Source organism: Nocardioides sp. GXQ0305 (assembly GCF_050880345.1).
GTDB lineage: Bacteria > Actinomycetota > Actinomycetes > Propionibacteriales > Nocardioidaceae > Nocardioides.
The window spans coordinates 238,955-347,207 of the sequence record NZ_JBNYXG010000003.1; the positions used below are offsets into that span (position 1 = coordinate 238,955).

Here is a 108,253-nt window from a genome sequence, read left to right on the forward strand (position 1 = left end):
AGGGGCTGGTCCGCGCCTGGGTCGCGGCCCGCGGCTGAGTGCCCCGGTGAGCCGTCCGCTGTTCGTGCTCCACGAGCACGACCGTCCCCAGCACCACTTCGACCTGCGGCTGGAGGAGGACGGCGTGCTCAGGTCGTGGGCGGTGCCGCGCGGGCTGCCGACCGACAGCCGGCACGACCGGCTCGCCGTCCCCGTCGACGACCACGAGCTGGAGCACGCGACCTACGAGGACGACGACAAGAGGATCGCCGACGACGGCTGGTGGGAGCTGGAGGACCGCAACGACCGACGGTCGGTGTTCGTGCTGCACGGACGGGACGGCGCGCGTCGGTACGCGCTCATCGACACCGGGAGCGACGCGCTGCTGCACCTCGTCAGGGACCAGCCCGGCTGACACGGGTCAGGTCTGCTCCACGGCGCAGAACCACGTCGTACGACCGCCCACCGTCGCGCGCTCCATCGCGCCGCCGCAGCGGGGGCAGTGGTCGCCCGGCCGACGGTGGCCGATCAGCTCGCCGGTGTGGACCCCGCCGCGGCGGATCGCCCGGCGCGTCGCCCGGCGCAGCGCGCGGTGGAGGGCGGTGAGCTGGTCCGCGTCGAGGGAGTCGACGCGGCGTCGCGGGTCGAGGCGCGCCTGCCACAGCGTCTCGTCGGCGAGCAGGTTGCCGACACCGGCGACCACGCCCTGGTCGAGCAGCCTCGCCTTGACCGGGGCGGTGCCGCGCGACATCCGCTCCCGGAACTCGGCCACCCCGACCTCACCGGCGTCCGGTCCGAGCCGGCCCAGGTCGGGGTCGAGCCGGACCCGCCCGAGCCGGCGCTTGTCGAAGAGCCGCAGCACGCCGCCGTCGGTGAACCGGACCGTGAACCGGTCCCAGGCCGGGTCGCGGTCCGGGTCGGTGGCGCTGAGGCCCCGGACCCGGTCGCCGCCCTCCACCGGCTCGCCTCCGGCGTCGGTGACGACCAGTCGGCCGCTCATGCCGAGGTGGAGCCCCAGCACCGCCGCTCCGGAGGTGTCGCACCACATCGCCTTGCCCCGCCGGTGGGCGGCCGTCAGCACCTGCCCGACCAGCGCGTCGCGGATCTCGCCCGGTGGGTGGGGTCGGCAGACCCAGGTGTCCTCGTCGTCGACGTCGGCGATCTCCCGGCCCAGCGCGCCCGCCTCGACGACGGCACGGGCACTCTCGACCTCCGGCAGCTCGGGCATGTGTCCATTGTCGTCCGAGGGGGGTTTGGCGGCTCGACGACAATGGGGCGAGGCCACCGACGGGAGCGAGATCGTGCGGACCCACTCGCGGACAGGACGACCGGGCGGGATGCTGCTCGTGCTGGCGCTGGTCGCCGCGGGGTGCAGCACGACCGAGGAGGCCGGCGGGGCCCGTCCTGCGGGGAGCGACGGCGCCGGTCCCACCGGCACCGCGGCACCGTCGCCCGAGGGCCAGCCGTCCGAGGGTGGCGCGACCATCGACGCCGAGCCGGTCCGACCGGTGTCGGTGCTCGGTCTGGCCGAGCAGCGGCACCGCGGCGACCGGTTGCGCCTCGGCGCGGTCCGCGAGCAGACGGCCGACTACACGTCGTACGACGTCACCTACCGCAGCCGCAGCACGACCGGCCCGGACCAGCAGGGCGAGGAGAGCTGGACGATCAGCGGTGTGCTCAACGTGCCGACCGGCCGGGGGCCGTTCCCGGCGGTGGTGCTCGCCCACGGCTACATCGACCCGGCGATCTACGAGCGCGGCCAGGGGATGACCCGCGAGCGCGGCTACCTGGCCGGGCGCGGCTACATCGCCCTGCACGTCGACTACCGCAACCACGCCGCGTCCGACGACGACCCGGACTACCAGCGCGAGATGCGGCTGGGCTACACCGCCGACGTGATCAACGCCGTCAAGGCGCTCCGGTCCTCCCGCGAGGTGCCGGTCGACGACGACCGGGTGGCGCTGTTCGGCCGGTCGATGGGCGGCGGCGTGATCCTCAAGGCCCTGGTCGCCGAGCCCGGGCTGGTGGGGGCGGCGGCGCCCTGGGCGTCGGTGTCGTCGTGGGAGGCCGACAACTACCGGCAGTTCATCCGCGGCGACCCGTCCGACTCCGCGATGGTCAGCCACGGCACCCCGGCGCAGAACCCGCAGTTCTGGCGGGAGAACTCCTCGCGCCCGTACTTCGACCGGATCACCGAGCCGGTGCTGATGGTGCACGGGCGCTTCGACGACACCTGCCCGCCGCCGTGGGCGACCGCCACCCAGCGGGCCCTGGTCGCGGCCGGCGTCGACTCACGGCTGCAGTGGTACGACGACGGCCACGCGTTCGGGCCGGCGTTCTTCGCCGCCATGGACCGGACCGTCCGGTTCTTCGACGCCCAGCTCGGCTGACCGCCGTCCCGGTTGAGCGTCCCTCGCGCGCGCTCTGACCTGGGTCGCTGAGCGGGGCAGGTCCCAGCGCGGCGGTTCGGGTTCGGGCACTGTCCCCGCCGGCGTCGGGCCGGCCGGGACCGGGGCGAGGATGACCGGCCGGCACGGGACGGTGCATCGGGGGCAGCGGTGGTCGGACCGGCCGGTGCTGCCCTGGGCCACGCGACCTCCGAGGCCACCAACGGCGAGCACCACGAGTCGGGCGTGCGGTGCCCCCGGCCGACGGTGCCATCGGCTGCGAGCTGGCCGACGACGGAGCGGTCGACGGTGTCGGCGGCCAGGGTCACCTCGCCACCCGTAGCGGTCAGCGTCGTGAGGTCGCCGGGCTCCGGTCGCGGCTGAGGACGAGCACGGCAATGGCTCCGGCGACCATCACCAGGCCGATCGACACCAGGCCCCACCGGGCGGCGCCCGTGGTCTCGGTCAGGAAGCCGACCCAGTAGGGGCCGGCGAAGCCGGCGAGGTTGCCGATCGAGTTGACGACCGCGATGCCCGCCGCCGCGGCGGCGCCGGTCAGGAACGCCGTCGGCAGCCGCCAGAAGCCCGGGAAGGACGCCATCACGCCGACCGCGCACACGAACAGGCCGGCGTACCCGACCCACGGCTGCGTCGAGGCGAACGCCGTGGCCGCGAGTGCCACCCCACCGACGGCCATCGCGACCGTGGTGATCCGGCCCGGTCTCCCGGCCCGGTCCACGAACCGGCCCACGACGACGATCGCGACCGCGCCCACGACGTAGGGCGCCGCCGTGAGCAGCGTGACGTCGAGGTTGTCGGCGATGCCGAGGCTCTCCTTGACGATCGTCGGCAGCCAGAACCCGATCCCGTAGAGCCCGAAGACGATCGCGAAGTAGATCAGCGAGAGCGTCAGCACGCGCGGGTGGCCGAGGCTCCGCCACGCCGTCAGGTGGCCACCCTCGCTCTCGGAGTCCTCCTGCGCGAGCCGCGACTCCAGCCAGTCCTTCTGCGTAGGTGACAGCCAGTCGACGTCGGCCGGCCTGTCCGGCAGCCAGGCCAGCAGCAGGAAGCCCAGGATGATCGTCGGGATCGCCTCGACGATGAACAGCCACTGCCAGCCGGCCAGGCCCCAGACGCCGTCCAGGCCGAGGAGCAGGCCGCCCAGGGGAGCGCCGATCGCGGTGGAGAGCGGGACGGCGGCCATGAACCAGCCGACGGCGCGCGCCCGCGCGTCCGCGGGGAACCAGAACGTCAGGTAGAGGATCATCCCCGGGAAGAACCCGGCCTCCGCGATCCCGAGCAGGATCCGGATGACGTAGAAGCTGGTCTCCCCGACGGCCAGCGCCTGGGCGCCGGCGACGATCCCCCAGGTGACCATGATCCGGGCCATCCAGATCCGGGCGCCGACCCGGTACATGATCAGGTTGCTCGGCACCTCGAAGACGAAGTAGCCGATGAAGAACAGGCCGGCGCCGAGGCCGAACGCCGCGGCGCTGATCCCGAGGTCCTCGTTCATGGTCAGCGCCGCGACGGCGACGTTGGTCCGGTCGAGATAGCTCAGGAAGTAGCACAGCCCGAGCAGCGGCAGCAGCCGCCGGGCGACGACGGCGTAGGTGCTCGAGGCGAGTGCGCTCGTGTCGGCGGGCAGGGTGGCCATGGGGTCCTCTCCGTGGGGCGTACGCCGGGCCGGTGCCCGCGGGAGGACCAGGAAGACCGTTCCCGAGGTGTCGGCCACCGGCCATCGTGGCCACGTCCGGCGAGCGACCGCAAGCGGGGTGCCCACGACGTGGCCGCGGCGACCCGTCGACGGGCCCTTTCCGCGGCGCGTCGGGCACCGGGAACCTCGCCGTGGTCCGGGTCCGCTAACGTCGGGAGGCGTCCACGAACCAGATGGAGGGGACTCATGAACCGCACCGAGCTGAAGAACGCCGTCGCCGAGCACGCCGGCCTGAGCGGGGCCGACGCCGACCGGGCGCTCGACGGCGTCCTCGAGACGATCGCCGCCGCCCTCGCCGGTGGTGACAAGGTGACGATCGCCGGCTTCGGCACGTTCGAGGCACGGCACCGCGCCGCCCGCACCGGCCGCAACCCGCAGACCGGCGAGCAGATCCAGATCGCCGCCAGCACCACCGCCGGCTTCAAGCCCGGCAGCGAGCTCAAGCGCCGCCTCAGCGGCAGCTGACCACCGGCCCGGGACGGCGCGACGAGCGCCGTCCCGGGTGCGCGTCACCGGGAGCAGGCAGACTGCCCGTGTGGAGCTCGTGTTCAGCGGTGACGTCTTCGAGTGGCGCGGTCCCGCGCCCTACTTCTACGTCGCGGTCCCCGACGACGACAGCGACGACATCAAGGAAGCCTCCCCGATGCTGACCTACGGCTGGGGCGTCATCCCGGCCCGGGTCACCGTCGGCGACACCGTCTGGGAGACCTCGCTGTTCCCGAAGGACGGCCGCTACCTGGTGCCCCTGAAGGACGCCGTACGCCGGGCCGAGGCGATCGGCGAGGGCGACGTCATCGACGTCCACATGCTCCTCGGGGGGCGTGACGGATGACCCGCCGAGACGGACGCAGAGCGCCCTCCTCGGGAACCGTCGGGGTGCGGCCCGCCACCCACGCACGCTTCCCGGACGTGGCGACGATGGTCGGCCCGAAGCGACCCGACGCCAACGTCTGCTGGTGCCTGAGCCACCGGATCGACGCGAAGACGAATCGCGAGCTCACCGGCACCGACCGCAGGGCCTACGTGGAGGACCTCACCCGTCGGCCCGTCTCGCCCGGCGTGCTCGCCTACGACGGCGACGACGTGGTCGGCTGGGCGGCGGTCGCGCCCCGGTCGGAGCTGCCGTTCGCCCGTTCGACGAAGATCCCCCACGTCGATGACCTGCCGGTGTGGTCGGTGTGGTGCCTCCGGGTCCGGCCCGGCCACCGCGGCCTTGGCGTCTCGCACCACCTGCTGCGGGGCGCCGTCGACTACGCCCGAAGTCAGGGCGCGCCCGCCGTCGAGGGCTACCCCGCCGACAACGGGACCCGGAAGGTCGACCCGACGATGGCCTACGTCGGCACCCGCAAGCTGTTCGAGGACGCCGGCTTCGTGCTCGCCTCCCGCACCGACGCGGTCTCGGGCGGGTTCCCGCGGGTGCTGATGCGGCTCGACCTGCGATGACTCACGCCCGTGGTGCGCTCAGTGCGTTCCGGCTCGGACGGGGGCCCCGGCGATGACCGGCGTGATCGCGCCGACCCCGGGCGAGGTCGTCCGGGCGCTGCCGGGCGACGACCTGGTGCCGCACGCCGTCGTGGTGATGGACCGGGCCTGCACGCTCCCCGCCCCGCCGGAGGAGGTGTGGCCGTGGCTGGTGCAGCTCGGCAAGCGCCGCGCCGGCTGGTACCTCCCGCGGTCGGTGGAGCGCTGGGTGCCGCGCTCGCGCCGGGCCCTGCGCCGCCTCGACCCGCGGTGGCAGGACCTCGCCGTGGGTGACGTGATCCCCGACTGGGGTGGCCGCGACGAGACCTTCGAGGTGGCGCTCCTCGACCCGCCCCGCGCCCTGGTCCACACCTCGCGGCGCGGCCGCACCGACGTCAGCTGGGCGCTCTGCCTCGAGGCGCGGGACGACGGCGCCCGGCTCCAGCTCCGGCTCCGGCTCGGGCCCGTGCGGCACCCGCGGCTCGTCGGTACCGTCGGCGACGCCTTCGACTGGCTGACCGTCCGTGGGCTGGCGGCCGGCCTCGCGGAACGCGTCGCGAGCCGCTGACTCACCCCTCCACCCAGGTCCGTCCGCCGATCACCTCACCCACCGGCCCCGACACTGGGTGGTCCAGCAGGGTCGCCGCCGCGAACTGGGCGGCGTAGCGGTCGAACCGGCCGTGATGTCTCAGCATGGCGTGACGACCGCCCGCCACCGACACGAAGCCGACGCGTGCCGTGCGCGACAGGTCGCGGGCCACCGCGCGGGCCCGGCCGGGATCGGCGATGCGATCGTCGGTGCCGTGGACGAGGAGAACCAGGCGTCCGCCGAGGTCGCGGCGCCCGTCGTCCGCGTAGACCCACGGCGCGAGCGCCACCACGCTCCGCACCTCGGGGCGGTCCGCCGCGAGGAGCGCGGCGCGGCCGCCGAGCGAGTGGCCGACCAGGCAGGTGGGCACCGCCGTGCCGAGCCGCTCGACCATGCGGTCGAGAGCCCAGCGCGCGTCGTGCACCGGCGTGCGGTCGGTGTCCCATCCCCGCGTCGAGTTGAGCAGCCGCACCACGGCCAGCCGACCACGTCCCGCGCGGGCGACCCGGTGGGCGATGGGGTACATCCGGACCACCGAGAGCTGGGTCGGACTCACCGGAACGCCGTCGCCACGGCTTCCGCCACCGTGCATCAGCACCACCAGTCCCGCAGGGTCACGCGGGACGCGGACGTCGAGCAGCCGGGCCCGGCTCACCGGTGGGTATCCCGAGTCCTGCGCACGAGGACTGCCTACCGGTCGACACCAAACGGCCGGGGAATGCCGGGCCGGGTCACCGGGTACGCGACGGGTCAGGACCCAGACGGAGGGAGACCTTGTGTCCGAGAAGAACACGTTCGTCCGCAGCCTGCACGACGTCGGCCTCGCCGCGTGGTTCGGCAGCTCCCTGATGGGGGCGGTCGGCCTCAACGGGGCTGCGGCGGCTGCCCACGACCCGCAGGAGCGGCTGCGGCTCGCCGGCATCGGCTGGAAGAAGTGGCAGCCCTTCGACGCGGCAGCGGTCGGCGCACACCTCGTCGGGGGCACCGGCCTGCTGGCGACCAACAAGGCGCGGATCGCCACGCAGCCGGGAGCCAGGGCCGTGACGGTGGTGAAGACCGCTCTCACCGGGGCCGCCGTGGGACTCTCGCTCTACAACAAGCAGCTGGGCCAGCAGGCCGGGCGTCGACGGCAGGAGGGGCCTCGGGGAACGACCGAGCCGGCCTCGGACAACAGCGAGGAGCTCGCCGCGACCCAGCGCCGGCTGCGTTACACGCAGTGGGCCCTGCCGGCGCTGACCGGATCGCTCGTCGTCCTCGGTGCCCTGCAGGGTGAGCAGCAGCGTCCCCAGTCGCTGCTCCGCAACCAGCTCCGGCGAGTCCCCGACCCCCGCCGCTGAATCACTCGAGAGCGGCCAGGACCCGGTCGACGAGCGCCTGGGAGGCGGACCGCAGCTCGGGTCCCCCGAGGATCCGGAAGGGATAGGGGAGCCGGGCGAGGTCCTCGGCGTACTCGGCGGGGTTGCTCGTGCTGCCCTCGATCCGGCAGCCGCCGTCCGGGTCGGCGACCGGTCGTCCGAGGTGGCGCGGCAGGATCCGCGCGACCGCCTCGGGGGAGGCCGCGACGTGCACCTCGGTCGCGAACTCCCACCCGGCCGCGAGGTGGTCCTCGAGCTCCTGCACCGGGTCGAGGGCCGGCGGCGGGGGGAAGTGCTCGACCAGCACCTCGGCGCTGGTGACCCGGTCGACGCGGTAGGCGCGGCGGGCGTCGAGGTCGCGGCGGTGGCACAGCAGGTACCAGCGGCCGTGGCGGACCACGACCGCCCAGGGCTCCACCTCGGTCTCCCAGGCCCGGCCGGACTCGGTGCGGTAGCCGATCCGGAGCAGCCGGTGCTCGCCGCACGCCCGCACCAGCGTCGTGGTGGTGCCGGGGTCGGGCCGGGCGGCTCCCCGGTCAGGTGCCGGGGCCGCCGTACGCCGCACCGCCTCGGCCTGCGCGGCGACCGCCTCGGGCAGCGCCCGGACGATCTTGCCGAGCGCGCTGCCGACCGGGTCGTCGACGTCGTCGGGGTCGCGGTGGGCGTCCAGCGCGGCCATCACCAGGCCCAGCGCCTCGGTCGCGCTGAAGACCAGCGGCGGCAGCCGCAGCCCACGACCCACCCGGTAGCCGCCGTACGGGCCGCGCACCGACTCGACCGGGATGTCGGCCTCGCGCAGGATCGCGACGTAGCGCCGTGCCGCCCGCTCGGTCACCCCCAGCGCGGCACCGAGCTGGTCGGCGGTGATGCCGGGACGTGCCTGCAGCAGCTCGAGGGCGCGCAGGGCGCGGGCGGTGGGACTGGTGTCGGGCACGCCGCACAGCCTAGGACCGGATCCGGAAGGGTTCCGTCCGCTTCAGCTCCTAGGGTCCCCGCATGACCGAATTCCGGGACCAGGACCTGAGCGGAGCCACCTTCGACCACGTGCTGCTGCGGGGCGCGCGGATCCACGACGCGGACCTGTCCGGCGTCGAGTTCCGCAAGGTCGACCTGGTGGGCGCGCGGTTCCGCAACGTCGACCTCTGCGACACCCGGCTGCGCGGGGTGCTGCTCGGCCGGGTGGAGATCGACGGCGAGATCGAGGACCTCACCATCAACGGCGTCGACGTCGGCCCCCTCATCGAGGCCGAGCTGGACCGGCGTGAGCCGGAGCGGGCGAAGATGCGACCCACCGATCCCGAGGGCTTCCGTGAGGCCTGGACCGTCCTGGAGCGGCTCTGGGACGGCACGGTCGCACGCGCCCGGACCTTCCGCCCCGAGCAGCTGCACGAGTCGGTGGACGACGAGTGGTCGTTCATCCAGACGCTGCGGCACCTCGTCTACGCCACGGACGTCTGGGTCAACCGGGTGGTCCTCGGCGACCCGCTCCCGTTCGACGCCCTGTCGCTGCCGTTCGACGAGGCCGAGCCCCACCCCGACGTGCCGTGGGACCGTGAGGCGCGGCCCTCGCTCGACGTGGTGCTGGCGCTGCGCGCCGACCGGTGGGCGACCGTACGCCGGGTGCTGGACGAGCTGACGCCCGAGCGGCTCGAGGGGCACACCGAGCCGGTCGACGGCCCGGGCTGGCCACCGCCCGACGCCTACCCGGTGCGCGAGGCGCTGCTGACCGTGCTGAACGAGGAGTGGCACCACCGGAAGTTCGCCGAGCGCGACCTCAGCGTCCTCGAGCAGCGGGCCGCCGGCTGAGCGTCCGAGGCGTGGCCGACGCGAGATCGTCCTTCCGGGTGAGTCCGTAGGGTCGACAGCATGCAGACACGAACCATCGGCAACGACACCGTCGGACGCGTCGAGGTGGGGGCGATCGGGCTCGGCCTGATGACCTTCGACCAGACCGGCACCCAGCCGCGCGAGCAGCTGCTCGACACGGTGCGCGCCGCGCTCGACGCGGGCGTGATGCTGTTCGACACCGCCGACGCCTACGGTCCCGGCGAGGAGAAGGGGGCCGGTGCGCAGGGCGAGAACGAGCGGCTGATCGCCTCGATCCTCGACGAGCTCGGGGTGCGCGACCGGGTGCTGCTGGCCACCAAGGGCGGTCACGTCCGCGCCGACGGCGGCCGGTGGGAGACCGACAGCACGCCCGGCCACCTGCACCGCGCCGTCGACGAGAGCCTGCAGCGGCTCGGCGTCGAGCAGCTGGCGCTGTGGCAGCACCACCGCCCCGACCCGGACGTCGACTACCACGACGTGATCGGGACCCTCGCCGAGATCGCCGACACCGGGAAGGTCGCCCGGATCGGCCTGTCCAACGCCGACCCCGACCAGATCCGGGCCGCCCACAAGGCGCTCGGCGACCACCTGGTCAGCGTGCAGAACCAGTTCAGCCCCAAGTTCCGCAGCAGCCGGCCCGAGATCGACGTCTGTGAGGAGCTCGGGCTCGCGTTCCTGCCGTGGAGCCCGCTCGGCGGTCTCTCCGACGCCAAGGAGCTCGCCGAACGGCACCCCGCCTTCGCCGACATCGCGTCCGATCGGGGCGTCAGCGCCCAGCAGGTGGCGCTGGCGTGGGAGCTGGCCCAGTCGCCGGTGGTGATCCCCATCCCCGGCGCCAAGCGGCCGTCGTCGATCATCGACTCGGCTGCCGCCGCCGACCTCGAGCTCACCGCCGACGAGCTCGCCCGCCTCGACCGGGGCTGAGGCCGCTTCACCCCACCGGGCGTTTGTCCCCTCCGGGGTGGCACGGCAGGGTGGGGGCATGGTCGACGACGCGAGGAACGACGGTGGCGACTGGGGCGAGCACGACCTCGACCCCCGGGAGCGCGAGGAGGCCGAGCTCAACCTCGACGACCCCAGCGCAGGCGACGACGAGCCGTGGTCGCCGCCCGACCGACTGCCGCGGGGCTCGGAGTTCGTCGGCCTCGACACCGAGGAGGGCGAGACGCTGGACCAGCGGCTGATGCAGGAGGAGCACGAGTCGGGGACGGCGTACGGCGCCCCCGACGACAGCGCGGAACGGGAGGCCGCCCGGATGGTCGGTGGCGACGACCCCGACGCCATCCCGGCAGAGGAGGACGTGCTCGGTGGTCCCGCCGGCGACGACGCCGCCTATGACGGCGAGGGTCCCGAGGAGTCGGCGATGCGCGTGGTCGAGGACGACGCCGACCTCGAGGAGTGACCGAGCCCTAAGGTCGCCGCCAGGTCAGGTGCGTGACGTCGGGGGTGGCGCGGGCGGAGACCGGCACCAGCGACAGGTCCGGGACACCGTCGAAGACCCGTAGGCCCTCGCCGACCGTGAACGGGACGACGTGGAGCCGCAGCTCGTCCACCAGGTCGGCGGCGAGCGCGGCGTTCAGGGTGGTCACCCCTCCGGCGATCGACACGTCGCCTCCGCCAGCCGCGGCCCTCGCCTGCTCGACCGCCGCGTCGATCCCGTCGGTCACGAAGTGGAAGGTTGTCCCGCCCTCCATCTCCACGGGCTCGCGCGGCTCGCGGCCGAGGACGAAGACCGGGCCGTGGTACGGCGGCTCGGGTCCCCACCAGCCGGTCCACGACAGGTCCCAGTCGCCGCGGTCGGGGCCGAACATGTGGCGACCCATCACGTACGCACGGGCCTGGGTGATCGCGGCGAGCTCGTCGGCGTGGTCTTCGGCGTGGTCGAACATCCAGGCCTGGTGCAGCCGCTCGCCCACCCGGGGGCCGAACGGGTGCTCGCGGGACTGGTCGCGGCCGGCGCCCACCAGGTCGAGGGAGACGGCCATGTCGGCAGTGACGCGGGTCATGTGGTCCTCCTGGGTCTCGTCGTCACCGGACGACGTCGTAGCAGAGCTTCTGGATGCCGTTCGCGTAGGACTCCTGCTCCACGAGCCGCAGGTTGGCCTTGGCGCCGTCGTCCGCGAACAGCTTCTTGCCCCCGGTCCCGAGGAGCAGCGGGAACACCAGCAGGTGGTAGCGGTCGACCAGACCGGCCGCCGCCAGGCTCTGGGCGAGCCGGGCACTGCCGTGGACCTGGATCTCGCCGCCCTCGGTCTGCTTGAGCGCGGCGACGTCGTCCATCGAGCGCAGCAGGGTGGCCGGCTGCCACGGCGAGGAGGCCACGGCGTCCTCCGCCAGCGTGGTCGACACGACGTACTTGGGGATCTGGTTGTAGCGCTCGAACTCCTTCATGGTCGGCCACACCTCGTGGAACGCCTCCCAGCTGACCCGCCCGACCAGGAGCGCGCCGGCCTCCTCCTGCTCGCGGGACTTGAGCTCGTACGCCGCCATCTCGGGCTGGACCTCCTTGAAGGTCCACCCGGTGTGGGGATACCCGGACTCGCCGCCGGGGCTGTCGACCACGCCGTCGAGGGACATGAACTCGGTGACGACCAGGGTGCGCATGGTGGTTCTCCTCCAGTGTCGGTGCGGGTGCCTGTCACCCTCTCCACGAACAGGTCCCGACAGGATCGACACGTGCAGCGGCGAAATCTCGTCGGCCGCGCGACGGGTCGACGGCAGGCGGACGGTTCCCCCGACGCCCATCGCCGTCAGCCCGCCCGCGCCACCCGGCCGTTCCCGCTGGCGGCCCAGCAGGAGCCGTCGCGGGTGCAGTCGAGGGTGTGGTAGCCGGTGTCGCTCACCTGCTGCCAGGTACGGCCGCCGTCGGTGCTGATGCTGGTGCCGAGCTCCGGGCCGGACTCACCGGTCGCCACCAGCAGCCGCCGGCCGACCCAGGCGACGTCCTCACCGAGGTGGGCCAGGTCGCCGCCCGCGCGCCAGCCGTGCCCGGTGTCGTACGCCGTGCCGTCGGGCTCCTCCGCCGCCGGGTCGAAGTCGCCGCCGACCGCGACCCCGTGGCGAGCCCCGCGGAAGGCCAGCGCGAAGACCCCGGCGGTCTCGCCGGCGGCGAGGGTGGAGTCGGTGGCCTCCCAGGTCAGGCCGTGGTCGGCGGAGTGGAAGACCCGCGCGCGCTCGCCGCCGGTCCCGAACCAGGCGTGGCGTCCGTCCACCACGAGGCAGTCGCCGCTGGCGGAGAAGTTGAACTCACCGGTCGAGTCCGGCATCCCGGTGCTCGGCAGCACGCGCCACGAGCGGCCGAAGTCGTGGGTCGCGATCACCCGGAACCTGCCCTCGCTCGCGGGCGGGTCGCTGACCGCGAGGCCGTGGCGGCCGCCCCGGGAGAAGTCGAGGCAGTTGTAGAACGCCTCCTCGTCGGTGTTGCGGAACGTCTCGGTCCAGGTCTCGCCACCGTCCCGGGTGCGCCAGATCCGCGAGTCCTCGCCGTAGCCGACCGACATGACCACCGCGGTGTCGGCGTTGCGTGCCTCGACGTCGCGCAGCGAGAGGCCCGCCGTGCCCGGCGGGCTCACGTCCTCCCAGGTCCGCCCGCCGTCGAGGGTGCGCCAGACCGAGCCGTCACCGCCGCTGGTGCTGCCCCCGCTCACCCACGCCGTACGGGCGTCGACGGCGTCGAGGCCACGGAAGCTCTGGTCGGGGTCGACGACGGTCTCGCGGAAACCGGGGCCCTCGGTGCCGCCCGCACCCTGGGTCGCGGGGGCCGGCACGGCGGCGGTGGCGGTGAGGACGGCGGCGGCGAGGACGGACTGCCCGAGAGGGTGCATGTCCTGCACCCTGCCGGGCGCCGTGCGGGGTGTCCAGCGTCGCCTACAGCTCGATCTCGTAGAACAGCATCCGGTAGTCGGTGCCGGGCGCGACGTTGACGAACCCGTGCCGCTCGTAGAAGCGGCGGGTGTCGGTGTCGACCTCGTCGACGTTGATGTGCATCTCGCCGGCGCTCCGCTCGCGGCACAGGTCGAGCGCGCGTTGCAGCAGTGCGGTGCCGATGCCCTGGTCACGCAGGTCGGGGCGCACGTACAGCTCCTCGAGCTGCGCCAGCGGCCCGTCGTAGTACGGCGCGGGCCGCAGCGTCAGGTAGGCGAACCCGGTCGGGTCGGCGTCACCGGACAGCAGCACCACCACCTCGTCGAGGGCCAGCAGTCGCTCGAACCGCGTCGCGAACTCCTCGGCCGACGGCGTCGGCGAGTCGAACTCGGTGTTGAAGTCCCACAGCAGGCGGCCCACCACCCCGGCGTCCGCGGGGTTCGCGGTCCGTACGTCGGCGTCGCCCATGCGCCCGAGGCTAGCCACCCGGGACGGCGACGTCCCGCCGATAAATCGCGCGACCGGGGGCGCCGTCCGCTGGCACGCTGGCGCCATGACGGACCTCCAGATCCAGTGCTTCCTCCTCGACTCCACCGACCCTCGCCGTACCGCCGCCTTCTGGCAGGAGGCGCTCGGGTGGCGCCGCACCCACGACGAGGACCACGAGGTCGTGCTCGAGCCGCCCGCGGGGAGTCCGCAGGACGGCGTCGCGCCGGACCTGCTCTTCCTCCGCGTCCCCGAGGGCAAGACCGTGAAGAACCGGTGGCATCTCGACCTGCGGCCGAAGGACCAGGCCGCCGAGGTCGCTCGCCTCGAAGGGCTCGGCGCGACCCGGACCGACGTGGGCCAGGGCGACGACACCAGCTGGGTGGTGATGGCCGACCCCGACGGCAACGAGTTCTGCGTGCTCCGCGCGTTCACACCCGAGGAGCTCGAGGAGATCGCCGCCGGCGGTTGAGCTGCGAGGCGCCTGCGTGCGGCCGGAGGTTGAGGTGCGAAGGCCCCCCGGGCCTGAGCCTCGAAACCCCCGCACTGACGCAGGGCGGCCACCACCGTGGGTCCCGGCCCTGCCCGTTCTCCGGGGGTTTCGAGGCTCGGCGCTGGCGCGCCTCACACCTCAACCTCCGGGGGCCGGCGCGCCTCACACCTCAACCTCCGGGGGCGCGCCTCACACCTCGACCTGCGGGGGCCGGCGTGCCTCACACCTCGACCTGCGGGGGCCGGCGCGCCTCACACCTCGACCTCCGCGGCCGGGCCTACCTGATCTCGAAGCCGGTGGAGCCGGTGGTCGGGACGTCGGAGGTGTCGACGCGCTGGACGGAGGCGTGCGGGGGGCCGCTGCGGCACCAGGCGACGAGCGCGTCGACCTCGGCGTCCTCGCCCTCGAACTCCGCCTCGACGGTGCCGCCGCGGGTGTTGCGCACCCAGCCGGAGACCTGCCGCGACTGCGCCTCCCGACGGCAGGAGTCGCGGAAGAACACGCCCTGCACCAGGCCGCTGACCTCGACGTGGACCCGCTTCATCCCCCCATCGTGGCACCCACGCCCGCCGATGCCCGGGTGCAACCTCGACGGCCCGCCGACACCCAGGGTCCCGTGGCCGACCCTCGGAGGGTCCATGACCAGCGGTCCCGGGCACCCTAGGTTTGGTCCCGTGCGCCTGACAGCCGAGACCGACGTGCTGGCTCCCCTCGAGCGGGTGTGGTCGCTGACCGAGGACCTCGAGGCCCTGCCGACGGTCACGCCGACCATGACCTCCGTCGAGCGGCTCGACGACGGCCCGCTGAGGACGGGGAGCCGGGCCCGGGTCCTCCAGCCGCGGCAACGCCCGGCCGTGTGGAGGGTGCGGTCGGTGGAGGCGCCGCACGAGCTGGTCTGGGAGGCCACCACCTCCGGAGTGCGGATGGTCGCCGGCCACCACCTGTCCGAGGTCGAGGGCGGCACCCGCAACCTGCTGGTGCTCGACGTGCTCGACGGTGGCGCCGTCCTGGGGCGGCTCGCCGCCCCGCTGCTGCGGCGGGCCCTGGCGACGGAGAACGACGGGTTCCGGCGGGCCGCCGAGGACCTCGAGCGACCGGCGTACGTCGACGAGCACGCGGTCGAGCTCCCGGTGCCGCCCCGGAGGGCCTGGGCGGCGGTCCGCGGCTTCGTCGACGACCTGCTGGCCCGGGGTGAGGAGAGCCGGCTCACCGGGCTGCTCGCGACCGACCCGCCAGCCGGGTTCGCGGTCGCCGCGGAGCAGCCGCCCCACCTGCTGAGCCTCGCGGGTCGGCACCGGTTCTCCGACTACGTGCTCGACCTGCGCGTCGCTCCGCGGGGCGACGGCGCGCGGGTCACCGCGGTGACCTACGCTGACTTCCCGGGGGCGCGGGGGAGGGCCTACCGCGCCGCCGTGATCGGGTCGCGCGGCCACGTCGTCGCCGTACGCCGGATCCTGTCGGCGATCGGGGAGCGTGCATGAATCACCCCCTTCGAATGCTCGCTCCGCTCCGCTTCGAACAGGGACCCCGAAGATGAGCGGGGAGGTCACCGGCCGGTGGCGCAAGCCCACGATCGTCGGCGAGCACGTGGTGCTGCGCCCGGTCACGGCGGCCGACGCCGACGGGCTCTGGGAGCTGGTCCACGACCCCGAGGGCAACGACCTGACTGCGACCACGGCGACGTTCACGCGCGAGGAGATCGACGCGTGGTGCGCCAGCCGAGCCAGCCAGGACGGACGCCTCGACCTCGCGGTGGTCGACCGGGCCACCGGCGAGTACGCCGGCGAGGTGGTGCTGAACGAGCACGACCCGGACACCGACTCGGCCAACCTCAGGATCGCGCTGCGCGGGCCGGCGTACTACGGGCGCGGCCTCGGGACCGAGGCGACCGGCCTGCTCGTCGACCACGCCCTGCGGACCATCGGCCTGCGCCGGCTCACGCTCGCCGTGCTCGCCCGCAACCCGCGGGCCCGGCGCGCCTACGAGAAGACGGGCTTCCGGGAGACCGGCCGCCACACCGAGGACGGCGAGGAGTGGGTCGAGATGGCGATCGACGCCTCGCGCCTCGCGCCCGCCTACCCGATCGTGACCGAGCGGCTGCTGCTGCGACCGCTCGACCGCCCCTCCGACGTCGCCGCCATGCACCGCTACCGCTCGATCGAGGAGGTGTGCCGCTACGTCCCGTTCAGCCCGGGCACCCTGGAGGAGATGGCCGAGCGGTTCCGCGACCCCGAGCGGACCCGGTCGGTGATCGACGCGGAGGGCCAGGTGCTGTCGCTGGCGATCGAGCGACGCGACACGGGAGCCATGATCGGCGACCTCGTGCTGTTCTGGCACGGCGTGGCCGACGGGCACGCCGAGGTCGGCTACGTGCTGCACCCGGACCACGAGGGGGAGGGCCTCGCGACCGAGGCCACCGCGGCTCTGGTCGATCTCGCCTTCGACGGCGGGCTCCCGGTCCACCGGGTCTCGGCCCGGATGGACCAGCGCAACACCGGGTCGGCCGCGCTGGTCCGCCGGCTCGGGATGCGGCACGAGGCGACGTACGTCGACGGCGAGTGGTTCAAGGGCGAGTGGACGACCCTGCTGGTGTTCGGTCTGCTCCGCAGCGAGTGGGAGGCGCTCCGCGGCTGACCCGGTGTCCACGGCACGTGAGGGCCCTCTCATGCCGACCTCACCTGCCTCCCACGTCGGCCGGAGAACGTAGGTGCCGAACCGGGGACAGGCCCCGGTCGGACACCAGGAGGACACCATGGCCGCATCCGGTCTCGTGACCGCTCTCCAGCCGGCCCGCATGGCGCGGGCCGCCCGCTCCGACTCCAGCGACGACCGCCGTCGGAGGCGGCGTCGGCGTCGGCGTCGTCGGAACCGCAGCCGCAGCCGTTCGAGCTGACGGCTCCCGACGACACGAGGGCAGCGGGTGGGTGGCTCCCGGTACGAGCCGCCCACCCGCCCTCCGCGAAGGATGGCAGGGATGCGCAGGACCTGGCAGCGGCTGGGTGAGTGGATGCGGCCGGAGCGCGACGACGACCCCCTGGTCGCGCAGGCCGCCGGACTCACCCTGCTCCAGGTGTTCCGCAGGTTCTGGCCGCGGCTGCGGCCGCTGCGGTGGTGGCTGCTGCTGAGCCTGGTGGTGCTGGCGCTGCTGCCGCTCGTCGAGATCGCGGAGATCCTGCTCTTCCAGCGGCTGGTCGACGACGTCCTGGTGCCGGCCGACTTCGGGCCGCTGGTCTGGCTCGCGCTCGCCTACCTCGGCCTCAACCTCGTCTCCGGCGTCGTCTCCGGCGTCGACGACTACCTCGCGACCTGGATCTCGCAACGCTTCCTCGTCGACCTGCGCCGCGACGTGTTCGCCCACGTGCTGGCGCTGCCGGCGCACGTGCACGACCGGCGCCGGCTCGGCGACGTGATCTCGCGGCTCACCACCGACGTCGCGACGGTGGAGCGGTTCATGGTCAGCCAGCTCGCTGCCGGTGTGGGTGCCGTCGTACGACTGGTGATGCTGGTCGCCGCGCTCCTCTGGCTGCAGTGGCAGCTCGCCCTGGTCTCGCTGCTGGCCGCACCCCTGCTGTGGTGGGTCTCGGCCCGCTTCGCCCGGTTCACCAAGGAGGCGTCCCGCGAACGACGGCGCCGCGGTGGCTCGCTGTCGGCGGTCACCGAGGAGAGCCTCGGGAACGCCGGGCTAATGCAGCTGTACGGCGCCGGGGACGACGCGGTGTCGGGCTACGACCGCCAGAACCGGGCGATCGCCGGCGCGGAGCTCGCCGGGTCCAAGGTCCGTGCCGTCTTCCTGCCCCTGGTCGACCTGGTCCAGCTGGTCGGGATCCTGGTCGTCGTCACCCTCGGCGTCTGGGCCCTCGCCACCGACCGGCTCACCCTCGGCGGCCTGCTGGCCTTCCTCACCCTGCTCATCCAGTGCTACCGGCCGGTGCGGGAGCTGTCGGACCTGCTGCCCAGCCTGTTCGCGGCCACGGCCGGCATCGAGCGGGTCGTGGAGCTGCTCGAGGAGCCGCCCGTCGCCGACCGGCCCGGGGCGGTCCCCCTGCGTCCCGGGCCGGGCGACGTACGGCTCGAGGGCGTGACCGCGGCCTATCCGGGCACCTCGACCCCCGTGCTGCGCGGCCTCGACCTCCACGTGCCCGCCGGCCAGGCGGTGGCGGTCACCGGGCCGAGCGGCTCCGGGAAGTCGACCCTGGTCCGGCTGCTCACCCGGCAGCTGGACCCGGACCACGGCACGGTCCGCCTCGACGGCCAGGACCTCGCCGGCTGCACCGGCGACTCGGTCCGGGCCGCCGTGACCGTGCTGCCCCAGGAGACGCTGCTGCTCGACGCCTCGGTCCGTGACAACATCGCGCTCGCCCGCCCCGAGGCCACGGACGCCGACGTCGAGCGGGCCGCCCGGGCGGCGGATGCCCACGCCTTCGTCTCCGCGCTCCCCGACGGCTACGCCAGCCGGGTCGGCCAACGAGGCCGGCTGCTCTCCGGCGGGCAGCGGCAGCGGCTCGCCCTGGCCCGCGCGCTCCTGCGGGACGGCCCGGTGCTGCTGCTCGACGAGCCCACGACCGGTCTCGACGACGCGGCGGCCGACCGGTTCCTCGCCGCGCTCCGGCACGCCGCGACCCACCGCGGCCGGACCGTCGTCGTCACCACCCACGACCCGCGCGTCCTCCCCTACGTCGACCGCGTGGTCGCGCTGGACCCGCGGCCGGCGGCCCGACCCCTGGAGCCGGTCCGGTGATCGGCCGGGAGCGCGCCGAGGCCTTATCCCCGGTCCCGGTCGGCGAGGAGCTCCTGCCGGGGTACCGGGTGGTCGCGCTGATGGCGCACGGCCGCAGGCTCGACACCTACGACGCGGTCGACGAGGACCGCGACTGCCGGGTGGTCGTCAAGCTGCTGCGCGAGGACCGCCGGCACGACCCGCGCGTGGTCGCGTCGGTGCTGCAGGAAGGGCGGCTGGTCACCTCGCTGGCGCACCCCCACCTGGTCCGTGGGCTGGCGGCGTTCGAGGTCCCGGCGCCCGCGATGGTCCTGGAGACGCTCACCGGGGCGACGCTCGGCGCCCTGGTCGAGGACCGGCCGCTCGCCGCCACCGACGTCGCCCAGCTCGGGCTGCAGCTGGTGTCGGTGCTCGGCTACCTCCACCGGCGCGACTGGCTGCACCTCGACCTCAAGCCCGCCAACGTGGTCGTGCAGCACGGTCGGGCGGTGCTCCTCGACCTCAGCCTGGCCGGCCGGCCCGGTGCGGGCCGGCCGGGTGCGGGCACCCGCGGCTACCTGTCGCCGGAGCAGGCGCTCGGGCAGGGGCTCTCCCCGGCCTCGGACGTGTTCGGGCTCGGTGTCACGCTCCACGAGTGCCTCACCGGCGAGCTGCCGTTCGGCGACGAGGCCACCTGGGAGAGCCGCCGTCGGTGGCCGCTGGTCCACCGCCGGCTGCCGCGTCGCCCCGACGTCCTGCCGGACGGCGTACCGCGGGAGATGTCGGACCTGCTGGCCGGCTGCCTCTCCCTGGATCCCGCGGACCGTCCCGACCTGGGGCGCGTGAAGGACGTCTGCACCGCTCTCGCGGAATAGGCTTCGCTTCGGAATCGTTAGTCGCTCTGCCCTTCATAGTGAACGGGGTAGAGTGAGGAGCCGGACCATGACGACGAACGTCGCGCCCATGCTGGACAGGCTGGACGCCTACGACACGTGGCGGTGGGCGGTCGACCTGTTCGACCACCGCGACTACTACGCGGCGGCCACCGTGCTGCAGCACCTCGTCGACACCCACCCCCACGAGGCGGAGCTCGGTGAGGCGCGGGAGCTGCTGGCGCGCAGCTACTACCACGCGGCCCTGCTCGACCGCGCGGTCGACGCGGCCCGCGACCTGCTCGACCGCGACCCGTGCCACGCGTACGCCGCGCTGCTGCTGACGCGGGCGCTGCAGCGGTCGTCCCGGCACGACGAGGCGGCGGCCGCCCGTCGGCTCGCCGACGTGCTGGGGGGTGCCGCCTGATGCCCGACCACGAGCAGGAGCTGCGGTTCGGGATCTTCCCGACGCCGGAGGCCGCGCGGCTCGACGACCTGCTGGGGCTGGTGCAGCTCGCCGAGGTCGAGGGGCTGGACCTGGTCTCGGTGCAGGACCACCCCTACCAGGCGAAGTTCGTCGACACCTGGACCCTGCTCTCGGTCCTCGGCGCCCGCACCAGCACCCTCACGCTGGCCCCGAACGTCGCGAGCCTGCCGCTGCGGCCGCCCGTGGTGCTGGCGAAGGCCGCCGCCACGCTCGACCTGGTCACCGGGGGCCGGGTCGAGCTCGGCCTCGGGGCGGGCGCGTTCTGGGATGCGATCGTCGCCGCCGGCGGGCCACGCCGTACGCCGAAGGAGGCGGTCGACGCGCTCGACGAGGCGGTGCAGCTGATCAAGGCGTACTGGGCCGGCGGCACCGTCCGCTTCGAGGGCGAGCACTACCGCTCGGTCGGGCTGCACGCCGGTCCGAGGCCCGCCCACGACATCCCGGTCTGGCTCGGCGCCTACAAGCCGCGGATGCTGCGGCTGACCGGGCGGCTGGCCGACGGCTGGGTGCCCAGCATGGGGTACGCCGACCCGCCGGACCTGCCGGAGATGTCGGCGGCCGTCGACGAGGCGGCCCTGGCCGCGGGCCGGTCACCGGCGTCGATTCGCCGCGTCTACAACGTCTTCGGGCGCTTCGGCACCGGCGCCGACTTCCTGCAGGGGAGGCCGCACGAGTGGGCCGAGCAGCTCGCCGAGCTGACCCTCGAGGTGGGGACGAGCACCTACGTGCTCGGCACCGACGACCCCGACGCCGTCCGCCGCTGGGCCACCGAGGTGGCCCCGGCGGTCCGGGAGCTGGTCGACGCCGAGCGCGGCCGCCGCGCCCGGGGCGAGGCGCCGTCCGCCGAGCCGACGGCCGCGCCCGAGGGGGTGCCGGCCCGCCAGGCCCTGGAGGTCCGGGCCACGCCGGCGCCCGACGCCCCGGTCGCGGGGGACGTCCCCTGGGACGAGGCGGACCGCCCGACCCACGACGAGCCGGTGGATGCGTCGTACGCCCCCGAGCTGCAGGCCCACGCCCAGCACCTCGTGGACATCCACGACGCACTCCGCTCCGAGCTGGCGCAGGTGCGCGACCTGCTCGACCAGGTACGTCGCGGCCGTCTCACCGTGGGCGTAGCCCGGTCGGCCATCAACACCACCACCCTGCGGCAGAACAGCTGGACGCTCGGGGCCTACTGCGAGTCCTACTGCCGCATCGTCACCGGCCACCACACGCTCGAGGACCACAGCCTGTTCCCGCACCTGCGGCGTACCGAGCCCGGCCTCAGGCCGGTGCTCGCCCGGCTGGAGCACGAGCACCTGGTCATCCACGAGGTGCTCGAGGAGTTCGACCGGGCACTGGTCCGGCTGGTCACCGACGACGGCACCGGACCCTCCGGCGAGGACGCCCTGGACGCGGTGCAGCACTCCGTCGACCGGCTCACCGACACGCTCCTCTCGCACCTGGCCTACGAGGAGCAGGAGCTGATCGGCCCGCTCGCGCGGCACGGGATCGCGTGACGGCCCGCGGCCCGCTCGACCACGGCGACTGCGACGCCGTCCACCGCGCGCTCGCGCTGCTCGGCCGCGCGTGGGCGGGAGCGGTGCTGTGGGCGATGCTCGACGGCGCGGAGCGGTTCACCGAGGTCCGCGCGGCCGTGCCCGGCATCAGCGACGCGGTGCTCACCGCGCGGCTGCGCGAGCTCTGTGACCACGGCCTGGCCGAGCGGGTCGTCGCCCCGGGTCCGCCGGTCACCGTCCGCTACCTGCTGACCGACACCGGGCGGGCGACCCGGCCGGTGCTGGAGGCGCTGCGCGACTTCGCGCGGGAGCATCCCGGGGTCCTGGACGACCAGCCCCGAACTACGCTGGACGCATGATCGGATTCCTGGTGGCGGGCCTCATCATCGGCGCGCTCGCACGACTCATCAAGCCGGGCAAGCAGAACCTCGGGATCCTGGCCACGCTCGGCCTCGGGGCCGTGGGCTCCCTCATCGGCGGCACCATCGCCTGGCTGCTCGGCACCGGCTCGATCTGGGAGCTCGACTTCCTGGGCTTCGTGCTCGCCGTGGTCGCCGCGGTGCTCCTGGTCGGCACGGCCGAGACGGTCGTCAGCAGGAACCGCGTCCGCAGCTGACCCGCCCCGCCCCGGCCCCATTTCGTCGCACCCGACAGCTGCGTGGTGCTGTCGGGGGGACGACGACAGGGATACCGGGTACGACGAGGCCGAGGAGCCCGTCGACCGGTCAGGAGTCGAAGCCGAGGCCCAACCGGTCCAGGGTGCGCAGCCACAGGTTGCGGCGTCCCTGCCGGTGGTCGGCCCGGTCGAGAGACCAGCGGGTGGCGTGGATGCCCATCGCCGCCACCGGCTCCGGAGGGAACGGGAGCGGCCGCCGCCGGACCATCTCGAGCGCGGTGCGGTCGGTCACCTCGCCGGCGAGCAGGTCGAGCAGCACGTCGGCCCCGAACCGGCTGGCGCCCACCCCCAGCCCGGTGAACCCGGCGCAGTGCGCGACCCGGCCGCGGTGCCCCTGCGCCCAGAACGCGCAGAACCGGGTGCTGGTGTCGACCGCCCCGGCCCACCGGTGCGTCACCCGGATCCCCTCGAGCTGCGGGAACGTCGTGAGCAGGTGCGAGACCAGCCGCTCGTACGACGCCGGACGCTGCTCGTAGGCCGACCGGACCTTCCGGCCGAACCGGTAGACCGCGTCGTACCCGCCGAACAGGATCCGGTCGTCGGCGCTGAGCCGGTAGTAGTGGAACTGGTTGCCCGGGTCCGCGAGCCCCTGTCGCCCCTCCCAGCCGATCGCGACCCGCTGCTCCGCCGAGAGCGGCTCGGTCATCACGGCGTAGTCGTAGACCGGCACGGTGCGCAGCCGCTCGCGTCGCAGCAGGGCCGGGAAGACGTTGGTGGCCAGCGCCACCCGGTCGGCGGTGACGGTGCCGAAGCCGGTCCGGACCCGCACCGGTCCGCTGCGCCCGCTCTCCAGCCCGGTGACCCGGGTGTCCTCGACGATCTCGACCCCCAGGTCGGCGGCCACCCGCGCCAGCTCGACCACCATCCGGCCGGGATGGATCAGCGCGGTGTCGTCGGACTGCACGCCGGCCAGGTAGATCGGGCTGTGCACCTCGGCCCGGACCTGCTCGCGGTCGAGGAACCGGCCGCCCGCCTCGCGCAGCCACGGGACCTGGTGGTCCTCGACGGCGACCGTCAGCTCGCCGGTCCGCTCCCAGTCGACGGCCATCGCGAAGTCGTCGACGGTCTGCTCGATGCCGGCGAGGTTCTCCTCACCCAGCTGCTCGAGGACGTCGATCTCCCCGGGCCACCGGGACCGGCCGTTCTCCTCGCCGTGGGTCAGGCTGGCCGAGCAGAACCCGCCGTTGCGGCCGGAGGCCGCCCAACCCACCCGGGCCGCCTCCAGCAGCAGCACCCGGCGACCGGGGTCGCGCTGCTTCGCACGGACGGCGGTCCAGAGCCCGGTGTAGCCGCCGCCCACCACGGCGAGGTCGGTCCGGTGGCTCGCGGTCAGCGGTTCGTGACGGGGCCGGTCGGCGACGTCCTCGAGCCAGGCGCAGCCGTCGGCCGCGTCCCGGAGGGCATGATCGATGGCGGCGGGCGACGGCGGCTGCCGCTCCCAGATGGTGTCCCCCATGAGGGGTGACCGTACTGCCTCGCGGCGCGTGTGGTCGTCCCGGTGGGACGTCCCTTGCGCGGCGGACCGGCGCGGGAGCAGGGTGGGCCGATGGACGCGACCACGCTGCCCGAGGGTGCCGACGACGCTGTTGTCGACGCCGCTCCCGACCGCGATCCGGAGCGGTACAACAAGGAAGGCAAGCTGCGCGGCTCGGTCTACGACGTCGAGATCGAGAAGCTGCAGGAGCAGCTGGTGCAGCTCCAGTACTGGATCCAGCGACAGGGCCTGAAGGTGCTGGTGATCTTCGAGGGCCGGGGCTCGGCCGGCAAGGGCGGCGTGATCAAGCGGATCACCGAGCGGACGAGTCCCCGCACCGTCCGGGTCGTCGCGCTCCCGAAGCCCACCGACCGGCAGCGGACGCAGTGGTACTTCCAGCGCTACGTCGAGCACCTCCCGGCGGCCGGCGAGATGGTGCTGTTCGATCGCAGCTGGTACAACCGCTCGAACGTCGAGTGGGTGATGGGCTACTGCTCGGAGGAGGAGCACCAGGAGTTCCTCCGCTCGTGCCCGGAGTTCGAACGGATGCTGGTCCGGTCGGGGATCACCGTCCTGAAGTACTGGTTCTCGGTGTCCTTCGAGGAGCAGCGCAAGCGGTTCGAGGCCCGCAACGAGGAGCCGCTCAAGCGCTGGAAGCTCTCCGACATGGACCTGGCCGAGCACGAGCTCTACGTCCGTTACTCGCGGGCCAAGGACACCACGTTCCAGTACACCGACATCAAGCAGGCGCCCTGGTACGTCGTCCCCTCCGACGACAAGCGCGCGGCGAGGCTCAACTGCATCTCCCACCTGCTCTCGCAGTTCGCCTACGAGGACGTCGCGCCCGACGTCGTCGTGCTGCCCGAGATGCGGCAGGAGCCCTACGTGCGGCCCCCGATGCACGAGCAGACGTTCGTGCCGCGGCGGTTCTGAACGCTCACGCCACCGCCGCGGAGGACTCGTCGAGGCCGAGCTCGTCGCGCCACCAGGCGACCGTCTGCCGGGCGGCCTCCTCGGGAGTCGTGGGCCGGAGGCCGAGCCGGGCCTCCGACGCTGTCGACGAGAGCACGAACGGGCGCTCGAACTGGTAGGAGATCTCGACCAGCTCCCGCGTCTGGCGGTGGGCGAGCCCGACGGCCCGCAGCACCGGCGTCGGGAGGACGCCGAGCGGCGGGGTGCCGACACCTGCGGTCTCGGCGAGCAGGTGGATCATCTCGCGCTGGGTCCTCGGTCCGGCGGTGGGTGCGTGGACGACCCGCCCGGCGGCCGCTGGGTCGGCCGCGGCGACCACCATGGCCCGCGCCAGGTCGGGCACGAAGGTCCACGAGTGGGGCTGGTCCAGCGAGCCGAGCACGCGCAGCCGGCGTCGCTCGCCGCGCAGCAGCGCGGGCACGACCCGCTCGCCGAGGTGGCCGCCGGCGCGGACGTGGGGACCGACGAAGTCCGAGGCCACCACGCTCACCGTCGTCGCCGGTGACTGCGCGCGTGCCCGCAGCAGGTCGCGACGCACCGCGCCCTTGCCGGTGGCCCGGTCGCGGGGGTCGTCCTCGGTCATCGGCCGGTCGGTGCGGACGTAGCTGTACAGGCTCTCCGGGAAGACCACCGGGGCGCCCAGGTCGGCGGCCACCCGCAGCACCGCCGCCTCGAGGGCCGGCAGCTCCCGCCGCCAGGCGCGCACGTCGTACGCCGACGCGTGGAGGCACAGGAAGACGGCGTGCGCGTCGCCCACCGCCTCCGCCAGTCCCGGTCCTGCGACGTCGGCCCGCCGCCGCTCGACGAGCGGGTGGTCCGGGCCGGAGCCGGACCGGGTGAGGACCCGGACGGCGTGGCCGGCGCCGGCCAGCTGCTCGGCGACGGCCCGGCCGACGGGGCCGGCACCGATCACGGTGTGGTGCGTGCTCATGGTGTCCTCCGAAGACGCGGTGGTCGATCCCGTCCAGCGTGACACCGAACCGTCCCAGAAGCAAGAGCAGTGCTCACATTTATGAGCGACAGTCACAGATGTTGACGATGTTCTCGACAGGGAGCACGATGTGCCGGGTGGCGACACCCCGGGAGCAGGCGCGTGAGCGGACGATGGCCGAGATCGTGCGGCTCGGACGGGAGCAGCTCGCCACGACCGGGCCGGTGGACCTGTCGGTCCGGTCGATCGCCCGCGACCTCGGGGTGGTCTCCTCCGCCATCTACCGCTACGTCCGGACCCGCGACGAGCTGCTCACCCTGCTGGTGGTGGACGCCTACGGCGAGCTGGCCGACCGCGTGGACGAGGCAGTGTCACGGCGGCGACGTCCGCAGCACACGCACGCGCAGCGGCTGTGCGCATCGGCGCACGCCGTCCGCGACTGGGCGCTGGCCGAGCCGGCCCGCTACGGCCTGCTGTTCGGGACGCCCGTCCCCGGGTACCACGCGCCGGGCGAGGAGACCACGCCGGTCGGCACGCGGGTGCCGACGCTGATGACGCGCCTCCTCGCGGAGGCGTGGGCCGACGGCTCGGTGGGCGAGGTGCCCGAGGTGCGGGTCCCGGCGGCCCTCGGCCGGGACCTGCGCGCGGTGCGCACCCAGCTCGGGGTCGAGATCCCCGAGTGGCTGCTCGCCCGGGGGATGCTCTGGTGGTCCTCGGTGTTCGGGGCGGTCAGCTTCGAGGTGTTCGGGCAGTACGGCGCCGGGACCTTCTCCGACCCGCGCCGGCTCTTCGACCACCACCTCGACGTGCTGCTCGGCACCGTCGGCCTTCCGCCGCGCCGCTGAGGCGGTAGCGTCACGCCATGCTCATCCTCGGTCTCATCCTGTTCGGGATGCTCGTGGGAGCCGCGGCCCAGCTCCTCCTGGGCAGCCGGGTCTCTGGCATCAACTGGACCACAGCGCTCGTCGCGGGCCTCCTGGGCTCCTTCGTCGGCGGCCTGCTGATCAGCCTGCTCGCCGGCGACGGCCTCGACCTCCGGCCCAGCGGCATCATCGGGTCGATCGGCGGCGCGGTGCTGGTGACCCTCGCCTGGAGCGGGTGGCAGGGACGCCGCAAGACCGACGCCACCTGATCGCCGTCCGGTCCGCTCCGAGGTCCTGCCGCCCCGGCGCCGAGGCCGGGGTGGCGGGTGCTCAGGGGCGCTGGTCCTCCAGCACCAGGTCCAGGAAGTCGGCCAGCGACTCCAGCTCGGCCCACACGTCCTCGCGCACCGACGGGTCCCACGGCTCGTCCTCGTGGAGCGCGTCGAGGCGCAGCACCCCCCGGTCCCGCTCGGCCGTGGCGTCGACCTTGCCCAGCAGCCGGTCGCCCACCAGGACCGGCATCGCCCAGTAGCCCCAGCGCCGCTTGGCGGCCGGCTTGAACATCTCCAGCTGGTAGTCGAACCCGAACACCTCACCCATCCGCTTGCGGTCGATGAGCAGCCGGTCGAGGGGGGAGAGCACCGCCACGCGGCCCTCGAACCCGTCGAGGTCGGCCAGGTACGCCGGGTCGACCCGCCACGTCCCGCGGACGTCCTCGACGACGGCCTCCTCGCCCGCGTCACCGACGGCGGTCGGCTCCCCGGGCACGACCGCCGCCTTCCCGCGGGCGATGCCCAGGCCGGCCAGACGGCGCCGGTCGAGCTCGCGACGGGCGTCCTCGAGGTCGGGCACCGGGTCGTCGGGGTAGACCCGCTCGGCAAGGTCCCACAGCTTGTCGCGGCCCTCCTTTCCGGCCACCGCCACCTCACCGCGACCGACCATGTTCTCGAGCAGCATCCGGACGTTGCGGTCGTCGTTCCAGCCACCCGAGCGCCAGGGCACCAGCGTCGTGTCCGGCAGCGCGCGGGACGTGACCGGCCCCTCGTCGTACAGCTTCTCGAGGATGTCGCAGCGGGTGTCGTCGTTGGCCTCGACCCAGCGGGTGAGGGCGTCGTGGATGTCGCGGTACTGGTCGAAGACCGCCGGCCAGTTCGCCATGCCGGCCCGGTGCAGGGCGAGGTCCTCGGCGGGCCGCAGCATCTGGTGCAGCTCGACGACCCGGCCCGAGTCGACGGCGTCCTCGAGCCACTGCGCGTCGTAGCCCGGGCCGAGCCTGCTCCAGAGCACGAGCTGCGCGCTCGGGACGACGGCGGCACACGGATCGTCCTGGAGCAGGGTCAGGTGCCGCAGCACCTGCTCCGCCGTCGACGGTCGGGGGAGGTCGAGCAGCTGCGCCCGGACCGCGATCCGGCGAGCCTGCTGCTGCGTCAGCTGGTGGGGAGCCACGTCGCCACGCTAGCGACGGAGGCGGACGATCCGGATCCGGGTCAGCGCTCGTGCCCGGTGTCCTCCGGAGCCAGCCACCGGCGCGCCAGCCGGCTCCAGGCCTCGGTCGCCGCACAGAGGCACTCGACGCGGCGGTCGAAGTCGAGGCGGACGTCTAGGCACCCCGGACCGGTGCTCGGGTCGCGCCGGAACACCATGCCCTGCCGGTCGACCGCGTGCAGGACCACGGGCCGGTCGGAGTCGGCGGCCACCCGCCCCAGCGCCGACAGCTCGGCGGTGTGGGAGGCGACCAGGTGGCCCAGCCACTCGTGCTCGACCAGTGACAGCGGGTCGGGTCGCGCGGCCAGGTAGTCGGCGAGGTCGACCGGCTCGCCCTGCCCGCCGACCGGCGCGAAGCAGCCACAGGTCGCGGCCAGCCGGACCGCGACGGGCGTCAGCCTGAGCACGCCCATGTCGCGCAGAAGCTCGCTCGTCCCGACCCCCTCGACCAGCCGGTGTCGGGCCCAGGACTCCAGCACCCGGCGTCCGGCGTGGTCGTCGGGAACGCTGGGCCGGGCCCAGAGGCCGACCTCGGCGCGGACCCGGTCGGGGGAGGGCACCGGGCTGACGTCGGTGACCACCACGGCCACCGGCGGGTCCGCCGACCCCACCTCGGGGACCGCCCCGTCCGTCGCGGCCACGACCAGCTCCAGGGAGCCGTCGGGGCGGACGGCGTGGTCGAGCACCACGGTCCGCGCGGTCGCGGGGCCCACCAGCCGCACCGAGCCGGCGCGGGTCACGGTCGTCCTCGCGAGCTCGGCCGCGGTGTTGCCGGACATCCCGCCTCCTCGACGTGTTAGGTGAGGCTAGCCTAAATCATCCCGTCGCGGGAGGGGAACGGCGTCAGCCGGCCGAGGACCGCCGGAGCACCGCCTCGGCCAGCACGTCGACGGCCGGGCGGTGGTGGTCCAGGAACAGCGACGGCTCGGTCAGCTCGAGCTCCAGCAGCCGGGGCCCGTCCGGGCTCGGCAGCAGGTCGACCCGGGCGTAGAGCAGGTCGCCGTACTCCTCGGGAACGGCGGCGAGGACCGCCTCGGCGACCGCGCGCTCGGCGGCCGACGGCTCGCGGGGCGACATGTCCTCCTGCGCGAACAGGTCGGCCACCAGGTCCATGTCGGGGGTGAGCAGCGGCCCCTTGCGCATTGCGTGGCTGAACCGCCCGTCGAGGTAGAGCAGCGCGGTCTCGCCGTGCTCGTCCACCTCGTGAAGGTAGGGCTGCACCATGACCGGGCGCTGCCGGTGGAGCAGCGAGGCGGTGTGGGCGCGGGAGCGGTCGACCTGGTGGACGCCGAGCCGCAGCGTGTCCCGCGAGCCCGCCGAGACGACCGGCTTGACGACGTGCTCGACGTCCTCGAACCGGTGGCGGGGCTCCTCGCCCGGCTCGAGGAACTGGGTGGGGACGATCGGCACCCCCGCGCTCTCGAGGCCGGCCAGGTAGCGCTTGTCGGTGTTCCACCGGACGACGGGGGCGGGGTTGAGCAGCCGGGACACCGTGGCGACGTGGTCGGTCCAGGCGAGGAACTCCTCGATCCGCTCGGCGTAGTCCCAGGTGCCGCGCAGCACGACCAGGTCGAACGCCTCCCACGCGTCGTCGCCGTCCCACACCACGGCCTCGGCCTCGACCCCGCGGTCCCGCAGCGCACCCAGCAGCAGCTGCCCCTCGTCGTCCAGTCCTGGCAGCTCGGCGCACGACGCCAGCGCGATCCGGGTCATGACGGCAGCCTAGGAAGTGGGGTAGTCCAGTGAGAAGTGGCCCCTGACTCGCCGTGCCGAGGGGCCACTTGTCACTGAACTACCGAAAGCGTCGAGCATCGGTCAGCGGTCGAGGAGGGGGCGGGAGGGGTCCCAGGTGGTGCCGTCGCGCTCGTCGCGCCGCTTGCGGGCGATGGCCGAGAGCGCCTCGAGGACCACCCGGTTGGCCAGCGCCGCGGTGATGTCGGCGTGGTCGTACGGCGGGCTCACCTCGACCACGTCGACGCCGACGACGGGCAGCTCGAGGCAGATCCGGCGTACGGCGTCGAGGAGCTCGCGTGCGGACAGCCCGCCCGGTTCGGGGGTGCCCGTGCCGGGGGCGTGGCCGGGGTCGCAGACGTCGATGTCGACCGAGAGGAACACGCCGTCGCACTCGTCGGTCGCGATGCCGAACGCCTCGGTGAGGCACTCCTCGAGCCCGCGACGGCCGATCTCGGTCATCTCGTAGGAACGCATCCGCTGCTCGGCCATCCAGTCCAGCGTCTCCGGCTCGGGCCAGTAGCCGCGCAGCCCGACCTGGAGGAACCGGTCGCCCCGCAGCGCGCCGGACTCGATCAGCCGCCGCATCGGCTGCCCGTGCCCCCACAGCGAGCCGAAGGTGATGTCGCCGGTGTCGGCGTGGGCGTCGAAGTGGATCATCGACACCCGGCCGTGACCGAGCACGTTGGCGACGCCCTTCGCGTCGGGGAAGGCGATCGAGTGGTCGCCGCCCAGCACCACGGGGATCGCCCCGGCGCGGGTGACCCGCTCGACCGCGGCCTCCAGCCTCGGCAGGGCGATCTCGATGTCGCCGGGCGGCATCTCGACGTCGCCCGCGTCGACGACGGTCAGGTCGAGCAGCGCGTCGGTGCGCAGTGCCAGCGACGGCCGGGAGCCGTCGTGGGGCAGGTAGTCGGTGATCCGGATCGCCTGCGGCCCGAAGCGGGTGCCGGGCCGGTGCGAGGTGCCGCCGTCGAAGGGCGCCCCCAGCACCACGACGTCGGCGTCGGCGTACGACGCCTCGTCGTCGAGGTCGCAGCGCGGGACGCCGAGGAACGTGACGTCGGGGCCGTACTGACCGCCGTACCGGGCCATCTACATCTCCTCGTGGGAGTCGGGGTCGCCGCCGAAGAGCCGGCCGTCGGGACGGCCGAGGGCGGTGATGGCGGCGACCTCGTCGTCGGACAGCTCGAACCCGAAGACGTCGAGGTTGTCGCGCTGGCGTTGCGGGGTGGCGGACTTGGGGATGGGCACGGCACCGAGCTGGACGTGCCACCTCAGGATGACCTGGCCGGGCTCGACGCCGTGCCGCTCGGCCGCCGACGCGACCGGCTGCTCGGTGAACGGGGCCTGCCGCTTGCCCAGCGGGCTCCACGACTCGGTGACGATCCCCAGCTCGCGGTGCGTGGCCCGCATCTCCTCCTGGGGGAAGTAGGGGTGCAGCTCGAGCTGGTTGACCGCGGGGGTCACGCCCGTCTCGTCGATGATCCGTCGCAGGTGCTCACCGGTGAAGTTGGAGACGCCGATGCTGCGGACGAGGCCGTCGCGCTGGAGGTCCACCAGCGCCCGCCACGCCTCGACGTACTTCCCGACGCTCGGGTTGGGCCAGTGGATCAGGTGCAGGTCGAGGTGGTCGAGGCCCAGCCGGTCGAGCGACTCCTTGGTCGACCGGACGGCGTCGTCGTAGCCGTGGTGGCGGCCGGGGATCTTGCTGGTGACCACCAGCTCCTCCCGGGGTACGCCGGAGCGGCGGATCGCCTCGCCGACCTCCTCCTCGTTGCCGTAGTTGACCGCCGTGTCCAGCAGCCGGTAGCCGACCTCGATCGCCGAGACGACGGCGTCGATGCCGGCGTCACCGTCGAGCGGGTAGGTGCCGAAGCCGATCGCCGGGAGGTCGTGCCCGTCGTTGAGCCGGTGGGTGGGGGTGGTGGCCATGAGCGCCACGCTAGCCGCGCCGTCCAGCGGGGCGTCCAGTCCTAGACTCCGGACATGTGCGGGATCGCGGTGGTCCACGACCCTGCGGGGCCGGACCCCGCGCTCGGGCTGCGGATGCTGGACCGGATCGCGCACCGCGGGCCCGACGGCCGCGGCACCCGCGAGGTCGGGCCGACCTGGCTCGGCCACGTCCGGCTCTCCATCGTCGACCTCGACGCCGGGGACCAGCCGCTGCCGTCCGGCGACGGGCACTGGGCGGTGGTCAACGGCGAGATCTACAACCACGAGCGGCTGCGGGAGGTGTCGCCGCGCGACTTCCGCACCGACTCCGACTCCGAGGCCGCGCTCGCGGCGGCGATCAGCGACGACCCGGATGCGCTCGGCGAGCTGCGCGGGATGTACGCCTTCGCCGTCGCCCACGACGACGGCGACCTCGTCGTGGCCCGTGACCCCGTCGGGGTGAAGCCGCTCTACTGGGTGCGGCTCGGGCCGGTGACCCTGTTCGCCTCGGAGATCCGGGCGTTCGACGCCGAGCACCGGCACCGCGTGGAGGAGTTCCCGCCCGGCCACCGCTGGACGCCGACGTCCGGCCTGCGCCGGTTCCGGGAGCTGCACGTCGCCGGCGCCGAGCTGGCCGACCGGGTGGACGCGGCGACGCGGCTGCGCGACACGCTCGAGCTCGCCGTACGCCGCCGGATGATGGCCGACGTACCGATCGGGGTGTTCCTCTCCGGCGGGCTCGACTCCAGCCTGGTCGCGGCGATCATGGCCCGCCACCGCGACGATGCCCACGGGCCGGTGCACTCGTTCGCGGCCGGGACGGTGGGGTCGAGCGACCTGGCGGCCGCGCAGCGGGTCGCCGACCACCTCGGGCTCGAGCACCACGAACGGGTCTACGACGCCGACGAGGTGGTGGCGGTGCTGCCGGAGGTGGTGCGCAGCATCGAGTCCTACGAGCCGTCGCTGGTGCGGAGCGCGGTCCCCAACTACCTGCTCTCCGAGACGACTGCGCGGACCGTGAAGGTGGTGCTGACCGGGGAGGGCGCCGACGAGCTGTTCGCCGGCTACGCCCACTACCGCGACATCGACGAGGCGGACCTGCGGGCCGAGCTGGTCCGCAACGTGTCCGGCCTGCACCACCTCAACCTGCAGCGCTGCGACCGGGTGACGATGGCGTTCGGGCTCGAGGCGCGGGTGCCGTTCCTGGACCGCGACGTGGTCAACCTGGCGGCCCGGGTGCCGATCGGGTGGCTGCTCCCCGGTGAGCACGGCGAGGAGAAGGCCCTGCTGCGCGAGGCCTTCGAGGGCTGGCTCCCGCACGACCTGCTCTGGCGGCCCAAGGAGCAGTTCGGCGACGGCAGCGGCACGGCCGACGTGATGGCGCAGCGCGTCGCCGAGCTGGTCCCGGAGTCCGACTGGGCCGAACGGCGGGTCGGGTCGCTGCCGCCGCCGCGGAGCCGGGAGGAGCTGGCCTACCAGCGGATGTTCGCGGAGCGGCTGGACGGGGTGCCGGCAGGCCTGCTCGGCCGGTTCGCGACCGGCTGATCAGGTGATGGCCGTCCCCTTCCTCTCCCGGGAGCACGAGCTCCACGCGTTCGTGCACGTCGACGAGGACGCCCTGGCGGCCGGACCGCAGGCCGAGGGGCCGCTGGCCGGCCGGCTCGTCGCGGTCAAGGACAACATCGCGGTCCGCGGCGCTCCGTGGGCGTGCGGCTCCGCGACCCGTCGGGGCCTCGGCCCGGCCACCGAGGACGCCGAGGTGGTCCGCCGGGTGCGGGCCGCGGGCGGGGTGGTCGCCGGGACCACGAACACCGACGAGCTGGCGATGGGAGCCTCGACCGAGACCTCCTCGTGGGGGTCGACGCGCAACCCCTACGACCCGACCCGCACCGCCGGCGGGTCGTCGGGCGGCTCGGCGGCGGCCGTGGCGGCGTACGGCGTGCTCGCGGTCGGCACCGACACCGGAGGGTCGATCCGGGAACCGGCCGCGATGTGCGGTGTCGTGGGGGTCGCGCCGTCCCACGGCTCGGTGCCGACGTCCGGGGTGGTGGACTTCGCGCCGAGCCTCGACCGGGTCGGGCCGATCGCCCGCACCGTCGCGGAGGCGGCCCTGCTCCACGAGGTGATCGCAGGGGTCGACGGGCTGGTGGCAGCCGCTGAGAGAGGGGCGCGGGAGCCGCTGGGCGGTCGGGCCCTCGGCGTCGTCGTCCCGATGTCCGGGCACCGGAACGCACCGGAGGTGCTGGAGCGGTTCGAGGCGGCGCGGCTCGCGCTGCTCGGCCTCGGCGCCACGGTGCTGCCGGTGTCGGTGCCGCGGTTCGGTGACCTGCTCGACGTCTACGTGACGGTCACCTGCGTCGAGGCGCTACCGGTCCTCGAGGAGCACGCCGCCCGGGGACCGCTCGGCGAGGAGGCCGCCAGCCGGTTGCGCCTCGGGCGCTCGCTGGCCGGGACCCGTGAGCACGCCGAGGCGCTGGCCGTGCGTGAGGAGATCCGCGCCGACGTCGCGACCGCCCTCAAGGTGTGCTCGGTGCTGGTCAGCCCGACCGTCCCGCTGACCGCACCGCTGCTCGGCCGTCCCGGCATGGCCGACCCGCTCGCCCGGCCCCGCACCGACTGGTGGACCGTCGAGGCCAACCTCGCCGGGATCCCGGCTGCTTCCGTCCCGGCCGGCCTCGGCGACGGCCTGCCGGTCGGCGTCCAGCTGATGACCGCCCACGGCGAGGACGCGCGGCTCTACCGGGTGGGTGCCGCCCTCGAGGCCGCGCTGGGTGGGTGAGGTCGGGGTCGGCCCGGGGTCGACCCCGATGCGCGTCCGTCGGCGCGCGCCTAGCGTGCGGGGCATGAGCTCGGGATCCTCCTTCACCCTGTCGCGCTCCTGGCGCCGGGCGGTCCTGGCGCTGCACGTGCTGTGCGGTGTCGGCTGGATGGGGCTCGACCTCGGCCTGCTGGTCCTGGTGCTGGCCGGGCTCACCTCCGGCAGCGGGGCGACTGTGGCGGCGTCGTACACCGCCGTCAGGCTGGTCATCCCCGTGGTGGTCCCCGTGCTCGCCGTCGCCATGCTCGGCACGGGCGTGCTCCTCGGGCTCGGCACGAGGTGGCGGCTGACGGAGTGGACGTGGGTGCTCACCAAGCTCGTGATCGGCCTGGTGCTGACAACGCTCGTCTTCGTGGCCCTGCTGCCGGGCGCGCTCGGCCTCCCCACGGAGCTCGCCGGTACGGCGGCCGAGGTGCGCGAGGCGGTGGGGCGCGGCGGCCAGGACCTGCTCTACCCCCCGGTGGTCTCGTTCACCGCGCTCGCGGTCGCGCTCGTGCTGTCGATCTGGAGGCCGTGGGGCCGGACGCGATGGGCCCGCCGCCGCTCCGACCTGGGTCGCCCAGCGGGCCAGGTCGGACCTGGGTCGCCCAGCGGGGCAGGTCCCAGCGCGCCCGAACCGGCCGCCTCTCGACGTTCGCCCACCCGATGACGGAGGATCCACACCATGTCGTTCCCCAACCCGCTGCACCGGCCCTACCCCGACGACGTCTACACCGGTGAGGGCGGCGAGGTCTCGGCCTGGCTGCGCCCGGACGGCACCGAGGCCGAGCTGGTCTACAAGAACGGCGGTGCCTGCGAGTACCTCGCCACCGGCGACCAGACCGGCGGACTCTACGGCCTGTACCGCTGGTCGTTCGGCGAGACCGAGTCGGGCCCGGACCCCCACTTCCACCGCGCCATCACGGAGTCCTTCTACGTCCTCGAGGGGACCGTGCAGCTCTACGACGGCAACGACTGGGTCGCCGCCCGGGCCGGCGACTTCCTGCACGTGCCCGAGGGCGGGCTGCACGGGTTCCGGGGCAAGGACCACGCCCGGATGCTGCTCATGTTCACGCCCGGGGCGCCGCGCGAGGACTACTTCGAGACGCTGAACGCCCTCGGCCACGGCGCCACCATGACCGACGACGAGCGAGCCGCGTTCATGCTGCAGCACGACACCTACTGGGTCTGACCCGCCGCCAGGATCCGCCTGGCCCGGTCGACCACCGGCTTGTCGACCATCGCGCCGTCGAGCAGCACCGCGCCGGCGCCCTCGGCCGCCTCGACCACCCGGCGGGCCCACGCCACCTCCTCGGCCGACGGCCGGAAGGCCTCCCGGCTCGGCGGCACCTGGCGGGGGTGCACGCAGAGCTTGCCGCCGAACCCCATCCGGACGGCGTACGCCAGGTCGTCGCGGAGCCGCTCGTCGTCGGCGACGTCGCCGGTCACCCCGTCGACCGGAGGCGCCAGCCCGGCGGCAGCGGAGGCGAGCACCACGGCCTGCCGGGCGCCCGCCATCGCCTCCCGGTCGTCGGGCGAGACACCCAGCTGGGACGCGAGGTCGTAGGTGCCGAGGACCAGTCGGTCGACGCCGGTCGCGGTTGCCAGCGCCGGCGCCGCGAGCACGCCCGAGGCGGTCTCGACCAGGGCGAGCAGCCGGCTGTCGTCGTGCAGTCCCCCGGCCAGCGTCGCGAGGGAGGCCGGGTGCTCGGCCTTGGGGACCATGACGGGCACCGCGAAGGGAGCGAGCGCCCCGACGTCGGCGCGATGCGCCGGGTCGTCGACCGCGTTGACCCGGACCGCGGCGCGCCCGCCGGACGACAGCCACTCGACGACGTGCCCGCGGGCCGGGTCCTTCAGGTCGGGCGCGACCGCGTCCTCGAGGTCGAGGACCACCAGGTCGGCGCCGGAGGCCACGGCCTTGTCGAAGCGGTCGGGACGGTCGCCGGGCACGAACAGCAACGTCGAGGGGGCCTTCACGCCGGGTCTCCCTCGGGCCGGATCCCGGGCCAGCAGCCGTCCTCGGCCAGCTGCCGGGTCACGGCGACGATGCCGCCGCGCACGGCGTCCACGGCGTCGCGTGGCGCCGAGGTCGCGGGTGCGGTGCGGACCACGGCGTGCCGCGTCAGTCGCGGCTCGAGGAGCCGCGTCGGCAGAGCGGGGTCGGCCCCGCTCGTCGACGACAGCGGCAGGATCGCGCAGGCCTCACCGCGCTCGGCGACCCGGACCATCGTCCCGAGCGACTCGACGTCCGCGACCACCGTCGGCGTCACGCGCTCCTCCCGCAGCGCCCGCTCGATCAGCGCACGCAGGCTGCTCCGGGTGCCCGGCGCGACGATGGGTACGCCGTCGAGGTCCCGGAGCGCGATCCGGTCGTCGGACGGCGGGCGGACGGGTGGCGCGCCGACCAGGTAGAGGTCCTCGGCGTAGAGCGGCACGTCCTGGTGCCCGTCGGCCGGACGGCCGGCCGAGCCGTCGAGGTAGACCACGGCGAGGTCCATCCGCCCCTGGCCGAACAGCTCCTCGACGTACCCGCTCATCGACTCGAACAGCTCCAGCCGCACCCCGGGGCAGTGCTCCCTCGTCCACGACAGCAACGGCGCCGCGAGGTGGACCGCGGCGCCGGAGGGGATGCCCACGGCGACCAGCCCGCGCACCTCCTGCCGGTCGGCCGCCGACGCGGCGAGGTGGTCGAACTGCCGGACCAGGCGGCGGGCGTCGCGGGAGAAGTCCAGCCCCGCACGGGTGGGCCGGACGCCGCGCGGCCCCCGCTCCAGCAGCCGGACGTCCAGCTCCCGCTCGAGCTGGGTCATCCGTTGGCTCAGCGCCGGCTGCGACACCCGCAGCATCGCCGCCGCCTGCGAGAGGCTGCCGGCGTCGACGACGGCCAGCAGGTAGCGCAGCTGCAGGATGTCCACGACCCGATCCTGCTCACACCACGCCGTCGGCGGCCAGTGCGTCCACCTCGGCCTCGGCGTACCCCAGCTCGGAGAGGATGGTCCGGGTGTGCTGACCCAGCTCCGGGACCGGGTCCATCCGCGGCGCCCCGGTGACGGGTCCGGGCGGTGCGAGCGACGGCACCTCGCCCGCCGGCGTGGCGACGCGGTGCCAGCGACCGCGTGCGGCCAGCTGCGGGTGGTCCCACACCTCGGCCATCGTGCTCACCCGGGCGTGCGCCACCGGGACCTCGGCGAGCATCCGGGTCGCCTCCTCACCAGTCAGCCGGGCGAACCGGGCAGCGATCACCGCGCCCAGCTGCTCGCGGTGGTGGTTCCGGGCGGAGTTGGAGGCGTACTCCTCACGCGTCGCCAGGGACGCGTCGCCGAGGAACCGGTCGCAGAACCGCTGCCACTCCCGCTCGTTCTGGATCGCCATCATCACCACGACGCCGTCCCCGGCGGTCCACGGGCCGTAGGGGTAGATCGTGGCGTGCGCGGCGCCGGCCCGCGGCGGCGGCTCCGCGCCGTCGTACGCGTAGTAGAGCGGGAAGCCCATCCACTCGACGGTCGCCTCCAGCATGGACACGTCGAGGTGCGCCCCGCGTCCTGTCCGGCCGCGCTCGAGCAGCGCGGCGAGGATCGAGCTGTAGGCGTACATCCCGGCGGCGATGTCGGAGACCGAGATGCCGACCTTGGCGACCTCCTCGGGCGTACCGGTCACCGATAGCAGCCCGGCCTCCGCCTGCACCATCAGGTCGTAGGCCTTCATCGACTCGTACGGGCCACCGATCCCGTACCCGCTGATGTCGCACACCACCAGGCGCGGGTTGGCGTGCTGCAGCTCGGCGGCCCCCAGCCCCGCCCGCGCGGTGGCCCCCGGGGCCAGGTTCTGGAGGAACACGTCGGCCGACGACAGCAGCCGCCGGGCGACGTCGAGCCCGCGCGGGTCCTTGATGTCGAGGGTCAGCGACTCCTTGCTGCGGTTGGTCCACACGAAGTGCGAGCTCAGTCCCGCGACACGGGTGTCGTAGCCGCGGGCGAAGTCGCCGACGCCCGGCCGCTCGAGCTTGATCACCCGGGCGCCCAGGTCGGCCAGGTGCCGACTGGCGTACGGCGCGGCGATCGCCTGCTCCAGCGAGACGACCGTCGTGCCCTCCAGTGGTCGCACGTCCCCTCCCGCCTCAGACGACCAGGCTCAGCGCCATGATCAGCGGCAGCGCGACGACCGACGCCAGGGCGGTCACGAACGTGAGTGCCTTGAGCGCACCGCTCGTCGAGACCCCCAGCAGCGACTGGAACATCCAGAAGAAGTTGCTGTTGACCTGCAGCGCGAACAGCGCGCCGGCCCCGATGGCGAGGCCGACGATGACCGGCGCCACGTCGAGCTCCCCCAGGATCGGGCTGATGATGCCCGAGGCGGCGATGGCCGCCACCGAGATCGAGCCGATGGCGAGGTGCAGCACGGCCGCCACCAGCCACGCGAGCAGGATGATGAGGAACACCGGCAGCCCGGCGTCCGCGGAGAACAGGCCGCCCAGGACGTCGGCGAGGGCGGTCTCACCGATGACGGCGCCGAGCGAGCCGCCCACGCCGGTGACCAGCAGGATCTGGCCGGTCGTGTCGAAGCCCTTGCTGAGCGACTCGTCCGTCGCGCCCCGGCCCAGCGTGCGCCTGGCGAGGACGTAGGCCCCCAGCAGGCCGAGGAACAGGGCCAGCACCGGGTTGCCGAGGAAGGCGATGACGTCGTTCGAGAATCCCGCGGCCTCCGCGATGGCGCCGAACGCGATCATGACCAGCGGGACCAGCACCGGCAGCAGGGAGACGAACAGGGACGGCACCGAGCGGGCGTCGTCGCCGTCCATCTCCTCCGCTCGCTGCTCGGCCAGCGCCTCCTCCTCCAGGAGCGCCTCGGAGGCGTGCTCGTCCGTGTCCGGGTTCCAGAAGCCGCGCGCGAGGAGCAGGCCGTAGACCAGGACGGTGAGCAGCGCCGTGACGATGCCGATCGGCAGTCCGTAGAGCAGCATCGTGGCCAGCGGGATGTCGAGCAGGCCGGCGATCGAGATGGTTCCGAGGCCCGGGATCACGAAGACGTAGCCGACCAGGATCCCGGCGGTCAGCGCACCGCCCATCATGCCGAGGCCGTTGCGACCCAGCTGCGGCGCTGCCGAGCGGGCCAGGGGCGAGCCGAGCACGAGCTGGACGTCGACGTAGATCGACGGGAACAGGGAGGTCATCACCGCGGCCATCGCGTACGGCAGCCGGGTGGCGCCGAGCACCCGCAGCAGCAGCGCGACCAGCCGTTGCAGGGCCTGCATCGCGAACAGGAGCGACCCCATCAGCACGCCGAAGCCGATCAGCAGGCCGACCTCGGCCATGATCCCGCCGAAGCCCTCGACGATCGCGGTGAGGGTGCCCTCGAAGCCCAGGCCGCCCGCCAGCCCGAGGTAGAGCGAGCCGATGACCAGGGAGATCACCGGGTCGACACCGAGCACGATGATGAGCAGGACGACGGCCAGGATGGCGATCGCTGCGTGGAGGACGATCACGGGAGCTCCTCGAGAGCCGGGGGACGGGCCTGTGCAGGCAATCACACCCGCAGTTCTCGGCGGAACCCGCAATCTGCCGATCGAGACATAAGCGACGGTTATCACCGAGCGCGCCGGAGAGGCGGGGGCCGCCGTCCGGGGGACTCACCCGAAACGGCCGGGGGATCGGCAGTTTCGCCGTACCTGCGTCGCCTCGCGCGGCGATACGCTGCCCGGAGTCGCTGACCCACTGGGGAGGGAGGTCGGCCGACGGCCGCTCTTCCGGGTCCACTCGGAAGGAGTCGTCATGCCCGACGACAGCACCAGCAGGAGCCACCCGTCCCGGCACTCGCGGGAGCACTTCTTCATCGTGGGTGAGGGGCTGTTCGGCGATCCGGAGACCGCACCCCGGACCGCACCGGTGGACGACGCGCCGGAGCGGGCGCAGGCCGCGGCGGCGGCGGCGGAGTTCCGGTTCTCGCGGATGGGGCCGCGGGGCAAGACGCTGCCCGAGGGGCTGCTGCGCAAGGTCGCCAAGGCGATGACGTCGCAGGACGCCGGCGGCAACGGCACCATCCCGGCGGGCTACACCTACCTGGGTCAGTTCGTCGACCACGACCTGACCTTCGACGAGACCACCGTGGCGCTGGGCGACTCGATCTCACCGGCCGCCCTGGAGCAGGGCCGGTCGCCGGCGCTGGACCTGGACAGCCTGTACGGCGCGGGACCGGCCGACCCGGCGTCGGCGGAGTTCTACAAGGACGACCGGCACCTGAGGACGGGGCGGACCGTGAAGGTCGGGTCGGGGGTGCTGGTCGCGCACCCGGAGTACGACCTGGCCCGCAGGGGCAGCGACATCGACGACCCTCCGCGGCGGGCGCTGATCCCCGACTTCCGCAACGACGAGAACCTCGCGGTCGCCCAGACCCACCTCGCCTTCATCCGGTTCCACAACCGGGTCGTCGACGGGCTGCCGAGCGGCGTACCGGTCAACCAGCGGTTCCGGCGCGCCCGGCGGCTGGTGACCCTGCACTACCAGTGGATGCTGCGCACCGACTACCTCCCGAAGATCTGCGACGACAAGGTCGTCAACGACGTGTTCAGGAACGGCCGCAAGGTGTTCGAGGTGGGCGCGGACCCGATGCAGCTGCCCACGATGCCGGTGGAGTTCTCGGTGGCGGCGTTCCGGATGGGGCACTCGATGATCCGGGACCGGTACGACTGGAACGCGGCCTTCCCCAGCGGTCAGGGCTTCCTGTTCTTCCTGTTCGACTTCTCCGGGACCTCCGGCTTCCTCGGCGGCGGTTCGCAGGCGTTGCCGAGCAACTGGATCGCCGACTGGCGCCGGCTCTACCGGTTCGCCAAGATCGGCCGCGAGGACCTGAAGCCGCCGGCGGGGCAGTTCAACCTGGCCCGGCGGATCGACACCTTCCTCGCCCCCGACCTGCACAACCTCCCCGACGGGGCGTTCGGCGGCAAGCGCGCCGGCTTCGGCCGGATGGCCGCGGACCTCGCGTTCCGCAACCTGGTACGGGCCAGGATGCTGAAGCTGGCCAGCGGGCAGGACATGGCCAGGCTGCTGCGCCAGAAGGGCGTCCCGGTCACCACCCTGACCAAGCGGCAGATCCTCGGCCCCGGCGACGGGGCGGACCTCGGCGAGCTCACCGCCGCCGAGAAGGACCGGTTCGCCGCCGACACCCCGCTGTGGTTCTACGTCCTGCGCGAGGCCGAGCTCAACAAGGGCAAGCTCACCGGCGTCGGGGCCCGGATCGTCGTGGAGACCTTCCACCGCGCCATGGAGGGCTCCCGCAACTCCATCGTCCGCAACCCCGACTGGCGCCCCACGCTCGGCAAGGGCGCGCCGGACCGGTTCACGATGATGGACCTGCTGACCATCGCCTACGACGACAGGAAGAAGGTGCTCGCACCCCTCGGCGACACGCTGTAGAGGCAGACCCCGTCCATCGGGAATGCTAGGAGCCCTCGACACGTTCGGACTGGTGCAACGTTCAACCAGTCGGACCGGAAGGGGCGACCATGCAGTTCGGTGTCTTCAGCGTCGGGGACGTGACCCCGGACCCGACGACCGGCCGTGCGCCGAGCGAGCACGAGCGGATCGAGTCGATGACCAAGGTCGCGCTCAAGGCCGAGGAGGTCGGGCTCGAGGTCTTCGCGACCGGGGAGCACCACAACCCGCCGTTCGTGCCGAGCAGCCCCACCACCCACCTCGGCTACCTCGCCGCGCAGACCGAGCGGCTGATCCTCTCGACCTCGACGACGCTGATCACCACCAACGACCCGGTGAAGATCGCCGAGGACTACTCGATGCTGCAGCACCTGTCCGGCGGCCGGGTCGACCTGATGATGGGTCGCGGCAACACCGGCCCGGTCTACCCCTGGTTCGGGCAGGACATCCGCAACGGCATCTCCCTCGCGGTCGAGAACTACCACCTCCTCCGGCGGCTCTGGCGCGAGCCGGTCGTGAACTGGGAGGGCCAGTTCCGCACCCCGCTGCAGGGCTTCACCGCCACCCCGGCGCCGCTCGACGGCGTCCCGCCCTTCGTGTGGCACGGCTCGATCCGTTCGCCCGAGATCGCCGAGCAGGCGGCCTACTACGGCGACGGGTTCTTCCACAACCACATCTTCTGGAACAAGGAGCACACCCAGCAGATGGTGGAGCTCTACCGCCGCCGGTTCGAGCACTACGGGCACGGCGCCGCCGACCAGGCGATCGTGGGCCTGGGCGGGCAGGTGTTCATGGCCGAGACCGAGGCCGAGGCCAAGCGGTTCTTCCGTCCGTACTTCGACAACGCGCCCGTCTACGGGCACGGCCCGTCGCTCGAGGACTTCTCCGAGCTGACGCCGCTGACCGTCGGGACCCCCGAGCAGGTCATCGAGCGGACCCTCGGCTTCGCCGACTACGTCGGCGACTACCAGCGCCAGCTGTTCCTCGTCGACCACGCCGGCCTGCCGACCGACGTCGTCCTCGAGCAGCTGGAGATCCTCGGCCGCGAGGTGGTTCCGGTGCTGCGCGAGGAGTTCGACCGGCGCCGGCCGGCCCACGTCCCCAGCGACCCGCCCACCCACGCCTCCCTGGTCGCGGCCGGTCCCGAGTCCTCGCACCGCCTGGTGACGCCGGCCCGTCCGGCCGAGACCGGTGCCGCCGCCGGGAGCACCCGGTGACCCGGCAGCTGGTCGTCCTCAGCGCCGGGCTGTCCGAGCCGTCCTCGACGAGGCTGCTCGCCGACCAGCTGGCCGACGCCGTACGGGCGCAGGTGTCGGCGCGGGGCGAGGACGTCGCCGTCGAGGTCGTCGAGCTCCGTGAGCTCGCCCACGACCTCGCGACCGCCACCACGAGCGGCGGAGTGCCCACGCCGCGGCTGGCCCGCGCCCACGACCTGGTGTCGGCGTCCGACGGGATGATCGCGGTGTCGCCGGTGTTCACGGCGAGCTACAGCGGGCTGTTCAAGATGTTCGTCGACACCCTCGACCCCGACGCGGTGAACGGCATGCCGGTGCTGGTCGGGGCGACCGCGGGCACGCCCCGGCACTCCCTGGTGCTCGAGCACGCGATGCGTCCGCTGTTCAGCCACCTGCGCGCGGTGGTCGTCCCGACCGGCGTGTTCGCCGCCACCGAGGACTTCGGCGACGCCCGGCTCGAGGAGCGGATCCAGCGGGCGGCCTCCGAGCTCGCGGCCGCGCTGGTCGGCGGTGACCGGGTCGCCGGCTTCGGACCCGACCTGGCCGCCCGGCAGCGACGCTCGGGCACCGACCTCCCCGAGCCGCCGCCGTTCGAGAGCCTCCTGCGCGACCACTCCGGCGGCTGACCCGGTCGTCGACGGGCCGGTGGTCGGCCCGCGGAGCGACTCTGCAGCCACAACCCCGTGGACTACCGTCCGGGGGCATGGTGACCGACGTCGACCTGGCCCGCTGGCGGGTGCGGAGCCAGCACCTCGTGGGTCCGGGACTGCCCAGCGCGACCGAGGTGGTGGCGTCACTCCTGGGCGTCCAGGCCGAGAACCCGTCCCAGTCGGCGTGGGCGGTCGCCACCCGTACGGCGACGCCGGACGCCGAGGACCTCGGCGCCGCGCTCGACGACGGTCGGGTGTTCCGGACCCACGTGCTGCGCTCGACGTGGCACTACGTGACCGCCGACGACCTGGTGTGGCTGGTGGAGGTGACGGCTGCGGGGGCGCGACGACCGATCGACCAGCAGCTGCGCACGACGTACGACGACGCAGCCCTGGACCGGCTGTCGGGCCTGGTGCTCGACGCGCTCGCCGGCACCCACCTGACCCGGCAGCAGGTTGCCGAGCTGCTCGCCGACGCCGGGGAGGACGTCGGCGGCATGGAGCTGATGCTGCTGATGGGCCACCTCGAGCTGCACGCGCTCGTCTGCAGCGGCCCGCGGGTGGCGGGCGGCCACAGCTACGCGCTCGTGGCCGAGCGGGTGGCGGCGCCACGCCGGCTCGACCGTGCCGAGGCGCTGTCCGAGCTGGCCCTGCGCTACGCCTGCGGTCACGGACCGGTCACCGTCGAGGACCTCGTCTACTGGGCGTCCCTCTCGCGCACCGACGCCCGCGCCGGCCTGGCGGCCGCCGGCGACCGGCTCGAGTCCTTCGAGCACGAGGGCCGCACCTTCTGGCACGCGCCCGGGCAGGAGCCACCCGCGGGTCCGCAGCAGCCGGCGGCCCACCTGCTGCAGATCCTCGACGAGACCTACCGCGGCTACGCGACGGCGTCGCGCTGGGTGCTGGACGCCGCCGGGGTGGTCCCGCGCGGCCGGGAGGCCGCGATCGGCATGGCGCTGGTCGACGGCCAGCTGGTCGCCGGGATGAAGCGCACCGTGGACGGCGCGCGGGTCCGGTTCACGCTGCGGCCGTACCCGTCGTGGACCGACGAGCTGCGGCCGGAGGTCGAGGAGGCTGCCGCCCGGTACGGCGCCTTCCTCGGCCTCGAGCCGGTCGTCGACCTCGCCTGAGCGACCTCACGTCGCCCGGTGCCGCCCGGCGGCCGGGTGGTCGCCGTCCGTCGCCAGCGTCGAGAGGTCCAGGAAGTCGGTGCAGACCGCGCGGAAGGCGTGCGGGGTGCTGGCCGGTCCCGCGGCGCTGACGCCCACCGCCCGCTCCCGCAGCCGCTCCACGAGGGGCGTGGCCGCCCCGACGTCGCCCACCAGGACCAGGTGGTCGACCTCCGCGGTCGCGGCCAGGTCCAGGGCGTCGACGGTCAGCGCGACCAGGGCGGGGTCGTGGGACGCGCGGGTCCGGAAGTGGTGCCGCAGCGAGATGCCGTGACGGCGCAGCAGCGGCAGCCAGGTCCACATCTCCGGCTGGGTCCAGTCCGCGTGGGCCCGGGCGATCCGCACCGGCTCGCCGTCGGTGAGCCACGGCACCAGCGGCTCGAAGACCGCAGGGGGCACCGACGCAGCGTGCACCAGGACCCCGCGCCGCACCGATCTCCCTCCCACGACGGTTGCGAGGGTAGGGGAACCGGGCTGGTGGGTGGAAGCGCCACCCGGCACGGTGTCCTCAGGAGTCGCCGGGTGTCCCGCCGGACCCTGCGGCCGCCGCGATCACGGCGGCCAGGGCCTGGCGCAGCTCCGGCTCGGGCCGGGTCAGCCGCGCCAGGAACCGGGCGTTCACGACGTCGAAGGCCTCGCGTGCCGTGGCGTGGGCTGCGAGCCCGGCGCCGTTGAGCGCGATCTCGTAGGACCGCCCGTCGGCCTCGCTGCGCTCCCGGACGACGTGCCCTCGCTCGGACATGGTGCGCACCCACACGCTCACGGTCGTCGCCGGCACGTGCAGGTCGTGCGCGATGGCCGTCGGGGTGCACGGTCCGGCTTCGCCGACGTGGCTGTAGAGGGCGTACTCGCCCGGCGTCAGCGGGCTGTCGACCATGCCGCGCGCCAGCATGTCCTGGACCGCCTGGGCGAGGACGAAGACGTCGAAGAGCAGCGAGGTGCCCTTGATCGGAGGGCGGGTGGGAGCGGGCACGCGTCGACACTACTACGATAACGTAGTATCTTCCGGAGCCATGCGGACCGCAGCGGCCCTGGTGGCCGTGACCGTGCTGCTGGCGGGGTGTGCCGGCAGTCCGCAGCCCACGCCCGACGACCCCGCCGCCGGGTCCCGGTCGGCCGCGGCCGACCTCGACTTCCTGCTCCAGGAGCTGGAGGCGATCCACCCCGAGCCGTTCCACGGCGTCAGCCGGGAGGAGTTCGTCACCGAGCTGCGCGGACTCCAGGACCGGCTCCCCGAGCTGGACGACGACCAGGCCGTCGTCGAGTCGATGCGGCTGGTCGCGCTGCTCAGCCGTGAGGGCCGCGACGGACACCAGTTCGCGCTGCCGCAGGAGGGCCGGGCCGGCGAGTTCCTGCCGCTGCGCTGGTACGAGCTGGACGGCGGGCTCGTGGTCACGGCCGCGATGCCGCCGTACGACGACCTGGTGGGTGCCCAGGTCCGGTCGGTCGACGGGGTGCCGGTGGACCGGCTGCTCGCGCTGGCCGAGCCGCTGGTCCCACGCGACGGACCGGCGACGGTGCCGCTGTTCCGGCCGATGCTGCTGCTGCGGACCCAGGTGCTGCGGGGCCTCGGCGTCGCCGACGACGGCGCGGTCACGCTGTCGGTGGCGACCCGCTCCGGCGTCCGCGAGCGCGACCTGGAGCCGGTCGGGGAGGCCGAGCACGAGGCGTGGGCGGGCCGGTTCGGCGGGTTCCGGCTGCCGCAGCGGCCCGACGTCGGCTACCTGAGCCGGCTCGGCGACGTCCAGCGCACCGAGTGGCTGGGCCGGGTCCTCTACCTCCGGCTGACCGAGGTGCAGGAGACGCCGGACGCCGCCCTCCTGCGCCGGCTCCGCCGTCCCGACGTCGAGCGGCTGGTGGTCGACCTCCGGCAGAACCCCGGCGGCGACAACACCAACAACCCCGCGATGGTGGCGGCGGTGGCCGACTTCGCCGGGACGCACCCGCGGTCCGAGGTCGTGGTGCTGACCGACCGGGTGACCTTCTCCGCCGCCAGCAACCTCGCCACCGAGCTCGAGCGGGCGGTCGACCCGGTGTTCGTCGGCGAGCCGATGGGCGGCGGGCTCAACTTCTGGGACGACGTGACGCCGGTGCGGCTGGACGCGATGCCGGTGCCGCTCGAGGTCGGCGTCAGCACCCGCTACTGGGAGATCAGCCGGCCCGGCGACCCGCGGCTCACGATCCAGCCCGACGTCCCGGTCCCGGTCACCGCCGGCGACGTTCTCGCCGGCCGCGACCCGGCGCTGCGCACCGCGCTGGGACCGCTGCCGTAGCCGGACCAACCGGGGGACCGTGCCCGAGGTCTGGGGCCCACGGCTCCACCTCGTGCACAGGGTGGTTTCGAGACGGGCGCAGAGCGCCCTCCTCAACCACCGTCTGCGCCCGGACGCAGCGCGCGCCCATGGAGACCGTCGTCCGGCGGCGCACAGTCCGGTGGTTGAGGAGGTTGCGCAGCACGGCTCCGCCGGTGGTTGAGGAGGTTGCGCAGCAACCGTCTCGAAACCACCCCGGCCCGACCCCTCCCCGACACCGGGCACTCCTGCTCCGCCGGGTCCTTGCCGTGGCGCGGAATCGCGGTCGAAGGTGCCCATCCGCGGCGTCACCCCGGGGACGACTCCTCCGCCACGGGTGGTTTCGAGACGGGCCTTGACGGCCCTCCTCAACCACCGGCACCCCGCGTTCCCCACACCCTCTGCCGGTCATCTGCGGTGGTTGACCGCCCCGGTGGTTGAGGAGGTTGCGCAGCACGGCTCCCCCGGTGGTTGAGGAGGTTGCGCAGCAACCGTCTCGAAACCACCCCGGCAGACCGAGCACGCCCGATCCGCGGTTTCCCCCTTCTCGGGCTCGGCATGCTGGCGGCATGAGCGAGACCGGGCGCGTCGTGGCCGTGCACGTCGCGAAGGGGCGGCGCCTGCCCATGCGCGCCGTCGCGGAGGCCGACGCCGAGGCGGGGCGTGGCCTGGTCGGCGACCGCTACCACGGCACGAGGCACCGGCACGTGTCCCTGCAGGGTGCGGCGGCCCTCGCCGACGCGGCCGACCGGCTGGGGCGTCCGGTGCCGTGGGAGCTGACCCGCCGCAACGTCACCGTCGACGGCCTCGACGTACCGACCGCTCCCGGCACCCGGCTCCGGGTCGGCGAGGCGCTGCTCGAGGTGGTCCGGGTCGCCGCGCCCTGCAAGCTGCTCGACGACACCCTCGGCCCCGGCGCGCAGGAGGCGCTCCGCCGCCGAGCAGGCACGGTGTTCCGGGTGCTCGAGTCCGGCGCGATCCGGGTGGGTGACCCCGTGTCCCCGGACGCTTGACCTTCGAGCGGCCTGAGGGTCGAGACTCACCGGCGTGACCACCGAGCCGCTGCTGACGATCAGCGCCTTCGCCCGCGCGGTCGACCTTGCGCCCAGCACCCTGCGCTACTACGACGAGGCCGGGTTGCTCCCTCCGGCCGAGGTCGACCCGCAGACCGGCTACCGCTACTACACGCCGGGCCTCGAGCGACGGGCGACGCTCGTACGCCGGATGCGCGAGGCCGGCCTGTCGGTCGAGGCGATGCGGGCCGTGCTGTCCGGGTCGCCCGAGCAGGCCGCGCGGGTGCTGCGGTCCCACGCCGAGGGCGCGCACGACTCGGCCCGACAGGCGGCGCGGGTGGCCGAGGAGGTCCTGGCGGCGCTCGACGAGACGCCGGCACGCGACGTCACGGTCACCGTGGACGGCGCGGAGGCAGCCGCCGCGGTGCGCCGGGTCGCGCGCGTGGCCGCCCAGGACACCGGCCCGCTCGGCGGGTTCCTGCTGGACGTCGCGGACGACGGGCTCTCGGTCGTCGCGACCGACCGCTACCGGATGGCGTCCTGGCGGTTGCCGGTCGCCGAGTCCCGGCCGGGCGAGGCCCGGGGGTTCGTGCCGCTCGGCGAGCTGGGGACCCTGGCCGGGGCACTGGCGCCCCACGCCACCGCGAGCGTCACGGTGGCCGCGGACCGGCTCACGGTCGAGGGCGACTCCGGCGCCACGACGCTCGACCTCGGCCCCGACCGGTTCCCGGCGTACCGGCTGGTGCTGCCGCCGACCCCCACCGGGCGGACCACCCTGCCGCTCGGCGAGCTGCGTGACGCGGTCTCCCTCGTGGCCGACGGGCCGGTGCGGGTGGCGGCGACGGGAGACGGCGCCGACGTCGGTGGGTACGGCGACGCGCCGCGCACCCGGCTGGCCGGCGTCACCGTGGGCGACCCACGGGTGCTGTGGCTGGCCCGCGACCTGCTGGCCGGGTCCCTCGACGCGTGCGTCGGCGACGCGGTGACGGTGTCGTGGAGCGAACCCGACCGGCCGGTGCGGCTCTCCCCGGTCGAGCAGCGCCATCTCGACGTGCTGCTGATGCCCGTGCACCCACCGGTGTGAGCGCACCCGCGACGGCGACCGACGTCCGGCTGCTCCGGCCCGGCTTCGTCGCCTGGCTCGGTGCCGCGACCGGGTCGGCGGTCGGCGACGGGGTGCTCTACTTCGCCCTCGCCTGGACCGCGTCCGGCCTCGGCCCCGGCGCCGCCACCCTGGTGCTGGTCGCCGGCCTGGTGCCGGAGGTCGCGCTGACCCTGGTCGGGGGCGTCGTCGCCGACCGCTGGGGCGTCCGCCGCACCCTCGTCGCCTCCACCGCGGCGATGGTGGGGGTGCTCGCCGGCTTCCTGCTCGCGCTGGCCACCGGGGTGCCGATGCTCGCGCTGCTGGTGGCGGTGTCGGTCGCCCAGGGCGTCGCGACGGCGTTCCAGGGACCGGCCGGCAGCGTGGTGCCCCGGCTCTTCTTCCCGGAGGCCGCGGTCGGTCGCGCCCTGGCCCTGACCGGGTCGGTGCTCTCGATGGCGCGACTGGTCGGACCGCCGCTGGGCGCCGTGGTCGTGGTCGCGCTGTCGCTGGGCGGGGTGCTGGTGGTCGACCTGGTCACGTTCGTCGTGGTGCTCGTGGTGCTGCGGGTCGTCCGGCCGCCGTACGAGGCGGAGCCGGTGGCGGCGTCCGGAACGGCCCGGCACGACCTCGCGGCGGGGCTGCGGGCGCTGCGCGCGGCGCCGGGCATGGTCCCGCTGCTCGGGTCGGTGGCCCTGGTCGCGGGCGGGCTGCTCCCGCTGCTCGCGCTCGCGGTGCCCCTGCTGGTGCGCGAGCGGGGGTGGGCGGCCCACGACGCCGGGGTGATCGAGGCCTGCTGGATCGGCGGCGGGCTCGCCCTCTCCCTGGCGGTGGCCAGGCTCGGCACCCGCGACCGGGCACGGCCGCCCCTGGTGGTCGGGCCGGTGCTCGCCGCCGCCGGTGCCGTGGGGCTCGCGGTGGCGCCGCACCCGCCCGCGGCCTACGGAGCTGCGCTGCTGATGGGCGTCGGGACCACGGTGTACACGACCCACCTCTTCCCGCTCTACCTGCTCCGCAGCCCCGCGGAGATGCAGGCGCGCTTCTCGTCGGTGCTGATCGTGGTGCAGATGGTCGTGCTGCTGCTCGGCACCCTCGCCGCCGGCGCGGCCGCCACCCGCTTCGGCATCGTGCCGGTCCTGCTCGGGGCCGCTGCGGTCTGCGCGACCGCGGGACTGCCGGTGCTCACCAGTCGGACCCTGCGGTGACCGCGGCGACTCACGACCGGGACGCGCCGACCACCGTCGTGCTCCCGGAGCGGGACCGCGACCGTGCGCGGCCGTGGAGGAGCACCCGGTACGCCGTCGCCGGCGCCATCAGCGCCGACGGCGGGTCGAGCAGGTTGGTGACGCGCATCAGGGTGCGGGCCACCGCCGGGTCGTGGTGCGCCACCCGCTGCGCACGCGCGACGTAGCGGGACACCAGGCGGTGGCCGCGCGGGCGCTCACCCTCGGTCCCGGGCAGGGCGAGGTCGGCACCGACGGCGATCGTCCAGGCGCGGTCGGCCGCCTCCGCGGCGTCGGCGGGGTAGTGGCGCCGGACCGCGTCCAGGCCGCGCGTCGCGTGCCGGGCGAGCCGGACCGCCTGGAGAGCGGCGACGCTCATGCCCTGGCCGAACGTGGGGTCGAAGCTGGCCACCGCGTCGCCGACGGCGGCGAGCCCGAGGGGGAGCCGCACCCGCTCGAACCGGCGGCGTCGGCAGTCGGGAAAGCGGTACGTCGCCGGGGGGTGCAGCAGGTCCCGGTCGGCCAGCAGCCTGGCGAGGTCGGGGGAGACCACGCCGGCCGCGAAGCGACGGAACCCGTCCGCGTCCACCGGCGGCTGCTCCTCGCCGTAGCCGCACACCGACACCGTCCAGGTGCCGTCCTCCTGCGCGATCGCCACCCCGACGCGCGGCACCGGCGGCACCGCCGCCGAGACCGAGACGTAGCGGCCGTCGAGGTCACCGGGGCGGCGCTCGACGTGGGTCGTGGCGTACCGGACGCCCACCCGCACCCGTTCCGCCTCCGGCTGCGGCCATCCCTGGTCGGCCAGCCAGCGGACGCTGCGGGCCGAGCGCCCGGTGGCGTCGACCACCAGGTCGGCCGCGAGCCCGGTGGTGGTCGCGGTGCCCTCGGACGGTCGGCTGAGCACCCGCACCCCGACGACCCGCGTGTGCTCGTCGCCGGCGAGCAGCGACTGCACCTCGCAGCGGTCGCGCAGCACCACGCGGGGCAGGGCCCGGACCCGTCGGCGTACGGTCTCCTCGACCAGCCGGCGTGAGGTCGCCACCCCGTCGGCCCCGACCTCGGTGTCGGTCACCAGGCCGCCGCCGATCCACCAGCGGCCGTTGGCGCCGATGTCACCGCGGCTGATCGCGCCGCCGGCCAGCAGCTCGTCGGTGAACCCGGGCAGCAGCTTCTCGACGGCAAGCCGGCCCGAGGCCAGCAGGCCGTGGGAGTGAGCGGCCTGTGGAGTGCCGGGCCGCGGGTGGGCGGGCGTCGCGAGGTCGTCCCGCTCGAGCACGACGACCTCGCGCGCCAGCGGCGCGAGCGCCGCCGCGGCGAGCAGGCCGGCCACGCTGCCGCCGGCGACGACCACCCGGTCGTAGCGGGGCTCCGGGCTGGGGCTGGTGGACATGGCGACCTCCTCGTCGGGTGATGTGCCCCGCACCGTGTCCCCGACGGGTGTCCGTTCGCCAGATCAGTTGCTGTCCACTTCCTGCGCGTCGGTGTCCGGCGCGCCGTGCAGCTCCCAGTCCCACAGGAGGGCGGTCATGCGCTCCACCCCGGCACGCAGGTGGCGCCGGTAGGTCCCGAACGGGAGCCCGAGCACCTCCGCGGCGAGCTCCTGGGTGGCGGCCGGGCGCAGGTAGGTGCGGTCCACCGCGCCCGCCGCAGCCTCTCCGCGCGCCTGGGCACCGACGGCGTCGACCGCGGCCCGGAGCACCTGCCGCAGCCGGACGACAGGGTCCTGGCCGTCGGCCGGTCGGGCGAGCCGGGAGGTGAGCAACGGGCTCGCACGCAGCTGCTCCGGGCGGCCGTACGCCTTCAGCGCCTCGCGCACGGCGGCGTCGAAGTCCTCCCGGGCCAGCGCCACGGGGGAGGCGACCGGTGGCGGTGCCGTGCCGTCGCGGTCGAGCTCGCGCAGCGCCAGCGCGTCGAGCCAGGCGGCGTAGTCGCTGCGGGCGAAGTCGCGACCCCAGATGCCGAGCGCCTGCCCGTCGGCGAGCGGGAGCTCGCCCAGCGGCTCGAACCCGATGTACTCCCAGATCGGGGTCCAGGTCGGGACGCGGGTGGAGGTGACCACCACCCAGCCCAGCCCGGGGAGGGTCCACTCCCGCAACGAGATCGCGGCCACCTGGTCGGAGAACCCGCCCAGGCGCTCGGGCGTCCGGCCGTCGGCGACGACGTTGACGAGGACCGGCTCGCCCGCCTCCGGGGGTCGGCGCCGGTCCAGCTCGACCCGCACCTGCGCGACGAGCGGGTCGGCGACCTCCGTGGCGAGGTCCAGCCGGATCTCGGCGACCACCCCCGCCACCGTCCCGACCGCGTCCTCGACCACGTGGAAGAAGGAGGGGTGTGCGTCGAACCAGAGCGCCACGGCGGCGGCACGCTCGGCGCCGTCGGCCACCGCCATCGCAGCGACGACCTGCTCGCGATCGCCCGGTTCCGCGCGCCGGTTGGTCAGCGCCAGCAGGTCCTCGAAGCCGTAGAGGTCCTCGGCGTCCGGGTTGCCCCGATGCAGGAACAGCAGGTCCGCCGCCGCCTGCGCGTGGTCCCGTCCCTGGCTGTGCGCCATCCGGTCCAGGGCGACGTCCCGGATCTGTCGGTGCAGGACGGCGAACGCCTCGCGGTCCCGCCAGCGCAGGTCGCGGTCGAGCGCGTCGCGCACCACGTCGTGCACGGACAGCCCGTCGGCGTGGCTCTCGGCGTACGGCCGGCCACGCAACCACTCGAGCAGGTCGTCGGCGGTCGGCTCGTCCACCTCGAGGACCGCCATCAGCAGCGCCCGGTCGACCCGGCGGGCGTGGCCGGTCACGTGCAGCGCGCGCCGCTGCAGCGGCCCGGCCACGTCGTCCACGAAGCTGCCGAGCAGCCGGGCCGCGGCGTCGGGGTGGTCGACCAGCACCGACGGCTCAGCCGTGGCGAGGCCGGCGCCGTCGCGCTCGACGTACTCGTCCGCGGCGATCACCAGGGCCAGCGGGTGCCCGTGCGTGGCGCGGACGAGGTCGGTGACGTCCACGTCGTCCGGGACCCCGCGGTCGCGCAGCAGCCGGGCGGAGTCGGCCGGCGGCAGGTTGCGCAGCGGCAGCACCCGGACCAGGTCGCGCCACCCGGGCTCCCGGACCTCGCGCGGGGGCGGTCGTCGGCTCCCGGTCACCACGAGGCAGTCGTCGGGCAGGGCGGGGACGACGGTGTGCCACCACCAGGCCTCCAGCGGGCCGAGGCGCTCGGTGCGGTCCAGGAGCACGACGGTGCCGGGCAGGAGGGAGTCGAGGGCTGCCAGGTCGGGGCCGCCGGCGACGGCGGTGAGCAGGTCGGCGCGGGTCGGGGGCAGGTCGCCGGCGTCCACCCACCGGACGGGCCGGTCGCGGTCGAGCGCCTGGTCCTCGACCGCGTGCAGCAGGGTGGTCTTGCCGACCCCTCCGGGACCGTGCACGTGCACGACGACGCATCCGCCGTCGTCCAAGGCCTCCCGAGCCAGCCCGACCTCCTCGTGGCGGCCGACCAGGGCCCGCCGCCGGGCAGCCGCCACGCGCTGCCTGACCGTGCTGCGCACCCGCCCATGGTGGCGCGATCGGTTCCGGCTCGCCAGCCCCGCCGGGTCTGCCGCCGTGGCAGGCTGACCGGATGAACGACAGCCGGCCCCGCGTCTCCCAGCTCCGTCTCGTCGTGCACGCGGAGGACTACGAGGAGGCGGTCGGGTTCTTCCGCGACGTGCTGGGGCTGCCGGTGTCGGAGGCGTACGACGCCGAGGGTGGTGCGCAGGTGATGATCCTCGACGCCGGGCGCGCCACCCTGGAGCTGTCGAACACCCCGCAAGTCGAGATGATCGACCGGGTGGAGGTCGGCCGGCGGGTCGCGCCGCACTTCCGCGTGGCCCTCGAGGTCGACGACTGCGAGGCGGCGACCGAGGTGGCCCTCGCCGGCGGTGCGGGGAGCATCGCGCCGCCCACGCTCACGCCGTGGAACTCGCGCAACTCCCGGCTCTCCGCCCCGGCCGGGATCCAGCTGACCCTCTTCCAGGAGCTCGGTGGACCCGCAGCTCACTGAACCTGGTGGGCGACGTGCGCTAGCTCGCGATGTGGACGATCGCGTCGCCGGAGTTGACCAGCGGCGCCTCGGTGCGGCCGATCACGATGCCGTCGCGGTTGGCGTGGACCAGGCGCAGGGTCTTGCCGAAGGAGTCGACCAGCGCGCCGAGCCGCTCGCCGTCCGTGACCCGCTGGCCGAGCCGGACGTCGAGGTCGAGGATGCCGGTACGCCGGGCACGCACCCAGCCGCTGGTGCGGCACTCGACGGACGGCTCGGGTGCGGGCTCGTCGAGCGGGTCGGTCATCCCGAGGGCGGCGAGCACCCGGCGTACGCCCGCGACGCCGGCGTCGATGGCGTCGTCGTCGAACCGCAGGTTCTCCCCGGCCTCGTAGAGCAGCACCGTCGCACCTCGCTCGCGGGCGGCGTGGCGCAGCGAGCCGTCGCGGACCCGGGCGTGCAGCATGACGGGAGCGGCGAACGCCACCGCGAGGCCGCGGGTGCGCTCGTCATCGAGGTCGGCCCGGACCTGGGGCAGGTTGGAGCGTCGGTCCGAGCCGGTGTGCAGGTCGATCCCGACCTCGCACTTGGCCACGACCTCCTGCATGAACAGGTGGGCGATCCGACTGGCGAGCGAGCCGCGGGCGGAACCGGGGAAGGAGCGGTTGAGGTCGCGCCGGTCGGGCAGGTAGCGGTCGCCGTTCATGAACCCGAGCACGTTGACGATCGGGACCGCGATCAGGGTGCCGCGGAACGCGCGCGGGTCGAGGCCCGCCATGACCTGGCGGATCACCTCGACGCCGACCACCTCGTCGCCGTGGACCGCGGCGTCGACCCACACCGTGGGCCCGCCCTCCCGGCCGTGGATCACCCGCACCGGCAGGCTCACGTCGGCGCCCGTGACGAGGCGGGTGATCGGGAGCTCCAGGTTCCGTGACGCCCCGGCCCGGACCCTGACGTTGCCGATGCCGAAGGACTCCCGGGCCACTACCGGCCCCGGTTCTGGCGTCGCACCGACCGCTTCGGGCGGCCACCGAGGTAGGAGCGCCCGGGGTCGACCAGGAACCCCTGCCGCAGCGCCTCCCGGCCGATCAGCATCCGGAAGCCCATCTCGTCGCGACGGCTCAGCGACACCTCGGCGTTGACCTCGCGGCCGACCATGCTGAGGTCGAGCGAGACGACGTAGCGCTCCTCGACGTGGCCCGAGGAGCTGCGCACCTCGCGCTGTGCGACCACCGCGCTCTCGCAGGCCACGGCGTCGTCGTCGGAGTCCTGCCAGGGGTGCACCGAGTAGCGGACCCACGGTCCTCCGTCGCGCTCGAACGCCTCGAGGTCGAAGGCGTGGATGGCCGAGGTGCGGGCGCCGGTGTCGCACTTGGCCTTGATCCAGCCGACCCCGAGGCCGGGAAGGCTGACCCACTCCCGCCAGCCGGCGATGGTGTTGGATGGGGAGTCAGCATCTGTCCCAGTGCCAGGCTCAGCCATCCCGCCATCCTTGCAGGAAGAGACATGAAGCTCGCGATCCTCTCTCGGGCCCTCCGCGCCTACAGCACCCAGCGACTCCGGACGGCGGCCCTCGACCGCGGCCACACGGTGAAGGTGCTCGACACGCTGCGGTTCGGGATCGACCTCTCCGGCAAGGAGCCGGACCTGCAGTTCCGCGGCAAGCCGCTCTCGGACTACGACGCGATCCTGCCGCGGATCGGCAACTCGATCACCTACTTCGGCACGGCGGTGGTGCGCCAGTTCGAGCAGATGGACGTCTACACGCCGAACACCGCTGCCGGGATCAACAACTCGCGCGACAAGCTGCGGGCCACCCAGATCCTGTCCCGGCACCACATCGGGATGCCGGCGACGACGTTCGTGCGCGACCGGGCCGACGTGATCCCGGCGATCGAGCGGGTCGGCGGCGCACCGGTCGTCATCAAGCTGCTCGAGGGCACCCAGGGGATCGGCGTGATCCTGGCTCCCGAGCTCAAGGTGGCCGAGGCGATCATCGAGACCCTGCAGAGCACCCGGCAGAACGTGCTGATCCAGCGGTTCGTGAAGGAGAGCAGGGGGCGCGACATCCGGGCGCTCGTGGTCGGCGACCGGGTGGTCGCGGCGATGCGCCGGGTCGCCCAGGGCGACGAGTTCCGGTCCAACGTGCACCGGGGCGGCACCATCGAGCCGGTCGAGCTCGACGAGGACTACCAGGCGACCGCGGTGCGCTCGGCGCAGATCATGGGGCTGAAGGTGGCCGGGGTCGACCTGCTCGAGGGGAACGACGGGCCGCTCGTGATGGAGGTGAACTCCTCCCCGGGCCTCGAGGGGATCGAGAACGCCACCAGGCTCGACGTGGCCGGCGCGATCATCGACCACATCGACCACCAGGTGGCCTTCCCCCAGATCGACGTCCGGCAACGGCTCAGCGTCTCGACCGGGTACGGCGTCGCCGAGCTGCTGGTCCACGGAGCCGCCGACATGGTCGGCAAGTCGATCGGCGACTCCGGCCTGCGCGAGCGCGACATCACCGTGCTGACCCTCCACCGCGGCACCCACGTGATCCCGAACCCGCGCGCCAGCACCCCGCTGGAGGCCGAGGACCGGCTGCTGTGCTTCGGCAACCTCGAGGAGATGCGCTCGATGATCCCGGAGCGCCGCAAGCGCCGGCACCGGGTCAAGAAGCTGCCCAAGCAGCCGATTCACGACGCCTGACCGACCCCCCCGGCCCCGCACTGGGACCTGGGTCGCTCAGCGGTGCAGGTTCGACCTGGGTCGCTCAGCGGGCCAGGTCACAGCGATGCGAAGGCGTGGCGGCGCGTCGAAACCCCGTGCGACGACAGCAGACCCCCCGCGGGGCCTGTGCCGGCAGTCCCGGGGTTTCGAGGCTCGGCGCTGGCGCGCCTCGCACCTCAACCTCCGAGGCTGGCGAGGGCGTGCGCCACGGCCGCGGCGGGGTCGGCGACGACCACCGGGCCCCCCGCGGCGGGGAGGTCCCAGCCGCGCAGCGCGACGACCGGGACCCCGGTCCGGCAGGCGAGCGCGACCTCGCTGAGGGTGCCCCAGCTGCCGCCGACGGCGACGAGCACGTCGACCGAACGGACCAGCAGCGCGTTGCGCACCTCGCCGAGCCCGGTCGGCACCGCCACCGTCACGTGGGCGTTGGCCTCGCGACGGTCGTCGCCCGGCAGCAGCCCGAGGACCGTGCCGCCCGCGGTCGCCGCCCCGCGCGACGCCGCCTCCATCACGCCGGTGCCGCCGCCGGTCACCACCACGGCTCCGGCCTCGGCGAGCAGCCGGCCGACCTCCTCCGCGTCGCGCAGCACGAGCTCGTCCGGGTCTCCGCTCGGGCCGGCCACGCCGACGTACGGACGCGCGGTCATCGCGCGACCTCCGCCGCCAGCCGCGCGGCGAGCCCGTCGATGACCAGGTCGAGCCCCCAGTCGAACTCGGCGCCGAAGTCGTAGCCCGGCACCAGCGCGTGACCGACCGCGAACTCCCGGAAGTGCCGGAGCTCGTCGTCGGGCAGGGCGCCGAGGATCTCCGACCCGAGCTCCGCGAGCTCGTCGCCGCCCTGGAACGGTAGGCTCACCTCCTGCACCACGAAGCCGTAGAGGTGCGCGTCGAGCAGCGCGACGGCGTGACCGGTGAGCGGCAGCGAGAACCCGGCGGCGCGCAGGCACCCGAGCAACGCGTCGTGGTGGCGCAGCGTCTCGGGTCCCGGCGTCCGGCGGGAGTCCATCAGCCCGATCGCCCACGGGTGGCGCTTCATCGCCTCGCGCGCCGAGTGGGAGCGCGCCCGCATCTCCCCGGTCCACTCACCACCGACGGCGGGCAGGTGGAACTCCGCGAACACCGCGTCGACGAGGCCGTCGAGCAGCGCCTCCTTGCCGGGGACGTGGTGGTAGAGCGACATCGCCTCGACGCCCAGCTCGCTCGCCAGCGCACGCATCGACAGGCCGCCGAGGCCGCGCTCGTCGGCGAGGCCGAGGGCGGTCGCCTGGATCCGGGGCCGGGTGAGCGGCGTGCGAGCGGGCATGGTCTCGGGTCCTCCCCTTGCGCGTGCTTACGCCGTAAGGTTACCATCTGCCTTACAGTGTAAGGAACGGGAGGGTTCGATGAAGGCGATCGTGCGGACGGAGTACGGCGGGACCGAGCAGGTGCGGCTGGAGGACGTGCCCGATCCGGCGCCCGCCGCCGGGGAGGTGCTGGTCGAGGTGCGGGCGGCCGGCGTCGACGCCGGCGTGTGGCACCTGATGCACGGCGAGCCGCGGGCGGTGCGGTTGGCCTTCGGGCTGCGCCGGCCCAGGCAGCCGGTGCTCGGCCGCGACCTGGCCGGCGTCGTCACGGCGGTCGGGGAGGGGGTTACCGGGTTCGCGGTCGGTGACGAGGTCCTGGGCACCACGTCCGACGGCTCCTACGCCGAGCGCGCCGTCGTGCCCGTCGACCGGCTGGTGAAGAAGCCGGCCGCGTGGAGCTTCGAGCAGGCCGCGGCTGCCCCCGTCTCGGGCCTGACCGCGCTGCAGGCCGTCCACGACCTCGGCGGGGTGACGTCAGGCGACCGGGTGCTGGTCGTCGGTGGCTCCGGCGGCGTCGGCAGCCTCGCCGTCCAGCTCGCCGTGGCGGCCGGGGCCCAGGTCGACGCGGTGTGCAGCCTGGCCAAGGCCGACTTCGTCCGCGGCCTCGGGGCCGGGCTCGTCGCCGCCCACGGTCCCGGTGCCGACCTGCCGTTCGAGGACGGCGGGCAGGCGCCGTACGACGTCGTCGTCGACATCGGCGGCGCGCGGCCGGTCCGGCGGCTGCGCCGGGTGCTGAAGCCGGGCGGCACCCTGGTGCTGGTCGGCGGGGAGACGGGCGGTCGCTGGCTCGGCGGCGTCCAGCGCCAGGTCGCGGCATGGCTGGTCTCGCCGCTCCTGCCGCAGCGGGTGCGGTTCTTCGTCGCGAGCGAGAAGGGGAGCGACCTCGCGCGGTTCGTCGAGCACGCAGAGGCCGGCGGCTTCGTCCCCGTCGTCGACCGCACCTGGCCGCTGGTCGACGCGACGGCGGCGATCGACCACCTCGTCGACGGACGGGTCCGCGGCAAGGTCGTGCTCAGCGTGTCGTGACCCGGGTCAGTCGACCGGCCCGCCCAGCAGACCGGTGTCGACGTCGTAGACGAACCCCGCGACGTCCACCTCGGGCGGCACCAGCGGATGGCTGCGCACCCGGCGTACGTCGGCGCGGAGGGCCTGGGTCTGGTCGGCGATCGCCCCGATGGTCAGCCACGAGGCGTCCGTGCCGAGCGTCTCCCCCACGCGCTCCTGGAGCGCGGTCTCGCTGGCGGAGGCCATGGCGCAGCGGGTGTGCTCCACGATGAGCACGCGGCGCACGCGCAGCAGGGAGACCCCGAGCACCAGGGCGACCAGCACGGCGTCGGTGACCCGCCCGCCCGGGTTGCGCAGGATCTTGGCGTCCCCGGGGGACAGGCCCACCATCCGCAGCGGGTCGATCCGCGAGTCCATGCAGGTCACGATGGCGACGCCCGCGTGGGCGATGCCGTCGAACCCGCCGAGCGCGAAGTCCTCCGCATAGCGTCGGTTGGCTGCCAGCAGGTCGTCGAAGCCGGTCACAGCGAGCAAGCGTAGGGCGGTCCTCATCGCCTGGCGACCGACCCCTGGTGCACGTCGAGACGGAGGATCCGGCTGGTGAGGTCGACCAGTGGTCCGAGCACCAGGAAGACGACCACGGTGCCGGGGCCGACGGTCGCGCCCAGCAGCCAGCCGCCGAGGGCACCGCCGCCCTGGACCGCGGTGTAGCTCCACCGGAACGGCACCGGCGGGTCCCACGCGAGACCCGCCGCCTCGGCGGGCCCGGCGCCGGTGTGGCTGCCGAGGTAGGTCGTGATGCCCAGGCCCAGGACCGGGAGGGACAGCACGAGCAGCAGGACCTGCCCCTGCCAGGTCGCCGGAGTCTCGAGCAGGTCGAGACCCAGCGAGGCCACCCCGCCGACCACCACGACCTGGACGACCGTCCCGATCCCGGGCACCACCCGGCGGGCCGCCGCCATCGCGAGGAAGGCCAGGGAGACCAGGACGTTGGCGACCCAGAACGAGGTGCCCGAGGCGAGCGACACCCCGTTGACCAGGGTGGAGAAGCCGTCGGAGCCGAGGTCGGCCGTGAGCAGCAGCGCCACTCCGGCACCCAGGACGATGCAGCCGCCGGTCAGGAGCAGCAACCGGCGGGGTGGGGGGAGCACGGCGTCATCCTCGCAGCCGGCCACGCCGGCCTCGCGGGCACGACCGGTGGAGTCTCGTCACCGAGACGCCCCGACCGCGCCCGGTCTTCCGTCGCGGGGCACTGTCGGGTGACGGTGGGCGGACACCGACTCGGGAGGGTGACCGTGAGCCAGACCGACCAGCAGCAGCGGCACGACGTCGCGCAGGCGCCGATGTGGAAGTTCTTCGTCTTCAGCGCGATCGGTGCGTTCATGTTCTTCGCACCCGTCGAGGTGGGCGGGGAGCGCTCCATCCCGCTGGACCACCTCGTCACCGCCGTCTCGGACCGGGTGCCCGGGCTGCTCCCGTGGTACGCCCTCGCCCTGATCGCCGCGGGCGCGGCGTACCCGCTCCTCACCGGGCGGTGGCGCCGGTCTCGGGTGGACCTGGTGTTCACGGCCGCCAAGCTGGCGGGCCTCGTCGTCGGGGTGATGCTGGTCCTCGAGGTCGGCCCCGCGTGGCTCTTCCGGCCGGACATCGGTCCGTTCCTGTTCGACGCGCTCGTGGTCCCCGTCGGCCTGCTGGTCCCCGTGGGAGCCGTGTTCCTGGCGCTGCTCGTGGGCTACGGCCTGCTGGAGTTCTGCGGGGTCCTGATGCAGCCGGTGATGCGGCCGCTGTTCCGTACGCCGGGCAGGTCGGCCATCGACGCCGTCGCGTCGTTCGTGGGCAGCTACTCGCTCGGGCTGCTCATCACCAACCGGGTCTACAAGGAGGGCCGCTACACCGCGCGGGAGGCGGCCGTCGTCGCGACCGGGTTCTCGACCGTGTCCGCGACGTTCATGGTCGTCGTCGCCAGCACCCTGGACCTGATGGGCTCGTGGCTGACGTACTTCTGGGTCACCCTCGTGGTGACCTACGGTCACCGCCATCACGGTCCGGATCCCGCCCCTGTCGCGCATCCCGGACGTCTACGCACCCGGTGCCACCCCGCAGCCGGAGGAGGTCCCGGAAGGCCGCCGGCTGCCGCACGCGTGGAACGAGGCGGCCGCCGTGGTGCAGGCAGCGCCGCCGCTGTGGCGCAACGTCGGGACCAACCTGCGGGACGGGGTGCTGATGACGATGGCGATCCTGCCCTCGATCCTCTCGATCGGGCTGCTGGGCCTGGTGCTGGCCACCTACACCCCGGTCTTCGACTGGCTCGGCTACCTCTTCGTCCCCTTCACCTGGGCGCTGCAGCTGCCCGAACCCCTGCTGGTGGGCAAGGCGGTCGCGGTCGGCATCGCCGAGATGTTCCTGCCGGCGCTGCTGGTCACCTCGGCGGTCCCGGTCGTGAAGTTCGTGGTCGCCGTGGTGGCGGTCAGCCAGATCATCTTCTTCTCCGCGCTGGTGCCGTGCGTGGTCGCGACCGACATCCCGGTCTCGATCCCCCAGCTCGTCGTGGTGTGGCTGGAGCGGGTGGTGCTCACCCTCGTGCTGGTGACGCCCCTCGCGTTCCTGCTCTTCTAGACACTAGGGCTGCTCACGCTCGGCCTCGGCGAGACGCTCGTGGAGCCGGTCGCGGACCTCGTCGGGCGTGTACGCACGCCGCTGCCGTTCCTGCCGGGCGACCGCAGCGCCGGTCGCGGCCACGCCCACGACCCCGGCGAGCCCGACCCACTTCCACCACGCGACGGCCATGGCCCGACCCTAGGACACCTCCTGAGCCGACCGGCCACGACGGCTAGGGTCGGGGGAATGGCGCGGACCTCGGACCAGCTCGGGCTCGACGACGCCGTCGGGCTGGCCCGCACCGGCGACCTGTGGCTCTTCCGGGGCCACAGCGCCGCGGACCGGGCGATCCAGACCGTGACCAACGCGCCGGTCAACCACGTCGGGATGTCCCTGGTGCTCGAGGACCTGCCGCCGCTGATGTGGCACGCCGAGCTCGGCCGCTCGCTGCAGGACGTGTGGACCGGCGAGCACCACCGGGGCGTCCAGCTGCACGACCTCCGCGAGGCCGTGGTGCGGTGGCAGGAGGTCTACGGCCAGGCCGCCTGGCTGCGGCAGGTCAACCCCGAGGTCGGACGCCGCGAGGAGGACGCCGCGCTGCGGGCGGTGGCCCGGCTCGACGGGGTCTCCTTCCCGAGCACGGCCCGGCTGGCCGGGCGGTGGCTGCGGGGCCGCGACGGCTACCTGCCGCGGAGCGAGCGGCACGAGCGCCCTCGGCCGGAGGCGGCGTACTGCGCGGAGATCGTGGCGCTCACCCTGCAGGAGATGGGCATGCTCGCGGATGACCGGAAGGCGATCTGGTACGACCCGGGCACCTTCTGGAGCGGGGAGTACCTCCCGCTCACCGACGGCTGGCGCTACGGCCGCGAGGTGCCGGTCGCCCGCGGATGATCAGGCGCCGACCAGCTGGGTGAGGTCGGTGACGGTGGCGTCGGGCGCGACGCCCCACGGGTCGAGGACGGCCGCCTCGGTCCGGCGTACCCACGCGGCCTGCAGGCCGGCGCGCTTCGCCCCGAGCACGTCGAAGGAGTTGCTGGACACCAGCACCACCCGGTCGGCCACCGTCGCGACCCGCTCCAGGAGGTGGTGGTAGACCGCGGGGTCGGGCTTGAACGAGCGGATCTCGTCGGTGCTCACCACGTCGGACAGGTGGTCCCGTACGCCGGCCGCCACCAGCAGCTCGTCGGCCGCGGCGACGGGACCGTTCGAGAACGCCACCGTACGGCGGCCCTCGCCCGCCAGCCGCGCGAGGGCCGGCGCCACGTCCGGGAACGCCGGCAGACGCCGGTACGTCGCGAGCAGGTTCGACCGGTCCTCCTCGCCGAGCGTCGTCCCGAACACCGCCGCCGTGTGGTCGAGGGCCTGTGCGGTGCAGGTGCCGAAGTCGACGTAGTCGCGCATCAGGGCGCGGCGCCACGAGTAGCCCAGCTGCTGCTGCCGCCAGGCGTCGGAGAACGCGCCCGCCCGGTCGCCGACCACGGCCGTCAGCCGGTCGACGACGCCGCCGGTGTCGACCAGGGTCCCGTAGACGTCGAAGGCGAGCACGTCATGAGCGGCGAGGGTCATGCCCTCCACCGTGCCACGCCGGCGCCGCTCATGGGACCCGGTCCTCCTGCAGCCGGTCGGCGCCGTCGCCGGTGAGGGTCCCAGCCGCCGCCCGGCGCCCCATGCAGACCAGGAGCAGCTCGGACATCGGGCCCTCGAGCAGGGGACCCCGGCCGCGCTCCCAGTCGGTGTCGGTGGCCCGCATCCGGGTGTGCCGGACCACGCGGGTGCTCCCGGACAGCGGGGCCAGCCACCGCGCCCGGCCCGCGGCCACGGCCGCCGCCTCGGGCGGCATCGGGTGGTGCCGCCCGAGCGGGCGCAGGATGTCCTGGGTGTGCACCAGCACGTCGATCAGCGGCTCGAGGTGGGTGACCGTCACCGGGCCGCGGCGTACGCCGGCCCACTCGTCGTACTGCGCGAGGATGTCGGCGACCGGCGCCGAGCCGCGGCGACGGGCGTCGCGGAAGATCATCCGGTTGTAGCCGCGCCACGCGTCCTTTCCCGTCCGGAGCGTGGTGGGCCAGTCCAGCTGCGGGGCGGAGATCACGTGGGCGGCCACGTCGCGCACCCGCCACCCCGCGCACACCGAGGGGTGGTCCCACTCGTCGGCCGTCAGCGCCCGGAGGTGGTCGTGGAGGTGGTACCGCTCGGCGACCACGACGTCCCAGACGGCCTCCTTGTCCACGACACGCCCCCTTGGTCGTCAGTCTCTCTGACCACTATAGTCAGTGTCGCTGACCATCTGTCAAGGAGACGCCACATGGCCCACGACCCCCCCACCGCGGTGTGGATGTTCGTCGCCTCGCGCCACGTCGAGCAGCGGATCCTCGAGCACCTCCGCGACTCGGGCTTCGGTGACCTGACCCTCGCCCAGGGGCGGATCGCGGCCCGGATCGGCGAGGACGGCACTCGGCTGACCGACCTCGCCGCCGCGGCCCAGGTGACCAAGCAGACCGCGGGGTTCCTCGTCGACCAGCTCGAGCGGGCCGGGTACGTCGAGCGCCGGCCCGACCCGAGCGACGCCCGCGCCCGGTTGGTGGTCATCGCCGAGCGGGGCCAGGAGGCGCAGGCCGCCGCGCGCGAGGTGGAGCGGATCGTCGAGGCCGAGTGGGAGGCGCACCTGGGGGCCGAGCGGATGGCCGCGCTCCGGGCCTCGCTGCTCGACCTGCGCGAGCTCGTCGACCCGTGGGCGTGAGCCTCCCGCGGACTAGCCTCGTCACCGACCGACCCCACACGACCACGAGGAGACCCCGATGGCTTCCCGGCTCAACCCCTACCTCACCTTCCAGGACAGCGCCCGCGAGGCGATCGAGTTCTACCGCGACGTCTTCGGCGGGGAGCTCCAGGTGATGACGTTCGGCGACATGGGTGGTGAGCCCGCCTCCGGGGTGATGCACGCCCAGCTGGAGACGCCGTCCGGGTTCACGCTGATGGCTTCGGACGCGCCTCCCGGCGAGAGCCTCACCCCCGGCGGCTCGATCCAGATCAGCCTGTCGGGCGACGACACCGAGGAGCTCACCGGCTGGTTCCGCCGGCTCGCCGAGGACGGCACCGTCGTCGACGACCTGAAGCAGCAGGTCTGGGGCGACACCTTCGGCATGCTCGTCGACCGGTTCGGCGTCGGCTGGCTGGTCAACATCGCAGGCTCTACGCCGGACCAGCCGGCGGAGTGACCGCCCGGTCGGCCAGCTCGGAGCCCGCGCCGTCGTAGATCTGCAGGACGTCGTCGACGCCGTCGTCGAGCAGGGTCCGCGCGTCGTCGTCGTACTGGGCGACGGCCACCACCCGGCCGCGGAAGCCGCTGGCCTTCAGCTGCGCGAGGGCGACGCGGTTCGTCCCGTGGAACGGCATCGCGAGGATCGCGACCTGCACCTCGGTGGCGTGCGCGACCCGTACCCAGAACTCCCGGTCCGACGCGTCCGCCTCGAGGGCGTTGATGCCGTCCCGGCGCAGGGCCTCCACCCGGCTGCGGTTGTTCTCGATGCCGAGCACCCTCAGCCCGTGGTCCTGGACGAGTCGCCGGTACGCCGCGGAGCCGACGCGGCCCATGCCGAGGACGACCGCCTGGGCGTGACCGAGGTCGACGTACCGGTCCTCGGGGTGCAGCCGCGCCGGGTCCAGCGGCGGCAACGAGCGCGCCAGCCAGGGCAGCAGGCGGGGACTGCGCCGGTTGGCGAGCGAGGACAGCACGAAGCTGGCGGCCACCGCGACCGACGCGACCACCAGCCAGTCGTCCTCCAGGAGCCCGTCGGAGATGCCGACGGCCATCACGATCAGGCCGAACTCGGAGTGGTTGGTCAACGCCAGCCCGGCCAGAGCGGAGGTCCGCCGGCGCAGCCGGTTCCACCGCAGCAGGACCATGTACAGCCAGCCCTGCAGCGGCAGTGGCACCAGCAGGGCGAGCCCGAGGCCGACCGCCGCCCAGGTGAGCTCGCCGGAGTAGCCGATGCCCACGAAGAAGCCCACCAGCAGCAGGTCCTTGACCGAGAGCAGGCTGCGGGAGAGCTCGTTCGCGGCCGCGTGACCGGCCAGCAGCACCCCCATCACGAGCGCGCCCAGCTCGCCCTTGAGCCCGAGGGAGTCGAAGAGCACGAAGCCGGGGACCAGGGCCACGAAGACACCGAAGACCACCTGCATCTCCCCGTGGCCCAGCCGGCTCCAGACCCGCCGGAGCGGGATCGCCAGGGGCAGCACCAGGAGCACCAGCAGCGTCCGGGCGCTGGGCGTGGAGTCGGAGACCAGGGCCATGAAGACCACGGCGGCCAGGTCCTGGATGATCAGGATCCCGATCGCGATCCGGCCGTACAGCGACTGGCTCTCGCTGCGGTCGTCGAGCACCTTGACCACGAACACGGTGCTCGAGAAGGACAGGGCGAAGGCCACCAGCAGCAGGGTGCGGACACCCTGGCCGCCCAGCAGCGCCGAGCCGAGCAGCCCGAGGACGGCCAGGTAGGCCATGGTCACCGGGATCGCCAGCGCGAGGTGGGCGCTCGCCGTCCCCCACACCTCGCGCCGCAGCAGGAACCGCACGTCGAGCTTCAGGCCGATGCTGAACAGCAGCAGGGTCACGCCGAGGTCGGCGACCCCCTCCAGGAGGGGCAGCTCGGCCACGCCGGCGGCGTTCAGCGCGAAGCCGGCCACCAGGAAGCCCACCAGCGGCGGCATCCGCACCAGCACGGCGAGTGTCCCGCCCAGGAACACCGCGCAGAGGTAGATCGCCACGGTCTCGATGCCCGCAACCCTATTGACTGCGCCGCGCGTACGACGCGCCCGCCGCCGGGCCAAACCACCCCAAGGAGTGAGTGGAAATGCGGTCCCGTACGGGTAGGGAGGAGTGGACGGCACGACCCCCACACGAGGAGGAGCGTCGAATGTTGCGAGGAATCGTCAGCCGGGCCCTGGGTGGCTCCCGCCGCCGCACGACCCCTGGCCGGCCCACCACTGGTCGACCCGCCGGGGGTGGTTCGGCCAACCGGGAGATCGAGCGCGGGGCGCGCACGCTGCTGCGTGGCGTCGGCCGCAAGCGCCGCGGGCTCTGAGGGAGGCTTCGGCCCACTGGCCCAGGAGGGTGCCCCGGATCCGAGTCATCGGCTGACCCGGATCCGGGGCACGGTGCCGTGATGCCCCGGGACACGCGAGCCCCGGGATCGACGGCCGGGCGGTCGGCTGGCAGTGTCGTGCCCGGACGCCTGCGTTCGTGGAGTGGGTGACGGCACCCGCCGGGGGCCAGACACAGGGAGAAGAGCCATGACCCAGTACATGCTGTCCGTGAACCACGTCGAGGGCGAGCCGATGCCGGGTGGCGAGGACGTCCAGCGCGTCTTCGACGACGTCGACCGGTTCAACGACGAGCTGCAGGAGGCCGGCGCGTGGGTCTTCGGCGGCGGCCTGATGCCGCGCGAGACCTCGACCACGGTCGACAACAGCGGTGGCCGGGCGGTGGTCACCGACGGACCTTTCGCGGAGACCAAGGAGTGGCTCGGCGGCTTCTGGGTCATCGAGGCCCCCGACCTGGACGCCGCGCTCGCGTGGGCACACAAGGGGTCGGCCGCCTGCCAGGGTCCGGTCGAGGTCCGGCCGTTCCAGGCCGAGTGACCGCCGGCGGGACCGGTCGTGCGGCCGACGCCGCGATCGAGCAGGTCTTCAGGGACGAGTTCGGTCGGGTCGTCGCCGCCCTCACCCGCCGCTTCGGTGACCTCGACATCGCCGAGGAGGCCGCGGGTGAGGCGCTGGTGGTGGCGCTGCAGACGTGGCGTGCCGACGGTATCCCGCCCAACCCGGGCGGGTGGCTGACCACCACCGCGGGCAACCGCGCGATCGACCGGATCCGCCGCGAGTCACGACGCGACGACAAGCACCGGCAGGCCGAGATGATCCACGATCCCGAGCCCCACGAGGCCACCGGGCCGGTCCAGGACGACCGGCTGCGGCTGATCTTCACGTGCTGCCACCCCGCGCTCGCGCCCGAGGCGCGGGTGGCGCTCACACTCCGGCTGCTCGGAGGACTCACGGTCCCCGAGATCGCCGCGGCCTTCCTCGTCCCCGAGACCACGATGGCGCAGCGGATCACGCGTGCGAAGCGCAAGATCGCGGGCGCGGGCATCCCCTACCGGGTCCCCGAGCTGGCGGACCTCCCGGAGCGGCTGGCCGGGGTGCTGGCCGTGCTGTACCTGGTGTTCAACGAGGGCTACCTGGCCACCGGCGGCGACGCGCCCGTACGCCGCGAGCTGTGTGCCGAGGCGATCCGGCTCACCCGGGTGCTGCGGTCGCTGCTGCCCGGCGAGCCCGAGGTGGTCGGCCTGCTCGCCCTGATGCTGCTGACCGACGCCCGCCGTGAGTCGCGGTTCGCTGGTGGCGAGCTGGTGCCGTTGGACCAGCAGGACCGGAGCGGTTGGGACAGCGAGCTGGTCGCCGAGGGCCACGAGCTGGTCCTGGCCTGCCTGGCCAGGGAGCGGGTGACCGGCCAGCCGCCCGGTCGCTACCAGCTGCTCGCGGCGATCAACGCCGTCCACACCGATGCCGCCGACGCCCGCGACACCGACTGGGGCCAGGTGGCGGCCCTCTACGACCAGCTGGTGCGCCTCGACCCCTCGCCCGTCGTCCGGCTCAACCGGGCGGTCGCGGTGGCCGAGCTGGACGGCCCGGCCGTGGCGCTGGCCGAGGTGGACCGGCTGCCCCTCGACGGGTACCACGCCTGGCACGCCACCCGCGCCGACCTGCTGCGGCGTCTCGGCCGGACGACCGAGGCGCGGTCGGCGTACGACGCTGCCATCGCCGCCACCGGCAACGCCGCCGAGGAGGCCTGGCTCACCCGTCGCCGGGACCAGCTGAGCGGCTGATGGGGGTGGTCGGTTTCCCCGGCTGAGCGGGGAAACTGGACCCTGGCGGGGGAAACTTCCTGCGCCAACCGCCGGTTTCCCCGGCTGAGCGGGGAAACCGACCGAGGCCCCTTGTGTCGTTCAGGCCACGTGCGTACTATCGCGATATATCGGCGACTGTCGAGAACACATCGTGACACATCGGGAGGGATCGTGGGACACGGATCGTGGGGCCACCAGTGGAGTGGTGGCGGGTGGGGCCAGGCCGGGCCGGGCGGCCCGCCGTGGGCGCAGGGACACCGTGGTCGGCCGGGGCCGCCGCCCTGGCTGGCGGGACTGTTCGGCATGACGCAGCCGGAGCCCCCGCGGGGGCCGAGGGTCAAGCGCGGCGACGTCCGCGCGGCGATCCTCGACGTGCTGGCGGTGGAGCCGCTCAACGGCTACCAGGTCATCCAGCAGATCGCCGAGCGCACCGGCGGCCAGTGGAAGCCCAGCCCGGGCTCGGTCTACCCGACCATCAGCCAGCTCGAGGACGAGGGCCTGGTCGTCGGCGACGACGAGCGCGGCCGGACGCTGCGGCTCACCGAGGCGGGGCAGACCTACGTGGCCGAGCACCCCGAGGAGCTGGCCGCGGTGTGGGCGTCCTTCGACGAGGTGCCGGCCGAGGACGGGCCGGACCTGTCGGTGCTGAAGAACGAGATCGGCCAGCTGATGTCCGCGACCTGGCAGATCCTCACCAACGGCACCGACGAGCAGCGCAAGGACGCGATGGCGGTGCTGATCGAGACCCGCCGCAAGCTCTACGGGCTGCTGGCCGACGAGGACCCGCGATGACGTCGCGGCCGTCGCACCCGCAGAGCTGGCAGCCCCGGAACACCTGGCAGCAGCAGCGCCCCGAGCTCAGGATCGGCGACGCCGAGCGGGACCGCGCGGCGAGCCAGCTGGCCGAGCACTACGCCGCCGGCCGGATCACGCAGGAGGAGCACGCCGAGCGCCTCGACCGGATCTGGGCGGCGAAGACCCGCTCCGAGCTCGACCCGGTCTTCGCCGACCTCCCCGGGCACGCGACCGACCCGGGCCCGAGGCCGGCGGGTCCCCGCCCGGGTCCCCGCAGGCGCAACCGTCCGCCGCTGCTGCTGGTGGTGCTGCTGGTCGTCATCGCCGGGGCGCTGGTGCTGGCGAACCTCCCGTTGGTCCTGATCGGCCTCGGGGTGTGGTTCTTCTTCCTCCGTGGGTCGTGCGGCTCACGCGCCTCGTCGTGGAGGCACGGGACCAGACGCTGGTGAGTCAGACAGCACTCTTGCTCTGAATGTTGTAGTTGTACTACATTCGTCCCGTGATCCTGACGGCTTCGGGGGAGCGGGGAGCTCCCGACGGTCCCGTGGTCAGCGTGCGCGACCTGCGGATGCGCTACGGCGACAACGACGTGCTCACGGGTGTCGAGTTCGACATCCATGCCGGCGAGGTGCTGTGCCTCCTCGGCCCCAACGGTGCCGGCAAGACGACCACGATCGAGATCCTGGAGGGCTTCCGGATCCGGTCCGCCGGCGAGATCACCGTCCTCGGTGAGGACCCCGCGTCGGTGGGCGAGTCGTGGCGGGCCCGCACCGGCGTCGTCCTGCAGTCGTGGCGCGACCACCCGCGCTGGACGCCGCGGCGGCTGCTCACCCAGATCGGCGGGTACTACGAGCCGTACTCGACGCCCGAGCAGACCCGCCCCTGGGACGTCGAGGAGCTGATGGACATCGTCGGGCTCACCGAGCTCGCCGACCGCAAGATCAGCACCCTCTCCGGCGGCCAGCGGCGTCGGCTCGACGTCGCGATGGGCATCGTGGGTCGGCCCGAGCTGCTGTTCCTCGACGAGCCGACGGCCGGGTTCGACCCGCAGGCGCGCCGCGACTTCCACCACCTGGTCCACCGGCTGGCCGACCTCGACAACACCACGATCCTGCTGACCACCCACGACCTCGACGAGGCCGAGAAGCTGGCCGACCGGGTGGTGATCCTCGCCGGCGGGCGGATCGTCGCCGACGACAGCGCCGAGGGCCTGGCGCTGCGGGTCGCCGGGGAGTCCGAGGTGCGGTGGAGTCGTGACGGCGAGCGCTTCGTCCACTCCACAGACGACGCGACCCGCTTCGTCCGCGAGCTGTTCCTCCAGTACGGCGAGGACGTCGAGGACCTCGAGGTGCACCGGGCCAGCCTCGAGGACGCCTACCTCACCCTGGTCCAGCAGCACGAGTCGGGCAGTGCCGACCAGGCGGCCCGCGACTTCGCCGAGGTGGCGACACGATGACCCAGCAGCAGACCGCCCACGCGATCCGGCTCGGGCTCCGGCGCGGCCGGGTGGAGTTCGTCCAGAGCATCCGCTCCACCCAGGACCAGTGGTTCTACCTGTTCACGGCGGTCCTGGCCGTCGGCTACCTGTGGATCCGCCGCGACGCCGACACCGGCATCGAGGGGGTCCCGTTCGCCGCGATCGCGCTGCCGAGCCTGCTCGGGGGCCTGATCGCGTTCGGCGTGGTGATCGGGCCGGCGTACGCACTGGCGATGGAGAAGGAGGACGGCACCCTGCTGCGGCACCGTGCGATCCCCCACGGTCTCGTCGGCTACTTCAGCGGCCAGCTGCTCTTCCAGTCCATGAGCCTGGTGCCGCAGATGATCGTGATCCTCGTCCCGAGCTTCCTGCTGTTCGACGGGCTGATGAGCGAGCCCAGCGGCTGGTTCACGGTCGCCTGGGTGATCGTCCTCGGCATGCTCGCCGCACTGCCGATCGGGATGATGATCGGCGCGCTGGTGCCCGGCGTCCAGAAGGTCGGGATGTGGGGGATGCTGCCGGTGATGGTGCTCGCTGGCATCTCCGGGATCTTCTACCCGGTGCAGCAGCTGTGGGGCTGGGTGCAGGTCGTGGCCCAGGTCTTCCCGATGTACTGGCTCGGGCTCGGCATGCGCTCGGCGTTCCTGCCCGACTCCGCTGCTGCCGCCGAGATCGGTGGGTCGTGGCGGACCCTCGAGACCGTGGCCGTGCTCGGCGCCTGGGCGGTGGTCGGCGCCCTGGTGACGCCGCCACTGCTGCGCCGGATGGCGCGACGGCAGACCGGCTCGCAGGTGCAGGCGGCCCGCGAGGCGACCCTGCAGTGGGTGAAGTGAGCGAGTCCGTCCACAATCGGATCGCCCTGCTCCGGGCAGAGCAGGACGTCAGTCGGCGCGACCTCGCCGACGCGCTGGGGGTCCACTACCAGACCGTCGGCTACCTCGAGCGCGGCGAGTACAACCCGTCCCTGCACCTCGCGCTGCGGATCGCCGGCTTCTTCGGCGTCCCGGTCGAAGTGGTCTTCTCGACCGAGCCCTTCCCGCGGCTGAGCGACCAGACGCGCCCGGCCTGACGCTTGTTCGGCGTGTTCCACACGGCCCGGACCGAGCGCCCCACACAGACACCGCAGTGCCCCGGATCCGAGTCACCAGGTGACGCAGGACCGGGGCACAGTGCTCTGAGCCCCCCGGGCTCCCCGGCCCGTCGTCCCCCGCCACCTGGGGCGGAGAGCGCCATACTGGCCACGTGGAGGAGCAAGGCCGTGACGGTGCCGAGGTGTGGCGGCTGATCGAGGCCCTGACGGACGACGTCAAGCGGGGTCGGGCGGACATCGCGGCGCTGGTGAGCCGCGCCGACGCGTCGGACGCTCGTGCCGATGCCTCGGAGGCCCGCGCCGACCGGGCAGAAGGCCGCGCCGACGAGGCAGAGGCCCGCGCCGACAAGGCGGAGGCCCGCGCCGACCAAGCCGACCTCCGGGCCGACATCGGGGACATCCGGGTGGACAAGATCGCGGCGGCGGAGCTCGTCGACCGCGAGCTGATCGCCGAGCTCCAGGCAGACGGTGAGGTGAGCAGGAAGCACCTCAGGGAGTTGGAGCGGGCGCTGCGGTCGTCACGAGTCATCGGTGTGGCGATCGGCATGCTGATGGCCAGCCGCGACCTCGATGAGGACCAGGCGTTCGCAGTCCTGGCCACGGCAAGTCACGACTCCGGCCAGAGGTTGCGAGACATCGCGGAGCTGCTGGTACGGGGCACCCCGGGAGACGAGCCGTCCCGATAGCGCTGGTGCGCGCGATCACCATCGACGGACGGCGCACCGTGCGAGACGTCCTGCTGGCCGGCGTTTCGCTAGCGGTCCGGTTCGCACCAACCACTGGCCCGCATCTGCTCCGCGATCTCTCTCTGGTCGGCGGCCCGGTCGCGTCGATCCGCGGCTTCGTCGCGCCGATCCGCAGCCCGGTCGCGAGCGTCAGCGGCCCGGTCGCGTCGATCCGCGGCCTGTTCGCGTGCGGCTGCCCGCCGGGCGGCCTCACGCCCACGCTCGGTCCCCGCCGCCTCGCGGAGGTCGGCCGCGTGCTCCCGCTCGTCGGCCGCGTGCTCTCGGGCATCGGCGGAGCTGGCGCGCGTCTCCAGGTCGATGTCACGTTCGTCGGCAACTCGGTCACGTGCATCGGCGGCCCGGTCGCGTTCGTCGGCGGCCCGGTCACGTGCGTCCGCCTCGCGGTCCGCGTTCACGTTGGCGCTCATGGACTTGACTCGTCCCCATGCTACGGCAGAGCAGGGTGCCCGGACGGGCGACCGCTCCTCGGCCCCGAGGGTGCGCCGGGGCCGTCCAGGGCGTGTGCAGAGCTGGACCGGACCTCTTCGCTGCCCGCGGATTCCCGGCTCGCGGTGGCCGCACCGCTCAGAGGTCGATCGCCCGGTTGACCCAGACCGAGGTGACCTCCATGCCGACCTTCTCGTAGAGGCCGAGGGCGCCGGTGCGGGAGTCGGTGGACAGGCACGACGACTCGGCGCCGTGCTCACGGCCCACGCGGAACGCGTCGACCATCAGCGCCTGGGCCAGGCCCTGGTGGCGCTGGTCGCGTCGTACGGCGAGGCGCGCGACGTAGGCCTCGGGCGGGCTGCCGTCCTCCGTGATCGCCAGCGTCAGGTGCGCCATCCCGACGACGTCCCCCGCTGCGTCGGCGACGAGCCGGAGCTGCCAGGGCGCGAAGCCGGGCCGGCCGGTGATCTGGGCCATGAAGTCGTCGTAGGGCTCGCGGTCGCGCACCGACCACTCGAGGAAGGCGTCCTCGGCCACCGTGTGCACGGCCGGGTACTCCTCCGGCCGAGCCTCCCGGAGGACGTACCCCTCGGGAAGCGGGCGGTCCACGATCGTGGCGCCGGGCGGCAGCTTCAGCACCCAGCTGGTCCAGCGGACCCGGTAGCCGAGGGCGGCGAGGAGCAGGTCGCCCGAGGAGCCCTCGGGCACCGGCATGCCGATCACCGTGCTGCCGCGGGCGCGGGCGGCGTCCTGCATCCAGAGTGCGAGCGCGGTCCCGATGCCGCGACCTCGGTGGCGGGGGTCGACGGCGGCGTCGCCCCGGTCGGCGGCGGTCACCTCGGCGTACCCGACGAGGCGGTCGCCGTCGAAGACCCCGACCGTGGACGCCGCCACCTCGAAGCTCGGCCGGCCCCAGTCGGCGACGATGTCGGCCTCCTCGATCTCGACCGTGCCGAGGTCGGCCTGCTCCTGGGCGGCCATCACCTCGTAGACGGCGCGGGCGTCGTCCTCCGAGAGCGGGCGGGAGGTCAGCCCGGGCGGGAGGTCCAGCGTGTGCATGACCACATGGTGGCGCCGCGGACGACGACGGGGCCACCGGATTTCTCCGGTGGCCCCGACAGGGGGTGCGGGTCAGGCGCTCTTGATGGCCGAGATGTCGAACTCGAGCTTGACCTTCTCCGAGACCAGGACGCCGCCGGTCTCGAGGGCCGCGTTCCACGTGAGGCCCCAGTCCTTGCGGTTGACCGTCAGCGCGCCCTCGAAGCCCACGCGGGTGTTGCCGAACGGGTCGACGGCCGAGCCGGTCTCCTCGAAGTCGATCGTCACCGGCCGGGTGACGTCCTTGATGGTGAGGTCGCCGGTGACCGTCCAGGTCTCGCCGTCGCGGGTGACCTCGGTCGAGGCGAAGGTCCACTGCGGGAAGCGCTCGACGTCGAAGAAGTCGGGGGAGCGCAGGTGCCCGTCGCGGTCGGGGCTGCCGGTGCTGATCGAGGCCGGGTCGATGGTCAGGCGGACCGACGAGGCGGCGGGGTCGGTCGCGTCGACGCGGGCGGTGCCCTCGAAGGCACCGAAGTGGCCGCGGACCTTGGTCACCATGGCGTGGCGGGCGGTGAAGCCGAGCCGCGAGTGAGCCACGTCGAGGGCGTAGTCGCCGGTGACGTCCGAGATGGCGGTGGTGGGGGTGTCGAACTCCGTGCTGGTCACGCTGTCCTCCGGGGAGTGAGTAGTTGAACGTTTGACCAGTACAACGCGACGAGGCTGAGGGTATTCCCCGGTCGGCAGACTTCTTCTCCGGACGCAGAACGCCGACCCCCCGTCGGGGAGGTCGGCGTCCTGCTTCCTGCGTGAGGGCGCGGATCCGTCAGGCGGACGGACCGGCGTGGGCGTGCTGGCGACCACCGTCGGTGCCGACGGTGCCCTCGGGACCGGCCGGCTCGGTGGGCAGGTCCAGCTTGCCGCTCTTGGGCACGTCCTTGCCCGGGACGCCGTTCACGTCCTCGGTCGAGTACGCGAGCGAGAGCAGCGTGAAGGCGATCGCGTCGCTGTTGACCCCCAGCGCCTCCAGGGACACGTTGCCCTCGAGGTCGTTCTCGGCGTCGAGCTCGGCGTAGACGGCCGGGTCCGCGCCGTCCCCGACCGGGTCGAGGCTGTCACAGGCCTGGTGGTAGCACGGGTCGTAGGACTCGCCCGTGACGCCCTCCCAGATCGCCTCCTGCTCCTCGGTCTTCGGGACCTCGGCGCCGGTGAACAGGCCGCTGGCCGGGATCCCGTCGAGGATGAACGCCTCGTAGTCGCTGCGCCCGGAGAACTCGCTGTCCTCGTACGGGATCTCCTGCCAGGTGAAGTAGATCTCGAAGAGGTCCTCGAGCGCTGCCGATCCGGCCGGGATCGGAACGCCGTCGGGTGCCGGGAAGCTCGACTCGTCAGCGTCGTACACGCCGTAGATGAAGTTCGGCGAGCCGATCATGTCGAAGTTCACGTACGCCGCGATCCGGTCCAGCTCGGACTGCGGCAGCCCGTCGACGTAGTCCTGGGAGCCCACCAGGCCCTGCTCCTCGGCCGCCCACCACGCGAAGCGCAGGGTGTTGTGGTTGCGGACCTTGCTCATCTGCTCGGCCAGCTCGATGAGAGCGGCCGAGCCGGACCCGTTGTCGTTGATGCCCGGGCCGGCCTCGACCGAGTCGAGGTGGGCACCCGCCATCACGACGTTGTCCTTGTTCTTGCCCGGGTTCTCGGCGATCACGTTGAAGTCCTCGCGGATCTCCGGCTCCTGCACCTCGACGAACGCCGTGGAACCCGGCTGGGCCAGCGCCTCACCGTCGGCGAAGCTGGCGCCGACCACGGGGATGGTCAGGTTGCTGGGACCGCCCTCGTCCAGGGTGGACGCGTTGCCGACGATCAGCTCTTCACGGTCGGGCGAGTTGCCCTGGTTGAAGATGATCACGGCCTCCGCGCCCGCGTCCTCCGCGTTGCGCGACTTGTTGGCGAACCCGCACGTGCCGCGCTGGATCAGCGCGATGTCGGAGGGGCCGCTGAAGTCGAGGCCGGCGAAGTCGTCCGGCGTGCAGCCGCTGTCGCTGGCACGGTCGCCCACCAGGTTGATGTCGACCGGGATCACGGTGCCCTCGACGCTGCCGAAGCCACTGCCGGTGAAGACGCCCGTCTCGTAGTCACCCTCCACCGGAGTCAGCTGCTGCAGGATCGGCGGCACGAAGTACTCGACGTCCACGGGGTCGAGGCTGACCTTCCAGCCCGCCTTCCGCAGCTTGTGGACGACGTAGTCGACGCTGTCGTCGTAGCCCTGGGTGCCCGCCGCGCGCGAGCCCGGGTAGTACTGGTCGTCGTTGGCGTCGGCGATGGCCTGGAACGCGCGCTCGTGCTTCATCACACCTTCTGCGCTGACGCAGGCGAGGAGCCTCTGGAAGGTCTTGTTGGGCTGCTTCTCGCAGCTCCGGGACGTGGGCTTCTTGTCCCGGTCACGGGAGGCGGCTTCGGCGGACTGGGTGGCGAGCGGGAGCAGGGCGGCGAGCAGGACCGCGGTAGCGGCACCTGCCACCGCACGCGTCCGTACGCGCGCTGGTGGGGCGAGGTGACGGATCATCGTCCGGGGTTTCCTTTCGGTGGCGCCGACTCCCCACGTGCCCCCCCGGGCACAGTCGGATGGAGGTCAACCTAGGACGAACCGGAGCGGGCAGGGAAGGGTGCGAGGACCGACCGCCGCGAGACGTCGGCATCGCGGCATTTCCTGCCCGAAATCGGGCAGGAACTTGCATCAATGCGGCCGGATGTCCACCATTTCGGTCGTGCCCGCCGTTTCCGACGCCGACCCGGCCCTCGTCGAGCACGTCGTCGCGTCCACCGGGCTCGCCCCGGACGTCGCCCGCCGCCTGGTGGGCGACGTGCTCGCGTTCCACGCGGAGCCGGTTGCCGACTACGTCCGGCGGCGGCACGCCGAGCTCAGGACGTACGGCGCCCGGAACCCGGAGATCTTCGACCGGATCGGGCAGGAGCTGCGCCACCGGGTGGTGGCGGCTCCGGAGCTCACCGAGCGCCAGCTCCGGCGTCTCGTCTACGGCTGACCAGCAACCCGAGAGGACCACCACATGTGCGGCATCGTCGGCTACGTCGGCGCCCAGCAGGCAGCGCCCATCCTGCTCGAGGGGCTGACCCGGCTCGAGCACCGCGGCTACGACTCGGCCGGCGTGGCCGTGCTCGGCGGCAGCGGGCTGCGGGTGCGCAAGGCGGCGGGCCGGGTCCGCGACCTCGCCGAGGCCCTGCCCCGGCGCTTCTCCGGGAAGGTCGGCATCGGCCACACCCGGTGGGCCACGCACGGTCCGGCCACCGACGCCAACGCCCACCCGCACACCGATGCCGACGACCGGGTCGCCGTGGTCCACAACGGCATCCTCGACAACGCCGCGGCGCTCCGGGCCGCGCTCACCGACGCCGGTGTCGAGCTGGCGTCCGACACCGACACCGAGGTGCTCGCCCACCTGGTCGCGCGGTCGGACGCCGACACCCTGGAGGGCAAGGTCCGCGACGCCCTCGCCGCCGTCGAGGGGACCTACGGGCTGGCGGTGGTGCACGTCGACTTCCCGGACCGGATCGTGGTGGCCCGGCACGGCAGCCCGCTGATCGTGGGGGTCGGCGAGCGGGAGATGTTCGTCGCGTCCGACCTGGCGGCGCTCGTCCGCCACACGACGACGGTGGCGCACCTCGAGGACGGCGAGCTGGCGACGGTGACCGCCACCGGGTTCACCACGATGCGCCGTGACCTCACCGCCACCCACCGGGAGGCGGCGACCCTCGACCTCGACCCGGGCGCGTTCGAGGCCGGCGAGCACGCGTCGTACATGCGCAAGGAGATCGCCGAGCAGCCGGAGTCGGCCGAGCGGGTGCTGCGCGGGCGGATCGACGAGCGGTTCGCGACCGCCCACCTCGGGGGCCTCGGCCTCGACGCGCGGGAGACCCGGGGCATCAGCCGCGTCAAGGTGCTCGGCTGCGGGTCGGCGTACTACGTCGGGCAGATGGGCGCCGCGCTGGTCGAGGAGCTCGCCCGGATCCCGGCGGACGCCGAGGCCGCCAGCGAGTTCCGCTACCGCGACCCCGTGATCGAGCCCGACACCCTCTACGTCGCGGTCACCCAGTCCGGCGAGACCGTCGACACCCTGCTCGCGGTGCAGGAGATCCGCCGCAAGGGAGGTCGGGTCGTCGGCCTGGTCAACGTCGTGGGCTCCGCGGTCGCCCGCGAGTGCGACGGCGGCGTCTACCTCCACGCCGGTCCGGAGGTGGCGGTCGCGAGCACCAAGGCGCTCACCACGATGTTCCTCGGGTTCGCGCTCCTCGCGCTCCAGCTCGGCCGGGTCCGCGACCTGTCCATCGCCGACGGGCGCCGGCTGATCGCCGGGCTGCAGCGGGTCCCCGGGCAGATCCGCGAGATCCTCGCCCACGAGGACGAGTACGCCGGGATCGCCCGGCAGCTCGCCGAGGCCGAGAGCCTGTTCTTCGTCGGCCGGGTCCGCGGCTTCCCGGTCGCGCGCGAGGGAGCCCAGAAGTTCAAGGAGATCTCCTACCGGCACGCCGAGGCCTACCAGACCAGCGAGCTCAAGCACGGCCCGCTCGCCCTCATCGAGCCGTCGGTGCCGACGGTCGCCATCGTTCCCGACGACGAGCTCGTCGAGCGCAACGTCGGTGCGCTGCACGAGATCGTGGCCCGGGGTGGGCCGCTGGTCGTGGTCACCCACGCCGGCGTCGACCTGGGCGACCTCGAGGCCACCCGGATCGACGTACCGAGGAGCGAGCGGGAGCTGGACCCGGTGCTGCTGACCATCCCGCTGCAGCTGCTCGCCTACCACGCGGCGCTGCACCTGGGCCACGACATCGACAAGCCGCGCAACCTCGCGAAGTCGGTGACGGTCGAGTGAGGGGGCGGGGCGCTCACCTGCGGGGGTAGTGGTGGCCCGGGGGCCGACGTGGTTGGCTCAGGGGGCCCGACACACCCCCGGCCCCTCCTCGAAGGAGCAGTCATGGCAGACCATCGCGAGCACCCCGTCGACGAGACCCGCACGGGTGACCACGCCTACACCGACGACGTCGTCCACACCGAGGACCGCCGCGAGGTGGTGAGCAGGGAGCGGGAGGAGCACGGCGGCGTCAAGGTCGGGTCGGCGTTCTTCGGCTGGCTGGCCGCGACCGGCATGGCGGTGCTGCTGACCGGCCTGGCCGCGGCGGCGGGCGCCGCCGTCAGCGTGGCCACGGGCAACCAGTCCACGGCCGAGGCGGCCGATGCGGTCGGCCCGCCCGAGACCGTGGGCCTGATCGGCGGGATCGTGCTGCTGGCCATCCTGTTCCTGTCCTACTACTGCGGCGGGTACGTCGCGGGCCGGATGGCGCGCTTCGACGGCATCAAGCAGGGCATCGCCGTGTGGGTCTGGGCGATCGCCGCGGCGGTCGTGGTCGGGATCCTCGGCTACTTCGCCGGCGACGAGTACAACGTGCTCCAGGACGTCGACGGCTTCCCCCGGATCCCCGTGGGCGAGGGCGAGGTGACCACCGGCGGCGTCATCGCCCTGGTGCTCGTCGTGCTGGTGACCCTGATCGGCGCGATGGCCGGCGGCCTCGCCGGAATGCGCTTCCACCGCAAGGTGGACCGCACCGGCCTCGGCAGCTGACGCTGGCGAGGCGCGCCGAGGCTCCCTATCGTGAGCGGCGGCCACACTCTGGTGGCCGCTCTCGGGAAGGGAACCACCATGTCCGTCGGCCTGCCCGCACGACCGATGCCCAGGCGGCTGCTGTCCGCCGTCCTGCTCACCGCCCTGCTCGTCGGGGGCGCCCCGCTGCTGACCCACGCGCCGGCCGCGGCAGAACCGGCCGCTCCGGCGTACGTCGCGCTCGGCGACTCCTACTCCTCGGGCACGGGGACCCGCGACTACATCGCCGACGGGACCGACTGCCAGCGGTCGACCTCCGCCTACCCCAGCCTGATCGCCAGCGCACGCGGCTACGCGCTGGACTTCCGCGCGTGCTCCGGCGCCCGGGTCGCCGACGTGACCCGGGCCCAGCTCTCCGCGCTCTCCGCGGCCACGAGCTACGTGACGGTCTCGGTCGGCGGCAACGACGCGGGCTTCGCCGACGTGCTGACCGAGTGCGCGACTCCGTGGTGGGCCGGTGACTGCGACGGCGCGATCGACGGGGCGCAGGCCTTCGTCGCCGGGACGCTGCCCGGCCGGCTCTCGACGCTCTACGGCCAGATCCGCGACGCGGCGCCGAACGCGCAGGTGGTCGTCGTCGGCTACCCGCGGATCTTCATGGGCGAGGACTGCAACGCCCTGACCTGGTTCTCCCCGGAGGAGCAGGCGCGACTCAACCAGACCGCCGACCAGCTCAACGCCCGCACGGCCGCGGTGGCCGCGTCGTACGGCTTCGGCTTCGCGGACCCGACGGGCCGCTTCGTCGGCCACGCGGTGTGCGACGACCCCGAGTGGATCAACGGGCTGTCCAACCCGATCGGCGAGAGCTACCACCCCAACCAGCCGGGGCACGCGTCCGGCTACACGCCGACGGTCAGCCCGGTGCTCACCGGCTCCGCGGTCACCGCCACGCCTCGCCTGCTCGCCACCGCGGCCGCGCAGGCCGACGAGCTGGCCGCGCAGCAGCGGACGTACGCCGCCCGCGACCGCGCCATCGAGCCCACCACCGTCCGGGTGCCCGACGTCACCTCGGCCAAGGCCCGCGCCCTGGCCCGGGAGCACGGCGTCGACCTCGACCGCTGGCTGGCACGTCAGGCCGGCTAGGTCCGCGTGCTCACGTCGCGCCACCGGCCGGGTGATGGAATGGGCGCATGTCTCGGACGCTCGATCGGACCCTGGCCGGTGTGGCCGCGACCGCCCTGCTGCTGACCGGCTGCTCGGCGGTCGACGGCGCGACCGCCCCCGACCCGGCCGATGCGGCCGGGCAGCTGGCCGACGGGCTGGCCGAGGGCGACCTGTCCGGGGTCGCGTTCACCGAGGACGGCGCCGACCAGGCGTATGCAGATGTCGTCGACGGGCTCGGCGAGGTCACCCCGACGGTGTCGGTCGAGGAGGTGGCCGAGCCGGAGTCGGACGACGCCACCGCGGTCGCGACCCTCGGCTGGACCTGGCCGGTCAGCGAGCAGGACTGGACCTACACCACCGAGGCGGAGCTCCGGCTGGTCGACGACCACTGGCGGGTGGTGTGGGAGCCGTCGCTGGTGGAGTCCTCGCTGCACGCCGGTGGGACCCTCAGCCGCCGCACGGTGCAGGCCGGGCGGGCCGACATCGTCGGTGCCCGCGGCGAGCGGCTGGTGACCGAGCGGCCGGTCGCGCGGTTCGGGATCGACAAGTCGGCGGTGTCGGACAAGAAGGCCGTCGCGTCGGCGCGCCGGCTGGCGGGGCTGCTCGACATCGACGAGGCGGCGTACGTCGAGCGGGTGAAGGCGTCGGGCGACCTGGCCTTCGTCGAGGGCATCGTCTACCGCCGCGAGGAGGTCCCGGTGCGGGTGGCCGCGTCCTACGAGCGGATCCCCGGTGCCCTCGCGGTCCAGGACTCCCTCGCACTGGCGCCGACCCGCGATTTCGCGGCGCCGATCCTCGGCACGGTCGGCGAGGCGACCGCCGAGATGGTCGAGGAGGACCCCGAGCGCTACCAGCCCGGCACCGAGGCCGGGCTCTCCGGCCTGCAGCTGCGCTACGACGAGCAGCTCGCCGGGACCCCGGGCGTGGAGGTGGTCACGACCACCTCGGACGACGAGGAGCGGGTGCTGTTCGAGGAGAAGCCGGTCCGGGGCACGCCGCTGCGGCTGACCCTCGACGTCCGGCTCCAGTCGACCGCCGAGAGCCTGTTGGCGCCGGTCGGTCCCGCCAGCGCCCTGGTCGCGATCCGGCCGTCCAGCGGGGAGATCGTGGCCGCGGCCAACGGCCCGGGGACCGACGGCTACAACATGGCGACGTACGGGCAGTTCGCGCCCGGTTCGACGTTCAAGGCGGTCAGCTCGCTGGCGCTGCTCCGGTCCGGCCTGGCCCCCGACGCGGCCACCCGCTGCACCGACACGCTGGTCGTCGACGGCAAGCAGTTCGAGAACTACGACGACTACCCCGCCGACGGCATCGGGACCATCCCGCTGCGGACCGCGGTGGCCAACTCGTGCAACACCGCCTTCATCGCCGCCCGCTCGCGGCTGGGGCGTGGCGACCTCGCCGACGCGGCCGCCTCGCTCGGCCTCGGGGTCGACCACGACCTCGGCTTCCCGGCGTACTTCGGTCAGGTGCCGCCGGCGGAGTCGGAGACAGAGGCCGCGGCCGACATGATCGGCCAGGGCCGGGTGCTCGCCTCGCCGATGGCGATGGCGACCGTGATCGCCTCGGTCCAGTCGGGCACCACGGTGCTCCCGTCGCTGGTCGTCGACCACGAGGTCGAGCAGGAGGACTTGCCGGCGCTGCGCAGCGGCGAGGTCGGGCAGCTCCGCGACATGCTGCGCGGCGTGGTCACCTCGGGCAGCGGCGTGGCGCTCGCCGACGTCCCCGGCGGCCCGGTGATCGCGAAGACCGGCACCGCCGAGTACGACGACGACGGCGCCCTGCGGACCCACGCCTGGATGATCGGCGCCCAGGACGACCTGGCGGTCGCGGTGTTCGTCGAGACCGGTGAGTCCGGCTCGAGCACCGCCGGCCCGATCCTCGAGTCCTTCCTCCGCGCCGCTCGTTGAGTTGGGCTCCCCTCGGCGTCGAGTTGGGCGCGCCGTCGATCTGAACGGCGAGCGAGGCCCAACTCAACGGCGAGCGAGGCCCAACTCGACCTTCGGTCGGTCCCGGTTCAACGGTCGCGGGGCTGGACCTTGGTGGCGACGTCCTCGGGCATCGGCTCGTAGTGGGCGAAGCTCCGGGTGAAGGTGCCGGCGCCGTGGCTGGCCGAGCGCAGGTCGACGGAGTAGCGGACCAGCTCGGTCTGCGGCACCTCGGCCATCACCTTGGTGCGGTCCTCGCCGACCTTGTCGGTGCCGAGCAGACGCGCCCGGCGCGAGGACAGGTCGCTCATCACGCTGCCGACCTGCTCGTCGGGCACGATCACGTCGACCAGGTCGAACGGCTCCAGCATCGTGATCGACGTGGCCGCCGCGGCCTCCCGCAGCGCCAGGGCCCCCGCGGTCTGGAAGGCCATGTCGGAGGAGTCGACGCTGTGCGCCTTGCCGTCGGTGAGCGTCACCCGGAGGTCGACGACCGGGTACCCGTGGCGGACGCCGCGCTCCATCTGGGCCCTGACGCCCTTCTCGACGCTGGGGATGTACTGCCGGGGCACGGCACCACCCACGACCTTGTCGACGAACTCGAAGCCGGACCCCTCCGGCAGCGGCTCCACGATGATGTCGCAGACGGCGTACTGGCCGTGGCCGCCGGACTGCTTCACGTGGCGGCCGTGGCCACTGGCGCTGCCGCCGAAGGTCTCGCGCAGCGACACCACGAACGGCACCTGGTCGACCTGCACGCCGTACCGCTCGGCCAGCCGCTCCAGGGTCGTCTCGGCGTGGGCCTCGCCCATCGCCCACAGCACCAGCTGGTGGGTCTCGCCGTTGTTCTCGATCCGCAGCGACGGGTCCTCGGCGGCGATCCGGCCCAGGGCCTGGGAGAGCTTGTCCTCGTCGGACTTCGTGTGCGGCGCGATCGCCACGGGCAGCAGCGGTTCGGGCAGCGACCACGGCCGGAGCACGAGCGGGTGGTCGGCGCCGGACAGGGTGTCGCCGGTCTCGGCGCGGGTGAGCCGACCGATCGCGGCGATGTCACCGGCGACGACCGCCGTGGCGGGGACCAGCTGCTTGCCGAACGGGTGGGACAGGGCGCCGAGCCGCTCGTCCTCGTCGTGGTCGGGGTGGCCGGCACCCGCGCCGGCGTCGCCGAAGAACGACGCGAAGTGCCCGGAGACGTGGACGCCGGCGTCGGGGACCAGGGTGCCGCTGAACACTCGGACCAGGCTCAGCCGCCCGACGTACGGGTCGCTGGTCGTCTTGACCACCTCGGCCACCAGCGGGGCCCCGGGGTCGCAGGTGATGGCCGGCGCCTCCTTGCCGGCCGGGGTGAAGACGTCGGGTGAGGGGTGCTCGGCGGGCGACGGGAAGCCGCTCACCGCCAGGTCGAGCAGCTCGCGGCCGCCCACGCCGGTCATCGCGCAGCACGGGACGACCGGGAAGAACGTCGCCCGCGCCATCGCCCGCTCGAGGTCGTCGACCAGGATCTTGGCGTCGATCTCCTCGCCGCCGAGGTAGCGGTCCATGAGGGTCTCGTCCTCGGACTCCTCGATGACGCCCTCGATCAGGTCGCCGCGCAGGGCGGAGAGCTCGTCGTCGCAGGGCTCGAGCAGGCCGGTGAGGGCGGTGACCTCACCCCCGTCGCGCACGGGGACGAAGAGCGGCTTGACCTTGTCACCGAACGCCGCCTGCGCCTGGGCCAGCACCCCGTCGTAGTCGGCGCGCGACTGGTCGAGCCGGGTGACGACGACCGCCCGGGGCATGCCGACCTGGGCGCACTCGCGCCACAGCGACCGGGTGGCGTCGTCGACGTCCTCGTTGGCCGCGACCACGAAGAGCGCACAGTCGGCGGCGCGCAAGCCCGCCCGGACCTCGCCCACGAAGTCGGCGTAGCCGGGGGTGTCGAGCAGGTTGACCTTGATGCCCTGGTGGACGAGCGGCGCGACGGCCAGCGAGTGGGAGCGGCCGTGCTGCTGCTCGCCCGGGTCGTGGTCGCTGACCGTGGTGCCCTCGTCGACCGACCCGGCGCGGGGCACGGCTCCGGCGGTGGCGAGCAGCATCTCGACCAGGGTGGTCTTGCCGGAGCCTCCGGGCCCGACCAGCACGACGTTCCTGATCCGGTCCGGGCTGCTCGCCTCGAGATCCTGCCCGGCTGGTCTCCGTGCGTTCCCCTTGTCGGCCATGACGCCACCTCCACCACGAAGGCAACTCCGGTCCGCGGCCGTTGGCAAGGGGCGAGCGGGGACGAGTGCGGCCGCGCCCGGAATGAGCCGAGCCCCCCACTGCATGGGGTCAGCGGAGGGCCCGGGTCGACGCAGAGTGCTCCCTCCGCAACCGACGCCTCAGAATTGCACGAGCCACGCTCCGGTGTCATCACCCGTTCCCCCCGATGCCGGTGGGTGCGAGGCTGGCCCCATGACCGACCACGACCTCGATTTCGGTGGGCTGCTTCCCGCCCGCCAGCGCAACCTCCTGATCGGCGGAGCGTGGACACCGGCGGCCAGCGGGGGCCGGCTCGAGGTCCACGACCCGGCCGACGAGTCGGTGATCACCGACGTCGCCGACGGCACGACCGACGACGCGGTCGCCGCCCTGGACGCCGCCGTCGCCGCCCAGCACGACTGGGCCCGCACCCCGCCGCGGGAGCGGGGTGAGATCCTGCGCCGGGCCTTCGAGATCATCGTCGACCGGGCCGACGACTTCGCCCGGATCATCTCCCTCGAGATGGGCAAAACCCTGGCCGAGGCCAAGGGCGAGGTGGCGTACGGCGCCGAGTTCTTCCGCTGGTTCTCCGAGGAGGCGGTCCGGATCCACGGCCGCTGGATGCACGCCCCGGCGGGCGGCAGCCGGCTGCTGACGATCCGCAAGCCCGTCGGGCCCTGCCTGTTCCTGACGCCCTGGAACTTCCCCATCGCGATGGGGACCCGCAAGATCGGGCCGGCCGTCGCCGCCGGCTGCACGATGGTGGTCAAGCCGGCCGAGCTGACACCGCTGACGATGCTCGCCCTGGCCGGGGTGATGGCGGAGGCCGGGCTCCCCGACGGGGTCCTCAACGTGGTCACGACCCACGACTCCGCGGCGCTCAGCAGGACGCTGATGGCCGACCCCCGGCTGCGGAAGGTCAGCTTCACCGGGTCCACCCCCGTCGGCCGGATCCTGGTCGAGCAGTCGGCGGGCCAGCTGCAGCGGGTGTCGATGGAGCTCGGCGGCAACGCGCCGTTCCTGGTGTTCGACGACGCCGACGTCGACGCCGCCGTCGACGGGGCGATGGTCGCCAAGATGCGCAACATGGGGGAGGCCTGCACGGCCGCCAACCGCTTCCTCGTCCACCGGGCCGTCGCCGACGAGTTCGGGCGCAAGCTGGGCGAGCGGATGGGGGCGCTCCGCCTCGGGCGGGGCCAGGACGACGGCGTCGACGTCGGGCCGTTGATCAACGGCGCCGCCGTCGAGTCGGTCGGCGGGCTGGTCCGGGAGGCGGTCGGTGCCGGCGCCCGGGTCGTCACGGGCGGTACGCCGCCGGACGGTCCGGGCCACTTCTACCCGCCGACGGTGCTGCTCGACGTCCCTGTCGGTGCCCGGATCGCGGAGGAGGAGATCTTCGGGCCGGTCGCGCCGATCACGACGTTCGACACCGAGGAGGAGGCGGTCGCCCAGGCCAACGCCAGCGAGTACGGGCTCACGTCGTACGTCTACACCCGCGACCTCGCCCGCACGATCCGGATGGCCGAGGCGCTGGAGTTCGGGATGGTCGGCGTCAACACCGGCCTGGTCTCCAACCCGGCCGCGCCGTTCGGCGGGGTCAAGGCCAGCGGCTACGGGCGCGAGGGCGGCTTCGAGGGGATCGACGAGTACCTCGAGACGACGTACGTGTCCCTGCCCGGCTGACGTGGAGCTCTACGCCGACGACGTCGCGGAGCAGTACGTCGACTTCGCCCGGTACGCCGACGGGTCACCGTGCTTCGAGGCGTGGGCGCTGGCGGTGGCCCGGGACGAGGAGGTGCTCGCCTGGATCGCCCGGCTGCCGCCGGTCAAGCGGCAGCCGAACCTGGTCCTCGCGGCCGCTCGTTGGCACGGCGTCCCGGCGCCCGGCCCCTACGAGGGGCTCCGCCGGGCGCTGCTGGCCGACGACGGCACGATCCGCGACACGATCCTGGCCCGGCGTACCCAGACCAACGAGGTCGGTCGGCTGGCGACCCTGGTGCCGTTCCTGGGCACCCTGGCCGACGCCCCGGTCGCGCTGCTGGAGGTCGGGGCGAGCGCCGGTCTGTGCCTCTACCCCGACCGGTTCCGCTACCGGTGGGACACCGACGCCGGTGCGGTGGTCGCGGGCGAGGGCCACGAGCTGCGGTGCGAGGTGGAGGGGCGGCTGCCCGAGGTCCGCGTCCCCCGGGTGGCCTGGCGCGGCGGGATCGACCTGCACCCGCTCCGCGTCACCGACCCCGACGCCATGGCGTGGCTGGAGAACCTGGTGTGGCCGGAGCAGGAGGAGCGGCGGGAGCGGCTGAGGGCCGCGGTCCGGGTGGCGCTGGAGGACCCGCCCCACCTGGTGTCCGGCGACCTGCTCGACCTGTTGCCCGAGCTGGTGGGCGAGGCCGCGTCGTACGGGCCGGTGGTCGTGTTCCACTCCGCGGTCATCGCCTACCTCGAGCCGATCGACCGCGCCCGGTTCCAGGAGCTGATGACCGGCCTGGTCGGCGCCGGGCGGTGCCACTGGGTCAGCAACGAGGCCCCGCAGGTGCTGCCCGAGGTGACGGCCACCGGTCCGGAGGTGCCCGAGGGGCTCGGCACCTTCGTGCTCGGCGTCGACGGCCGGGCCGTGGCCTGGACGCACGGGCACGGCGCGTCGATGCGCGTCCTGTGAGGCGCGCGCCTCAGGCCTGCACCGACATCAGCACGATCGTGAAGGTGGTCCAGTCGTTGAGGAGGTGGGCGCCGAAGCTCACCCACAGGTTCTTGGTGCGGATGAAGGCGAGGGTCAGCACGAGCCGGGCGGCTCCGATCACGATGATCGCCTGCCCGACGTTCCAGTCGTACGTCGGCAGGTGCGCGGCGCCGAACCACACCGCGGTCACCAGCCAGGCGACGAGGATGCTGGCCCGCCGCGAGGCGCCGCGACCGTGCAGCCACCACATCACCGCCAGGAACGGCAGGATCGTGAAGACCTCCTCGCCCATCAGCTGGATCGCGGTGCCGAGGTAGAAGCCGAGCAGCTCGCCGGCGCCGCTGAGCCCGTCGGTGGCGGTGTTCTCGGCCAGTCCGCCGGGGTCGCCGCCGGACACCACGAAGGCCGCGACCGCGCTCACGCCCAGGTTGAGCAGCCAGAAGACGACGATGGTGCCGAGGTCCGCGAGCCGCAGCGGCCGGAACAGGGCGCGCCACCGGCCTCGCGAGGCCCACGCGAACGCCGCCACCGGGATCGCGAGGAACAGCAGGCGCGGCACCATCTCGAGCCAGGGGTCCGAGGACCCCACGGTCATCAGGACCAGGAACCCCAGGACGCAGGCCAGCACCACCAGCGACCAGCGGCCGCCGCTGATCGCGACGGGCCGGCCGTCGTAGAAGGGGAAGTCGAGCCCGTCGTCGCGCTCGACGAGCCGGCCGAACCGTGGCTGCTGCTGCGTGTCCGACATCGCGTCCCCTCCCGCCGACGACCCATCATGGCAGCGCGGACGGGCCGCTCCGTGGTTCGGGGCGGCGAGGTTTCCGGCTCCGGGACGCCGGGCCCTCAGACCAGCTTGAGCGACCGGGGCAGCTCGCGGCGGCTGCGGATGCCGAGCTTGCGGTAGGCCCGCGAGAGGTGCCACTCGACGGTCTTGACGGTGAGCCCCTCCTGCTCGGCGATCTGCCGGTTGCTGGAGCCGCCCGCGGCGAGGTGGGCGAGCTGGTGCTCGAGCTCGGTGAGGGTGGCGATCGCCTCGCAGCGCAGCGGGACCGGCTGCTGGCCGAGCCGCTCGAGCAGCCGCCTGACCCGACCGTGCAGCGGCCAGAGGTCCTCGACGTCGGCGTACGCCTCGGCGGAGCGGAGCAGCGTGACCGCCTCCAGCTGCCCGGTGGCGCCCCCCATCAGCGTGAGCAGGCCGGCGAGGTCGGTGTCGATGGTGGCGGCGAGCCGGGGGTGGTCGTCGCCGAGGATCCGGCGGGCCTCGCGGAGTGCGTCCTCGCGCCGGCCCGAGCAGACCGCGGCGACCGTGCGCAGGGCTCCGGCGACGGCGTACGGCGACCCCTGCGCCCGCGCGGTCGCCAGGTGCTCCAGCGCCAGGCGACGCGACTCCTGGTGGTGGCCCGCCCGGATCAGGCTCAGCGCGGCGCCCGCGCGCCACGGCAGCTCGACCGCGTCGGCCTGGTCGCCCGCGTGCTCACCGGCCCGCAGGAAGTGGGCCGCGGCCTCCTCGTCCCGCCCGGTGGCCGCTGCCAGCTCGCCGAGCGCGAGGGCGGCGCGAGCGGCGTCGGCACCGCTGAGCCGCCGGTGCGTGGCGAGCTGCTCGCCGATCCCGAGGGCGAGCTCGATCTCGCCGCGCGCGAGCCGGCACTCCAGCGCCAGCGCCAGCGTCGCGACCGACGGCGGCTCCTCGGAGAGTGCCTGCAGCGCGTCGGCGATCCGGCCCTCGCGGGCCAGTCCGGCCGCGGCCGTCGGCGTCACGAGCATGGGGTGAGCGTAGGTATCCGAGGCGTTGTTCCGCGGCCGAACGGGGAAACCAGAACCCCTGGTCTGGTCAACCGCGGCCGAGGTGGGCGAGCAGCCGGCGGGAGGCGGTCGCCCCGACCGGCACCGGTCGCGGCGCCGCGAACCGGTGGGGGCGGTCGTCGTCGCCGACGGTCAGCGCAGCGACGCCCAGCAGCTGCTCGGCCAGCTCCTCCGGCAGCGGTCGCCGGGTGCCGATCGCCTGGTGCACGTCCCAGCCGTGCGTGGTGATCTCGAGGGCGGCGGCGCCGACCAGCAGACCGGCCGGCAGGGCCAGGTCGCCGACGCGGACGTCGTCGGGCGGGTGCGCGACCCACCAGCCGAGCAGGGCGCAGGCCTTGGTCCGGATCGACTCCAGGCGGGGTACGCCGTCCGTGGGGACGAGCGAGACCTCGCCGGCGGCGGCCTCGGTGAACGCGTCGAGGGCGTCGTCCATGTGGTGCAGGAGCTCGGCCAGGTCCCACTCCGCGCACGGCGTCGGGTCGCCGAGCCGGTCAGGGGTGACGAGCGCGAGGGCGCTGCCGGTGTAGGCCAGGGACCGCTCCAGCAGCTCGACCGCGCCCGCGAGGGCGAGGGTCATGTCATCGGTCACCGGTGGTCGGCGGGCAGCGCCTCGGGCAGCCCGAAGCGCTGGAAGACCTCGGTGCCGTGGAAGGCGCTGACGTGGCGCACCCGGTCGCCGTCCAGCTCGAGCACCTGGAGCTGGAAGGGCCGGAAGCTGCCGTCGGGGTTGCGCATGTAGAGCCCGTACGCCGGCTGCCCGTTGGCCGAGGTGGCGATCATCGGCATGTCGTGGGAGCCGCCGGGGCACTGGCTGTCGATCAGCTCGCCGATGGTGGTGCTGCCGGCGTACCAGCCGGTGAACGGCGGCATCTCCCAGGTCGCCTCGGCGGTCAGCAGGCTGACGATCCGGTCGATGTCCTTGGCCCAGAACGCCTCGACGTAGTCGTCGAGCAGCTGCCGCTGGGCGTCGGTGAGGTCGACCCCCTGGGTCTCGGGGGTGGGCCGCTGCTTGTCGAGCTGGGCGTGGGCCCGCTGCAGCGCGGAGTTGACCGCCACCGCGGTGGTGTCGAGCGCCTCGGCGACCTCCGCCGCCGACCAGCGGAGCACGTCGCGCAGGATCAGCACCGCGCGCTGCCGCGCCGGGAGGTGCTGCAGCGCAGCGACGAACGCGAGCCGGATGGTGTCCTTCTGCTCGACCTGGACGGCGGCGTCCGGGATCGGCTCCAGCCAGGGGATCTCCGGCTGGGCGTCGAGCGGGTCGGCGGCGTCGACGTCCGGAGCGCCGAGGCCGGTGGGCAGCGGCCGGCGCGGCCGGGCATCGAGGTTGGTGAGGCAGACGTTGGTGGCGATCCGGTAGAGCCAGGTCCGGACGCTGGAGCGGCCCTGGAAGTCGGCGCTCGCCCGCCAGGCCCGCAGGAAGGTCTCCTGCACCAGGTCCTCGGCCTCGTGGACCGATCCGCTCATCCGGTAGCAGTGCGCCAACAGCTCCCGCTCGTAGCGCGCCGTCAGCGCGTCGAAGTCCTGCAGCTCGGTCGTGGTGCCGCTCTGGTCGGTGCTCACCGTCGCCGTCCTCATCCCCGTGACTCCCTCTGGCTCGCTCAGTCTGCCAAGGGGGTCGACCGGAGTCGACCGCCAGACTCATCGGTGTCTGTGGGGAAGAATCGGTACTCCAGTGACAAACGGCCCCTCCGATCGGCGTGTCGAGGGCCGTTTGTCACTGGACTACCGCGATGACGCGGCGGCCAGGGTGAGGGCGCGCTCGGCGGCGGGGACGGCGAGGGTGCGGACGGCGGGGACCAGGTCGACGCGGGTACGCCGGTCGAGCAGGTCGGACACGTCGACCGCGCCCTCGTGGGTGACGCCGAACACCAGCTCGGCCAGCGTGACGGGGCAGGAGGCGGAGACCGGGGCCACCAGCTCGGAGTCGGGCAGCCCGGTGACCGAGCGGGCGACGTCGGCCACCAGCCCGGCGTCGGTCCCGTACCGCCGGACCAGCCGGGCGGGCTGCTCGAGCCGGTCGAGCTCGTCACGGGGGGCCGCACCGGCGAGCGGCAGGGTGCGGGTGCGGCACGGGTCGGCGTCCAGCCGCCGCTCGGCCACCAGCCGGTCGAGCGCGTCCTCGGCCATCCGGCGGTACGTCGTCAGCTTGCCGCCCACGACGGTCACCACCCCGTCGGCAGACGTGACGACGGCGTGACGCCGCGACAGGTCGGCGGTCCCGCCCGAGCCGGCGTCGAGCAACGGCCGCAGGCCCGCGTGGGCGCCCACCACGTCGCTGCGCCGTACGTCGTGGTCGAACGCCGCCGAGACCACGTCGAGCAGGAACCCGATCTCCGGCTCGGTCGGCTGCGGCACGTCCGGCACCGGCCACTCGACCGGTTCGTCGGTCAGCCCGACGTGGACGGCGCCGTCCGGCTGGGGGAGCACCATGACGAACCGGCTGGTCGACCCCGGGACCGGCGTGGTGACGGCGGTCCGCAGGCCGGGGAGCGCCGAGCCGGGCAGGACCAGGTGGGTCCCGCGGCTCGGCCTCAGGGCGATCCCGTCGACGAGCCCGTCGGCCCACACGCCGGTCGCGTTGACGATCCCGCGGGCGGCGACGCGGGTCGCGCTCCCGTCGCGGCCGTCGACCAGCGTCACGCCGGTCCGGTCGGCGACCGCCACCCGGCACCGGGTGCGGACCTCCACGCCGAGGCCCGCCGCGGTGCGGGCGATCGTCGTGACCAGCCGCGCGTCGTCCTCGAGCCTGCCGTCCCACGACAGCAGCCCGCCGCGCAGGCCGCCGCGCCGCAGGCCGGGAGCCAGCGCCAGGGCCTCGGTCGCCGACACCCGCCGGGGTCGCGGCAGCGTCTCCCGGTCGGTGCGCGCCGCACGTCGCAGCAGGTCGCCGGCGAGGAAGCCGGCCCGGGCGAGCGCCGCCTGCCCGCCCGAGACCCCCGGGGTGAGCGGCAGCAGCATCGGCAGGGGCCGGGTGAGGTGCGGCGCGGTGGTCTCCATCAGCACGCCCCGCTCCACCGCGGACTCGTGGGCGACCCCGACCTGGCCGTGGGCGAGGTAGCGCAGGCCGCCGTGGACCAGCTTGCTCGACCAGCGCGACGTGCCGAACGCGAGGTCGTGCGCGTCGACCGCCAGCACCGACAGTCCCCGCGAGACCGCGTCCAGCGCGATGCCCGCCCCGGTCACGCCGAGCCCGACCACCACCACGTCGTACGACGTGGCGAGGCCGGCGGTCCCGCTGCCGATCCGGTTCACGGGGCCAGCGCCCGGGTCACCAGCGCCGCCAGCTCGGTGTCGAGGTCGGCCTCGGACACCCGGTCGTCGACCATGGTGTGGGCACTGAGCACGAAGCCGTGAGCGCCGAGCACGAGCGCCCGGGCGATCGCGAGCGGGTCGCCGCTGCGGACCTCGCCGGTGGCCTGGCCCTGCTCGATCCGGTCGACCAGCAGGTCGAGCACGAGGTCCTGGGAGCGGCCGCGGCGCGCGAGCAGGTAGGGCAGCAGCAGCTCGGGGTCGAGCTCGACGATGCGGACGAAGAGCTCGTTGCCGCGCAGCGCCCGCACCGTCGCGACCACCGTCGCGGGCAGGTCGTCGCCCGGCGGCCGCGCCGCGACGACGGCGGTCCACTCCCGCGTCATCAGGTCGCCGAGCAGCGTCTTCATGTCCGGCCACGTCCGGTAGATGGTCATCCGGCTCACCCCCGCCCGGCGGGCGACCTCGGTGAGCGTGGTGCGCCGCCACCCCACGTCGAGGATGCAGGCGCGGGCGGCGTCGAGGTAGGCGTCGCGGGAGTCGGGGATGTGACGAACTGACGTCATATGTCACACTGTAACGCATGACCGCCGAGATGCATCCCTCCCGCTGGGGCGACCCGGCCGCGGCCGCGCCGCTCCCCGACACCGCCCGCGAGCTGGTGCGGCTGGCCTTCGGCGACCTGCCGGCTCCGGCCGCCGAGGCCTCCGGGTCCCGGATCGCTGCGTCGGCGATCGACGAGGACCTGCTCGACGGCCTCCGCCGGATCGTCGGCGCCGAGCACGTGCTCATCGACGACGACCTCCGGCGACGCCGGACCCGCGGGAAGTCGACGCCCGACCTCCTGCGCAACCGGGCCGGCGACTTCGCCGAGGCGCCGGACGCCGTCGTCCGTCCCGCCGACCACGACCAGGTGCAGGCCCTGGTGGCGTACGCCGCCGCCCACCGCGTCGCGGTGGTGCCGTTCGGCGGCGGCACCTGCGTCACCGGCGGTCTCGCCGCCCGGCGCGACGGCCTGGCGGGCCTGGTCTCGCTCGACCTCGGCCGGATGACGGCGCTGCGCGACGTCGACCCGGTCTCGATGACCGCGACCCTGGAGCCCGGGCTGCGGGGCCCCGAGGCCGAGGCGCTGCTGGCCGGGCACGGGCTGACGCTCGGACACTTCCCGCAGTCCTTCGAGTTCGCGACCATCGGCGGCTTCGCGGCGACCCGGTCCAGCGGGCAGGCGAGCGCTGGCTACGGGAGGTTCGACGGCATGGTGGTGGGCCTCACCGCGGCCACCCCCGCCGGAGAGCTCCGGCTCGGCACCGCCCCCGCCAGCGCCGCCGGGCCGGACCTGCGGCAGCTGCTGCTCGGGTCGGAGGGTGCCCTCGGCGTGATCACGAGCGTGACCGTGCGCGTCCGGCGTGCGCCGGAGGCGACGGTCCACGAGGGCTGGCGCTGGGCCTGCTTCGCCGACGGCGTCGCCGCCGCCCGGACCCTGGCCCAGGCCGGGCTGCTGCCGACGGTGCTGCGGCTCTCCGACGAGACCGAGACCGCGGTGAACCTGGCCGACCCGGACGCCCTCGGCGGCGCCGACGGGGTCGGCGGCTGCCTGATGATCACCGGCTACGAGGGGACGGCCGAGGCGGTCGCCGCCCGGCGCGCCGCGGTCACCGCCGTGCTCAGCGGGCTCGGGGGGACGCCCGCGGGCGAGGAGCCCGGCCGCGCGTGGGAGCAGGGCCGGTTCCACGCGCCGTACCTCCGGGACGCGCTGCTCGACGAGGGCGTGCTGGTCGAGACCCTGGAGACCGCCACCTTCTGGTCGGGCCTGGAGTCGCTGCACGCCGAGGTGACCGGAGCGCTCACGGGAGCGCTCGACGGCGCGCTCGTGCTCTGCCACGTCTCCCACGTCTACGAGACCGGAGCGTCCCTGTACTTCACCGTCGCCGCCCGGCAGGCCGCCGATCCGCTCGCGCAGTGGCAGGCGGCGAAGGCGGCGGCGTCCGACGCGATCCGCGCCGCCGGGGCGACCATCACCCACCACCACGCCGTGGGCACCGACCACCGGCAGTGGTACGCCGACGAGATCGGCCCGGTCGGCGTGCTCGCGCTCCGTGCGGTCAAGGACGCCCTCGACCCGGCCGGCGTCCTCAACCCCGGCGTGCTCGTTCCGTGAGCTTCGCGTTCCTCGTCAACCCCGCCTCGGGCGGCGGTGCCGCCCCGGGCGTGGTGGTCCCGGTCGCCAGGCTGCTGCGGGACGCGGGGGAGCGGGTCGACGTGAGCTACTCGCCCGGGCCCCGCGCGACCCGTGCCCTGGTCGAGGCGGCGGTGGCGCGCGGTGACGTCGTGGTCAGCGTGGGCGGCGACGGGATGCTGTCCTCGCTCGCCGGCGAGGTGTCCCGCGCCGGGGGCGTGCTGGGCCTGCTGCCGGCGGGCCGCGGCAACGACTTCGCGCGGATGCTCGACCTACCCACTGCGCCCGAGGACCAGGCGGCGCTGCTGCGCTCCGGTCGCACCCGTCGAGTCGACCTGCTCCGCTGCGGCGACCGGGTGGTGGCGGGCTCGGTGTACGCCGGCGTCGACGCCCGGGCGGCTGCCCTCGTCGAGGGGTGGCGTCGGCTGCCGCGGAGGCTGCACTACCCGGTGGCCGCGGTCCGGGCGGTGGCGACGTACCGGCCGGCCCGCTACCGCCTCGTCGTCGACGGCACCGCCCGCGAGCTGGAGGCGGCCACCGTCGTGGTGGCCAACTCGGCGTACTACGGGAAGGGGATGCGGATCGCCCCGGCCGCGAGCCTGACCGACGGGCTGCTCGACGTCGTCGTGGTCGGCGCGGCGTCCCGCCCGGCGCTGGTCCGGGCGCTGCCGAGCCTCTACGACGGCCGCCACGTCGAGCGCGACCAGGTGCAGGTCCTCACCGGGAGGCGGGTCGAGCTCTCGACGACCGCCGGCCCACCGGTGCCGGTCGGGGGTGACGGCGAGCCGCTCGGGAGCCTCCCGGTCGGGGCCGGACCCCGCCCGCTCGAGGTCGAGGTCTGCCCGGGCGCGCTGGACGTCGTGGCTCGGTGACGGAGCGCACGCGGCCGATCCGCGGTCAATCCGTGGGTTCCCCGGCGAGCACCGCCACCGATGGACCAAGATGAACCAATGCTCCCGCTCCTTCCCCCGGGGTTCCGCTTCGGAACCTCCACGGCGGCTCCCCAGATCGAGGGAGCGGCCGCCGAGGACGGCAGGGGACCGAGCATCTGGGACACCTTCGCGGCCCAGCCCGGCCGGATCGCCGACGGCGGCACGCCCGCGGTCGCCTGCGACCACTACCACCGGTACGCCGAGGACGTCGGCCTGCTGAAGGAGCTCGGCGCGCGGGACTACCGGTTCTCCGTGTCCTGGCCGCGGGTGCTCCCTGAGGGCCGCGGACGGGTCAACGAGCGGGGCCTCGACTTCTACGACCGGCTCGTCGACGCGCTGCTCGAGGCCGAGATCCGGCCGATGGCGACGCTGTACCACTGGGACCTGCCGCAGGCCCTGCAGGACCAGGGCGGGTGGCTGCACCGCGACACGATCGACCACTTCGCGGCGTACGCCGACCTCGTGGGTCGCCGGCTCGGCGACCGGGTCGAGCACTGGGTCCCGGTCGACGAGCCCAACGTCGTCTCCCTCATGGGCCACGGCATCGGCAAGCACGCCCCCGGCCTGCCGCTCCACTTCGACGCCCTCTGGGTCACCCACCACCTGCTGGTCGCCCACGGCCGGGCGACGATCGCGCTGCGCGAGGCGGGGGCGACGAGCGTCGGCAGCGCCAACAACCACGCGCCGATCTGGCCGGCCAGCGACGGCGACGCCGACGTGGGGGCCGCCAAGCTCTTCGACGCGCTGTGGAACGCGACGTACATCGAGGCGATGCTGCTGGGTCGCTACCCGGCCGACCTGATGCCGCTGATGGAGGACCTCGTCGAGCCCGGTGACATGGCGACGATCCGGCAGCCGCTCGACTTCTACGGCGTCAACTACTACAGCCCGGTCAAGATCGCGGCGGCGCCCGAGGAGGCGGCCATGCCGTTCGAGCTGCTCGACCCGCTGGGCTACCCGACCACCGACGCCGGCTGGTCCGTGGTGCCGAGCGCGCTGCGCGAGTGGCTGATCATGTTCCGGGCCCGCTACCGGGCCGCGCTGCCGCCGATCGTGATCACCGAGTCCGGCTGCTCCTTCGGCGACGGTCCCGACGAGCACGGCCAGGTGCACGACCAGCGGCGGATCGACTACCTCGCGGCCCACGTCGGGGCGGTGCGCGAGGCCGTCGAGCGCGGCGTCGACGTCCGCGGCTACTACGTCTGGTCGCTGCTCGACACCTTCGAGTGGGCCCAGGGCTACCAGCAGCGCTACGGGCTGGTCCACGTCGACCACGACACCCAGGTCCGGACCCCCAAGGACTCCTTCCGCTGGTACGCCGACCTGGTCGCCGCCCAGCCCCAGCACGCCGGGTGAGGGGATAGCTGGACGCCGAACTCATCCTCCGGCCGCCCAGGATGGTGATTTCGGCGTCCAGCTATCCCAGCGCGCGGCCCAGCCGGACCACGATCTCGGTGAGCCGCTCGGGCGAGGTGGCGATGTTCAGCCGGGCGTGCCCGTCGAGCCCGGGCTGGTAGCGGTGGCCGGCCTCGAGCTGCACCCGGCCCTTGTCGAGGGCGACCGTGGCCGGGTCGTCGTGGCCGTAGGCGCGCAGGTCGAGCCAGGCCAGGAAGGTCGCCTCGAGCGGCCGCACCCGGGCCTCGGGGAGGTGCTCGGCCAGCAGCTCGTCGAGCAGGGTCCGCTGCTCGTCGAGCCGCGCCACCAGGGCCGCCAGCCACGCGTCGCCGTCCTCGTACGCCGCGATCGCGGCGACCTCGCCCAGCGGCGACCACGAGTCGTTGCGGGCCATCGGCTCGGCCAGCAGGCGGTTTCGGGCCGCCGGGTCGGAGGTGACGATCTGGGCGCAGCGCAGGCCGGGGGTGTTGAAGGCCTTGCTCGCGGCGAGGACCGCGACGGCGTGCTCGGCGGTCCCGTCCAGCGAGAGGTAGGGCACGTGCTCGGCGCCGGGCAGCACCAGTGGGGCGTGGATCTCGTCGCTGATCACTCGCGCGCCGTGGCGCAGCGCCACGTCCCGCACGCCCTCGAGCTCGGCCCGGGTGTGGACGTGGCCGAGCGGGTTGTGCGGCTGGGTGAGCAGCAGGGTCGTCGCCCCGCGTGAGAACAGGTCGTCGAGCCGGTCGAGGTCGAGCCTCACCTCGCCCGCGTCGGGGTCGAGCGGGAGCTCCCAGATCTCGCGGTCGGTGCAGTGGCCCAGCCCGAACTGGGGGTGGTACGCCGGCGTCGGCAGCACCAGCGGCCCGGGCTCGCTCAGCACGTCGAGCGCCACCCGGACACCGGCGGTGACGTCGGAGGTGGGGAGCACCTGCTCGGGGTCGACCTGCTGGCCGTAGTGGCGCCGCGCGAAGCCGGCGTACGCCTCCCCGAGGGCGGCGTTGACGAGGGCCGGCGGGTAGCCGGTCACCCCGTCAGTGACCGCCCGCTGCAGCGCCTCGGCGACCGGCGGCGCGAGCGCGTAGTCCATCTCCGCGACCCACGCCGGCAGCACGTCGGGGTCGACCGTCCCCCACTTCAGCACCAGCGCGCGACGAGCCTCGTCCTCGGTGAAGTCCCGGATCATGCCGCCCACCCTAGGTCGGTAGTCCAGTGAGAAGTGGCCCCTGTATCGGCCTCGGGAGGGGCCACTTGTCACTGAACTACCGCTCGTTGTTCACAGGGCGGCGACGACGCGGGTGCCCTGGTCGATGGCGCGCTTGGCGTCGAGCTCGGCGGCCAGGTCGGCGCCGCCGACGAGGTGGGAGGCGACGCCGACGGCCAACAGCTCGTCGTGGAGGGTCCGCACCGACTCCTGCCCGGCACACACCACGACGTGGTCGCACGGGATCACCCGGCGTACGCCGTCGACGGTGACGTGCAGGCCGGCGTCGTCGATCCGGTCGTACGCCGCGCCGCTCACCTGCGTGACCCCGGACTGGCGGAGCACGGCCCGGTGCGCCCAGCCGGACGTCCTGCCGAGGCCGATGCCGATCGGCGTCGTCTTGCGCTGCACCAGCGTCACCTCGCGCAGCGGGGTCCGCGGCTTCGGCTCGGTCAGGCCGCCGGCGTGGAGCGCCGGGTCGCCGACGCCCCAGTGCGCCAGCCAGTCGTCCACGGTGTCCGCCGGGTCGTGCGTGAGCCAGTGGGAGACGTCGACGCCGATCCCGCCGGCGCGGATCACGGCCACCCGGCGGCCGGGCACCACCGCGCCCGAGAGCACGTCGGCGTACGACAACACCGACGGGTGGTCGATGCCGGGCACGTCGGGCACGCGCGGCGACACGCCGGTCGCGACGACCACCTCGTCGAAGTCCTTGGCGAGCCCGGCCGCGGTCGGCCGGGTCGACACCCGTACGTCGACGCCGAGCACCTCCAGCCGCCGCGTGTAGTAGCGCAGCGTGTCCGCGAAGTCCTCCTTGCCGGGGACTTCCATCGCCAGCCGGAACTGGCCGCCGATCTCCGGCGCCGCCTCGAAGAGCGTCGTGGGGAAGCCGCGCTCGGCCGCCGACACCGCGGCGGCGAGGCCCGCCGGTCCGGCGCCGACGACCGCCACCCGAGCCGTACGACGGGTCGGGCCGAGCACCAGCGTGGTCTCGTGGCAGGCCCGCGGGTTGACCAGGCAGGAGGCGGTGCGGTTGGCGAAGGTGTGGTCCAGGCACGCCTGGTTGCAGCCGATGCAGGTGTTGATCTCGTCGGCCCGCCCCTCGGCCGCCTTGCGCACGAAGTCGGGATCCGCCAGGAACGGCCGGGCCATCGACACCAGGTCGGCCGTGCCGTCGGCCAGGAGGCGCTCGGCGAGCTCGGGGGTGTTGATCCGGTTGGACGCGATCACGGGTACGCCGACCGCCGCGCGCAGCCGCCCCGTGTACGGCGCCCAGACCCCACGCGGCACCTGGGTGATGATCGTCGGCACCCGCGCCTCGTGCCAGCCGATGCCGGTGTTGAACGCCGTCACGCCGGCGGCCTCCAGCCGCTGCGCCAGCTCGACGGTCTCCTCCCAGGTCTGCCCGCCCTCGACCAGGTCGAGCAGCGAGATCCGGTAGACCACCGGGAACCCCTCGCCCACCAGCTCGCGGATCCGCTCCACGACCCGGACCGGGAACCGCATCCGGGCCGACGCCGAGCCACCCCACTCGTCGGTCCGGTCGTTGGTGCGGGCCGCCAGGAACTGGTTGACCAGGTAGCCCTCGGAGCCCATCACCTCGACGGCGTCGTAGCCGGCCTTGCGGGCGAGGGCGACCGACCGCGCGAAGTCGTCGACGGTCCGGTGCACGCCCCGGGTCGAGAGCGCCCGTGGGGTGAACGGCGTGATCGGGGACTTCCGGCTCGAGGCGCCGACGCTGAACGGGTGGTAGGCGTACCGGCCGGCGTGCAGCACCTGCAGGGCGATCGCGCCGCCCGCCTCGTGCACCGCCTCGGTCACCTGGCGGTGCCGCACGGCCTGGAGCCGGGTGGTCATCTCGCCGGCGAACGGCTTGAGCCACGACCGCTTGTTGACGGCGTACCCGCCGGTGATCATCAGGCCCGCACCACCACGGGCGCGCTCGGCGAAGTACGCCGCGAGCCTCGGCACGTCCCACGGCCTGTCCTCGAGCCCGGTGTGCATCGACCCCATCACCACGCGGTTGCGGAGGGCGAGGTCGCCGAGCCGGATCGGCCGCAGCAGGTTCTCGTAGGTCATCGCGTCTCCTGGAGGTACTCGGTCAGCCAGCCGATCCAGAACTCCTCCAGCCGGATGCCGCCGCGCAGCACCAGCCAGCGGTCGCGGTCGGCTCCGGTGAGGGCGTCGGGGTCGGGGTACTGCTCGGCGGCCATCTGCTCGTACGCCGCCAGCCGGGTGCGGTGGTCGGCGAGGTGGGCCTCGACCACCCGGCGCACGGCCGACCGGTCGCCGTACGCCGCCCCGCGGAGCTTGACGGCCAGCTCGCTGCGCAGCGGCTCGACCGGGGAGTCGGCCGCCAGCCAGTCGGCGAGCGCCGCCCGGCCGGCGGCCGAGACGGCGTACTCCTTCTTGTCCGGGCGACCCGTCTGGGCGACGGGCGTCGCGACCACCCAGCCGTCTCCCTCCATCCGCGCCAGCACCCGGTAGATCTGCTGGTGGGTGGCATGCCAGAAGAACCCGATCGACCGGTCGAAGCGGCGCGCGAGCTCCAGCCCCGACGCGGGCCGTTCGCGCAGGGCCACGAGCAGCGCGTGCTCCAGGGCCATGCCGGAACCCTCGCGCACCTATGCAACGAGTTGCAAGCCGGTGAGAGCCAAGTCACTGGACAGGTACCCCTAGGGGGTATAAGGTCGATCGCATGGACAGCTGGCGCACCGCGATCTCGGCCACCCTCCACTGCCTCACGGGGTGTGCCATCGGCGAGGTGCTCGGCATGGTGCTGGCCACCTGGTGGGGCTGGGGCGACGTGGCCAGCATCGTGCTGGCGGTCGTGCTGGCCTTCTTCTTCGGCTACCTGCTGACCTTCACCGGCGTCCGCCGTGCCGGGCTCGACGTCGGCACCGCGGTCCGCACGGCGCTCGCCGCCGACACGGTCTCGATCCTGGTGATGGAGGTCGTCGACAACGCGATCCTGCTGGCGGTCCCCGGGGCGATGGCCGCGGGCCTGCTCGACGCCCTGTTCTGGGGCGCGCTGGCGGTCGCGCTCGCGGTCGCTTTCGTGGTCACGGTGCCGGTCAACAGGTGGATGATCGGACGGGGCAAGGGGCACGCGGTCGTGCACGAGGTGCACCACGCCGGCCACGCGGAGGCCGACCAGGAGGCGGGCCACCACTGACGACGGCCGGCGGCGGTCTGTGAGGATCCCTGCATGAGCTACGCACTCGGTGAGGGCTCCGGTCCCCTGCGCGGGGTCCGGGTCGTCGAGATCGCCGGCATCGGGCCGGGCCCGCACGCGTGCATGCTGCTGGCCGACCTCGGGGCCGACGTGATCCGCCTCGAGCGACCCGGTGGGGGCCTGCTGAGCGCCGGCCGGCACGACGTGATGAACCGCGGCCGCCCGAGCGTGGCGCTCGACCTCAAGCAGCCCGGCGCGGTCCGGACCGTCCTGGACCTGGTGGCCGACGCCGACGTGCTCGTCGAGGGCCTGCGGCCCGGGGCGATGGAGCGGCTCGGCCTCGGGCCCGACGACTGCCGGGCGCGCAACCCGCGGCTGGTCTACGGGCGGATGACCGGCTGGGGACAGGACGGCCCCTGGGCCCAGGCCGCCGGCCACGACCTGAACTACATCTCGATCACCGGCGCCCTCCACGCCGCGGGGCAGGACCCGGCGCGGCCGCACTTCCCGACCAACCTGCTCGGCGACTTCGGCGGCGGCTCGACCTACCTCGTCATCGGGGTGCTCGCCGCGCTGCTGGAGGCCCGCAGCAGCGGCCGGGGGCAGGTCGTCGACGCGGCGATCGTCGACGGTGTGGCCAGCCTCAACGCGATGGCCACCATGTTCGCCTCGCTCGGCCTCCAGCCGGAGACCCGGGCCAGCGGCCTGCTCGACGGTGGCACACCGTGGTACGACCTCTACGAGACGGCCGACGGACGGCACGTGTCGGTGGGTCCGCTGGAGCCGCAGTTCCACGCCGAGATGATCCGGCTGCTCGGCCTCGACGACGTCGCCCCCGACCGCGACGACCCGGCGACCCACGACGAGCTGCGCAGGCTGCTGGCCGAGACCTTCCGCCGGCGTACCCAGGCGGAGTGGGCCGAGCTGTTCGCCGGCACCGACGCCTGCGTCGCACCGGTGCTCCCGTTCAGCGAGGCCGTGCAGCACGAGCACCTCGCCTCCCGCGGCACCTACGTCGAGCTCGACGGCGTCACCCAGCCCGCCCCCGCCCCGCGGTTCAGCCGGACCCCGGGCGCGGTGCAGCGACCCCCCGACCGGCCGGGCGCGCACACCCGTGAGGCGCTGACCGCGTGGGGTGTCGACGACGTCGACGACCTGATCGCCTCGGGCGCAGCGGTCCAGGCATGAAGCCCTTCCTGTTCCTCGGCACCCGCGCCGAGGACGCGGTCGCGGACGACGAGTACGAGGCGGTGCTGCGCTGTGCCGGCCTGGCCGAGCGGGACCTGCGTCGTCACCGGCTCGAGCGCGACCCGCTCGGGGAGGTCGACCTGGCGGCGTGGTCCGGGGTCCTCCTCGGCGGCGGCCCCTTCAACGTCAGCGACCCCGACGACGAGAAGTCGGACGCCCAGCGGCGGGCCGAGCGCGAGCTGACGGCGCTCGCCGACCGGGCGCTCGCGGCCGACCACCCGTTCTTCGGGGCCTGCTACGGGATCGGGATCCTCGGTCGCACCGGCGGCGGGTCGGTCGACCGCACGTACGGCGAGCCGATCGGCTGCGTCGAGGTCACCCTCACCGAGGCCGGTCGCGACGACCCGCTGTTCGCCGACCTGTCGGACTCCTTCGACGTGCTGCTCGGCCACAAGGAGGCGGTGCGCACCTTGCCGCGCGGCGCCGTCCTGCTGGCCTCCTCGACCACCTGTCCAGTGCAGGCGTTCCGGCTGGGCGAGAACGTGTACGCGACCCAGTTCCACCCCGAGCTCGACGTGGAGTCGCTGTGCCTGCGGGTCGACACATACCGCGAGTACGGGTACTTTCCACCGGCACAGGCCCAGAGCGTGAAGGACATGGCGCGACGCGCGGTCGTGACCGAGCCCCCACGGCTGCTGGCGACGTTCGTGGAGAGGTACGCGGAGTGAACGACGACCACGTCGACGTGCTGATCGTGGGGGCCGGGCTCTCCGGCATCGGTGCCGCTGCACGGCTGGCCCAGGAGCACCCGCAGCGCAGCTACGCGGTGCTCGAGGCCCGGGAGGCGAGCGGCGGGACGTGGGACCTGTTCCGCTACCCCGGCATCCGGTCGGACTCCGACATGTACACGATGGGCTACCGGTTCCGGCCCTGGCGCAGCAACCGGGCGCTGGCCGACGGACCCTCGATCCTCGACTACCTCCGGGACACCGCGCGCGAGTACGGCGTCGACCGCCGCGTCCGCTACCGGCACCGGGTCACCTCGGCGTCGTGGGACTCCGCGGCCGCGCGCTGGACGGTCACCGCGGCGACGCCGGAGGGCGAGGTCACGCTGACCGCCGGCTTCCTGTGGGCGTGCAGCGGCTACTACGACTACGACGAGCCCTACCGGCCGGAGCTGCCCGGCCTGCCGGACTACCGCGGCACCGTGGTCCACCCGCAGCACTGGCCCGCTGACCTCGACACCGCGGGCAGGCAGGTCGTGGTCATCGGCAGTGGCGCGACGGCGATGACCCTGGTGCCGGCGCTGGCCGACGGCGGCGCGGCCCAGGTCACGATGCTCCAGCGGTCGCCGACCTACGTGCTCTCGCTGCCCGGGACCGACCCGGTCGCGGCGAAGGTCCGCAAGTGGCTGCCGGAGCGGGCGTCGTACTGGCTGCTGCGCTGGAAGAACATCGGCGTGGCCGTGGCCACCTTCCAGGTCAGCCGGCGCTGGCCACGGCTGGCCAGGAAGCTGCTGCGGGACGCGGCCGCGAAGAAGCTGCCGGAGGGCTACCCGGTCGACGTCCACTTCAAGCCGCGGTACGACCCGTGGGACCAGCGGCTGTGCCTGGTTCCGGACGGCGACCTGTTCCGGGCCGTCCGGGAGGGGCGGGTCGACATCGTCACCGACACCATCGACACCTTCACCGAGAAGGGGGTCCGCGTGTCGTCCGGCGACGAGCTCGTCGCGGACGTCGTGGTCACCGCCACGGGGTTCAACCTCAAGATCATGGGCGGGATGGAGCTCGTGGTCGACGGCGAGCGCGTCGACCTGCGCGACCGGATGGCCTACCGCGCGCTGATGTTCAGCGGGGTGCCGAACTTCGCGTTCACCATCGGCTACACCAACGCCTCCTGGACGCTGAAGGCCGACCTGGTGGCTGACTACGTGTGCCGCCTGCTGGCCCACCTCGACGAGCGCGGCCACCGCAGTGCGGTCCCGGTGCCCGACCCGGCCGTGGGCGCGGCGCCGTTCATGGACTTCACCCCCGGCTACGTCAAGCGCTCCGAGCACCTGCTCCCCCAGCAGGGCGACCGCGAGCCCTGGCGGCTGCGGCAGAACTACTTCCACGACGTCCGGTCGATCCGGCGCTCGCGCGTCGACGACGGGGTGCTGACCTTCCGCTGAGCCGCCCCACCCGGGAAAGTGCCCGACGTCACGCCGCGAGGATGCGGGGGCCGCGGCCGCCGTGCCCTAGGTTGGGACCAGCGGCCCGCCCTGTCTCGCCCCTGGCCGCGGGTGCCCCGGTTCCCGGTGCACCACCCACGAGCCTGTGGGAGACGCAGCAGCCCCGAGCTGCCGGCGCGCCGCCCGGCGACGCCTGAGTCGGTGAGACACCGACCGGAAGACGCACCCCTTGACCCTGCAGTCCTGCGACGCCCCCGCCTTCGAGGCGCTCGGTGTCCCCGCCCACCTGTCCGCGGTCCTGACGGACCATGGCATCACCACCCCCACGCCGATCCAGGCCGCCACCCTGCCCGACTCCCTGGCCGGTCGCGACGTGCTCGGCCGGGGCCGCACCGGCTCCGGCAAGACCTACGCCTTCCTGCTGCCCCTCGTGGCCCGGCTCGCCGACGGCCCCCGGGCGACCGCCCGCCGGCCGCGCGCGCTGGTCCTGGCGCCCACGCGTGAGCTGGTCGGGCAGATCCGTACGGCGCTGCAGCCGCTCGCCGAAGCCGCCGGCCTCACCACCGTGACCGTCTTCGGCGGGGTCGGCCAGCACCCCCAGGTCACCGCACTGCGCCAGGGTGCCGACATCGTCCTGGCCTGCCCGGGCCGGCTCGAGGACCTGATCGGGCAGGGCCACTGCGACCTCGACGCGATCGAGGTCACGGTGCTCGACGAGGCCGACCACATGGCCGACCTGGGCTTCCTGCCCGGCGTCCGCAGGCTCCTCGGCAGGACCCCGCGCGGCAGCCAGCGGCTGCTGTTCTCGGCCACCCTCGACCGGGCCATCGACGTCATCGTCAGGCAGTTCCTCGTGGACCCGGTCACCCACGAGGCCGACTCCGCGCAGGCTCCCGTCGCCCGCATGGCCCACCACGTGCTCCACCTCCATCGCGAGCAGCGGGTCCCGGTGCTGGTCGAGCTGACCAGCGCCCCCGGCCGGACCGTGGTGTTCACCCGCACCAAGCACGGCGCCAGGGCGCTCGCCCGCCGGCTCAACGCGCAGGGCGTGCCCAGCGTCGAGCTGCACGGCAACCTGAGCCAGAACGCGCGCACCCGCAACATGGACGCCTTCCACTCGGGGCTCGCGACCACCCTGGTCGCGACCGACATCGCGGCGCGCGGCATCCACGTCGACGACGTCGCGCTGGTCGTCCACGCCGACCCGCCGGTCGAGCACAAGGCCTACCTGCACCGCTCGGGCCGCACGGCGCGGGCCGGCGCGGCGGGCACGGTGGTCACCCTGATGACCGACGACCAGGTGCGCGACGTCCGGACGCTGGCTCGCCAGGCCGGCATCAAGCCCGTGACCACCAGGATCCCGGGCCCGGGCCACCCGGTCCTGCTCGAGCTCGCGCCCGGCGAGCGCGCGCTGGTGCCGGGCGGCTACGTCCCGCCGGCGGTGGCGACCGGACGTCCCGTCCGCACCACCGGCGGAGGCACTGGCGGCCGCAGCCGCACCCGACGGCGCCGGGGTCGTGGCGGCGGCCAGGCCGCTGCCGCCCAGGGTCAGCCGCGGACCCAGCAGCCGTCCCGGAACCGGAGGCGACGCCGACCCTCGGGCGGGGGCGGCGGCCACACCGCGGCCTCGTTCAGCTCCGGACGTCGCTGACGCCGGCGACGGCGGGTTCTGCGGTTCGGCCGAAGGGGTACGGGGGCCCCATGAGCGAGAACCCGAACAGGCCGGAGCACGACGCCCCCGACGAGCAGGCGCGCCGCGAGCAGCAGGAGGGCCAGGTCTCGGAGACCGACCAGCCGGAGCCCGCCGTGGGAGGTGCCGACGCGACGGACAAGTCGACCGGGACCGCACCCGACCAGGCCGACCAGCCCCGATCCTGACCTCCACTTCGCCCCCTCGGGTGTGCCGGGGGCGCGGGGCCGGTGCGAGGTTGGGAGGACCGACGGAAGGATCCGACATGGGAACCGACGACAGGGCCGCACACGAGGGAGAAGACCTCAAGGGCAAGGCCAAGGAGGCGACCGGCAAGGCGACCGGCAACGAGCGGCTGGAGGGCGAGGGCAAGGGCGACCAGGCCTCGGCCTCGGTGAAGAAGGCCGGCGACAAGGCCAAGGGCGCCGCCGAGGACGTCAAGGACGCGTTCAGGAAGTAGCCGCACGTCCACCGCACCGACCTCCCCGCCGTAGAGTCGCCCGGGCGAGCATGAGCGAGCCCGAGTCGGACCGGGCGAGGAGGTCGGTGTCGTGCGCGTGTGGCTGCGCAAGTCGTTGTGGGACAAGGTCCCGCGCGACCACTGGCAGACACCGGGCGCGTTGCGCCGTCGGCAGCTGGTCACGATCGGATTCGTCGTCCTCGGGGGGCTGGTCCTGGGGCTGAGCCTGCGCATCGAGCCCGGCAACCCGCTGTTCTACCCCGCCACCTTCGGCCTGGCGGCCGTGTGGGCGATCGGAGCGTTCGCGTCGGGCCCGATCCACCTGGGCCGGATCGCGGTGCGCAGCGAGCTGCGCCGACCGGTGCTCGAGCCGATCGCGATCGGGCTCGGCCTGGCGGCGATCTTCGCGGCCGG

Annotated in this window: 118 protein-coding genes and 1 pseudogene (2 of these 119 cut by a window edge); 70 read left to right on the forward strand and 49 right to left on the reverse strand. The window is 73.9% G+C overall.

Annotated elements, in window-relative coordinates; all coding sequences use genetic code 11:
* Window positions 1-38: the end of a DUF1801 domain-containing protein gene (locus ACQ1X7_RS09690; RefSeq protein WP_432477973.1), read on the forward strand. The gene continues 325 nt to the left of window position 1, outside the view; only the last 38 of its 363 coding nucleotides appear in the window; the start codon falls outside the window, past its left edge; it ends in the stop codon at window positions 36-38.
* Between the two features lie 8 nt (window positions 39-46).
* Complete coding sequence (locus tag ACQ1X7_RS09695) at window positions 47-394, forward strand: DNA polymerase ligase N-terminal domain-containing protein (RefSeq protein ID WP_432477974.1); 348 nt, start codon at window positions 47-49, stop codon at window positions 392-394.
* Between the two features lie 6 nt (window positions 395-400).
* Here ACQ1X7_RS09695 and ACQ1X7_RS09700 read toward each other — a convergent pair whose 3' ends face one another.
* Window positions 401-1,207, reverse strand: a complete 807-nt coding sequence (locus ACQ1X7_RS09700; protein WP_432477975.1) for an Fpg/Nei family DNA glycosylase — start codon at window positions 1,205-1,207, stop codon at window positions 401-403.
* A 109-nt stretch (window positions 1,208-1,316) separates the two neighbouring features.
* Here ACQ1X7_RS09700 and ACQ1X7_RS09705 point away from each other — a divergent pair, with 109 nt between their 5' ends.
* The gene (locus tag ACQ1X7_RS09705; RefSeq protein ID WP_432477976.1) at window positions 1,317-2,369 is read left to right on the forward strand and encodes an alpha/beta hydrolase family protein; all 1,053 of its coding nucleotides are present in this window, start codon (window positions 1,317-1,319) and stop codon (window positions 2,367-2,369) included.
* Between the two features lie 343 nt (window positions 2,370-2,712).
* Here ACQ1X7_RS09705 and ACQ1X7_RS09710 read toward each other — a convergent pair whose 3' ends face one another.
* Window positions 2,713-4,101: an MFS transporter gene (locus ACQ1X7_RS09710; protein ID WP_432477977.1), complete on the reverse strand. Its 1,389-nt coding sequence runs from the start codon at window positions 4,099-4,101 to the stop codon at window positions 2,713-2,715.
* A gap of 168 nt (window positions 4,102-4,269) precedes the next feature.
* Here ACQ1X7_RS09710 and ACQ1X7_RS09715 point away from each other — a divergent pair, with 168 nt between their 5' ends.
* From ACQ1X7_RS09715 to ACQ1X7_RS09730, 4 genes are all read left to right on the forward strand, one after another.
* On the forward strand, window positions 4,270-4,548 hold the full coding sequence (locus tag ACQ1X7_RS09715; RefSeq protein WP_432477978.1) for an HU family DNA-binding protein: 279 nt from the start codon (window positions 4,270-4,272) through the stop codon (window positions 4,546-4,548).
* Between the two features lie 70 nt (window positions 4,549-4,618).
* A complete protein-coding gene (locus ACQ1X7_RS09720) occupies window positions 4,619-4,915 on the forward strand; it encodes a DUF1905 domain-containing protein (protein WP_432477979.1) in 297 nt (98 codons plus the stop codon).
* An 86-nt stretch (window positions 4,916-5,001) separates the two neighbouring features.
* Complete coding sequence (locus ACQ1X7_RS09725; RefSeq protein ID WP_432478339.1) at window positions 5,002-5,526, forward strand: GNAT family N-acetyltransferase; 525 nt, start codon at window positions 5,002-5,004, stop codon at window positions 5,524-5,526.
* Between the two features lie 52 nt (window positions 5,527-5,578).
* Window positions 5,579-6,112, forward strand: coding sequence for a hypothetical protein (locus ACQ1X7_RS09730; protein ID WP_432477980.1), 534 nt, complete (start codon window positions 5,579-5,581; stop codon window positions 6,110-6,112).
* A 1-nt stretch (window position 6,113) separates the two neighbouring features.
* On the opposite strand, the gene ACQ1X7_RS09735 is transcribed toward ACQ1X7_RS09730, so the two are convergent.
* The gene (locus ACQ1X7_RS09735) at window positions 6,114-6,788 is read right to left on the reverse strand and encodes an alpha/beta hydrolase (RefSeq protein WP_432477981.1); all 675 of its coding nucleotides are present in this window, start codon (window positions 6,786-6,788) and stop codon (window positions 6,114-6,116) included.
* Between the two features lie 121 nt (window positions 6,789-6,909).
* Between ACQ1X7_RS09735 and ACQ1X7_RS09740 the strand changes: the two genes are divergently transcribed.
* Window positions 6,910-7,470: a hypothetical protein gene (locus tag ACQ1X7_RS09740; RefSeq protein ID WP_432477982.1), complete on the forward strand. Its 561-nt coding sequence runs from the start codon at window positions 6,910-6,912 to the stop codon at window positions 7,468-7,470.
* Window position 7,471: 1 nt separating this feature from the next.
* Here the strand turns inward: ACQ1X7_RS09740 and ACQ1X7_RS09745 are convergent, their stop codons facing one another.
* The gene (locus ACQ1X7_RS09745) at window positions 7,472-8,422 is read right to left on the reverse strand and encodes a helix-turn-helix transcriptional regulator (protein WP_432477983.1); all 951 of its coding nucleotides are present in this window, start codon (window positions 8,420-8,422) and stop codon (window positions 7,472-7,474) included.
* 62 nt (window positions 8,423-8,484) lie between these two features.
* Here ACQ1X7_RS09745 and ACQ1X7_RS09750 point away from each other — a divergent pair, with 62 nt between their 5' ends.
* From ACQ1X7_RS09750 to ACQ1X7_RS09760, 3 genes are read left to right on the forward strand one after another with little or no spacing between them, the layout of a single operon-like run.
* The gene (locus tag ACQ1X7_RS09750; RefSeq protein WP_432477984.1) at window positions 8,485-9,294 is read left to right on the forward strand and encodes a DinB family protein; all 810 of its coding nucleotides are present in this window, start codon (window positions 8,485-8,487) and stop codon (window positions 9,292-9,294) included.
* A gap of 60 nt (window positions 9,295-9,354) precedes the next feature.
* Window positions 9,355-10,239 carry an aldo/keto reductase gene (locus ACQ1X7_RS09755; protein WP_432477985.1) on the forward strand — a complete coding sequence of 295 codons (885 nt, stop codon included), beginning with the start codon at window positions 9,355-9,357 and terminating at the stop codon, window positions 10,237-10,239.
* Between the two features lie 58 nt (window positions 10,240-10,297).
* Complete coding sequence (locus ACQ1X7_RS09760; protein ID WP_432477986.1) at window positions 10,298-10,717, forward strand: hypothetical protein; 420 nt, start codon at window positions 10,298-10,300, stop codon at window positions 10,715-10,717.
* Between the two features lie 7 nt (window positions 10,718-10,724).
* On the opposite strand, the gene ACQ1X7_RS09765 is transcribed toward ACQ1X7_RS09760, so the two are convergent.
* From ACQ1X7_RS09765 to ACQ1X7_RS09780, 4 genes are all read right to left on the reverse strand, one after another.
* Window positions 10,725-11,321, reverse strand: a complete 597-nt coding sequence (locus ACQ1X7_RS09765) for a dihydrofolate reductase family protein (protein ID WP_432477987.1) — start codon at window positions 11,319-11,321, stop codon at window positions 10,725-10,727.
* 22 nt (window positions 11,322-11,343) lie between these two features.
* Complete coding sequence (locus ACQ1X7_RS09770; RefSeq protein ID WP_432477988.1) at window positions 11,344-11,919, reverse strand: dihydrofolate reductase family protein; 576 nt, start codon at window positions 11,917-11,919, stop codon at window positions 11,344-11,346.
* 146 nt (window positions 11,920-12,065) lie between these two features.
* Window positions 12,066-13,139 (reverse strand): oxidoreductase, encoded by a 1,074-nt coding sequence (locus tag ACQ1X7_RS09775; protein ID WP_432477989.1) that lies wholly within the window; start codon window positions 13,137-13,139, stop codon window positions 12,066-12,068.
* A 43-nt stretch (window positions 13,140-13,182) separates the two neighbouring features.
* On the reverse strand, window positions 13,183-13,647 hold the full coding sequence (locus tag ACQ1X7_RS09780) for a GNAT family N-acetyltransferase (protein WP_432477990.1): 465 nt from the start codon (window positions 13,645-13,647) through the stop codon (window positions 13,183-13,185).
* Between the two features lie 85 nt (window positions 13,648-13,732).
* Here ACQ1X7_RS09780 and ACQ1X7_RS09785 point away from each other — a divergent pair, with 85 nt between their 5' ends.
* Window positions 13,733-14,137, forward strand: a complete 405-nt coding sequence (locus ACQ1X7_RS09785) for a VOC family protein (protein WP_432477991.1) — start codon at window positions 13,733-13,735, stop codon at window positions 14,135-14,137.
* Window positions 14,138-14,435: 298 nt separating this feature from the next.
* Here the strand turns inward: ACQ1X7_RS09785 and ACQ1X7_RS09790 are convergent, their stop codons facing one another.
* On the reverse strand, window positions 14,436-14,702 hold the full coding sequence (locus tag ACQ1X7_RS09790) for an acylphosphatase (RefSeq protein WP_432477992.1): 267 nt from the start codon (window positions 14,700-14,702) through the stop codon (window positions 14,436-14,438).
* Window positions 14,703-14,832: 130 nt separating this feature from the next.
* Here ACQ1X7_RS09790 and ACQ1X7_RS09795 point away from each other — a divergent pair, with 130 nt between their 5' ends.
* The 8 genes from ACQ1X7_RS09795 (at window position 14,833) to ACQ1X7_RS09830 (ending at window position 22,328) form a co-directional block, all read left to right on the forward strand.
* Window positions 14,833-15,639, forward strand: a complete 807-nt coding sequence (locus ACQ1X7_RS09795; RefSeq protein ID WP_432477993.1) for an SRPBCC family protein — start codon at window positions 14,833-14,835, stop codon at window positions 15,637-15,639.
* A 52-nt stretch (window positions 15,640-15,691) separates the two neighbouring features.
* On the forward strand, window positions 15,692-16,792 hold the full coding sequence (locus ACQ1X7_RS09800; RefSeq protein WP_432477994.1) for a GNAT family N-acetyltransferase: 1,101 nt from the start codon (window positions 15,692-15,694) through the stop codon (window positions 16,790-16,792).
* Window positions 16,793-17,132: 340 nt separating this feature from the next.
* Entirely contained in the window at window positions 17,133-18,896 is a 1,764-nt protein-coding gene (locus tag ACQ1X7_RS09805) for an ABC transporter ATP-binding protein (protein WP_432477995.1), read from the forward strand.
* Window positions 18,893-19,729, forward strand: a complete 837-nt coding sequence (locus ACQ1X7_RS09810) for a serine/threonine-protein kinase (RefSeq protein ID WP_432477996.1) — start codon at window positions 18,893-18,895, stop codon at window positions 19,727-19,729. The genes ACQ1X7_RS09805 and ACQ1X7_RS09810 overlap by 4 nt, the downstream gene beginning before the upstream one ends.
* 67 nt (window positions 19,730-19,796) lie before the next feature.
* Window positions 19,797-20,153 (forward strand): hypothetical protein, encoded by a 357-nt coding sequence (locus tag ACQ1X7_RS09815; protein ID WP_432477997.1) that lies wholly within the window; start codon window positions 19,797-19,799, stop codon window positions 20,151-20,153.
* A complete protein-coding gene (locus ACQ1X7_RS09820; protein ID WP_432477998.1) occupies window positions 20,153-21,712 on the forward strand; it encodes an LLM class flavin-dependent oxidoreductase in 1,560 nt (519 codons plus the stop codon). Before ACQ1X7_RS09815 ends, ACQ1X7_RS09820 begins: the two co-directional genes overlap by 1 nt.
* Window positions 21,709-22,071 (forward strand): winged helix-turn-helix transcriptional regulator, encoded by a 363-nt coding sequence (locus tag ACQ1X7_RS09825; protein WP_432477999.1) that lies wholly within the window; start codon window positions 21,709-21,711, stop codon window positions 22,069-22,071. The genes ACQ1X7_RS09820 and ACQ1X7_RS09825 overlap by 4 nt, the downstream gene beginning before the upstream one ends.
* On the forward strand, window positions 22,068-22,328 hold the full coding sequence (locus ACQ1X7_RS09830; RefSeq protein WP_432478000.1) for a GlsB/YeaQ/YmgE family stress response membrane protein: 261 nt from the start codon (window positions 22,068-22,070) through the stop codon (window positions 22,326-22,328). Before ACQ1X7_RS09825 ends, ACQ1X7_RS09830 begins: the two co-directional genes overlap by 4 nt.
* Before the next feature lie 109 nt (window positions 22,329-22,437).
* Here ACQ1X7_RS09830 and ACQ1X7_RS09835 read toward each other — a convergent pair whose 3' ends face one another.
* Window positions 22,438-23,844 (reverse strand): NAD(P)/FAD-dependent oxidoreductase, encoded by a 1,407-nt coding sequence (locus tag ACQ1X7_RS09835; protein WP_432478001.1) that lies wholly within the window; start codon window positions 23,842-23,844, stop codon window positions 22,438-22,440.
* Window positions 23,845-23,934: 90 nt separating this feature from the next.
* On the opposite strand from ACQ1X7_RS09835, the gene ppk2 reads away from it, so the two are divergent.
* The gene (ppk2, locus tag ACQ1X7_RS09840) at window positions 23,935-24,795 is read left to right on the forward strand and encodes a polyphosphate kinase 2 (RefSeq protein ID WP_432478002.1); all 861 of its coding nucleotides are present in this window, start codon (window positions 23,935-23,937) and stop codon (window positions 24,793-24,795) included.
* Window positions 24,796-24,799: 4 nt separating this feature from the next.
* Here ppk2 and ACQ1X7_RS09845 read toward each other — a convergent pair whose 3' ends face one another.
* Window positions 24,800-25,765 carry an NAD-dependent epimerase/dehydratase family protein gene (locus ACQ1X7_RS09845; protein WP_432478003.1) on the reverse strand — a complete coding sequence of 322 codons (966 nt, stop codon included), beginning with the start codon at window positions 25,763-25,765 and terminating at the stop codon, window positions 24,800-24,802.
* A gap of 137 nt (window positions 25,766-25,902) precedes the next feature.
* On the opposite strand from ACQ1X7_RS09845, the gene ACQ1X7_RS09850 reads away from it, so the two are divergent.
* A complete protein-coding gene (locus tag ACQ1X7_RS09850) occupies window positions 25,903-26,610 on the forward strand; it encodes a TetR/AcrR family transcriptional regulator (protein WP_432478004.1) in 708 nt (235 codons plus the stop codon).
* 17 nt (window positions 26,611-26,627) lie between these two features.
* Complete coding sequence (locus ACQ1X7_RS09855; protein ID WP_432478005.1) at window positions 26,628-26,897, forward strand: GlsB/YeaQ/YmgE family stress response membrane protein; 270 nt, start codon at window positions 26,628-26,630, stop codon at window positions 26,895-26,897.
* Between the two features lie 61 nt (window positions 26,898-26,958).
* Here the strand turns inward: ACQ1X7_RS09855 and ACQ1X7_RS09860 are convergent, their stop codons facing one another.
* From ACQ1X7_RS09860 to ACQ1X7_RS09880, 5 genes are all read right to left on the reverse strand, one after another.
* Complete coding sequence (locus tag ACQ1X7_RS09860) at window positions 26,959-28,074, reverse strand: DNA glycosylase AlkZ-like family protein (protein ID WP_432478006.1); 1,116 nt, start codon at window positions 28,072-28,074, stop codon at window positions 26,959-26,961.
* Window positions 28,075-28,115: 41 nt separating this feature from the next.
* Window positions 28,116-28,892 carry a hypothetical protein gene (locus tag ACQ1X7_RS09865; RefSeq protein WP_432478007.1) on the reverse strand — a complete coding sequence of 259 codons (777 nt, stop codon included), beginning with the start codon at window positions 28,890-28,892 and terminating at the stop codon, window positions 28,116-28,118.
* A gap of 64 nt (window positions 28,893-28,956) precedes the next feature.
* Window positions 28,957-29,826 (reverse strand): ATP-grasp domain-containing protein, encoded by an 870-nt coding sequence (locus ACQ1X7_RS09870; protein WP_432478008.1) that lies wholly within the window; start codon window positions 29,824-29,826, stop codon window positions 28,957-28,959.
* Between the two features lie 102 nt (window positions 29,827-29,928).
* A complete protein-coding gene (gene speB / locus ACQ1X7_RS09875) occupies window positions 29,929-30,939 on the reverse strand; it encodes an agmatinase (RefSeq protein WP_432478009.1) in 1,011 nt (336 codons plus the stop codon).
* A complete protein-coding gene (locus ACQ1X7_RS09880; protein ID WP_432478010.1) occupies window positions 30,940-31,779 on the reverse strand; it encodes an aldo/keto reductase in 840 nt (279 codons plus the stop codon).
* Between the two features lie 54 nt (window positions 31,780-31,833).
* Here ACQ1X7_RS09880 and asnB point away from each other — a divergent pair, with 54 nt between their 5' ends.
* The 4 genes from asnB to ACQ1X7_RS09900 all read left to right on the forward strand — a co-directional run bounded on the left by asnB (window position 31,834) and on the right by ACQ1X7_RS09900 (window position 35,768).
* Window positions 31,834-33,324, forward strand: coding sequence for an asparagine synthase (glutamine-hydrolyzing) (gene asnB, locus ACQ1X7_RS09885; RefSeq protein ID WP_432478011.1), 1,491 nt, complete (start codon window positions 31,834-31,836; stop codon window positions 33,322-33,324).
* Between the two features lie 7 nt (window positions 33,325-33,331).
* A complete protein-coding gene (locus tag ACQ1X7_RS09890; RefSeq protein WP_432478012.1) occupies window positions 33,332-34,558 on the forward strand; it encodes an amidase in 1,227 nt (408 codons plus the stop codon).
* A gap of 64 nt (window positions 34,559-34,622) precedes the next feature.
* Window positions 34,623-35,246, forward strand: a complete 624-nt coding sequence (locus ACQ1X7_RS09895; RefSeq protein WP_432478013.1) for a hypothetical protein — start codon at window positions 34,623-34,625, stop codon at window positions 35,244-35,246.
* 15 nt (window positions 35,247-35,261) lie between these two features.
* Window positions 35,262-35,768: a cupin domain-containing protein gene (locus tag ACQ1X7_RS09900; RefSeq protein ID WP_432478014.1), complete on the forward strand. Its 507-nt coding sequence runs from the start codon at window positions 35,262-35,264 to the stop codon at window positions 35,766-35,768.
* On the opposite strand, the gene ACQ1X7_RS09905 is transcribed toward ACQ1X7_RS09900, so the two are convergent.
* Genes ACQ1X7_RS09905 through ACQ1X7_RS09920 form a run of 4 tightly spaced genes read right to left on the reverse strand, consistent with a single transcriptional unit; the run spans window position 35,756 to window position 40,061 of the window.
* Window positions 35,756-36,556 (reverse strand): HpcH/HpaI aldolase/citrate lyase family protein, encoded by an 801-nt coding sequence (locus ACQ1X7_RS09905; protein WP_432478015.1) that lies wholly within the window; start codon window positions 36,554-36,556, stop codon window positions 35,756-35,758. The genes ACQ1X7_RS09900 and ACQ1X7_RS09905 overlap by 13 nt on opposite strands.
* Window positions 36,553-37,494 carry a LysR substrate-binding domain-containing protein gene (locus ACQ1X7_RS09910; protein ID WP_432478016.1) on the reverse strand — a complete coding sequence of 314 codons (942 nt, stop codon included), beginning with the start codon at window positions 37,492-37,494 and terminating at the stop codon, window positions 36,553-36,555. Before ACQ1X7_RS09910 ends, ACQ1X7_RS09905 begins: the two co-directional genes overlap by 4 nt.
* A gap of 13 nt (window positions 37,495-37,507) precedes the next feature.
* On the reverse strand, window positions 37,508-38,683 hold the full coding sequence (locus tag ACQ1X7_RS09915) for a CaiB/BaiF CoA transferase family protein (protein WP_432478017.1): 1,176 nt from the start codon (window positions 38,681-38,683) through the stop codon (window positions 37,508-37,510).
* A gap of 13 nt (window positions 38,684-38,696) precedes the next feature.
* The gene (locus tag ACQ1X7_RS09920) at window positions 38,697-40,061 is read right to left on the reverse strand and encodes a GntP family permease (protein ID WP_432478018.1); all 1,365 of its coding nucleotides are present in this window, start codon (window positions 40,059-40,061) and stop codon (window positions 38,697-38,699) included.
* Between the two features lie 286 nt (window positions 40,062-40,347).
* Here ACQ1X7_RS09920 and ACQ1X7_RS09925 point away from each other — a divergent pair, with 286 nt between their 5' ends.
* From ACQ1X7_RS09925 to ACQ1X7_RS09940, 4 genes are all read left to right on the forward strand, one after another.
* A complete protein-coding gene (locus ACQ1X7_RS09925) occupies window positions 40,348-41,988 on the forward strand; it encodes a peroxidase family protein (RefSeq protein ID WP_432478019.1) in 1,641 nt (546 codons plus the stop codon).
* An 89-nt stretch (window positions 41,989-42,077) separates the two neighbouring features.
* Window positions 42,078-43,223, forward strand: a complete 1,146-nt coding sequence (locus ACQ1X7_RS09930) for an LLM class flavin-dependent oxidoreductase (RefSeq protein ID WP_432478020.1) — start codon at window positions 42,078-42,080, stop codon at window positions 43,221-43,223.
* Window positions 43,220-43,867, forward strand: a complete 648-nt coding sequence (locus tag ACQ1X7_RS09935) for an FMN reductase (RefSeq protein ID WP_432478021.1) — start codon at window positions 43,220-43,222, stop codon at window positions 43,865-43,867. The genes ACQ1X7_RS09930 and ACQ1X7_RS09935 overlap by 4 nt, the downstream gene beginning before the upstream one ends.
* A 77-nt stretch (window positions 43,868-43,944) precedes the next feature.
* Entirely contained in the window at window positions 43,945-45,021 is a 1,077-nt protein-coding gene (locus ACQ1X7_RS09940) for a winged helix DNA-binding domain-containing protein (RefSeq protein WP_432478022.1), read from the forward strand.
* A gap of 6 nt (window positions 45,022-45,027) precedes the next feature.
* Here the strand turns inward: ACQ1X7_RS09940 and ACQ1X7_RS09945 are convergent, their stop codons facing one another.
* Together ACQ1X7_RS09945 and ACQ1X7_RS09950 are read right to left on the reverse strand one after the other, a co-directional pair.
* Window positions 45,028-45,459: an NYN domain-containing protein gene (locus tag ACQ1X7_RS09945; protein WP_432478023.1), complete on the reverse strand. Its 432-nt coding sequence runs from the start codon at window positions 45,457-45,459 to the stop codon at window positions 45,028-45,030.
* Between the two features lie 109 nt (window positions 45,460-45,568).
* Window positions 45,569-46,033, reverse strand: a complete 465-nt coding sequence (locus ACQ1X7_RS09950; RefSeq protein WP_432478024.1) for a MarR family winged helix-turn-helix transcriptional regulator — start codon at window positions 46,031-46,033, stop codon at window positions 45,569-45,571.
* A 40-nt stretch (window positions 46,034-46,073) separates the two neighbouring features.
* On the opposite strand from ACQ1X7_RS09950, the gene ACQ1X7_RS09955 reads away from it, so the two are divergent.
* The 4 genes from ACQ1X7_RS09955 (at window position 46,074) to ACQ1X7_RS09970 (ending at window position 50,650) form a co-directional block, all read left to right on the forward strand.
* Window positions 46,074-47,333 carry a hypothetical protein gene (locus tag ACQ1X7_RS09955; RefSeq protein ID WP_432478025.1) on the forward strand — a complete coding sequence of 420 codons (1,260 nt, stop codon included), beginning with the start codon at window positions 46,074-46,076 and terminating at the stop codon, window positions 47,331-47,333.
* Window positions 47,334-47,920: 587 nt separating this feature from the next.
* A complete protein-coding gene (locus tag ACQ1X7_RS09960; RefSeq protein WP_432478026.1) occupies window positions 47,921-48,364 on the forward strand; it encodes an MOSC domain-containing protein in 444 nt (147 codons plus the stop codon).
* 34 nt (window positions 48,365-48,398) lie between these two features.
* Complete coding sequence (locus ACQ1X7_RS09965; RefSeq protein WP_432478027.1) at window positions 48,399-49,448, forward strand: MerR family transcriptional regulator; 1,050 nt, start codon at window positions 48,399-48,401, stop codon at window positions 49,446-49,448.
* Window positions 49,445-50,650: an MFS transporter gene (locus ACQ1X7_RS09970; RefSeq protein ID WP_432478028.1), complete on the forward strand. Its 1,206-nt coding sequence runs from the start codon at window positions 49,445-49,447 to the stop codon at window positions 50,648-50,650. Before ACQ1X7_RS09965 ends, ACQ1X7_RS09970 begins: the two co-directional genes overlap by 4 nt.
* Before the next feature lie 10 nt (window positions 50,651-50,660).
* On the opposite strand, the gene ACQ1X7_RS09975 is transcribed toward ACQ1X7_RS09970, so the two are convergent.
* Window positions 50,661-52,061, reverse strand: coding sequence for an NAD(P)/FAD-dependent oxidoreductase (locus ACQ1X7_RS09975; protein ID WP_432478029.1), 1,401 nt, complete (start codon window positions 52,059-52,061; stop codon window positions 50,661-50,663).
* 63 nt (window positions 52,062-52,124) lie between these two features.
* Window positions 52,125-54,203 carry a hypothetical protein gene (locus ACQ1X7_RS09980; RefSeq protein ID WP_432478030.1) on the reverse strand — a complete coding sequence of 693 codons (2,079 nt, stop codon included), beginning with the start codon at window positions 54,201-54,203 and terminating at the stop codon, window positions 52,125-52,127.
* 71 nt (window positions 54,204-54,274) lie between these two features.
* Between ACQ1X7_RS09980 and ACQ1X7_RS09985 the strand changes: the two genes are divergently transcribed.
* The gene (locus ACQ1X7_RS09985; RefSeq protein ID WP_432478031.1) at window positions 54,275-54,697 is read left to right on the forward strand and encodes a VOC family protein; all 423 of its coding nucleotides are present in this window, start codon (window positions 54,275-54,277) and stop codon (window positions 54,695-54,697) included.
* A gap of 19 nt (window positions 54,698-54,716) precedes the next feature.
* On the opposite strand, the gene ACQ1X7_RS09990 is transcribed toward ACQ1X7_RS09985, so the two are convergent.
* Complete coding sequence (locus tag ACQ1X7_RS09990; RefSeq protein ID WP_432478032.1) at window positions 54,717-55,664, reverse strand: succinylglutamate desuccinylase/aspartoacylase family protein; 948 nt, start codon at window positions 55,662-55,664, stop codon at window positions 54,717-54,719.
* Window positions 55,664-56,161, reverse strand: coding sequence for an ATP-dependent zinc protease family protein (locus ACQ1X7_RS09995; RefSeq protein ID WP_432478033.1), 498 nt, complete (start codon window positions 56,159-56,161; stop codon window positions 55,664-55,666). Before ACQ1X7_RS09995 ends, ACQ1X7_RS09990 begins: the two co-directional genes overlap by 1 nt.
* Window positions 56,162-56,185: 24 nt before the next feature.
* Between ACQ1X7_RS09995 and ACQ1X7_RS10000 the strand changes: the two genes are divergently transcribed.
* On the forward strand, window positions 56,186-57,376 hold the full coding sequence (locus ACQ1X7_RS10000) for a RimK family alpha-L-glutamate ligase (protein WP_432478034.1): 1,191 nt from the start codon (window positions 56,186-56,188) through the stop codon (window positions 57,374-57,376).
* A gap of 197 nt (window positions 57,377-57,573) precedes the next feature.
* On the opposite strand, the gene ACQ1X7_RS10005 is transcribed toward ACQ1X7_RS10000, so the two are convergent.
* Complete coding sequence (locus ACQ1X7_RS10005; protein WP_432478035.1) at window positions 57,574-58,044, reverse strand: TIGR00725 family protein; 471 nt, start codon at window positions 58,042-58,044, stop codon at window positions 57,574-57,576.
* Window positions 58,041-58,700, reverse strand: coding sequence for a TetR/AcrR family transcriptional regulator (locus ACQ1X7_RS10010; protein WP_432478036.1), 660 nt, complete (start codon window positions 58,698-58,700; stop codon window positions 58,041-58,043). Before ACQ1X7_RS10010 ends, ACQ1X7_RS10005 begins: the two co-directional genes overlap by 4 nt.
* A 79-nt stretch (window positions 58,701-58,779) precedes the next feature.
* Here ACQ1X7_RS10010 and ACQ1X7_RS10015 point away from each other — a divergent pair, with 79 nt between their 5' ends.
* A complete protein-coding gene (locus tag ACQ1X7_RS10015; protein ID WP_432478037.1) occupies window positions 58,780-59,766 on the forward strand; it encodes an NAD(P)-dependent alcohol dehydrogenase in 987 nt (328 codons plus the stop codon).
* Between the two features lie 6 nt (window positions 59,767-59,772).
* Here the strand turns inward: ACQ1X7_RS10015 and ACQ1X7_RS10020 are convergent, their stop codons facing one another.
* Both ACQ1X7_RS10020 and ACQ1X7_RS10025 read right to left on the reverse strand, forming a co-directional pair.
* The gene (locus ACQ1X7_RS10020; RefSeq protein ID WP_432478038.1) at window positions 59,773-60,270 is read right to left on the reverse strand and encodes a beta-class carbonic anhydrase; all 498 of its coding nucleotides are present in this window, start codon (window positions 60,268-60,270) and stop codon (window positions 59,773-59,775) included.
* A 23-nt stretch (window positions 60,271-60,293) separates the two neighbouring features.
* Window positions 60,294-60,896: a hypothetical protein gene (locus ACQ1X7_RS10025; protein ID WP_432478039.1), complete on the reverse strand. Its 603-nt coding sequence runs from the start codon at window positions 60,894-60,896 to the stop codon at window positions 60,294-60,296.
* Window positions 60,897-61,346: 450 nt separating this feature from the next.
* Here ACQ1X7_RS10025 and ACQ1X7_RS10030 point away from each other — a divergent pair.
* Window positions 61,347-61,658: pseudogene (locus ACQ1X7_RS10030) on the forward strand (nucleoside recognition domain-containing protein); the annotation flags it as partial.
* Here the strand turns inward: ACQ1X7_RS10030 and ACQ1X7_RS10035 are convergent.
* The gene (locus ACQ1X7_RS10035; protein WP_432478040.1) at window positions 61,634-61,756 is read right to left on the reverse strand and encodes a hypothetical protein; all 123 of its coding nucleotides are present in this window, start codon (window positions 61,754-61,756) and stop codon (window positions 61,634-61,636) included. The pseudogene ACQ1X7_RS10030 and the gene ACQ1X7_RS10035 overlap by 25 nt on opposite strands.
* 149 nt (window positions 61,757-61,905) lie before the next feature.
* Here ACQ1X7_RS10035 and ACQ1X7_RS10040 point away from each other — a divergent pair, with 149 nt between their 5' ends.
* Complete coding sequence (locus tag ACQ1X7_RS10040) at window positions 61,906-62,361, forward strand: hypothetical protein (RefSeq protein ID WP_432478041.1); 456 nt, start codon at window positions 61,906-61,908, stop codon at window positions 62,359-62,361.
* 3 nt (window positions 62,362-62,364) lie between these two features.
* Here the strand turns inward: ACQ1X7_RS10040 and ACQ1X7_RS10045 are convergent, their stop codons facing one another.
* Window positions 62,365-62,532 carry a hypothetical protein gene (locus ACQ1X7_RS10045; protein ID WP_432478042.1) on the reverse strand — a complete coding sequence of 56 codons (168 nt, stop codon included), beginning with the start codon at window positions 62,530-62,532 and terminating at the stop codon, window positions 62,365-62,367.
* A 57-nt stretch (window positions 62,533-62,589) separates the two neighbouring features.
* On the opposite strand from ACQ1X7_RS10045, the gene ACQ1X7_RS10050 reads away from it, so the two are divergent.
* Window positions 62,590-63,234 carry a hypothetical protein gene (locus tag ACQ1X7_RS10050; protein ID WP_432478043.1) on the forward strand — a complete coding sequence of 215 codons (645 nt, stop codon included), beginning with the start codon at window positions 62,590-62,592 and terminating at the stop codon, window positions 63,232-63,234.
* On the opposite strand, the gene ACQ1X7_RS10055 is transcribed toward ACQ1X7_RS10050, so the two are convergent.
* Both ACQ1X7_RS10055 and ACQ1X7_RS10060 read right to left on the reverse strand, forming a co-directional pair.
* Window positions 63,235-63,909, reverse strand: a complete 675-nt coding sequence (locus tag ACQ1X7_RS10055; RefSeq protein ID WP_432478044.1) for a haloacid dehalogenase type II — start codon at window positions 63,907-63,909, stop codon at window positions 63,235-63,237.
* A gap of 28 nt (window positions 63,910-63,937) precedes the next feature.
* Entirely contained in the window at window positions 63,938-64,573 is a 636-nt protein-coding gene (locus ACQ1X7_RS10060) for a maleylpyruvate isomerase family mycothiol-dependent enzyme (protein ID WP_432478045.1), read from the reverse strand.
* A gap of 75 nt (window positions 64,574-64,648) precedes the next feature.
* Here ACQ1X7_RS10060 and ACQ1X7_RS10065 point away from each other — a divergent pair, with 75 nt between their 5' ends.
* Window positions 64,649-65,083, forward strand: coding sequence for a MarR family winged helix-turn-helix transcriptional regulator (locus tag ACQ1X7_RS10065; RefSeq protein ID WP_432478046.1), 435 nt, complete (start codon window positions 64,649-64,651; stop codon window positions 65,081-65,083).
* A gap of 58 nt (window positions 65,084-65,141) precedes the next feature.
* Window positions 65,142-65,561: a VOC family protein gene (locus tag ACQ1X7_RS10070; RefSeq protein WP_432478047.1), complete on the forward strand. Its 420-nt coding sequence runs from the start codon at window positions 65,142-65,144 to the stop codon at window positions 65,559-65,561.
* Here ACQ1X7_RS10070 and ACQ1X7_RS10075 read toward each other — a convergent pair.
* On the reverse strand, window positions 65,536-67,110 hold the full coding sequence (locus tag ACQ1X7_RS10075; protein WP_432478048.1) for a cation:proton antiporter: 1,575 nt from the start codon (window positions 67,108-67,110) through the stop codon (window positions 65,536-65,538). The two genes, ACQ1X7_RS10070 and ACQ1X7_RS10075, sit on opposite strands and share 26 nt — an antisense overlap.
* A gap of 149 nt (window positions 67,111-67,259) precedes the next feature.
* On the opposite strand from ACQ1X7_RS10075, the gene ACQ1X7_RS10080 reads away from it, so the two are divergent.
* From ACQ1X7_RS10080 to ACQ1X7_RS10120, 9 genes are all read left to right on the forward strand, one after another.
* Complete coding sequence (locus ACQ1X7_RS10080) at window positions 67,260-67,427, forward strand: hypothetical protein (RefSeq protein ID WP_432478049.1); 168 nt, start codon at window positions 67,260-67,262, stop codon at window positions 67,425-67,427.
* Window positions 67,428-67,635: 208 nt separating this feature from the next.
* Window positions 67,636-67,983 carry a YciI family protein gene (locus ACQ1X7_RS10085; protein ID WP_432478050.1) on the forward strand — a complete coding sequence of 116 codons (348 nt, stop codon included), beginning with the start codon at window positions 67,636-67,638 and terminating at the stop codon, window positions 67,981-67,983.
* Window positions 67,980-69,227, forward strand: coding sequence for an RNA polymerase sigma factor (locus ACQ1X7_RS10090; protein WP_432478051.1), 1,248 nt, complete (start codon window positions 67,980-67,982; stop codon window positions 69,225-69,227). The genes ACQ1X7_RS10085 and ACQ1X7_RS10090 overlap by 4 nt, the downstream gene beginning before the upstream one ends.
* A gap of 324 nt (window positions 69,228-69,551) precedes the next feature.
* Window positions 69,552-70,040 carry a PadR family transcriptional regulator gene (locus tag ACQ1X7_RS10095; RefSeq protein WP_432478052.1) on the forward strand — a complete coding sequence of 163 codons (489 nt, stop codon included), beginning with the start codon at window positions 69,552-69,554 and terminating at the stop codon, window positions 70,038-70,040.
* Window positions 70,037-70,492 carry a DUF1707 SHOCT-like domain-containing protein gene (locus ACQ1X7_RS10100; protein WP_432478053.1) on the forward strand — a complete coding sequence of 152 codons (456 nt, stop codon included), beginning with the start codon at window positions 70,037-70,039 and terminating at the stop codon, window positions 70,490-70,492. Before ACQ1X7_RS10095 ends, ACQ1X7_RS10100 begins: the two co-directional genes overlap by 4 nt.
* Window positions 70,493-70,542: 50 nt before the next feature.
* Entirely contained in the window at window positions 70,543-71,499 is a 957-nt protein-coding gene (locus ACQ1X7_RS10105; protein ID WP_432478054.1) for an ABC transporter ATP-binding protein, read from the forward strand.
* Complete coding sequence (locus ACQ1X7_RS10110) at window positions 71,496-72,353, forward strand: ABC transporter permease (RefSeq protein ID WP_432478055.1); 858 nt, start codon at window positions 71,496-71,498, stop codon at window positions 72,351-72,353. Before ACQ1X7_RS10105 ends, ACQ1X7_RS10110 begins: the two co-directional genes overlap by 4 nt.
* The gene (locus ACQ1X7_RS10115; RefSeq protein WP_432478056.1) at window positions 72,350-72,589 is read left to right on the forward strand and encodes a helix-turn-helix transcriptional regulator; all 240 of its coding nucleotides are present in this window, start codon (window positions 72,350-72,352) and stop codon (window positions 72,587-72,589) included. The genes ACQ1X7_RS10110 and ACQ1X7_RS10115 overlap by 4 nt, the downstream gene beginning before the upstream one ends.
* Window positions 72,590-72,762: 173 nt before the next feature.
* On the forward strand, window positions 72,763-73,296 hold the full coding sequence (locus tag ACQ1X7_RS10120) for an ANTAR domain-containing protein (RefSeq protein WP_432478057.1): 534 nt from the start codon (window positions 72,763-72,765) through the stop codon (window positions 73,294-73,296).
* A gap of 68 nt (window positions 73,297-73,364) precedes the next feature.
* On the opposite strand, the gene ACQ1X7_RS10125 is transcribed toward ACQ1X7_RS10120, so the two are convergent.
* From ACQ1X7_RS10125 to ACQ1X7_RS10140, 4 genes are all read right to left on the reverse strand, one after another.
* Window positions 73,365-73,763 (reverse strand): hypothetical protein, encoded by a 399-nt coding sequence (locus tag ACQ1X7_RS10125; RefSeq protein WP_432478058.1) that lies wholly within the window; start codon window positions 73,761-73,763, stop codon window positions 73,365-73,367.
* 157 nt (window positions 73,764-73,920) lie between these two features.
* The gene (locus tag ACQ1X7_RS10130; protein WP_432478059.1) at window positions 73,921-74,841 is read right to left on the reverse strand and encodes a GNAT family N-acetyltransferase; all 921 of its coding nucleotides are present in this window, start codon (window positions 74,839-74,841) and stop codon (window positions 73,921-73,923) included.
* Between the two features lie 72 nt (window positions 74,842-74,913).
* Window positions 74,914-75,486 carry a YceI family protein gene (locus ACQ1X7_RS10135; protein WP_432478060.1) on the reverse strand — a complete coding sequence of 191 codons (573 nt, stop codon included), beginning with the start codon at window positions 75,484-75,486 and terminating at the stop codon, window positions 74,914-74,916.
* A gap of 157 nt (window positions 75,487-75,643) precedes the next feature.
* Window positions 75,644-77,338, reverse strand: coding sequence for a M28 family peptidase (locus ACQ1X7_RS10140; protein ID WP_432478061.1), 1,695 nt, complete (start codon window positions 77,336-77,338; stop codon window positions 75,644-75,646).
* A 247-nt stretch (window positions 77,339-77,585) separates the two neighbouring features.
* Between ACQ1X7_RS10140 and ACQ1X7_RS10145 the strand changes: the two genes are divergently transcribed.
* The 5 genes from ACQ1X7_RS10145 to ACQ1X7_RS10165 all read left to right on the forward strand — a co-directional run bounded on the left by ACQ1X7_RS10145 (window position 77,586) and on the right by ACQ1X7_RS10165 (window position 83,506).
* Complete coding sequence (locus ACQ1X7_RS10145; RefSeq protein WP_432478062.1) at window positions 77,586-77,861, forward strand: hypothetical protein; 276 nt, start codon at window positions 77,586-77,588, stop codon at window positions 77,859-77,861.
* 24 nt (window positions 77,862-77,885) lie between these two features.
* Window positions 77,886-79,706 carry a glutamine--fructose-6-phosphate transaminase (isomerizing) gene (gene glmS / locus ACQ1X7_RS10150; protein WP_432478063.1) on the forward strand — a complete coding sequence of 607 codons (1,821 nt, stop codon included), beginning with the start codon at window positions 77,886-77,888 and terminating at the stop codon, window positions 79,704-79,706.
* Window positions 79,707-79,808: 102 nt separating this feature from the next.
* Window positions 79,809-80,453 (forward strand): hypothetical protein, encoded by a 645-nt coding sequence (locus ACQ1X7_RS10155; RefSeq protein WP_432478064.1) that lies wholly within the window; start codon window positions 79,809-79,811, stop codon window positions 80,451-80,453.
* A 78-nt stretch (window positions 80,454-80,531) separates the two neighbouring features.
* Window positions 80,532-81,575 (forward strand): SGNH/GDSL hydrolase family protein, encoded by a 1,044-nt coding sequence (locus tag ACQ1X7_RS10160; RefSeq protein ID WP_432478065.1) that lies wholly within the window; start codon window positions 80,532-80,534, stop codon window positions 81,573-81,575.
* 47 nt (window positions 81,576-81,622) lie between these two features.
* The gene (locus tag ACQ1X7_RS10165; RefSeq protein WP_432478066.1) at window positions 81,623-83,506 is read left to right on the forward strand and encodes a penicillin-binding transpeptidase domain-containing protein; all 1,884 of its coding nucleotides are present in this window, start codon (window positions 81,623-81,625) and stop codon (window positions 83,504-83,506) included.
* A 107-nt stretch (window positions 83,507-83,613) separates the two neighbouring features.
* Here ACQ1X7_RS10165 and ACQ1X7_RS10170 read toward each other — a convergent pair whose 3' ends face one another.
* Complete coding sequence (locus ACQ1X7_RS10170) at window positions 83,614-85,722, reverse strand: elongation factor G-like protein EF-G2 (RefSeq protein ID WP_432478067.1); 2,109 nt, start codon at window positions 85,720-85,722, stop codon at window positions 83,614-83,616.
* Between the two features lie 232 nt (window positions 85,723-85,954).
* On the opposite strand from ACQ1X7_RS10170, the gene ACQ1X7_RS10175 reads away from it, so the two are divergent.
* Together ACQ1X7_RS10175 and ACQ1X7_RS10180 are read left to right on the forward strand one after the other, a co-directional pair.
* Window positions 85,955-87,424, forward strand: coding sequence for an NAD-dependent succinate-semialdehyde dehydrogenase (locus tag ACQ1X7_RS10175; protein ID WP_432478068.1), 1,470 nt, complete (start codon window positions 85,955-85,957; stop codon window positions 87,422-87,424).
* 1 nt (window position 87,425) lies between these two features.
* Complete coding sequence (locus ACQ1X7_RS10180) at window positions 87,426-88,400, forward strand: DUF2332 domain-containing protein (RefSeq protein ID WP_432478069.1); 975 nt, start codon at window positions 87,426-87,428, stop codon at window positions 88,398-88,400.
* Between the two features lie 10 nt (window positions 88,401-88,410).
* Here ACQ1X7_RS10180 and ACQ1X7_RS10185 read toward each other — a convergent pair whose 3' ends face one another.
* The 6 genes from ACQ1X7_RS10185 to ACQ1X7_RS10210 all read right to left on the reverse strand — a co-directional run bounded on the left by ACQ1X7_RS10185 (window position 88,411) and on the right by ACQ1X7_RS10210 (window position 94,039).
* Complete coding sequence (locus ACQ1X7_RS10185; RefSeq protein ID WP_432478070.1) at window positions 88,411-89,169, reverse strand: CPBP family intramembrane glutamic endopeptidase; 759 nt, start codon at window positions 89,167-89,169, stop codon at window positions 88,411-88,413.
* 95 nt (window positions 89,170-89,264) lie between these two features.
* Window positions 89,265-90,185: a LuxR C-terminal-related transcriptional regulator gene (locus ACQ1X7_RS10190; RefSeq protein ID WP_432478071.1), complete on the reverse strand. Its 921-nt coding sequence runs from the start codon at window positions 90,183-90,185 to the stop codon at window positions 89,265-89,267.
* Window positions 90,186-90,252: 67 nt separating this feature from the next.
* Window positions 90,253-90,801 carry a TIGR03086 family metal-binding protein gene (locus ACQ1X7_RS10195; RefSeq protein ID WP_432478072.1) on the reverse strand — a complete coding sequence of 183 codons (549 nt, stop codon included), beginning with the start codon at window positions 90,799-90,801 and terminating at the stop codon, window positions 90,253-90,255.
* A gap of 8 nt (window positions 90,802-90,809) precedes the next feature.
* Window positions 90,810-91,784, reverse strand: a complete 975-nt coding sequence (locus ACQ1X7_RS10200) for a sigma-70 family RNA polymerase sigma factor (RefSeq protein WP_432478073.1) — start codon at window positions 91,782-91,784, stop codon at window positions 90,810-90,812.
* Between the two features lie 162 nt (window positions 91,785-91,946).
* Window positions 91,947-93,476 (reverse strand): glycerol-3-phosphate dehydrogenase/oxidase, encoded by a 1,530-nt coding sequence (locus tag ACQ1X7_RS10205; RefSeq protein ID WP_432478074.1) that lies wholly within the window; start codon window positions 93,474-93,476, stop codon window positions 91,947-91,949.
* On the reverse strand, window positions 93,473-94,039 hold the full coding sequence (locus ACQ1X7_RS10210) for a TetR/AcrR family transcriptional regulator (protein ID WP_432478075.1): 567 nt from the start codon (window positions 94,037-94,039) through the stop codon (window positions 93,473-93,475). Before ACQ1X7_RS10210 ends, ACQ1X7_RS10205 begins: the two co-directional genes overlap by 4 nt.
* Before the next feature lie 17 nt (window positions 94,040-94,056).
* Here ACQ1X7_RS10210 and ACQ1X7_RS10215 point away from each other — a divergent pair, with 17 nt between their 5' ends.
* From ACQ1X7_RS10215 to ACQ1X7_RS10225, 3 genes are all read left to right on the forward strand, one after another.
* The gene (locus tag ACQ1X7_RS10215; RefSeq protein ID WP_432478076.1) at window positions 94,057-95,631 is read left to right on the forward strand and encodes an FAD-binding oxidoreductase; all 1,575 of its coding nucleotides are present in this window, start codon (window positions 94,057-94,059) and stop codon (window positions 95,629-95,631) included.
* A complete protein-coding gene (locus ACQ1X7_RS10220; protein WP_432478077.1) occupies window positions 95,628-96,521 on the forward strand; it encodes a diacylglycerol/lipid kinase family protein in 894 nt (297 codons plus the stop codon). Before ACQ1X7_RS10215 ends, ACQ1X7_RS10220 begins: the two co-directional genes overlap by 4 nt.
* 78 nt (window positions 96,522-96,599) lie before the next feature.
* The gene (locus ACQ1X7_RS10225) at window positions 96,600-97,937 is read left to right on the forward strand and encodes a GH1 family beta-glucosidase (RefSeq protein ID WP_432478078.1); all 1,338 of its coding nucleotides are present in this window, start codon (window positions 96,600-96,602) and stop codon (window positions 97,935-97,937) included.
* A gap of 61 nt (window positions 97,938-97,998) precedes the next feature.
* Here the strand turns inward: ACQ1X7_RS10225 and ACQ1X7_RS10230 are convergent, their stop codons facing one another.
* From ACQ1X7_RS10230 to ACQ1X7_RS10240, 3 genes are all read right to left on the reverse strand, one after another.
* Window positions 97,999-99,138, reverse strand: coding sequence for a MalY/PatB family protein (locus tag ACQ1X7_RS10230; RefSeq protein WP_432478079.1), 1,140 nt, complete (start codon window positions 99,136-99,138; stop codon window positions 97,999-98,001).
* A 90-nt stretch (window positions 99,139-99,228) separates the two neighbouring features.
* Window positions 99,229-101,235: an FAD-dependent oxidoreductase gene (locus tag ACQ1X7_RS10235; RefSeq protein ID WP_432478080.1), complete on the reverse strand. Its 2,007-nt coding sequence runs from the start codon at window positions 101,233-101,235 to the stop codon at window positions 99,229-99,231.
* Window positions 101,232-101,762: a PadR family transcriptional regulator gene (locus ACQ1X7_RS10240; protein WP_432478081.1), complete on the reverse strand. Its 531-nt coding sequence runs from the start codon at window positions 101,760-101,762 to the stop codon at window positions 101,232-101,234. Before ACQ1X7_RS10240 ends, ACQ1X7_RS10235 begins: the two co-directional genes overlap by 4 nt.
* A gap of 92 nt (window positions 101,763-101,854) precedes the next feature.
* Here ACQ1X7_RS10240 and ACQ1X7_RS10245 point away from each other — a divergent pair, with 92 nt between their 5' ends.
* From ACQ1X7_RS10245 to ACQ1X7_RS10280, 8 genes are all read left to right on the forward strand, one after another.
* Window positions 101,855-102,331 carry a DUF4396 domain-containing protein gene (locus ACQ1X7_RS10245; protein ID WP_432478082.1) on the forward strand — a complete coding sequence of 159 codons (477 nt, stop codon included), beginning with the start codon at window positions 101,855-101,857 and terminating at the stop codon, window positions 102,329-102,331.
* A 33-nt stretch (window positions 102,332-102,364) separates the two neighbouring features.
* Complete coding sequence (locus ACQ1X7_RS10250; RefSeq protein ID WP_432478083.1) at window positions 102,365-103,519, forward strand: CaiB/BaiF CoA transferase family protein; 1,155 nt, start codon at window positions 102,365-102,367, stop codon at window positions 103,517-103,519.
* A complete protein-coding gene (locus tag ACQ1X7_RS10255; RefSeq protein WP_432478084.1) occupies window positions 103,516-104,247 on the forward strand; it encodes a glutamine amidotransferase in 732 nt (243 codons plus the stop codon). Before ACQ1X7_RS10250 ends, ACQ1X7_RS10255 begins: the two co-directional genes overlap by 4 nt.
* Complete coding sequence (locus ACQ1X7_RS10260; RefSeq protein ID WP_432478085.1) at window positions 104,244-105,689, forward strand: flavin-containing monooxygenase; 1,446 nt, start codon at window positions 104,244-104,246, stop codon at window positions 105,687-105,689. The genes ACQ1X7_RS10255 and ACQ1X7_RS10260 overlap by 4 nt, the downstream gene beginning before the upstream one ends.
* Window positions 105,690-105,918: 229 nt before the next feature.
* Window positions 105,919-107,340, forward strand: a complete 1,422-nt coding sequence (locus ACQ1X7_RS10265) for a DEAD/DEAH box helicase (protein ID WP_432478086.1) — start codon at window positions 105,919-105,921, stop codon at window positions 107,338-107,340.
* Between the two features lie 50 nt (window positions 107,341-107,390).
* Window positions 107,391-107,567, forward strand: coding sequence for a hypothetical protein (locus ACQ1X7_RS10270; protein ID WP_432478087.1), 177 nt, complete (start codon window positions 107,391-107,393; stop codon window positions 107,565-107,567).
* 77 nt (window positions 107,568-107,644) lie between these two features.
* Window positions 107,645-107,839, forward strand: a complete 195-nt coding sequence (locus tag ACQ1X7_RS10275) for a CsbD family protein (protein WP_432478088.1) — start codon at window positions 107,645-107,647, stop codon at window positions 107,837-107,839.
* A gap of 91 nt (window positions 107,840-107,930) precedes the next feature.
* Window positions 107,931-108,253, forward strand: partial view of a CPBP family intramembrane glutamic endopeptidase gene (locus ACQ1X7_RS10280; RefSeq protein ID WP_432478089.1) — the 5' end (the start) only. The gene runs 364 nt beyond the window's last position; the window shows 323 of its 687 coding nt (coding positions 1-323); it begins with the start codon at window positions 107,931-107,933; the stop codon falls past the right edge of the window.

Excerpts from the sequence above, each read along its gene's own strand:
- ACQ1X7_RS09700 (WP_432477975.1), bottom strand. The coding sequence starts at position 1,207 with ATGCCCGAGCTGCCGGAGGTCGAGAGTGCCCGTGCCGTCGTCGAGGCG.
- ACQ1X7_RS09705 (WP_432477976.1), top strand. The coding sequence starts at position 1,317 with ATGCTGCTCGTGCTGGCGCTGGTCGCCGCGGGGTGCAGCACGACCGAG.
- ACQ1X7_RS09715 (WP_432477978.1), top strand. The coding sequence starts at position 4,270 with ATGAACCGCACCGAGCTGAAGAACGCCGTCGCCGAGCACGCCGGCCTG.
- ACQ1X7_RS09725 (WP_432478339.1), top strand. The coding sequence starts at position 5,002 with ATGGTCGGCCCGAAGCGACCCGACGCCAACGTCTGCTGGTGCCTGAGC.
- ACQ1X7_RS09730 (WP_432477980.1), top strand. The coding sequence starts at position 5,579 with ATGACCGGCGTGATCGCGCCGACCCCGGGCGAGGTCGTCCGGGCGCTG.
- ACQ1X7_RS09750 (WP_432477984.1), top strand. The coding sequence starts at position 8,485 with ATGACCGAATTCCGGGACCAGGACCTGAGCGGAGCCACCTTCGACCAC.
- ACQ1X7_RS09755 (WP_432477985.1), top strand. The coding sequence starts at position 9,355 with ATGCAGACACGAACCATCGGCAACGACACCGTCGGACGCGTCGAGGTG.
- ACQ1X7_RS09760 (WP_432477986.1), top strand. The coding sequence starts at position 10,298 with ATGGTCGACGACGCGAGGAACGACGGTGGCGACTGGGGCGAGCACGAC.
- ACQ1X7_RS09765 (WP_432477987.1), bottom strand. The coding sequence starts at position 11,321 with ATGACCCGCGTCACTGCCGACATGGCCGTCTCCCTCGACCTGGTGGGC.
- ACQ1X7_RS09770 (WP_432477988.1), bottom strand. The coding sequence starts at position 11,919 with ATGCGCACCCTGGTCGTCACCGAGTTCATGTCCCTCGACGGCGTGGTC.
- ACQ1X7_RS09775 (WP_432477989.1), bottom strand. The coding sequence starts at position 13,139 with ATGCACCCTCTCGGGCAGTCCGTCCTCGCCGCCGCCGTCCTCACCGCC.
- ACQ1X7_RS09780 (WP_432477990.1), bottom strand. The coding sequence starts at position 13,647 with ATGGGCGACGCCGACGTACGGACCGCGAACCCCGCGGACGCCGGGGTG.
- ACQ1X7_RS09785 (WP_432477991.1), top strand. The coding sequence starts at position 13,733 with ATGACGGACCTCCAGATCCAGTGCTTCCTCCTCGACTCCACCGACCCT.
- ACQ1X7_RS09790 (WP_432477992.1), bottom strand. The coding sequence starts at position 14,702 with ATGAAGCGGGTCCACGTCGAGGTCAGCGGCCTGGTGCAGGGCGTGTTC.
- ACQ1X7_RS09800 (WP_432477994.1), top strand. The coding sequence starts at position 15,692 with ATGAGCGGGGAGGTCACCGGCCGGTGGCGCAAGCCCACGATCGTCGGC.
- ACQ1X7_RS09805 (WP_432477995.1), top strand. The coding sequence starts at position 17,133 with ATGCGCAGGACCTGGCAGCGGCTGGGTGAGTGGATGCGGCCGGAGCGC.
- ACQ1X7_RS09815 (WP_432477997.1), top strand. The coding sequence starts at position 19,797 with ATGACGACGAACGTCGCGCCCATGCTGGACAGGCTGGACGCCTACGAC.
- ACQ1X7_RS09820 (WP_432477998.1), top strand. The coding sequence starts at position 20,153 with ATGCCCGACCACGAGCAGGAGCTGCGGTTCGGGATCTTCCCGACGCCG.
- ACQ1X7_RS09830 (WP_432478000.1), top strand. The coding sequence starts at position 22,068 with ATGATCGGATTCCTGGTGGCGGGCCTCATCATCGGCGCGCTCGCACGA.
- ACQ1X7_RS09835 (WP_432478001.1), bottom strand. The coding sequence starts at position 23,844 with ATGGGGGACACCATCTGGGAGCGGCAGCCGCCGTCGCCCGCCGCCATC.
- ppk2 (WP_432478002.1), top strand. The coding sequence starts at position 23,935 with ATGGACGCGACCACGCTGCCCGAGGGTGCCGACGACGCTGTTGTCGAC.
- ACQ1X7_RS09845 (WP_432478003.1), bottom strand. The coding sequence starts at position 25,765 with ATGAGCACGCACCACACCGTGATCGGTGCCGGCCCCGTCGGCCGGGCC.
- ACQ1X7_RS09855 (WP_432478005.1), top strand. The coding sequence starts at position 26,628 with ATGCTCATCCTCGGTCTCATCCTGTTCGGGATGCTCGTGGGAGCCGCG.
- ACQ1X7_RS09865 (WP_432478007.1), bottom strand. The coding sequence starts at position 28,892 with ATGTCCGGCAACACCGCGGCCGAGCTCGCGAGGACGACCGTGACCCGC.
- ACQ1X7_RS09870 (WP_432478008.1), bottom strand. The coding sequence starts at position 29,826 with ATGACCCGGATCGCGCTGGCGTCGTGCGCCGAGCTGCCAGGACTGGAC.
- speB (WP_432478009.1), bottom strand. The coding sequence starts at position 30,939 with ATGGCCCGGTACGGCGGTCAGTACGGCCCCGACGTCACGTTCCTCGGC.
- ACQ1X7_RS09880 (WP_432478010.1), bottom strand. The coding sequence starts at position 31,779 with ATGGCCACCACCCCCACCCACCGGCTCAACGACGGGCACGACCTCCCG.
- asnB (WP_432478011.1), top strand. The coding sequence starts at position 31,834 with ATGTGCGGGATCGCGGTGGTCCACGACCCTGCGGGGCCGGACCCCGCG.
- ACQ1X7_RS09890 (WP_432478012.1), top strand. The coding sequence starts at position 33,332 with ATGGCCGTCCCCTTCCTCTCCCGGGAGCACGAGCTCCACGCGTTCGTG.
- ACQ1X7_RS09895 (WP_432478013.1), top strand. The coding sequence starts at position 34,623 with ATGAGCTCGGGATCCTCCTTCACCCTGTCGCGCTCCTGGCGCCGGGCG.
- ACQ1X7_RS09900 (WP_432478014.1), top strand. The coding sequence starts at position 35,262 with ATGTCGTTCCCCAACCCGCTGCACCGGCCCTACCCCGACGACGTCTAC.
- ACQ1X7_RS09925 (WP_432478019.1), top strand. The coding sequence starts at position 40,348 with ATGCCCGACGACAGCACCAGCAGGAGCCACCCGTCCCGGCACTCGCGG.
- ACQ1X7_RS09930 (WP_432478020.1), top strand. The coding sequence starts at position 42,078 with ATGCAGTTCGGTGTCTTCAGCGTCGGGGACGTGACCCCGGACCCGACG.
- ACQ1X7_RS09940 (WP_432478022.1), top strand. The coding sequence starts at position 43,945 with ATGGTGACCGACGTCGACCTGGCCCGCTGGCGGGTGCGGAGCCAGCAC.
- ACQ1X7_RS09955 (WP_432478025.1), top strand. The coding sequence starts at position 46,074 with ATGCGGACCGCAGCGGCCCTGGTGGCCGTGACCGTGCTGCTGGCGGGG.
- ACQ1X7_RS09960 (WP_432478026.1), top strand. The coding sequence starts at position 47,921 with ATGAGCGAGACCGGGCGCGTCGTGGCCGTGCACGTCGCGAAGGGGCGG.
- ACQ1X7_RS09975 (WP_432478029.1), bottom strand. The coding sequence starts at position 52,061 with ATGTCCACCAGCCCCAGCCCGGAGCCCCGCTACGACCGGGTGGTCGTC.
- ACQ1X7_RS09985 (WP_432478031.1), top strand. The coding sequence starts at position 54,275 with ATGAACGACAGCCGGCCCCGCGTCTCCCAGCTCCGTCTCGTCGTGCAC.
- ACQ1X7_RS09995 (WP_432478033.1), bottom strand. The coding sequence starts at position 56,161 with ATGGCTGAGCCTGGCACTGGGACAGATGCTGACTCCCCATCCAACACC.
- ACQ1X7_RS10000 (WP_432478034.1), top strand. The coding sequence starts at position 56,186 with ATGAAGCTCGCGATCCTCTCTCGGGCCCTCCGCGCCTACAGCACCCAG.
- ACQ1X7_RS10005 (WP_432478035.1), bottom strand. The coding sequence starts at position 58,044 with ATGACCGCGCGTCCGTACGTCGGCGTGGCCGGCCCGAGCGGAGACCCG.
- ACQ1X7_RS10010 (WP_432478036.1), bottom strand. The coding sequence starts at position 58,700 with ATGCCCGCTCGCACGCCGCTCACCCGGCCCCGGATCCAGGCGACCGCC.
- ACQ1X7_RS10015 (WP_432478037.1), top strand. The coding sequence starts at position 58,780 with ATGAAGGCGATCGTGCGGACGGAGTACGGCGGGACCGAGCAGGTGCGG.
- ACQ1X7_RS10045 (WP_432478042.1), bottom strand. The coding sequence starts at position 62,532 with ATGGCCGTCGCGTGGTGGAAGTGGGTCGGGCTCGCCGGGGTCGTGGGC.
- ACQ1X7_RS10050 (WP_432478043.1), top strand. The coding sequence starts at position 62,590 with ATGGCGCGGACCTCGGACCAGCTCGGGCTCGACGACGCCGTCGGGCTG.
- ACQ1X7_RS10055 (WP_432478044.1), bottom strand. The coding sequence starts at position 63,909 with ATGACCCTCGCCGCTCATGACGTGCTCGCCTTCGACGTCTACGGGACC.
- ACQ1X7_RS10065 (WP_432478046.1), top strand. The coding sequence starts at position 64,649 with ATGGCCCACGACCCCCCCACCGCGGTGTGGATGTTCGTCGCCTCGCGC.
- ACQ1X7_RS10070 (WP_432478047.1), top strand. The coding sequence starts at position 65,142 with ATGGCTTCCCGGCTCAACCCCTACCTCACCTTCCAGGACAGCGCCCGC.
- ACQ1X7_RS10080 (WP_432478049.1), top strand. The coding sequence starts at position 67,260 with ATGTTGCGAGGAATCGTCAGCCGGGCCCTGGGTGGCTCCCGCCGCCGC.
- ACQ1X7_RS10085 (WP_432478050.1), top strand. The coding sequence starts at position 67,636 with ATGACCCAGTACATGCTGTCCGTGAACCACGTCGAGGGCGAGCCGATG.
- ACQ1X7_RS10095 (WP_432478052.1), top strand. The coding sequence starts at position 69,552 with ATGACGCAGCCGGAGCCCCCGCGGGGGCCGAGGGTCAAGCGCGGCGAC.
- ACQ1X7_RS10100 (WP_432478053.1), top strand. The coding sequence starts at position 70,037 with ATGACGTCGCGGCCGTCGCACCCGCAGAGCTGGCAGCCCCGGAACACC.
- ACQ1X7_RS10110 (WP_432478055.1), top strand. The coding sequence starts at position 71,496 with ATGACCCAGCAGCAGACCGCCCACGCGATCCGGCTCGGGCTCCGGCGC.
- ACQ1X7_RS10125 (WP_432478058.1), bottom strand. The coding sequence starts at position 73,763 with ATGAGCGCCAACGTGAACGCGGACCGCGAGGCGGACGCACGTGACCGG.
- ACQ1X7_RS10130 (WP_432478059.1), bottom strand. The coding sequence starts at position 74,841 with ATGCACACGCTGGACCTCCCGCCCGGGCTGACCTCCCGCCCGCTCTCG.
- glmS (WP_432478063.1), top strand. The coding sequence starts at position 77,886 with ATGTGCGGCATCGTCGGCTACGTCGGCGCCCAGCAGGCAGCGCCCATC.
- ACQ1X7_RS10155 (WP_432478064.1), top strand. The coding sequence starts at position 79,809 with ATGGCAGACCATCGCGAGCACCCCGTCGACGAGACCCGCACGGGTGAC.
- ACQ1X7_RS10160 (WP_432478065.1), top strand. The coding sequence starts at position 80,532 with ATGTCCGTCGGCCTGCCCGCACGACCGATGCCCAGGCGGCTGCTGTCC.
- ACQ1X7_RS10165 (WP_432478066.1), top strand. The coding sequence starts at position 81,623 with ATGTCTCGGACGCTCGATCGGACCCTGGCCGGTGTGGCCGCGACCGCC.
- ACQ1X7_RS10170 (WP_432478067.1), bottom strand. The coding sequence starts at position 85,722 with ATGGCCGACAAGGGGAACGCACGGAGACCAGCCGGGCAGGATCTCGAG.
- ACQ1X7_RS10175 (WP_432478068.1), top strand. The coding sequence starts at position 85,955 with ATGACCGACCACGACCTCGATTTCGGTGGGCTGCTTCCCGCCCGCCAG.
- ACQ1X7_RS10185 (WP_432478070.1), bottom strand. The coding sequence starts at position 89,169 with ATGTCGGACACGCAGCAGCAGCCACGGTTCGGCCGGCTCGTCGAGCGC.
- ACQ1X7_RS10190 (WP_432478071.1), bottom strand. The coding sequence starts at position 90,185 with ATGCTCGTGACGCCGACGGCCGCGGCCGGACTGGCCCGCGAGGGCCGG.
- ACQ1X7_RS10195 (WP_432478072.1), bottom strand. The coding sequence starts at position 90,801 with ATGACCCTCGCCCTCGCGGGCGCGGTCGAGCTGCTGGAGCGGTCCCTG.
- ACQ1X7_RS10210 (WP_432478075.1), bottom strand. The coding sequence starts at position 94,039 with ATGACGTCAGTTCGTCACATCCCCGACTCCCGCGACGCCTACCTCGAC.
- ACQ1X7_RS10215 (WP_432478076.1), top strand. The coding sequence starts at position 94,057 with ATGACCGCCGAGATGCATCCCTCCCGCTGGGGCGACCCGGCCGCGGCC.
- ACQ1X7_RS10225 (WP_432478078.1), top strand. The coding sequence starts at position 96,600 with ATGCTCCCGCTCCTTCCCCCGGGGTTCCGCTTCGGAACCTCCACGGCG.
- ACQ1X7_RS10230 (WP_432478079.1), bottom strand. The coding sequence starts at position 99,138 with ATGATCCGGGACTTCACCGAGGACGAGGCTCGTCGCGCGCTGGTGCTG.
- ACQ1X7_RS10235 (WP_432478080.1), bottom strand. The coding sequence starts at position 101,235 with ATGACCTACGAGAACCTGCTGCGGCCGATCCGGCTCGGCGACCTCGCC.
- ACQ1X7_RS10240 (WP_432478081.1), bottom strand. The coding sequence starts at position 101,762 with ATGGCCCTGGAGCACGCGCTGCTCGTGGCCCTGCGCGAACGGCCCGCG.
- ACQ1X7_RS10245 (WP_432478082.1), top strand. The coding sequence starts at position 101,855 with ATGGACAGCTGGCGCACCGCGATCTCGGCCACCCTCCACTGCCTCACG.
- ACQ1X7_RS10250 (WP_432478083.1), top strand. The coding sequence starts at position 102,365 with ATGAGCTACGCACTCGGTGAGGGCTCCGGTCCCCTGCGCGGGGTCCGG.
- ACQ1X7_RS10255 (WP_432478084.1), top strand. The coding sequence starts at position 103,516 with ATGAAGCCCTTCCTGTTCCTCGGCACCCGCGCCGAGGACGCGGTCGCG.
- ACQ1X7_RS10270 (WP_432478087.1), top strand. The coding sequence starts at position 107,391 with ATGAGCGAGAACCCGAACAGGCCGGAGCACGACGCCCCCGACGAGCAG.
- ACQ1X7_RS10275 (WP_432478088.1), top strand. The coding sequence starts at position 107,645 with ATGGGAACCGACGACAGGGCCGCACACGAGGGAGAAGACCTCAAGGGC.